The 102,752-nt window shown below is 64.8% G+C and carries 96 protein-coding genes; 53 read left to right on the top strand and 43 right to left on the bottom strand.

Annotated features, from left to right (window positions below; translation table 11 throughout):
• Positions 1 to 297: 297 nt before the first annotated feature.
• From CT676_RS20640 to soxX, 10 genes are all read right to left on the bottom strand, one after another.
• On the bottom strand, positions 298 to 1,506 hold the full coding sequence (locus CT676_RS20640; RefSeq protein ID WP_085403994.1) for an MFS transporter: 1,209 nt from the start codon (positions 1,504 to 1,506) through the stop codon (positions 298 to 300).
• A gap of 149 nt (positions 1,507 to 1,655) precedes the next feature.
• Positions 1,656 to 1,823: a hypothetical protein gene (locus CT676_RS20635; protein ID WP_166071036.1), complete on the bottom strand. Its 168-nt coding sequence runs from the start codon at positions 1,821 to 1,823 to the stop codon at positions 1,656 to 1,658.
• Positions 1,824 to 1,904: 81 nt separating this feature from the next.
• Positions 1,905 to 2,942, bottom strand: a complete 1,038-nt coding sequence (locus tag CT676_RS20630; protein ID WP_135215223.1) for an MBL fold metallo-hydrolase — start codon at positions 2,940 to 2,942, stop codon at positions 1,905 to 1,907.
• A 248-nt stretch (positions 2,943 to 3,190) separates the two neighbouring features.
• On the bottom strand, positions 3,191 to 3,646 hold the full coding sequence (locus CT676_RS20625) for a hypothetical protein (protein ID WP_085403992.1): 456 nt from the start codon (positions 3,644 to 3,646) through the stop codon (positions 3,191 to 3,193).
• The gene (soxB, locus tag CT676_RS20620; RefSeq protein WP_135215222.1) at positions 3,643 to 5,394 is read right to left on the bottom strand and encodes a thiosulfohydrolase SoxB; all 1,752 of its coding nucleotides are present in this window, start codon (positions 5,392 to 5,394) and stop codon (positions 3,643 to 3,645) included. The genes CT676_RS20625 and soxB overlap by 4 nt, the downstream gene beginning before the upstream one ends.
• Before the next feature lie 56 nt (positions 5,395 to 5,450).
• Entirely contained in the window at positions 5,451 to 5,756 is a 306-nt protein-coding gene (locus CT676_RS20615; RefSeq protein WP_085403990.1) for a hypothetical protein, read from the bottom strand.
• The gene (soxA, locus tag CT676_RS20610) at positions 5,753 to 6,613 is read right to left on the bottom strand and encodes a sulfur oxidation c-type cytochrome SoxA (protein WP_071909084.1); all 861 of its coding nucleotides are present in this window, start codon (positions 6,611 to 6,613) and stop codon (positions 5,753 to 5,755) included. Before soxA ends, CT676_RS20615 begins: the two co-directional genes overlap by 4 nt.
• Positions 6,613 to 6,924: a thiosulfate oxidation carrier complex protein SoxZ gene (gene soxZ, locus CT676_RS20605; RefSeq protein WP_085403989.1), complete on the bottom strand. Its 312-nt coding sequence runs from the start codon at positions 6,922 to 6,924 to the stop codon at positions 6,613 to 6,615. The genes soxA and soxZ overlap by 1 nt, the downstream gene beginning before the upstream one ends.
• A gap of 10 nt (positions 6,925 to 6,934) precedes the next feature.
• Positions 6,935 to 7,420 (bottom strand): thiosulfate oxidation carrier protein SoxY, encoded by a 486-nt coding sequence (gene soxY, locus CT676_RS20600; protein ID WP_063985941.1) that lies wholly within the window; start codon positions 7,418 to 7,420, stop codon positions 6,935 to 6,937.
• Positions 7,421 to 7,457: 37 nt separating this feature from the next.
• The gene (gene soxX / locus CT676_RS20595; protein WP_085404086.1) at positions 7,458 to 7,814 is read right to left on the bottom strand and encodes a sulfur oxidation c-type cytochrome SoxX; all 357 of its coding nucleotides are present in this window, start codon (positions 7,812 to 7,814) and stop codon (positions 7,458 to 7,460) included.
• A 246-nt stretch (positions 7,815 to 8,060) separates the two neighbouring features.
• Between soxX and CT676_RS20590 the strand changes: the two genes are divergently transcribed.
• Complete coding sequence (locus CT676_RS20590; RefSeq protein ID WP_135215221.1) at positions 8,061 to 8,735, top strand: DUF938 domain-containing protein; 675 nt, start codon at positions 8,061 to 8,063, stop codon at positions 8,733 to 8,735.
• A gap of 121 nt (positions 8,736 to 8,856) precedes the next feature.
• On the opposite strand, the gene CT676_RS20585 is transcribed toward CT676_RS20590, so the two are convergent.
• Positions 8,857 to 10,923 carry a prolyl oligopeptidase family serine peptidase gene (locus CT676_RS20585; protein ID WP_085403987.1) on the bottom strand — a complete coding sequence of 689 codons (2,067 nt, stop codon included), beginning with the start codon at positions 10,921 to 10,923 and terminating at the stop codon, positions 8,857 to 8,859.
• A gap of 186 nt (positions 10,924 to 11,109) precedes the next feature.
• On the opposite strand from CT676_RS20585, the gene CT676_RS20580 reads away from it, so the two are divergent.
• A complete protein-coding gene (locus CT676_RS20580; protein WP_038942180.1) occupies positions 11,110 to 12,357 on the top strand; it encodes an MFS transporter in 1,248 nt (415 codons plus the stop codon).
• Between the two features lie 177 nt (positions 12,358 to 12,534).
• Positions 12,535 to 13,767 carry an MFS transporter gene (locus CT676_RS20575; protein ID WP_085403986.1) on the top strand — a complete coding sequence of 411 codons (1,233 nt, stop codon included), beginning with the start codon at positions 12,535 to 12,537 and terminating at the stop codon, positions 13,765 to 13,767.
• Positions 13,768 to 13,874: 107 nt separating this feature from the next.
• On the opposite strand, the gene CT676_RS20570 is transcribed toward CT676_RS20575, so the two are convergent.
• Positions 13,875 to 14,369 carry a VOC family protein gene (locus tag CT676_RS20570; RefSeq protein WP_085403985.1) on the bottom strand — a complete coding sequence of 165 codons (495 nt, stop codon included), beginning with the start codon at positions 14,367 to 14,369 and terminating at the stop codon, positions 13,875 to 13,877.
• 90 nt (positions 14,370 to 14,459) lie between these two features.
• Positions 14,460 to 15,005 (bottom strand): carboxymuconolactone decarboxylase family protein, encoded by a 546-nt coding sequence (locus CT676_RS20565; protein ID WP_014491220.1) that lies wholly within the window; start codon positions 15,003 to 15,005, stop codon positions 14,460 to 14,462.
• A gap of 136 nt (positions 15,006 to 15,141) precedes the next feature.
• On the opposite strand from CT676_RS20565, the gene CT676_RS20560 reads away from it, so the two are divergent.
• Both CT676_RS20560 and CT676_RS20555 read left to right on the top strand, forming a co-directional pair.
• The gene (locus CT676_RS20560) at positions 15,142 to 16,341 is read left to right on the top strand and encodes an acyl-CoA dehydrogenase family protein (protein ID WP_085403984.1); all 1,200 of its coding nucleotides are present in this window, start codon (positions 15,142 to 15,144) and stop codon (positions 16,339 to 16,341) included.
• A gap of 135 nt (positions 16,342 to 16,476) precedes the next feature.
• On the top strand, positions 16,477 to 17,616 hold the full coding sequence (locus tag CT676_RS20555; RefSeq protein WP_085403983.1) for an acyl-CoA dehydrogenase family protein: 1,140 nt from the start codon (positions 16,477 to 16,479) through the stop codon (positions 17,614 to 17,616).
• 278 nt (positions 17,617 to 17,894) lie between these two features.
• Here the strand turns inward: CT676_RS20555 and CT676_RS20550 are convergent, their stop codons facing one another.
• The 10 genes from CT676_RS20550 to CT676_RS20505 form a co-directional block, all read right to left on the bottom strand.
• Positions 17,895 to 18,932: an amino acid ABC transporter substrate-binding protein gene (locus CT676_RS20550; protein WP_063985936.1), complete on the bottom strand. Its 1,038-nt coding sequence runs from the start codon at positions 18,930 to 18,932 to the stop codon at positions 17,895 to 17,897.
• Positions 18,933 to 18,987: 55 nt separating this feature from the next.
• The gene (locus CT676_RS20545; protein WP_085403982.1) at positions 18,988 to 19,581 is read right to left on the bottom strand and encodes a L,D-transpeptidase; all 594 of its coding nucleotides are present in this window, start codon (positions 19,579 to 19,581) and stop codon (positions 18,988 to 18,990) included.
• A gap of 350 nt (positions 19,582 to 19,931) precedes the next feature.
• On the bottom strand, positions 19,932 to 20,906 hold the full coding sequence (locus tag CT676_RS20540; protein WP_135215220.1) for a hypothetical protein: 975 nt from the start codon (positions 20,904 to 20,906) through the stop codon (positions 19,932 to 19,934).
• Between the two features lie 84 nt (positions 20,907 to 20,990).
• Complete coding sequence (locus CT676_RS20535; protein ID WP_085403980.1) at positions 20,991 to 21,554, bottom strand: thioredoxin family protein; 564 nt, start codon at positions 21,552 to 21,554, stop codon at positions 20,991 to 20,993.
• Between the two features lie 31 nt (positions 21,555 to 21,585).
• The gene (locus CT676_RS20530) at positions 21,586 to 22,284 is read right to left on the bottom strand and encodes a cytochrome c biogenesis CcdA family protein (protein ID WP_085403979.1); all 699 of its coding nucleotides are present in this window, start codon (positions 22,282 to 22,284) and stop codon (positions 21,586 to 21,588) included.
• 434 nt (positions 22,285 to 22,718) lie between these two features.
• Complete coding sequence (locus tag CT676_RS20525) at positions 22,719 to 23,330, bottom strand: sigma-70 family RNA polymerase sigma factor (RefSeq protein WP_028151983.1); 612 nt, start codon at positions 23,328 to 23,330, stop codon at positions 22,719 to 22,721.
• 322 nt (positions 23,331 to 23,652) lie between these two features.
• Positions 23,653 to 24,384, bottom strand: a complete 732-nt coding sequence (locus tag CT676_RS20520; protein ID WP_028151984.1) for a response regulator — start codon at positions 24,382 to 24,384, stop codon at positions 23,653 to 23,655.
• Positions 24,385 to 24,408: 24 nt separating this feature from the next.
• Entirely contained in the window at positions 24,409 to 26,154 is a 1,746-nt protein-coding gene (locus CT676_RS20515; RefSeq protein ID WP_063979952.1) for a DUF3369 domain-containing protein, read from the bottom strand.
• Complete coding sequence (locus CT676_RS20510; protein WP_223154137.1) at positions 26,124 to 28,124, bottom strand: ATP-binding protein; 2,001 nt, start codon at positions 28,122 to 28,124, stop codon at positions 26,124 to 26,126. Before CT676_RS20510 ends, CT676_RS20515 begins: the two co-directional genes overlap by 31 nt.
• Positions 28,125 to 28,207: 83 nt before the next feature.
• Positions 28,208 to 29,203 (bottom strand): TRAP transporter substrate-binding protein, encoded by a 996-nt coding sequence (locus CT676_RS20505; RefSeq protein WP_085404085.1) that lies wholly within the window; start codon positions 29,201 to 29,203, stop codon positions 28,208 to 28,210.
• A 143-nt stretch (positions 29,204 to 29,346) separates the two neighbouring features.
• Here CT676_RS20505 and ugpB point away from each other — a divergent pair, with 143 nt between their 5' ends.
• From ugpB to CT676_RS20455, 10 genes are all read left to right on the top strand, one after another.
• Positions 29,347 to 30,729, top strand: coding sequence for a sn-glycerol-3-phosphate ABC transporter substrate-binding protein UgpB (gene ugpB, locus CT676_RS20500; protein WP_085403978.1), 1,383 nt, complete (start codon positions 29,347 to 29,349; stop codon positions 30,727 to 30,729).
• A 6-nt stretch (positions 30,730 to 30,735) separates the two neighbouring features.
• On the top strand, positions 30,736 to 31,689 hold the full coding sequence (locus tag CT676_RS20495) for an aminoglycoside 3'-phosphotransferase/choline kinase family protein (protein WP_085403977.1): 954 nt from the start codon (positions 30,736 to 30,738) through the stop codon (positions 31,687 to 31,689).
• A 246-nt stretch (positions 31,690 to 31,935) separates the two neighbouring features.
• On the top strand, positions 31,936 to 33,558 hold the full coding sequence (locus CT676_RS20490) for an ABC transporter substrate-binding protein (RefSeq protein ID WP_085403976.1): 1,623 nt from the start codon (positions 31,936 to 31,938) through the stop codon (positions 33,556 to 33,558).
• Between the two features lie 242 nt (positions 33,559 to 33,800).
• Complete coding sequence (locus tag CT676_RS20485; RefSeq protein WP_135215219.1) at positions 33,801 to 34,814, top strand: ABC transporter permease; 1,014 nt, start codon at positions 33,801 to 33,803, stop codon at positions 34,812 to 34,814.
• 3 nt (positions 34,815 to 34,817) lie between these two features.
• Positions 34,818 to 35,717, top strand: a complete 900-nt coding sequence (locus CT676_RS20480; protein ID WP_085399228.1) for an ABC transporter permease — start codon at positions 34,818 to 34,820, stop codon at positions 35,715 to 35,717.
• Positions 35,718 to 36,000: 283 nt separating this feature from the next.
• Positions 36,001 to 37,740 (top strand): ABC transporter ATP-binding protein, encoded by a 1,740-nt coding sequence (locus CT676_RS20475; RefSeq protein WP_085399229.1) that lies wholly within the window; start codon positions 36,001 to 36,003, stop codon positions 37,738 to 37,740.
• 18 nt (positions 37,741 to 37,758) lie between these two features.
• Positions 37,759 to 37,938 carry a DUF4089 domain-containing protein gene (locus CT676_RS20470; protein WP_028148078.1) on the top strand — a complete coding sequence of 60 codons (180 nt, stop codon included), beginning with the start codon at positions 37,759 to 37,761 and terminating at the stop codon, positions 37,936 to 37,938.
• A gap of 7 nt (positions 37,939 to 37,945) precedes the next feature.
• The gene (locus CT676_RS20465) at positions 37,946 to 39,340 is read left to right on the top strand and encodes an AtzE family amidohydrolase (RefSeq protein ID WP_085399230.1); all 1,395 of its coding nucleotides are present in this window, start codon (positions 37,946 to 37,948) and stop codon (positions 39,338 to 39,340) included.
• A gap of 12 nt (positions 39,341 to 39,352) precedes the next feature.
• On the top strand, positions 39,353 to 39,745 hold the full coding sequence (gene hpxZ / locus CT676_RS20460) for an oxalurate catabolism protein HpxZ (RefSeq protein ID WP_071909099.1): 393 nt from the start codon (positions 39,353 to 39,355) through the stop codon (positions 39,743 to 39,745).
• 4 nt (positions 39,746 to 39,749) lie between these two features.
• The gene (locus CT676_RS20455; protein ID WP_071909100.1) at positions 39,750 to 40,472 is read left to right on the top strand and encodes a GntR family transcriptional regulator; all 723 of its coding nucleotides are present in this window, start codon (positions 39,750 to 39,752) and stop codon (positions 40,470 to 40,472) included.
• Between the two features lie 111 nt (positions 40,473 to 40,583).
• Here the strand turns inward: CT676_RS20455 and atzF are convergent, their stop codons facing one another.
• Positions 40,584 to 42,389, bottom strand: a complete 1,806-nt coding sequence (gene atzF / locus CT676_RS20450) for an allophanate hydrolase (protein WP_085399231.1) — start codon at positions 42,387 to 42,389, stop codon at positions 40,584 to 40,586.
• A gap of 192 nt (positions 42,390 to 42,581) precedes the next feature.
• Entirely contained in the window at positions 42,582 to 43,088 is a 507-nt protein-coding gene (locus CT676_RS20445; protein WP_085399232.1) for a MarR family winged helix-turn-helix transcriptional regulator, read from the bottom strand.
• A 149-nt stretch (positions 43,089 to 43,237) separates the two neighbouring features.
• Here CT676_RS20445 and CT676_RS20440 point away from each other — a divergent pair, with 149 nt between their 5' ends.
• On the top strand, positions 43,238 to 45,088 hold the full coding sequence (locus tag CT676_RS20440; protein WP_167768102.1) for a feruloyl-CoA synthase: 1,851 nt from the start codon (positions 43,238 to 43,240) through the stop codon (positions 45,086 to 45,088).
• Between the two features lie 347 nt (positions 45,089 to 45,435).
• Here CT676_RS20440 and CT676_RS20435 read toward each other — a convergent pair whose 3' ends face one another.
• The gene (locus tag CT676_RS20435; RefSeq protein ID WP_085399233.1) at positions 45,436 to 45,942 is read right to left on the bottom strand and encodes a MarR family transcriptional regulator; all 507 of its coding nucleotides are present in this window, start codon (positions 45,940 to 45,942) and stop codon (positions 45,436 to 45,438) included.
• Between the two features lie 83 nt (positions 45,943 to 46,025).
• Here CT676_RS20435 and CT676_RS20430 point away from each other — a divergent pair, with 83 nt between their 5' ends.
• The 3 genes from CT676_RS20430 to CT676_RS20420 are packed head-to-tail and all read left to right on the top strand — an operon-like array spanning position 46,026 to position 48,833.
• A complete protein-coding gene (locus CT676_RS20430) occupies positions 46,026 to 47,234 on the top strand; it encodes a cytochrome P450 (RefSeq protein ID WP_085399234.1) in 1,209 nt (402 codons plus the stop codon).
• 12 nt (positions 47,235 to 47,246) lie between these two features.
• The gene (locus tag CT676_RS20425) at positions 47,247 to 47,570 is read left to right on the top strand and encodes a 2Fe-2S iron-sulfur cluster-binding protein (protein WP_085399235.1); all 324 of its coding nucleotides are present in this window, start codon (positions 47,247 to 47,249) and stop codon (positions 47,568 to 47,570) included.
• A gap of 51 nt (positions 47,571 to 47,621) precedes the next feature.
• Positions 47,622 to 48,833, top strand: a complete 1,212-nt coding sequence (locus CT676_RS20420) for an ABC transporter substrate-binding protein (protein WP_085399257.1) — start codon at positions 47,622 to 47,624, stop codon at positions 48,831 to 48,833.
• Between the two features lie 205 nt (positions 48,834 to 49,038).
• Here the strand turns inward: CT676_RS20420 and CT676_RS20410 are convergent, their stop codons facing one another.
• Complete coding sequence (locus tag CT676_RS20410) at positions 49,039 to 50,301, bottom strand: NAD(P)/FAD-dependent oxidoreductase (protein ID WP_135215218.1); 1,263 nt, start codon at positions 50,299 to 50,301, stop codon at positions 49,039 to 49,041.
• 300 nt (positions 50,302 to 50,601) lie between these two features.
• Between CT676_RS20410 and CT676_RS20405 the strand changes: the two genes are divergently transcribed.
• A complete protein-coding gene (locus tag CT676_RS20405) occupies positions 50,602 to 51,774 on the top strand; it encodes an ABC transporter substrate-binding protein (RefSeq protein ID WP_028148067.1) in 1,173 nt (390 codons plus the stop codon).
• A gap of 294 nt (positions 51,775 to 52,068) precedes the next feature.
• Here CT676_RS20405 and CT676_RS20400 read toward each other — a convergent pair whose 3' ends face one another.
• The 9 genes from CT676_RS20400 to CT676_RS20360 form a co-directional block, all read right to left on the bottom strand.
• Complete coding sequence (locus CT676_RS20400) at positions 52,069 to 53,940, bottom strand: sugar phosphate isomerase/epimerase and 4-hydroxyphenylpyruvate domain-containing protein (protein ID WP_085399237.1); 1,872 nt, start codon at positions 53,938 to 53,940, stop codon at positions 52,069 to 52,071.
• Positions 53,937 to 54,674: an ABC transporter ATP-binding protein gene (locus CT676_RS20395; RefSeq protein ID WP_085399238.1), complete on the bottom strand. Its 738-nt coding sequence runs from the start codon at positions 54,672 to 54,674 to the stop codon at positions 53,937 to 53,939. The genes CT676_RS20400 and CT676_RS20395 overlap by 4 nt, the downstream gene beginning before the upstream one ends.
• A gap of 9 nt (positions 54,675 to 54,683) precedes the next feature.
• On the bottom strand, positions 54,684 to 55,427 hold the full coding sequence (locus tag CT676_RS20390; protein ID WP_085399239.1) for an ABC transporter ATP-binding protein: 744 nt from the start codon (positions 55,425 to 55,427) through the stop codon (positions 54,684 to 54,686).
• On the bottom strand, positions 55,424 to 56,422 hold the full coding sequence (locus CT676_RS20385; protein ID WP_135215217.1) for a branched-chain amino acid ABC transporter permease: 999 nt from the start codon (positions 56,420 to 56,422) through the stop codon (positions 55,424 to 55,426). The genes CT676_RS20390 and CT676_RS20385 overlap by 4 nt, the downstream gene beginning before the upstream one ends.
• On the bottom strand, positions 56,419 to 57,294 hold the full coding sequence (locus CT676_RS20380) for a branched-chain amino acid ABC transporter permease (RefSeq protein ID WP_063979909.1): 876 nt from the start codon (positions 57,292 to 57,294) through the stop codon (positions 56,419 to 56,421). Before CT676_RS20380 ends, CT676_RS20385 begins: the two co-directional genes overlap by 4 nt.
• 236 nt (positions 57,295 to 57,530) lie before the next feature.
• Entirely contained in the window at positions 57,531 to 58,661 is a 1,131-nt protein-coding gene (locus CT676_RS20375) for an ABC transporter substrate-binding protein (protein ID WP_085399240.1), read from the bottom strand.
• A 58-nt stretch (positions 58,662 to 58,719) separates the two neighbouring features.
• Positions 58,720 to 59,598 carry a shikimate dehydrogenase gene (locus CT676_RS20370; protein ID WP_085399241.1) on the bottom strand — a complete coding sequence of 293 codons (879 nt, stop codon included), beginning with the start codon at positions 59,596 to 59,598 and terminating at the stop codon, positions 58,720 to 58,722.
• 143 nt (positions 59,599 to 59,741) lie between these two features.
• Entirely contained in the window at positions 59,742 to 60,680 is a 939-nt protein-coding gene (locus CT676_RS20365; protein ID WP_135215216.1) for a LysR family transcriptional regulator, read from the bottom strand.
• Positions 60,681 to 60,929: 249 nt separating this feature from the next.
• Entirely contained in the window at positions 60,930 to 61,106 is a 177-nt protein-coding gene (locus CT676_RS20360; protein ID WP_014491261.1) for a hypothetical protein, read from the bottom strand.
• A gap of 165 nt (positions 61,107 to 61,271) precedes the next feature.
• Here CT676_RS20360 and CT676_RS20355 point away from each other — a divergent pair, with 165 nt between their 5' ends.
• From CT676_RS20355 to CT676_RS20315, 9 genes are all read left to right on the top strand, one after another.
• Positions 61,272 to 62,009: a LuxR family transcriptional regulator gene (locus CT676_RS20355; protein WP_063979905.1), complete on the top strand. Its 738-nt coding sequence runs from the start codon at positions 61,272 to 61,274 to the stop codon at positions 62,007 to 62,009.
• 83 nt (positions 62,010 to 62,092) lie between these two features.
• Positions 62,093 to 62,752: an acyl-homoserine-lactone synthase gene (locus CT676_RS20350; protein ID WP_071909116.1), complete on the top strand. Its 660-nt coding sequence runs from the start codon at positions 62,093 to 62,095 to the stop codon at positions 62,750 to 62,752.
• 1 nt (position 62,753) lies between these two features.
• Entirely contained in the window at positions 62,754 to 62,972 is a 219-nt protein-coding gene (locus CT676_RS20345; RefSeq protein WP_008540920.1) for a hypothetical protein, read from the top strand.
• Between the two features lie 296 nt (positions 62,973 to 63,268).
• Positions 63,269 to 64,186, top strand: coding sequence for a branched-chain amino acid ABC transporter permease (locus tag CT676_RS20340; RefSeq protein ID WP_008143427.1), 918 nt, complete (start codon positions 63,269 to 63,271; stop codon positions 64,184 to 64,186).
• Positions 64,183 to 65,127, top strand: coding sequence for a branched-chain amino acid ABC transporter permease (locus tag CT676_RS20335; RefSeq protein WP_085399243.1), 945 nt, complete (start codon positions 64,183 to 64,185; stop codon positions 65,125 to 65,127). The genes CT676_RS20340 and CT676_RS20335 overlap by 4 nt, the downstream gene beginning before the upstream one ends.
• Positions 65,120 to 65,887, top strand: a complete 768-nt coding sequence (locus CT676_RS20330; RefSeq protein WP_063979902.1) for an ABC transporter ATP-binding protein — start codon at positions 65,120 to 65,122, stop codon at positions 65,885 to 65,887. Before CT676_RS20335 ends, CT676_RS20330 begins: the two co-directional genes overlap by 8 nt.
• Positions 65,880 to 66,608, top strand: coding sequence for an ABC transporter ATP-binding protein (locus CT676_RS20325; protein ID WP_085399244.1), 729 nt, complete (start codon positions 65,880 to 65,882; stop codon positions 66,606 to 66,608). Before CT676_RS20330 ends, CT676_RS20325 begins: the two co-directional genes overlap by 8 nt.
• 39 nt (positions 66,609 to 66,647) lie before the next feature.
• Entirely contained in the window at positions 66,648 to 67,643 is a 996-nt protein-coding gene (locus CT676_RS20320) for an AraC family transcriptional regulator (protein WP_244623213.1), read from the top strand.
• Positions 67,644 to 67,753: 110 nt separating this feature from the next.
• Complete coding sequence (locus CT676_RS20315; protein WP_135215215.1) at positions 67,754 to 70,045, top strand: TonB-dependent siderophore receptor; 2,292 nt, start codon at positions 67,754 to 67,756, stop codon at positions 70,043 to 70,045.
• 312 nt (positions 70,046 to 70,357) lie between these two features.
• On the opposite strand, the gene CT676_RS20310 is transcribed toward CT676_RS20315, so the two are convergent.
• Together CT676_RS20310 and CT676_RS20305 are read right to left on the bottom strand one after the other, a co-directional pair.
• Positions 70,358 to 71,794, bottom strand: a complete 1,437-nt coding sequence (locus CT676_RS20310) for a glutamine synthetase family protein (protein ID WP_085399247.1) — start codon at positions 71,792 to 71,794, stop codon at positions 70,358 to 70,360.
• A gap of 163 nt (positions 71,795 to 71,957) precedes the next feature.
• The gene (locus CT676_RS20305; protein WP_085399248.1) at positions 71,958 to 73,316 is read right to left on the bottom strand and encodes an aromatic ring-hydroxylating dioxygenase subunit alpha; all 1,359 of its coding nucleotides are present in this window, start codon (positions 73,314 to 73,316) and stop codon (positions 71,958 to 71,960) included.
• Positions 73,317 to 73,427: 111 nt separating this feature from the next.
• Between CT676_RS20305 and CT676_RS20300 the strand changes: the two genes are divergently transcribed.
• The 4 genes from CT676_RS20300 to CT676_RS20285 all read left to right on the top strand — a co-directional run bounded on the left by CT676_RS20300 (position 73,428) and on the right by CT676_RS20285 (position 76,641).
• Positions 73,428 to 74,213, top strand: a complete 786-nt coding sequence (locus CT676_RS20300; RefSeq protein ID WP_085399249.1) for an IclR family transcriptional regulator C-terminal domain-containing protein — start codon at positions 73,428 to 73,430, stop codon at positions 74,211 to 74,213.
• Between the two features lie 68 nt (positions 74,214 to 74,281).
• Positions 74,282 to 74,614 (top strand): PRC-barrel domain-containing protein, encoded by a 333-nt coding sequence (locus tag CT676_RS20295; protein ID WP_085399250.1) that lies wholly within the window; start codon positions 74,282 to 74,284, stop codon positions 74,612 to 74,614.
• Between the two features lie 82 nt (positions 74,615 to 74,696).
• Positions 74,697 to 76,430: a YbaL family putative K(+) efflux transporter gene (ybaL, locus tag CT676_RS20290; protein ID WP_135215214.1), complete on the top strand. Its 1,734-nt coding sequence runs from the start codon at positions 74,697 to 74,699 to the stop codon at positions 76,428 to 76,430.
• Positions 76,381 to 76,641 carry a hypothetical protein gene (locus CT676_RS20285; protein ID WP_085399252.1) on the top strand — a complete coding sequence of 87 codons (261 nt, stop codon included), beginning with the start codon at positions 76,381 to 76,383 and terminating at the stop codon, positions 76,639 to 76,641. The genes ybaL and CT676_RS20285 overlap by 50 nt, the downstream gene beginning before the upstream one ends.
• A gap of 64 nt (positions 76,642 to 76,705) precedes the next feature.
• Here CT676_RS20285 and CT676_RS20280 read toward each other — a convergent pair whose 3' ends face one another.
• Entirely contained in the window at positions 76,706 to 77,101 is a 396-nt protein-coding gene (locus CT676_RS20280) for a group II truncated hemoglobin (RefSeq protein ID WP_135215213.1), read from the bottom strand.
• A gap of 267 nt (positions 77,102 to 77,368) precedes the next feature.
• A complete protein-coding gene (locus tag CT676_RS20275; RefSeq protein WP_275552115.1) occupies positions 77,369 to 78,385 on the bottom strand; it encodes a helix-turn-helix transcriptional regulator in 1,017 nt (338 codons plus the stop codon).
• Between the two features lie 28 nt (positions 78,386 to 78,413).
• On the opposite strand from CT676_RS20275, the gene CT676_RS20270 reads away from it, so the two are divergent.
• From CT676_RS20270 to boxB, 5 genes are all read left to right on the top strand, one after another.
• Positions 78,414 to 79,955, top strand: a complete 1,542-nt coding sequence (locus tag CT676_RS20270) for a benzoate-CoA ligase family protein (RefSeq protein WP_085399255.1) — start codon at positions 78,414 to 78,416, stop codon at positions 79,953 to 79,955.
• Positions 79,956 to 80,179: 224 nt separating this feature from the next.
• Complete coding sequence (locus CT676_RS20265; protein WP_085399607.1) at positions 80,180 to 80,998, top strand: alpha/beta hydrolase; 819 nt, start codon at positions 80,180 to 80,182, stop codon at positions 80,996 to 80,998.
• Positions 80,999 to 81,016: 18 nt separating this feature from the next.
• Positions 81,017 to 81,544: a DUF309 domain-containing protein gene (locus CT676_RS20260; protein ID WP_085399608.1), complete on the top strand. Its 528-nt coding sequence runs from the start codon at positions 81,017 to 81,019 to the stop codon at positions 81,542 to 81,544.
• Positions 81,545 to 81,660: 116 nt separating this feature from the next.
• A complete protein-coding gene (gene boxC, locus CT676_RS20255) occupies positions 81,661 to 83,349 on the top strand; it encodes a 2,3-epoxybenzoyl-CoA dihydrolase (RefSeq protein ID WP_085399609.1) in 1,689 nt (562 codons plus the stop codon).
• 129 nt (positions 83,350 to 83,478) lie between these two features.
• Positions 83,479 to 84,915 (top strand): benzoyl-CoA 2,3-epoxidase subunit BoxB, encoded by a 1,437-nt coding sequence (gene boxB, locus CT676_RS20250; RefSeq protein WP_085399636.1) that lies wholly within the window; start codon positions 83,479 to 83,481, stop codon positions 84,913 to 84,915.
• Positions 84,916 to 85,109: 194 nt separating this feature from the next.
• On the opposite strand, the gene CT676_RS20245 is transcribed toward boxB, so the two are convergent.
• On the bottom strand, positions 85,110 to 85,910 hold the full coding sequence (locus CT676_RS20245; protein WP_085399610.1) for an SDR family oxidoreductase: 801 nt from the start codon (positions 85,908 to 85,910) through the stop codon (positions 85,110 to 85,112).
• Positions 85,911 to 86,138: 228 nt separating this feature from the next.
• Complete coding sequence (locus CT676_RS20240) at positions 86,139 to 87,197, bottom strand: polysaccharide deacetylase family protein (RefSeq protein ID WP_085399611.1); 1,059 nt, start codon at positions 87,195 to 87,197, stop codon at positions 86,139 to 86,141.
• 164 nt (positions 87,198 to 87,361) lie between these two features.
• Here CT676_RS20240 and CT676_RS20235 point away from each other — a divergent pair, with 164 nt between their 5' ends.
• From CT676_RS20235 to phoB, 13 genes are all read left to right on the top strand, one after another.
• A complete protein-coding gene (locus tag CT676_RS20235; protein WP_085399612.1) occupies positions 87,362 to 88,756 on the top strand; it encodes an OmpA family protein in 1,395 nt (464 codons plus the stop codon).
• Positions 88,757 to 88,758: 2 nt separating this feature from the next.
• Positions 88,759 to 89,055, top strand: a complete 297-nt coding sequence (locus CT676_RS20230; protein ID WP_063979886.1) for a hypothetical protein — start codon at positions 88,759 to 88,761, stop codon at positions 89,053 to 89,055.
• A 125-nt stretch (positions 89,056 to 89,180) separates the two neighbouring features.
• Entirely contained in the window at positions 89,181 to 89,771 is a 591-nt protein-coding gene (locus CT676_RS20225; RefSeq protein ID WP_085399613.1) for a TetR/AcrR family transcriptional regulator, read from the top strand.
• On the top strand, positions 89,768 to 90,700 hold the full coding sequence (locus tag CT676_RS20220) for a haloalkane dehalogenase (protein WP_135215212.1): 933 nt from the start codon (positions 89,768 to 89,770) through the stop codon (positions 90,698 to 90,700). The genes CT676_RS20225 and CT676_RS20220 overlap by 4 nt, the downstream gene beginning before the upstream one ends.
• 11 nt (positions 90,701 to 90,711) lie before the next feature.
• Positions 90,712 to 90,939: an Rdx family protein gene (locus tag CT676_RS20215; protein WP_085399615.1), complete on the top strand. Its 228-nt coding sequence runs from the start codon at positions 90,712 to 90,714 to the stop codon at positions 90,937 to 90,939.
• 453 nt (positions 90,940 to 91,392) lie between these two features.
• Entirely contained in the window at positions 91,393 to 92,448 is a 1,056-nt protein-coding gene (locus tag CT676_RS20210; RefSeq protein WP_063979882.1) for a lysylphosphatidylglycerol synthase domain-containing protein, read from the top strand.
• Between the two features lie 33 nt (positions 92,449 to 92,481).
• A complete protein-coding gene (locus tag CT676_RS20205) occupies positions 92,482 to 93,780 on the top strand; it encodes an ATP-binding protein (protein WP_085399616.1) in 1,299 nt (432 codons plus the stop codon).
• 144 nt (positions 93,781 to 93,924) lie between these two features.
• On the top strand, positions 93,925 to 94,938 hold the full coding sequence (gene pstS, locus CT676_RS20200; protein ID WP_063985930.1) for a phosphate ABC transporter substrate-binding protein PstS: 1,014 nt from the start codon (positions 93,925 to 93,927) through the stop codon (positions 94,936 to 94,938).
• 144 nt (positions 94,939 to 95,082) lie between these two features.
• A complete protein-coding gene (gene pstC / locus CT676_RS20195) occupies positions 95,083 to 96,072 on the top strand; it encodes a phosphate ABC transporter permease subunit PstC (RefSeq protein ID WP_085399617.1) in 990 nt (329 codons plus the stop codon).
• 1 nt (position 96,073) lies between these two features.
• Positions 96,074 to 96,919, top strand: coding sequence for a phosphate ABC transporter permease PstA (gene pstA / locus CT676_RS20190; protein WP_063979879.1), 846 nt, complete (start codon positions 96,074 to 96,076; stop codon positions 96,917 to 96,919).
• Positions 96,916 to 97,737, top strand: coding sequence for a phosphate ABC transporter ATP-binding protein PstB (gene pstB / locus CT676_RS20185; protein WP_063979878.1), 822 nt, complete (start codon positions 96,916 to 96,918; stop codon positions 97,735 to 97,737). The genes pstA and pstB overlap by 4 nt, the downstream gene beginning before the upstream one ends.
• 11 nt (positions 97,738 to 97,748) lie before the next feature.
• Entirely contained in the window at positions 97,749 to 98,465 is a 717-nt protein-coding gene (gene phoU, locus CT676_RS20180) for a phosphate signaling complex protein PhoU (RefSeq protein WP_028155152.1), read from the top strand.
• Positions 98,466 to 98,480: 15 nt separating this feature from the next.
• Entirely contained in the window at positions 98,481 to 99,188 is a 708-nt protein-coding gene (gene phoB / locus CT676_RS20175; protein WP_014491300.1) for a phosphate regulon transcriptional regulator PhoB, read from the top strand.
• A 234-nt stretch (positions 99,189 to 99,422) separates the two neighbouring features.
• On the opposite strand, the gene CT676_RS20170 is transcribed toward phoB, so the two are convergent.
• Positions 99,423 to 99,935 (bottom strand): GcrA family cell cycle regulator, encoded by a 513-nt coding sequence (locus CT676_RS20170; protein ID WP_014491301.1) that lies wholly within the window; start codon positions 99,933 to 99,935, stop codon positions 99,423 to 99,425.
• 456 nt (positions 99,936 to 100,391) lie between these two features.
• On the opposite strand from CT676_RS20170, the gene CT676_RS20165 reads away from it, so the two are divergent.
• Together CT676_RS20165 and argF are read left to right on the top strand one after the other, a co-directional pair.
• On the top strand, positions 100,392 to 101,600 hold the full coding sequence (locus CT676_RS20165) for an aspartate aminotransferase family protein (protein ID WP_085399637.1): 1,209 nt from the start codon (positions 100,392 to 100,394) through the stop codon (positions 101,598 to 101,600).
• Positions 101,600 to 102,523 carry an ornithine carbamoyltransferase gene (gene argF / locus CT676_RS20160; RefSeq protein WP_014491303.1) on the top strand — a complete coding sequence of 308 codons (924 nt, stop codon included), beginning with the start codon at positions 101,600 to 101,602 and terminating at the stop codon, positions 102,521 to 102,523. The genes CT676_RS20165 and argF overlap by 1 nt, the downstream gene beginning before the upstream one ends.
• Positions 102,524 to 102,752 lie beyond the last annotated feature (229 nt).

Raw genomic sequence — 102,752 nt, 5'->3', positions numbered from 1 at the left:
AACGAAGGGGTATGATCACGGTGCCTGTCCCTGTGATGCGAGGTCTGTTGCCGCAGCCTCGTGCAACTGTTCAGGTTGATAGATGGAACGGGCGGGAGACCGGGCCGGATCACGGCGTCAAGCGCCAAGGACCCAACGGCTTCCCGCCCACCCCATCCTGACAGACTTCCAAGACACAGGGACCCATAACCACAGGGAGTAGTGTCGCGAAGACTCGGAGTGACCAGCTTCGCGCGACGATTGCTCCCTGTGGTTATGGGTCCCTGCTTTTAGCAGGGACGACGACTGAATTCTTGGCTATGCCTTGGCTTGCGGCTTCCGCTCCGTGAACGGCGACAGCACCACGGTTGCGACCATGAAGATCACGGACGCCCCGAACACCCAGTGTGGCGCGCTCTGGTCCATGATCCAGCCGAACAGCAGCGGGCTGACGATGCCGCCGAGATTGAAGCCGGTGGAGACGATGCCGAAGGCGCGACCCGCGGCGCCAGGAGGCGCGGCGTTGCGCACTAGCATGTCCCGCGACGGCGCGATCACGCCGGAGAGGAAGCCCGCAGTCGCCATCGTGACGGTCAAAGCCCAGCCCGGCAGTGTCACCAGCGCGATCAGCAGCACGATCAGCGCATTTGCGGCAAAGCAGGCGGCTGCGACATAGCCATGGCGCTCGGTGTAATCAGCGAGGAAGCCGCCGGCGAGCACGCCCACAGCGCTGGAGCCGAGAAACGCCGTCAGCGCGACGTTGGCGGCGGAGTAGGACGCACCGTAGCCGCTCATCAGCGCCACCACGCCGAAATTGTTGATGCCGGCGACCGACAGGCTGAGCAGCATGAACAGCGCGGTGAGCGTGATCAGCGCCGGCGTGATCACGGCCTGCTTCGGCGCATTTTCGTTGCCCGGCTTGGTCTTGTGCGCGCCGGCATCGGGAATGTTCATGACGACCAGCAGCAGGGCCACCAGCACGGCGATCGCGCCCGACGCGATCAGCGCACCCGTGCCGCCGGAGACGGTGACGAGCGCCGCGACGATCGCCGGCGCCACGGCGCCGCCGAGATAGCCGGCAAAGGTGTGGACCGAGAAGGCGCGGCCCATCCGCGCCTCATCCATGTGCTCGGCCAGGATGGCGTAGTCGGCGGGGTGGTAGACGCTGTTGGCGAGACCCAGCAGCACCGCGCAGGCAATCAGCGAGGCATAGCTGAGGTGCAGGCCGAGCAGGATCAGCGCGAAGCCGCCGAGCGCGAGCCCGCCCAGCAGGATTCTGCGCGCGCCAAAATGGTCGACGAGATAGCCTGTCGGCGCCTGCGTCAGGCCGGATACGACCGCAGAGACGGTGAGCGCGAAGCCGAGCTCGATATAGCCGACGCCGAGCTGGCTCTTCAGGAACGGAAACAGCATCGGCAGGACCAGCAGATGGAAATGGCTGACCCAATGCGCGATCGAAATCCCGGTCAGCGTGCGCAGCGCGCTGTCCGCCTTGCCTTGTTGCGGTGCGGCGAGAACGTCGACCATTGCAGTTCCGTTTCACGTCCTAAAGGGGGACGCGCAAACTATCGGGCAGAGCCGTTATTTGTCCATGAACGCGGGCGCATGGCAGGTAGCGCGGGTGGGGCGCCGCGATCTGGGGGAGGGAACGCACCGTTCGTGGGGCAGGCTTCAACTCACAACGGCTCGTCATCCGAACCGTAGCGGTCGCGTTTCGGCGTCGCGATGTCGCCGTCGTCGTAATCGTCGTCGTCGAGCGGAGGCGAGGGCTTCTTCGCCTTGTCGTCCGCTTGCTTGTTATCAGCGACTTTGGGCGGCTTGCGCGGCTTGGCGGTCTTGGCCATGGGTGATCCCGGATGGTGATGCGTCATCCGCTTCTACCCCGAAAATATGTGCGGTTCCTGACTTACCGCAAGAAGGGGGCGTCAGTGCACCACAGGCCCGCCAGCCTTCTTCCAGGCATCGATGCCGCCGGCGATGTGGGCAGTGTTGCTGAGGCCGGCTTCCTTGGCGGCGGCGACAGCCATCGCCGAGCGTTCGCCGAAGGCGCAGAAGAACACGACGCGGCGGCCGGTGGCGGCCGCGACCTCGCGCAGCATGCCGCCGGGCTTCAGACTGTCTTCAACGGACGGATAGGGCGTATGCAGCGCGCCTTCGAGCATGCCGTGCTTCATCCGCTCATTGGTCTCGCGCAGATCGACCAGCAGGATATCGGGACGGCCGAGCGAGCGGATCGCCTCGACGGCGCTGACTGCGCGGCCCTCTTTTTCCAGCTCCTCCTGATGCAGGCCGACATGCATGTTGGCGGGCACCGCGACGTCCATCATCTTCGGATTGGGCAGCTTCAGGTTTGCCATCAGCTCGATATATTCGTCGACCGAACGCACCTGGAGCCGCGGATTGTAGCGCTTCTCCTCGCCGATGGTGGAGACCGTGTCGCCCTTGTAGTCATGCGCCGGGAACACCATCGTCTCGTCCGGCAGCTTGAGCAGGCGGTTGAAGATCGACTCGTATTGCGCGCGCGACGAGCCGTTCTGGAAATCGGTGCGGCCGGTGCCGCGGATCAGAAGCGTGTCGCCGGTGAAGACGCGGTCGACCATCAGATAGGAGTAGGAATCGTCGGTGTGGCCGGGCGTGTACATCACGTCGAGCGACAGGCCCTCGATCGTCACCTTGTCGCCGTCGGCGACCCGCATCGCCACCACGTCGGCCTTGGTCTGGTCGCCCATGACGGTCATGCAATGGGTGCGGTCGCGCAGCTCGCCGAGGCCGGTGACGTGATCGGCATGCAGATGGGTGTCGACGGCTTTCACCAGCTTGAGGTCGAGCTCGCGCAGCAGCTGGCAGTAGCGATCGACCTTCTCAAGCACGGGATCGAGGATCAGCGCCTCGCCGCCGGGGCGGCTGGCGAGGACATAGCTGTAGGTGCCCGAAACGCTGTCGAAGAGCTGGCGAAAGATCATGGCAAGACCCGGCGTGGATTGGTTTCCAGTTCTTACTACGCCACGGGTCAAAAAGAGAAGCAAGTCACTGTGTAGGGAGCAAAACAGGGAATATTATTTTACGTAGCTGTTCCGCGGCGTCATGGCCGGGCTTGTCCCGGCCATCCACGGCTAGCCACGCGGCACGAAGAACGTGGATGCCCGGGACAAGCCCGGGCATGACGACCACTCGTGAATGCCTGCGATTGCCCTCCATATGACGGGAGCGCTTACGGCCGCACCACCGTGTACCCATTCTCCGCCAGGAACAGGATCTGCCCGACGCCCACCTGCACCGGCGTCGCCGCCGGAATGAACTCCGGCCGGTTTCCGGTCTCCCGCTCGATCGTGTCGACCGTGTTGAGGCAGATATCGAAGCGCACGCCCTGTACGATCAGGCTTTCGACCTGCTTGCGGCGTTCGCTGCCGGTGAACAGGAGATCAATGCCGGGGCCGAACGCCACCACCTCGATCGCGACCTTGTCGGGATCGTAGGCCTTCAGGAGATTGTTGGCGACGCTCAGCACCAGCGCATGCTTCTTCGCATCGCCGTCGGAGAGCTGAAGCACGATTTTGTGCTCGGCGAACGGCTTGTCCTGGAGCGGCACCTGCTGTGCCGAGGCCCATGGCGTGGCGAAGGCGAACGTCGCCAGCAGCATCGCGCGACAGATTTGCCACCGCATCATCCCTGTCCTGCAATGCCTGGATTGCCCTCGACGCCCTTCAGCGTCACGCCGGAGCCGAGCCGCTCCTGAAACATCCGGCCCGAGCGCAGATATTTGGCGACGACATCCCACACCGGTGCGCCCTGCTGGCCGTTGACCGAGGCCCAGCCCGCGACCTTGTAGCGGTGGCTCGCGCTGAGCGCCTTGCCGCCATTGAGCTTCAGCTCGGAGATGCGGCTGCCGACCGCATCGGTCGGCGTGCAGGTGTAGCTGAGCCCGCCGGCGCGCACCATGTCGCCGCCCTGCTGGTAATAGGGGTCGGGGTTGAAGAGGTTGTCGCAGATGTCTTCCAGCACCTCCTTGATCTGGGCGCCGGTCATCTCCTGCACATAGGTCTCGGGATAGGTGATCGCGGTTTCCGCGAGCACATCCTCCATGGTCAGCGGCTGGCCGGACAGTGCGGTGACGCCCCAGCGGAAGCCCGGCGACAGCGCGATCTCGGCATCGAGCTCGCTGCGTAGCGCGGTGCAGATCAGCTCGTCGACGGGGCCGGCGAAATTGTCGCGGCGATACAGCAGGCGGTCGGGCGTTGCGATCTTCTCCGACCAGTCGGTCACATGCGGCGCGCGCACCCGGCCGATCAGCTCGGCCATGCCAGGGTCGGGCTTCAGCAGCTCGGAATAGACCGGCAGCAGATGGTACCTGACATCGCCGACCTTGCCCTTGTCGAGCGCGAGATCGAGGACGCCCAGAAATTTTCCGTTGGAGCCGGCATTGGTGACGAGCGTCGTGCCGCTGGCGTTCTTCACTGCGATTGGCTGCGGGATTGCATCATGGGTATGGCCGCCGAGGATGACGTCGATGCCGGTGACGCGGCTCGCGAGCTTGAGATCGACGTCCATGCCGTTGTGCGACAGCAGGACGACTGCATCGACCTTCTCGGTGCCGCGCAAGGCATCGACATGCTTCTGCAACTCCTCCTCGCGGATGCCAAAAGTCCAGTCCGGCGTGAACCGCTTGGGATGCGCGATCGGCACATAGGGGAAGGCCTGGCCGATGATCGCAACGCGATGGCCGCCGAGCTCCTTGATCATCGAAGGCTTGAACACGCGCCCGCTCGCCTTGTCGAAAGCGGGGGCGTCGTTGAACGCGGCCTCCTCGGTCAGGAAGACGTTCTGCGCCAGAAACTCGCCCTTGAAGCGCTCGAGATTGTCGCGCAGCGCCTGCTCGCCATAGGTGAATTCCCAGTGCCCGGTCATCGCCTCGATGCCGAGCAGATTGGCGACCTCGACCATGTCGCGGCCCTGCATGATGTTGGCAAGCCCGGTGCCCTGCCAGAGGTCGCCGCCGTCGACGAGCACGGAGTGCTTTTCGCCGGCATCGCCGCGCAAGCGATCGATCAGTGTCTTCAGATGCGCGAAGCCGCCGAGCTTGCCGAAGCGGCCCGCGGACTTCTCGAACTCGAAACAGCTGAAGGCATAGGCATCGGCGCTGTCGGAGCGGATGCCGAACCGCTCGAGGAAAGCGCGGCCAACCATATGCGGCGGCCGTCCCGCCATCTCGCCGATGCCGATATTTACGCTGGGCTCGCGGACATAGACCGGGTTGAGCTGCGCATGCGTGTCGGTGGTGTGCAGGATGCGCGCATTGCCGAACCGCTCGAGGTCGTAAATGCTCGCGGTCTCGGCGCCGCGCGCGAGCCGCGGCAGGCTGAGCGATGTGGCGACAGCAGCGGTGCTCTTCAGGAAATCGCGGCGGCGGATGGCCATCCAGAAATTCTCCGCGCCTCTCAACGGCAATTCGACGGTTCCACGAGATTTTTAGTCTAGCGGATTTCCATCGCCTTCCACGCCTCTTTTTCTGACGTCGCCTGGAAGATCGAGGCCTTCGCCAGCGCCTCGGCCTCCTTCGAAGCGGCAACCGCGCGGTCGAAATCGCCGCCGTCGGCCGCCTTCTTGGCTGCCGCCAGCGCAGATACGGTCACGGTCCACTGGTTGCGCATGCCGGCTGCCTCCTTGGAGGCGGCCTCCGCAGCGGCATAGGCCGCCTTGTAGTCCGCCTCGTTTGCCGCGCGCGCTGCTGGCGCGAGGCTCAATGCGAGCACCATGGCGAGAGGAAGTGACAGCTTCATGGCCGCGCTCCCGGCCCTGAAATCGGTAGGCCGTTGGCGACGTAGGACAGGAAATATTCGACGTCGCGATATTCATCGGCCTGCGGCTCCAGCGGAACCGCGCGGGTCTGGCTGTTGCAGGTGACGAAGCGGCGGCTGGTGGTGCCCATGCCGCTCCATTCGGAGCGGTAGATCGGCATCGCGTTCAGAATGCCGAGTGCCGGCGCCAGGATCTCGGCGCGAATGCGCTCGCCCGGGCTCTGCACATGGCAGCTCGCGCAGGAGAAATTCATCTGGCCGCGGCGCGTGTAGAAGTAGCGCTTGCCGTTCTCGTACGCGGCGAGCGCACGGGGATCATCGGGAATCTTGATGTCCATCGGCTTGCCGCGCGAGGTGAACGCCATGTAGGCGGTGAGCGAAGCCATCTCGTCCTTGACGTAGGAGTAGGGCGCCTCGCCATTGGCCTCACGGCAGCGGTTGAGCGCGAGCTCCAGCGTGACGACCTTGCCTTCCCCAGTGTCGAAGTAAGGATAGTTCTGGCGGATGCCGATGCCGCCGTTCGGGAAGCAGTCGGCATAGGTCTTGCCGTTCTTGAACGGGGTCGCGAACATCTCCTTGCCGGCGTCGAGCGCGAACTCGTAGGGCGGGAATTCCTCCTTCTCCTGCCACTGCCGCTTCATGTCCTCGTTCATCGAATAGGGACCGTTGACGAAATCCTCGTGCTTCACGGTCGGAAACTTCTGGAAGAAGAAGTTCTGGAACGCTTTCGCATCGGCAACGGGATCGACCTTGTCGGCCGCGATGACGCGCGGAGAGGTAAGGGCGAACGCGACCAGCGTGGCGCTCAACGAACCAAGGAGAAAGAAGCGGGCATTCATCACGAAATCTTCGCGGTGGTCGTGTCCGAACCGCCCTTGTTGTCGGTCCAGGAGACCTTGAGGTCGTCGCCCTTCTTGGCGCCTTTGAAGCTGAACTTGACGTAGGGGTCCTTCGAGACCGCGGTGCCCCACTCGGCGACGAAGACGTCCTTGCCGTTACATTCGAACTTCAGTCGCTGGATGAAGTGCGCCGGAATCACCTCGCCCTTGGCGTCCTTGACCAGGCCGGTGTCCATGGGGTGCTGGATCAGCACCTGCACCTCGGTGATGTCGCCGTTGGCCGTGGCGCGGACGCGAATGCTGGATGCCATCTAACTTCTCCTAACCGCCGCAGCCGCCGACCGTGACTTTGACTTCCTTGGTCGCGCTGTAGAGCTTGCCGTCGGCTTCCACGATCGCGGTCACGTTGGTGGTCTTCGCCATCTTCAGGCGGTTGGCGACAGCAGGGATCGTGCCATCGGGAATCTTGTAGCTCGCCGCGAGCGCGCTCGGATTCTCGGCCACGAAGAACGAGATCGAGGTGACCTTGTCGAGCGTCGTCGTCACCGAGATCGGCACCACGCCGCCGTTCTCGGCGATCTCGGGCGCATCGAGCTTGACCTTGTCGGACGGCTCGGCGGTCTTGCCGTAGAGCGCCTTGATCGCGTCCGCCTCGCTCTTCTGCTTGAACGCTTCTTCCGGATATTTGTCGTTGGCCGCTGCACGCGCGGGCGCGAACGGCAGGTTGCCGAGGCCGAGCAGCGCGACGCCGGCTGCGCCCTGAAGGATCAGGCGCCGCGTCGGATGAGGGCCGGTGGTGATGGTCATCTCAAATCTCCTGGACATTCTCTTGGCGTGCCGGCGGTCACAGGGTCTGGAGGAAATCAACGATCGCGTTGATCTCCTGCTCGGTCAAAATCCGGTTCCGGCCGAACGGCGGCATCATGGTCTGCGGATTGCGCTTGGTCTCGTCGAAGATGATCGCGACCAGCTCGTTGCGATCAGGGTATTTTGACTTGATGTCCTTGAGCTCCGGTCCGATCGTGCCCGGCAGGTCGCCGCCCTTGATGACGTGGCAGGTCAGGCAATTGCCCTTGCCGCGGTCGAAGGCGAGCTTCTGGCCGTCAGCCACGGCGGATTGCGCCCGCGCGGGGCCTGCGGCAAGGCCGGCGGCGATCGCCAGCAGGACGTAAAGGACGGGCGTCCGTGGAAAGGCGGTCAAGGCGTCATTCCGAGGCGTTATGTCGATGATCTCGTTCGCGGAAATATAGTGTTCCAAAGCACAAAGGGCATCGGCTGACAATCAAGACTATGCGCGCGGCAAAATGGAGTTAATATCTTCCGCATTGCAACTAAAGAGCTTATTTGTCCGGCGGATTCGGGCCAGGAGCGCTGGCCGGCTGTTTTCGGGGCGTTTGGGCGCCCATCGTGTTTTTTTCCCGTTCTCGTTTTTTCAAGGGGACCTCAATTGGCTGAATATGTCGTCGAATTTGGCAGGGACGGCGGACGGGTGGAGTCGGATGGGCGGCTCGATGCACCGGCATTTCATCGCAATCACGAGCCGCTCTGGGCGGCGCTGGAAAAGCATCTCGCAGGCCTGACCGGCAACGTGGTCGAGCTCGGCAGCGGAACCGGCCAGCACGTCGTCCATTTCGCGCAGCACACGCCCGGCCTGATCTGGTGGCCGAGCGACCTCAACCAGCGCCACCTCAAGAGCATCGAGGCTTGGCGCGTTCATTCGGGCCTGCAAAACATCCGCTCGCCCCTGCGGATCGATCTCACCGACCCTGACTGGTGCCCGGAGATGCGAAGCGGGCAGGGCCCGACGAGTCTTGCCGCATTGTTCTGTGCCAACGTCATCCACATCGTACCGTGGAGCGTGGCCGAGGGCCTGTTCGCCGGCGCCGGCCGTTACTTGCGGGCCGACGGCAAGCTGTTCCTCTACGGCCCGTTCAAGCGCGACGGCAAGCACACCGCGCTCAGCAATGCCGTGTTCGACACCTCCTTGCGCGAAGGCAATCCCGAATGGGGCGTGCGTGATATCAGCGACGTCGAGACGCTCGCCCGCGGAGCCAGCCTTCGCCTCGTCGACACGATCGAGATGCCGGCGAACAATCTGACGCTGGTGTTTTCGCGGAGCTAATTCGGGTCGTCGTCATGCCCGGGCCTGTCCCGGGTATCCACGTTCTTCGAGTGGCAAGGCAAGGCGTGGATGGCCGGGTCAAGCCCGGCCATGACGATGTGGAGGCGTCAGCGTCCAAGCGCTAGCCTTCATCCTTCCACCCGATCCTGTCCTTCAAGAACCGGAAGCCGATCACCTCGAAGCCGGCGCGCTCCTTGTTGTCCTTGCCGTAGCCGTGGCCGCCGGCTTCCGGTTCGTAGAACCAGGCCTCGTAGCCCATCGCCTGCAGCTTTGCGGCCATCTTGCGCGCGTGGCCGGGATGAACGCGGTCGTCGCGCCGTGTCGTGGCGATCAGGATCGACGGATAGGACTGGCCGGCCTTCACGTTGTGATAGGCCGAGTAGGTCTTCAGCCACTCCCACTCTTCAGGTTTGTCAGGGTCGCCATATTCCGCGATCCAGCTTGCGCCCGCGAGCAGTTTTGTGTAGCGGCGCATGTCGATCAGCGGGATGGTGCAGAACAGCGCGCCGAAGCGCTCGGGGTAGCGCACCAGCATGTTGGTGATGAGGATGCCGCCGTTCGACCCGCCTTGCGCCGCGATCCGCTTTGGCTTGGTCACGCCGCGTCGCACGAGATCGGCCGCAACGGCCGCGAAATCGTCGTGCGAGAGTTTCTTGCCGGCGAGCCGGCCGGCATCGTGCCAGCGGGTGCCGAACTCGCCGCCGCCGCGCAAATTCGCCTGCACGATGGTGCCGCCGCGCTCGAGCCACAGCTTGCCGAGCGAGGGGTTGTAGTACGGCTTCACCGCATGGGCGAAGCCGCCATAGGCGCTCATATAGACCGGCGCATCGCCGGTCTCGCCGGCGGGACCCGTCTGCACATAGGGAATGCGCTCGCCGTCGACCGAGATCGCCTCGTGCTGTGTGACCACGAGGCCGTCGGCGGTGAACGTCTTCGGCGCCTGCTTCAGCACGGTCGGGCTTGCGACGCCGCGCTCCAGCAACAGCAGTGACGGCGGCGTGAGCGGATCCTGCACATTGGCGAGCAGGTCGCCATTGCTCTCCGACGGATGGCGATCGAGCGGCCAGATGTCGACGACGCCAATCTCGGGGAGGCCGGGAAGCGTCTCGCGGCTCCAGCCCGCGGCTGACGGCGTGCAGATCTCGAAGCGCGGCCTGAGCTCGTCGAGGATCGACAGCACCAGCTTGCCGCCCGCCCAGAACAAGCCTTGCAGAGCGCGCCGCGGCGCGGGCTCGAACAGGACCGCGAAATCGCGGTGGCCTGCGAGGAACGCGGAGAGCGAGATGCCGAGCACGGTGTCGGTGGGATAGGTCCGCCCCTCGACCTGCCAGTCCTTGCGCAGCTTCATCGCGAACCAGTCGCCATGCGCCTGCATCCAGATGCCGGTCGGCAGATCGAGCTTCGTCGTCGTGCCGGCCGCATCGCGCAGCCAGATGGCGTGATTGAAGAAGTCGATCTGGTCGACGATCCAGACCCGTGGCGCCGGTCCCGTGTCGTCGGCCATGCCTGACATCGCCATGTGATCAGCCGTGGTCTCGAGGATCGTTTGCGCCTGATCGACAGGCTGGCCGCGCCGCCACACGCGAACGGTCCGCGAATATCCGGAAGTCGTCGCCATGCCCTCGCCATGGGCGCTCGACAGCAGCAGCGTATCGGCATCGATCCAGTCCACGCCGCCCTTGGCCTCCGGCAGCGTAAATCCGTCCGCAACGAAGCTCTTCGTGTCGAGGTCGAATTCCCGCAAGGTGACGGCGTCGCTGCCGCCGCGCGACAGGCTCAGAATCGCCCGCGAGTGTCCCGGCATCGTGGCGATCCCGCTCAGCAGCCAGTCCTCGCCTTCGCTCGCCGCGAGCTGGTCGATGTCCAGCATGATCTCCCACGCCGGATGCGGTTTGCGAAATTCCGCCAGCGTGGTTTGCCGCCACAGGCCGCGCGGGTTGGCGGCATCCTTCCAGAGATTGTGAAGATCATCTCCGCGCCGGCTGACATAGGGGATGTTGTCGGGACGATCGTAGATCGCCGCGAGGACATCGCGGTCGCGCTCGAAGGCCGCGCCCCCGAACGCGGCGAGCGTCAGTTGATTCTGCCGCGCGACGAAATCGAGCGCCTGCTTGCCTTCGATCTCCTCCAGCCAGAGCCAGGGATCGTCGTCGGGAGCGCTGAGCGTGGGCCGGTCGTCGACGGACATGAACGATACTCCTGCAGGTCGCGGCGGATAGGATTTGATCGAGCGCAAGCCGTCAATAGCGCGGGCCGGTATCATCCGCCCGATTGCGTCAGAGGCATGGCCTGCGCCCGTTTGCGCCGGTTGCCCGCCCTCCCACGCCCCTCCATAGTGCCGGGAATCAACAAGTCCTCTCGGGCGGAAATGCCGATGTTAGACGTGACTACAGCCCACGAAATCGCTGCCGACGCCCGCGTGCGTGCCAATGTGGTGCGCCTTGCGGCGGCGCAGGCGCTGACCGGCGCCAACTCGGCCGTGATCTTCGCCACCGGCTCGATCGTCGGCGCGACGCTCGCGCCCGACATGTCGTTCGCGACGGTGCCGATCTCGATGTATGTGCTGGGGCTCGCCGCCGGCACGCTGCCGACCGGTGCGATCTCGCGCCGCTTCGGCCGCCGCGCGGCCTTTATCGTCGGCACGGGTCTGGGCACGCTCACCGGCCTGTGCGGCTCGTTCGCGATTTTGCATGCGTCGTTCGCGCTGTTTTGCGTCGCGACCTTCCTCGGCGGCCTCTACGGCGCGGTGGCGCAATCCTATCGCTTCGCCGCCGCCGACGGCGCGAGCGCGGCCTACCGGCCGAAAGCTGTGTCCTGGGTGATGGCGGGCGGCGTGTTCGCCGGCGTGCTCGGTCCGCAGCTCGTGCAATGGACCATGGACGTCTGGTCGCCCTATCTGTTCGCCTTCAGCTTCCTGGTGCAGGCTGCGGTCGCGCTGGTCGCGATGGGCATCGTCGCCGGCGTCGACATGCCGAAGCCGGCACCGGCAGATCTGCACGGCGGCCGGCCGCTGCTCGACATCGTGACCCAGCCGCGCTTCATCGCGGCCGCGCTGTGCGGCGTCATCTCCTATCCCATGATGAATTTGGTGATGACCTCGGCGCCGCTCGCCATGAAGATGTGCGGCCTCAGTGTCAGCGATTCCAATTTCGGCATTCAATGGCACATCGTTGCCATGTACGGGCCGAGTTTCTTCACCGGCGCGCTCATTGCGCGTTTCGGCGCGCCCAAGATCGTCGCCGCCGGCCTGCTGCTGGAGGCCGTGGCCGCCGGCATCGGTCTCTCCGGCCTCACCGCGATGCATTTCTGGGCCACGCTGATCGTGCTCGGTGTCGGCTGGAATTTCTCCTTCATCGGCGCCTCCGCGCTGGTGCTGGAGACGCACCGTCCGCAGGAGCGCAACAAGGTGCAGGCCTTCAACGATTTCCTGGTGTTCGGCATGATGGCGATCGGCTCGTTCTCCTCCGGCCAGCTGCTGGCGAATTACGGCTGGTCGGCGGTGAACATGGTGGTGTTCCCGCCGGTGGTGCTCGGCCTTGCCGTGCTCTCGCTGGCGTCCTGGGCCCGCCGCCGCAAGGCGCGGCTGGACGCGGCGATGGGCGAATTCCCGGATGCGATCTGAGTTGGCAGGAGACTGTCAGCAGCGTTGATATTTCGATCCAGGTCGAAGTGATTTTCGGGTGAAGGGCTATTTAGATGTCGTCATGGCCGGGCTTGTCCCGGCCATCCACGTCTTTGCTACGTCGAAGGAAGAACGTGGATGCCCGGGACAGGCCCGGGCATGACGGAGTAAGCGCCAATGCTCGATAACCCTCAACAGCCCAGGATCGACGAATCCGCGCTCCGCTACGAAGGCTGGCGCATCGTCGCGGTCTGCTTCCTGCTCGCGACCTTCGGCTGGGGGCTCGGTTTCTACGGCCAGAGCGTCTATGTCGCCGAGCTCCAGCGCGCGCGGGGCTGGCCGGCCTCGCTGATCTCCTCGGGCACGACGTTCTTCTATCTGTTCGGCGCGCTGCTCGTCGTCTTCGTTGGCGAGGCCGTCAGAAAATATGGCCCGCGGCTCTGCCTGATCGCCGGCACGCTGGCGATGGCGGCGGCCGCGGTCGCGATCGGCGCGGTGCGCGAGCCCTGGCAGCTCTATCTCGCCGACGCCGTGCTCGCCCTCGGCTGGGCCGGCACCAGTCTCGCCATGATCACCAACACGATCAGCCTGTGGTTCGACCAGAAGCGCGGCATGGCGATCAGCCTGGCGCTGAACGGCGCCAGTTTCGGCGGCATCGTCGGCGTGCCGCTGCTGGTGACCCTGATCGGCCACATCGGCTTCGCCAGCGCGATGTACGCCGCCGCCGGCGCCATGCTGGTATTGCTGCTGCCGGTGATCCTCCTTCTCGTCGGCCGGCCGCCCGATCTTCACGGCTGGTACGCGACGGCGAAGGCCAGGCCGCAATCGTCGACGGAGATCCGCGCATGGGCGTTGCGCGACGTCGGCTTTCTCACGGTGACGATTGCGTTCGCGCTGGTGCTGTTCGCGCAGGTCGGCTTCATCGTGCACCTGATCTCGTTCCTCGATCCCGTGATCGGCCGCGAGCGCGCGGCGGTGGCGGTCGCGGTGCTGACCGCGATGGCAGTGATCGGCCGCGTGCTGTTCTCGATGGTGATCGACCGCCTCAACCAGCGGCTTGCCTCGGCGCTGTCGTTCCTCAGCCAGGCGGCGGCGCTTTGCGTCGTCATCAATTTGCACAACGACTATGCGCTGATCGCGGCTTGCGCGGTGTTCGGCTTCTCGGTCGGCAATCTCATCACGCTGCCGTCGCTGATCGTGCAGCAGGAATTCGACTCCGCCTCGTTCGGCGTGCTGATCAGCCTGAATACGGCGATCAACCAGGTGACCTATGCGTTCGGCCCGGGCGTCGTCGGCTTCCTGCGAGATCTCTCGGGCGGCTATACGCTGCCGTTCTATCTCTGTATCGCGCTGGAGGTGGCGGCCGCGGCGCTGATCATGGTGCGGGGGAAGCCAAAAGCGAAGCTCTAGTAGGGTGGGCAAAGGCGCGAAGCGCCGTGCCCACCATCGACCTCTCAACGTGCCTCGCGAGAGGTGGTGGGCACGCTACGCTTTGCCCACCCTACGAGACTACGGCATCACCCCTCCCGCTGCTTCAGCAACGCCTCGACATCCAGCCGCTTCGTGATCATCGCCAGCTTGCCATCCGGCCCGAGCGGCCATTGCTCTTTCGGCTTGTCCCAATACAGCTCCACGCCGTTCTCGTCGGGATCGCGCAGATACAGCGCCTCGCTGACGCCGTGATCGCTGGCGCCGTCGAGCGCAATGCCGGCCGACAGCACACGATGGAGCGCATCCGCCAGCGCCGGCCGCGTCGGATAGAGGATCGCGGTGTGGAAGAGGCCCGTCGTGCCCGGCGGCGGCGGCGAGCCGCCCTTGCTCTCCCAGGTGTTGAGCCCGATGTGGTGATGATAGCCGCCGGCCGAGATGAAGGCCGCGCCCGAGCCCATGCGCTGCATCAGCTCGAAGCCGAGCACGCCGCAATAGAAGCCGAGCGCACGATCGAGATCGGCGACCTTGAGATGAACGTGGCCGATCCTTGTGCCGGCATGGACGGCTGGGCTTTGCGACATGGTGCTGCTCCGTTGACCAACTCCAGATAAGGCCGGCTCCGGGACAGCGCTACCTGCCTATCCCGAAACCCATCGTTTCCGGATGCGAAACTATGAGAGCTCCGGCACCTCGCCCTCCGGCAGCTCGAACTCGAACGTGTTCAATGTCATGGATACCATTGTGTAATAGCCGCACAGCCCGATCACCTCGACCACGCCGCGCTCGCTGAGGACCTTCACCGCCGCATCGTAAAGCCCCTTCTCGACGCCATGGCCTTCATGCAGCGACTTCGCGACGTCGTAGATCATCTGGCCCTTGGGATCGTCGAAGACAGGCGTGCGGCGATCGCGGATCGCGTCGATGATCTCAGGATCCATGCCGCCCTGGAGCGCCAGGCGCTTATGCGCATACCATTCGTAATGCGCAGTCCAGTGCCGCGCCGTCACCAGGATCGCGATCTCCGAAAGCTTGGCAGGGAATATCGTGTCGTAGCGCAGGACTTCGCCGAGCCGCGTGGCGTGACGGGCCATGTCGGGGCTGTTGAGCCAGGCCATCATCGGCGCCGGCGGCTTGCCGCGCTTGCCGGCAATCGACTCGTCATAGGTCTGCCGCTGGCTCTCGTTCATCTCGCCAGGCGAAAGTAGTTTCAGGCGCATTGTTATTTCCTCTTTGTTTTCAAGCTCGCCGTGGCGGCGACTATAGCCGAATGCAGCGCCACGGAAGTGGTTGAATTCCACGGTGCGATGGCTCAGAGTCGCGCCCAACAAGTCTTTTTGATTGATGGAAACGACCATGAGTGAATCTGAACCCGCCGATCTTGAGAAATTCCGCGAGCAAACGCGCGCCTGGCTGGAAGCCAACTGCCCGCCGGAGATGCGCAAGCCGGTGACCTCGGACAGCGACGTGTTCTGGGGCGGACGCAATACGAAATTCGCGTCCGAGCCGCAGCGCCTCTGGTTCGAGCGCATGCGCGACAAGGGCTGGACCGTGCCGGACTGGCCTAGGGAATATGGCGGCGGTGGCCTGAGCGCTGCCGAGCACAAGGTGCTGCGCGCCGAGATGGCCAGGATGGGCGCGCGTCCGCCGCTGTCGAGCTTCGGCATCTGGATGCTGGGGCCGGCGCTGCTCAAATACGGCAACGAGGCGCAGAAGAAGGAGCACCTGCCTGACATCGCGGCGGGCCTGATCCGCTGGTGCCAGGGCTATTCTGAGCCGAACGCCGGCTCCGATCTCGCCTCGCTCCAGACCCGCGCCGAAAGTGACGGCGACGATTTCGTCATCACGGGGTCGAAGATCTGGACGTCTTACGCCAACTACGCCGACTGGATCTTCTGCCTCGTCCGCACCGATCCCGCGGCGAAGAAGCACGACGGCATCAGCTTCATCCTGTTCGACATGGCCTCGAAGGGCGTGACGACCAAGCCGATCCTTTTGATCTCGGGCTATTCGCCGTTCTGCGAAACCTTCTTCGACGGTGTCCGCGTTCCGAAGTCGCAATTGGTCGGCACCGTCAACCGCGGTTGGGACGTCGCAAAATATCTGCTGCAGCATGAGCGCGCGATGATATCAGGCATGGGCGAGCGCGGCGTCGGCCGGCCGCTCGGGCAGATCGCGGCGGATTCCGTCGGCACCGATGCACAAGGCAAGCTCGACGATTCCATGCTGCGCGGCCGGATCGCGAGCTTCGACGTCGACGAGGCAGCGCTCGCCGCTTGCGCCGAACGCGCCGTCGATCTCGCCAAGGCCGGCCAGGCGCATCCGGCGTTCTCGTCCGCGATGAAATATTACGGCACCGAGCTCAACAAGCGCCGTCACGAGATACTGATGTCGGCCGGTGGCGTCAACGCGCTGGAATGGGAGAGCGAGCGCTCCAGGCAGGGTGCCCGCCCGCGCGCCTGGCTGCGCACCAAGGCCAACTCGATCGAGGGCGGCACGACGGAGGTGATGCTCGGCATCGTCGCCAAGCGCATCCTCGATCTGCCGGGGGCGTGAGGCTTTCTGTCATTCCGGGGCGCGACGAAGTCGCGAACCCGGAATCCATTCTGCCGCCTGATGGATTCCGGGCCTGCGCCTGCGGCGCATCCCGGAATGACGACGACAAATAGATTTCGAATCGGAAACACGCACATGGCCCTCGTCCTCACAGAAGAACAATCGATGCTCCGCGATAGCGCGCGCGGGCTGATCAGCGACAAGGCGCCGGTGTCGCACCTGCGATCCCTGCGCGACGCCAAGGATCCCACCGGCTTCTCCAAGGAGCTGTGGCATTCCTTCGCCGAGATGGGCCTTGCCGGCCTCCTGGTGCCGGAAGAGTTCGGCGGCAGCGGCCTCGGCTTCATGGAAGCCGGTGTGGTGATGGAGGAGATCGGTCGCACCTTGATGCCGTCGCCGTTCCTCGCCACCAGCGTGGTCGCAGCCTCGGCGCTGAATCGCGGCGGCAATGCCGCGCAGAAGTCGGAATTTTTGCCGAAAATTTCCAACGGCTCGCTGCTCGCGACGCTCGCGATCGACGAAGGCGCCAAGCATCGCCCGCTTCAGACCAGCCTCCAGGCGGTGCGCGCCGGCAACGGCTTCAAGCTCTCCGGCGCCAAGGCGCTGGTCGTCGACGGCCACGTCGCGGACCTCTTCATCGTCGCGGCGCGCACCGCTGGCGCCGCCGGCGAGCGTGAAGGGCTGACGCTGTTCCTGGTCAATCCCAAGGCCAAGGGCGTTGCGATCGAGCGCACCATCATGGTCGATGCGCACAACGCGGCACGGATCGAGCTTGCCAATGTCGAGGTCAACGCCGATAGCGTGCTCGGCGAGGTCGATCAGGGTGCAGCGCTGCTCGACGGCGTGCTCGACATCGGCCGCGGCGCGGTCGCCGCCGAAATGGTGGGCTTGAGCGAAGAAGTCTTCAACCGCACCGTCGAGTACCTCAAGAACAGAAAGCAGTTCGGCAAGCTGATCGGCGAATTCCAGGCACTCCAACACCGTGCCGCCGAGCTCTATGTCGACATCGAGATCACCCGCGCCGCCACGATGAAGGCGCTCCAGGCGCTCGATGCCGACGTCGCCAAGGCCGCATCAAGCGTCGCCGTGGCCAAGGCCCGCGCCGGCACCACCGCCACCCGCGCGGTGCAGGAAGGCGTGCAGATGCATGGCGGCATGGGCATGACCGACCAGTTCGACATCGGCTTCTTCATGAAGCGCGCGCGCGTGTGCGAGGAGCTGTTCGGCGACGCGAACTACCACACCGAGCAGCTGGCAAGGGCGCGGGGGTATTGAGGCGAGTGGATGTGAGGCGCGAGGACGTGCCTCACACGCGGTGTCGTCGCCCGGCTTGACCGGGCGATCCAGTACGCCGCGGCCTGTCCGCATACGATTGACGTCTCGGAATACTGAATCGCCCGGTCAAGCCGGGCGATGACAGTTGAGAGTGTGGAGAAAGCTTGCCCCGAGCTCGTCATTGCGAGGAGCGAAGCGACGAAGCAATCCAGGCTGTCGCCGCGGAGGGATTCTGGATTGCTTCGCTTCGCTCGCAATGACGGCGGTGAGACCGCCGATTACCTCATCGGCGGCGCGTACTGCACGCCACCGGCATTCCACAGCTGGTTCATGCCGCGCGGGATCTTCAGCTTGGACTTCTCGCCGATGTTGCGCTCGTACATCTCGCCGTAATTGCCGACGTTACGGATGATGCGGACGACCCAGTCCTTGGTGAGGCCGAGCTGCTCGCCGTAATTGCCCTCGGTGCCGACCAGGCGCATCACTTCCGGCTTCTTCGACTTCAGCGCCTCGTCGATGTTCTCCGAGCTCACGCCGAGCTCTTCGGCGTTGATCATCGCGTAGAGCGTCCACTTCACGATCATCATCCAGTCGTCGTCGCGCTGGCGCACCACGGGCGCGAGCGGCTCCTTTGAGATCATGTCCGGCAGGATCATATGGTCGCCGGGCTTGGAGAGATTGAGCCGCAGCGCGTAGAGCTGCGAGACGTCGGCGCTCAGCGTGTCGCACTTGCCGGAGTCGTAGGCCTTCACCACGTCATCCAGCTTGTCGAACTTCACCTCTTCATACTTCATGTTGTTGGCACGGAAGTAGTCGGCGACGTTGAGCAGCGTTGTCGTGCCAGCCTGCACGCAGACCTTGCTGCCGGTCAGGTCCAGCGAAGTCTCCTTGTTGCGTGAACGCGGCAGCATGAAGCCGGCGCCGTCGTAGTAGGCCACCGCCGGGAAATAGAGGTCATAGTCGAGCTCGCGCGCCATGCTCCAGGTCGAGTTGCGCGAGAGGATGTCCACCTTGCGGCTCTGCAATTCCTTGAAGCGCTCGCTGGCGTCGAGTGGAACGAACTTGGCCTTGCCGGGATCGTTGAAGATGGCGGCTGCCACCGCGCGACAGAAATCGACGTCGAATCCGGTCCAGTTGCCCTTGTCATCGGGGATCGAGAAGCCCGGCAGGCCCTTGTTGACGCCGCACAGCACCTCGCCGCGGCGAACGGTGCGCTTCAGGGTGCGGGTATCGTAGAACTCATAGATCACCGCCAGGGCGCCGACCAGTACGGCAACGGCGAGCCCGATCAGCAGGCCGCCTCGAAAAGTGCGCATCATGTTGCTCTCTCGAAATAATCGGGAAAAGGACTATTCGCTAAGGCGAGGAAGATCAGAGTTCGGGCTTCTGTCGGATGACCACCTTGGTGCCAACCGGGACGCGATCGTAGAGATCGGCGACGTCATGGTTGACGAGACGGAAGCAGCCCGAGGATACCTTGGTGCCGATCGTATCAGGACGGTTGGTGCCGTGGATGCGGTAGACGGTGGTGCCGAGATACATGGCGCGGGCACCGAGCGGATTGCCGGGGCCGCCGGCCATGAAGCGCGGCAGATAGGGCTGGCGCTGGATCATCTCCGGCGGCGGCGTCCAGTCCGGCCACTCCTTCTTGTTGGTGATGTTCACCAGGCCCTGCCATTGGAAGCCGTCGCGGCCGACGCCGATGCCGTAACGGATCGCGCGCCCGCCCGGCTGCACCAGATAGAGGTGGCGCTCGGCGGTCGAGATGATGATGGTGCCCGGCGTCTCGGTGGTGCGGAAGTACACGACCTGCTTCTGCCATTCCGGCTCGAGCTGGTAGGCGTCGTCGGCGACCAGGCCCGGCTCGTCGCCGCGGTCAAGCTGCTGGGCGGAGGCGTATGAGGTGGTCAGGACCAGGCCCAGCACCGCGATGAACGCCCCGGTCAGGCGACGATAATCCGTCATTTCAAGCTCTCCCCGCTGCCACAGCGTAAATCATTCGGACCATCTGAACTCAGGGGCAGCTTCGTGGCAAGTTCATGGCGCGCCCGGCTGGTATGTCACGAGAATGCTTTGGTTTTTTGACGAGGCCGGGCAATGCCACAAACAGGGGGTGGCGCGAAAAGCAGTGCCGGCGCCATCCTCCGGGCGGCGGGCTGTCAAATCTGCATCCGTCAGGCCCTGGCTTGTCCCGCCTGCGCGGCCGAAGCCGCTTCGGCGAGGCGAAGGCCCGAGCATCCACGTTCTTCGTGCCCTGGGTAAAGACGTGGATGGCCGGGACAAGCCCGGCCATGACGACGTGGGCGTAGCGCGCTCTAAATCTTGCTATTCTCCGCCGCAATCCCAAGACGTCGGACGATTTCGGCACCCACCGCGCGAGCCTCGATCCGCGACCCGATTCGTGGGCTGCGAAAGCGTCGCCCCGAGCGCAATCGGATGGTGACGATGCAGTGCTCGTCCTCGGATCGGCCGCGGCGGTCGACGGTGATCGTCTTCACGTCGTGCCCCTCGATATGATCGGCGCGCGGCGTGCCGTCGCCCCACAGGCGTTCGACGCGGATATCGCTATCGCGGATGATCCAGAACGCGCCGGTCACGAGGTTGGCGTATCGGTAAACCGCGAATGCGGCGATCGCGCCGAGCGGCAGCAGCAGGATGTCGACATGGCTGGGCGGCCATCCACGCCAGAGCTTGTAGGCGTAGGGAACGGCGGACAAGGCGACGGCGATCAGCGCGACGATCCTTATGTCCCGGGCGGAAAACGCCTCGAGCGGCTCGCCGAGACGCATCTCGGGATTGCTGGCATCGAGCGGATTGACGGGTGACTCGACGTCGGGGACATCGAACTGCGCGGCGATCCGCGCCACGGTATCGCGTACATGCGTGACGTCGGAGATCGGCGGGGACGTCAGGCGCTCCCCCGAGGCCAGCGTGAAGGCCAGCTGGAAACGGGCCTTCGCCCGCTTGCTGCCGGGAACCTGTAATCCCCTGATGTCGTCCTTCGCGACGATCCTGGTCCGGAGTTTTCCGAACGGCCGCTGTTGCCCGATCAGGATCTCGTTCGGCGTGATGATCCACACCACCGCAGGCGCCAGCATGATGCCGACCACGAACGCAGTTCCCACGAGGAGCGCGGCCACCGAGACGATCACCTCCAAAGTGTCGTGCGTGAACAGGCCCGGCGTGAAGCACAGCGCCACGGCGGCCGCAAAGCCGGACATGACCAGCCGCTGCGCGATCGAGGCGCCTTCGCGAAGGCGAATGTCGGGGCTGGTGGTCGCGTCGTCCATTGCGGGCGCTGATTCCGTCGCTCGGGAAACTCCACGGACGGGTCCGTGGAGTCAAGCAACAACGGCGGCAGCGGCGAGCCGGCCTCAGCTGCTGGCGTTCAGCAGCTTTGCCACGGTGCGGTCGATCTCGTCGTAGCGGCCCTCGCCCTCGTGCTGGAACACGATCTTGCCGCTCTGGTCGATAATGTATTGCGCCGGCCAATACTGGTTCTGGTAGGCGTTCCAGGTCTTGGAATCGTTGTCCTGCGCCACCGGATAGGTGATGCCGTGGCGCTTCAGCGCGGCCTGCACATTGGCGGCGGAGCGCTCGAACGGGAATTCCGGCGTGTGCACGCCGACCACGACGAGGCCCTTGTCCTTGTACTTGGCATAGAGGTCTGTGACGTGCGGCAGCGTGTTGACGCAGTTGACGCAGCCATAGGTCCAGAAGTCGACCAGCACGACCTTGCCGCGGAGGTCGGCGATGCTCAGCGGCTTCGAGTTGAACCAGGTGTTGATGCCGGTGAAGTCAGGTGCGGTCTGCTGGCTTGCGGCAGCGGTGACGACAGGGGTGGCGCGCACGGCCTCGTCGCAGATGCCGGGGATGACGGCGCCTGTCACGGCCATGCCGATCAGTGCGGCGGAGACGGCGAGCAGTTTGAAAGTCATGGAAGCGTCCTCCGGTGAAGATGAGGGATGATCACAGGCCGATCTGGCCGGTGGGATAGAATCCGGTGAGCCACGCCACGATCAGCGTGTCGTACTGGAAATAGGCGGCGACCGCGAAGGCGATCACGACGACACCAAAGCCCTGCTGCAGCCGCGGGGAGATCCGCGCGAGGCTGCGCACGCGCGTGGTCGCAGCCTGTCCGCCATAGGCGATCGCGAGCATCGGGATCGCCGCGCCGATGGCATAGGCAATCAACAGCACGCCGGCCCAGCTGGCGTTCTTCGACGTCGCGACCAGCGTCAGGATCGAGCCGAGCACGGGACCGGCGCAGGGCGTCCAGACCAGGCCGAGCGTGGTTCCGAGCACGAGGCCGCCAAGCGCGCCCTCGCGCTGCACGGCGCCGGAATTGCCGAGATCGAGCCAGCCGTTGAGCCGGATCGAGAGCCATTCGAACGGCGCCGGCCACAGCATCAACAGGCCGAAGCCGAGCAGCAGGATCGACGCGGCCTCGCGCAGCACGTTCGGATCGAAGTCGAACAGGCGCGTGATCGCACCCAACAGCAGCGCGGTCGCCGAGAACGAGACGACGAAGCCGAGCGCGATCATCGCGGGCCGCAAGTGCCCCGCCCGCCCGATCGAGGCGCCGAGCAGGATCGGCAGCATCGGCAGCGTGCAGGGCGCGGCGATGGTGAGGATGCCGGCAAGGACGGCGAAGACAAGTTCGAGCATCGGGCACTCGTGAAGGAGGTCACGAGGGCAGTTCGGGATGGCTGCGCGCGTTGTTACGTGGCGTCACACGTTCGTGAGGGGGCGGCTGCTTGGTGTGGGGCGTGCCGGGCGGCATTGCGAGGCAGCCCTGTTGGCCACGGCGCCGGCGCGCTCCCTCCCCCGCAAGGGGGGAGGGAATGATGGAGCGGTGCCCGCCTCACTTGGGTGGCGAGAATGGGCCTCAGCCCGCCAAACACAAAACGACCCGGAGGGGGGCATCCCGTCCGGGTCGCTGGAAGTCTTGGGAGGTTTAACGAAACCGTATGTGAGCTTTGTAGGAGGGAAGTTTTTCCGCCTGATGTTGTGCTTTGTTTCAATTATTTCGTCGGCGGTAACACTTCCGTGTCCGGGGACCGGGCCGAAACTTCGGTCCTATCCCATTGAAATCCTTGGTCTTAGGCGGCGAAACGGTCGACGCCGGCGCCCTTAAGCAAATCGGCCAGTTGCTTGCGCGCATAGAACATCCGGGTCTTCACCGTGCTCTGCGGGATGCCGATGATCTGACCGACCTCCTCCACCGACTTCTCATGGTAGTAGACGAGGTTGATGATCTCGCGATGCGCGGGCGACAGTTTTTGCACGCAGGCGCGCAGAATGGCGCTGGTGTCGTTGCGGTCGAGCGAGGTCTCGGGCGTCTCGGCATCGTCAGGAATCTGGCGCACGTCGTCCTGGTCGATGTCCTCGAAGCGGCGCTGGCGCATCGCGGTCAGCGCCTTGAAGCGTGCGATCGAGAGCAGCCAGGTCGAGACCTGCGAGCGGCCCTGGAACTGGCCTGCCGTGCGCCACACGTCGAGGAACACCTGGCTGACCAGGTCTTCCGCCGTGGTCGCGTCACGCACGATGCGCAGGATGAAGCGATACACCCGCACATTGTGCCGGCAATAGAGGATGTGCATGGACGTCCGGTTGCCGTCCGCAATGCTCTCCAGGAGCATGTCGTCCGAGGTCGCCTGAGCGGCAATGATGCTCTGGCTGGCTTGGGCGTTGATGGCGATGACGTTCGGCATTGACTTAGCTCCCCGTAGCGCCGCAACCGAGCGGCGTTTCCTTGGACCAAAGTGTTAATCAGCGAACGTTTCGGGACGTCTGCACGAAAAGCGAAAAATGGTTTCGTGCGCCGCCAAATTGTTTCGTCGGACAGACCGCGACGAAACATTCGGGGCGAAAAGCCGTGGAATTTCAATGTACGGAAAATACGGGGGTGAGGATTGGGGAGCGCCCGGGGCCGCCGGGAACGAAATTCCGGGCTTCGCGTTCGGTCGCGCCACCCATGCCGTCATTCCAGGGCGCGAAGCGAGCCCGGGACGACAGCGGTAGGCGTCGCGCGACTTACGCCTTCTCGCCCGCGGGCGAGAACAGATAGCCGCCGCCGCGGATGGTGCGGATCACGGCTGGCTTGGTCGGGTCGGGCTCGATCTTGCGGCGGATGCGCATGATGCGCAGATCCACGGCGCGGTCGAAGGCTTCGGCGTCGCGCGCATTGGCCAGTTCGAGCAGGCGCTCGCGCGACAGCACGCGCTTCGGATTGGCCGCGAACACCTTGAGCAGCCCGAACTCGGAGGCGGTGAGCGGGTGCTCGTTGCCTTCGTCGTCGCGCAAGGCCTGCGCTTCGAGGTCGAGCCATTTGGTGCCGAAGCGCACCAATTGATCCTTGTCCGATTTGGCGGGCGCGGTCTCGGCCGCCTTCACCGGCGTGCTTCGCCGCAACACCGAGCGGATGCGCGCCATCAGCTCGCGCAGCTCGCAGGGCTTTGCCACGTAATCGTCGGCGCCGAGCTCGAGACCGACGACACGGTCGATCGGGCTTGCGGTCGCCGTCAGCATGATCACGGGCACGTTGATGCGGCTCTTGAGGTCGCGGATGATCGAGAGGCCGTCTTCCTCGGGCATGTTGAGGTCGAGCACGACGAGGTCCGGCATGCTGCCGTCGATCGCGGTGCGCAAGCTCTTGCCGCCGTCGCACAGCGTCACGGTGAAGCCGTGCATCTTGAGGTAATCGCCGACCATCTCCCGGGCCGGGGCCTCGTCGTCGACGATCATGATGTGCTGGCTTTGGGTCATATCACTCAGATCTCGGTACTCGAATCACGGCAACTCGGTCGCGGGCAGGGTGATGGTGAAGGTCGATCCCTTGCCGGGACCGTCGCTCTCGGCCGTCACCTCGCCGCCATGCATGTCGATAATACGCTTGACGATGGAAAGCCCAAGCCCCGTCGAGCTCTCGCCCGCGGTCGGTTTGGCCGACAGCCGCTGGAACCGGCCGAACAGGCGGCCGAGATCCTCCGGCGACAGGCCGGCGCCCTCGTCGCTGACGCGGACGACGGTATCGCTGGCCTCATGGGTGACGGCGACGATGATCTTGCCGCCGATCGGTGAGTATTTGATGGCGTTGCTGATCAGATTGTCGATCGCCTCGCGGATGCGGTCGGTGTCGCACATGGTGACGATGTTGGGTGGCGCCGTGACGCTGATCGCCTGCTGCTTGTTGACGGCGAGCGGGTGGTTGGCATCGGCGACCTCTTTCACCAGCGCCGCGACGTCGACCGGCTCGCGGCGGATGGTAATGTCGAAGGCATCGGCCATCGCGTCCGAGATCAGATGATCAACCATCGTGGTCAGGCGCTTCGTCGCATCGCGGATGTGATCGACCTGGGCGACCACGCCATCGGACGAGGCGCCGGTCGAGATCAGCTCCTTCAGCATCTCGGTGCGGCCGAGGATGACGCCCAGCGGGTTCTTGAGGTCGTGGGCGACGGTGCCCAAAATCTCGTTCTTGAAGCCGTTGGCGCGCTGCAGCCGCAGCCATTGCGCCGAGAGGCGGCGGTTGGCCTGCATCAGCGCGCGGGTGCGCTGGGCGACGCGGTCCTCGAGCTGCGTGTTGGCGTCCTGGAGCTGCTGGTAGAGGATGACGTTGTCGAAGGCGATCGAGAGCCGGCTGGAGAAGATCTCGACCAGCGAGCGGTCGGTCTCGGACAGCTCGCGCTCGGCCTGCAGCAGCACCACCACCTCGCGGCCGGAGCCGGTCCGCAGATAGATCACGCTGCGGTGGTCGGCGAATTCGTTCTTGCGGCCCTGGAACGCGGCTTCCACCATCGTCCGCAGATCGGGGTCGAGCGCCTTCGACGAGGTCGTGCCGATGAAGCGGCTGTAGCAGCCGCTGCCGGCGAGCACGGAGAGCTCGGGGTCCACGCCGCCATTGTCGCGCAGCACCAGTATGCCGGCGCAATCGACATTGAGCAGCGAGGCGAGCTGGGTCAGCACGCCCTCGGCGAGCCGCTGCATCGACTTGAAGTCGTACAGCGTCGAGGCCGCGTCGATGATGATCTCGAGCCCGCGCCGCGTCTGCACCATGCGCTCGAGCTGCTGATAGGAGCGCAGCGCCGCGGTCAGCGAGGTGAACAGCTTGTCGGCGGTGAGCTCGGTCTTGGCCTTGTAGTCGTTGATGTCGTACTGGACGATCACGCGCCGCTCCGGCGCCTGGCCGGGCTGTCCCGTGCGCAGGATGATACGCACGGTCTCGTTCTTGAGCTCGTTGCGGATGAACTCGACCAGCTCGAGGCCGGCGACATCCGTCTCCATGATGACGTCGAGCAGCACGGCGGCGATGTCGCCATGCGCGGCCATCAGCTTGCGACCTTCCGCCGCGGAATGGGCGGAGAGGATCTCCAGCCCCTGGCCGTTGAGGCTGTAGTCGGACAGCGCGAAGCGGGTGCCGTCGTGCACGGCCGGATCGTCGTCGATGACGGCGATCTTCCACTTCCGTGCGTTCTGGTCCTCCGGTGCGGTACCGGTATCGTCGATCAGGTGGAGGACATCGTCCTGTTCGGCCATTGAGAAGTCCCGTCAGTCTCTGTGCTTTGCGCGCCGCCCTTGGCGACCCGGGGCATGATAATGCGAAAAGTAGTGCCTTGTCCCAGCTTGGATTCCAGCATCATGCGCCCGCCGAGCTGCTGGGTGACAAGGTTATAGACGATATGCAAGCCGAGTCCCGTACCACCTTCATTGCGCCGGGTGGTAAAGAATGGGTCAAAGGCCTGGCGCTGCACGTCAGGGGTCATGCCGGCCCCGTCATCGGCGAAGATGATCTCGATGTCGTCGGTCCCGCGCGGCCGCGCCGAGATCGTGATCGTGCCGGCGCGGCCGTCGGCAAAGGCGTGGTTGGCCGCGTTGAGGAAGAGGTTGGTCAGGATCTGGCCATAGGAGCCGGGATAGCCGTCGAGCAGGAGCCCCTCGGGCACGTCGGCCTGGAGCGTGATCGGCGAGCGCTTCAGGACCGGACGCAGGCTGGCGATGATTTGGTCGGTAGCTTCGCTGAGTGAGAACTGCCGCCGCTCGGCATGCGAGCGGTCGACCGCGACCTGCTTGAACGACTGGATCAGCTCGCCGGCGCGGGTGAGGTTGGCGACGAGCTGCTGCGAGGCGTCGCGCGAGGACTGCACGAACTCCTCCAGCTGCGAGCGGCGCAGGCCGCCGTCGCCCTTGAGCTGGGCCTCGAAGATCTCGGTGCGCCGGGCGAAGCTGGAGGCGACGGTCAGGCTGATGCCGATCGGGTTGTTGACCTCGTGCGCGACGCCGGCGACGAGTCCGCCGAGCGCCGCCAGCCGTTCGGCGTCGATCAAATTCTGCTGCGCGGTGTTGAGCTCGAGCAGCGCGCTCTCGGCCTTCTCCTTCGACGCGCGCAGCTCGTCCTCGGTCTCGCGCTTCGCGATCGCGTTCTCGCGGAACACCTCGACCGCGCGCGCCATGGCGCCGACCTCGTCGCGTGCCTTGGTGCCCTGCACCTCGCGGTCGAGGTCGCCGAGCGTGATCGCGCGCATCGCGGTCATGATCTGCTGCAGCGGCAGGCGGATCGACAGCGCGATCAGCACGCCCGCGGTGAGGATGATGCCGAGGAAAATCACCGCGATCGACAGCACCCGCCGCGAGATATCGGCGAGGGTACGATCAAACGTCTCCTGCGCCTTCTGCTCGCGCTGGCGCATCTTGGTGGAGAGGTCGTCGATGGCGCCGATCGCCTCGGCCTGGCTGGCGTCGATGGTGTTGCGCAGCAATTCGGTGCGGCTCGTCAGCTGCTCGGAGAGTTTTGCGAAACCCTCGCGCAGCGCCATGGTGCGGGTCCCGAGCCGTTGCAGCGCCATGCGCTGCAGGTCGTTGTCGGCGAGATCGATCATGACCGGAATGGTCTTCTCGATCGTCTCGGTGTTGCGGCGCGCGTCGTCAGCGGCACCGGGCGAGAGCGACAGATAGTAGGAGTTGGCGGCCACCAGCATCGCGGTGAAGGCTTCGCGGGACTTGCCGAGCGAGGGCCAGATCAAGGCGTCGCGATGGCCGGTGGCACCTTCGATGATGGAATAGAGCCCGGCCATGTCCCTGGCCGGGCCCTGCACCTGCTCCTCATAGGTCTTGGCGATGGTCGCCTGCACGCTGCGCAGCTCGCCGAAGCCGTTGAGGAAGCGGTCGGTGGTGCGCTCCAGCTCCTCGACTGAGCCCGACAGCATCGGGTCCTTGGCGGCACGGTCGGTGAGCGTGCCCAGCACCGCCTCGCGCAGCAGCAGGATCTCGGCAAATAGGTCCGGGCTCGGCTGGTTGATGTAGCGGTGGATCAGATTGTGCAGGCGCCCGGTCTCGCTCTCGAGCAGCGCCAGGATGCGGTCGGACTCGCGCACCTGGCGGACGTCGCCCCAGGCCGAGCCCAGCACCTGCGTGCCGTTCCAGATCAGCCCCACCAGCACCACGACCACGGCCGAGTTCAGCGCCGCGATCGACAGGATGCGCCAGCGGATCGGCACCGCGCGGAGCATCCCGACCAGGCGTGCGCGCAGCCGCCCGAGCGGGCCGGGCGGCCTGTCTGCGTGCTCGCTGTGTCCAAGTGCAGCCAAGCGGCTCACTCCACCTTGCGAATGCGTTCGATCAGCGCGGCCGCGGCGGGATCGCGCCCCGCCTTGGCATAGATCGCAGCCATCGCCTCCTCGAACGGCTTGCGGTCGATGTCCCTGGCGACGGTGATGCCGGCGGCTTCAGCCTTGTGCTGCGACTGCTCCTCGAGGTCGCGCCACTTCTCGCGCATGAACCGGCTGGAGTGAGCCGCGGCTTCGCGGAATATCTGCTGGTCGTCCGCCGACAGGCTTTTCCAGGCCTTCAGCGAGATCACCAGCACTTCCGGGCTCATCGTGTGCTCGGTGAGCGCGAGGTGGCCGGCATGTTTGTAATGGTCTGTCGTCACGAAAGATGGCCAGTTGTTTTCGGCGCCGTCGATCAGATGGTTGGCAAGCCCGGTGAGCACCTGCCCGTAGGGCATCTCGACCGGCTCGGCGCCGAGCGAGCGAATCATCTCGCTCATCAACTCCGACTGCTGCACCCGGATCCGCAATCCCCTGAGGTCGGCGACAGTCCGTATCGGACGGACGCCGTTGTAGATCGACCGCGCGCCGGAATCGTAGAAGGCGAGCCCGACGAAGCCGTAGGGCTCGAAACTGCCGAGGATCTCGCTGCCGATCGGCCCGTCCAGCACCTTCTGCATGTGCTCGATGGACCGGAACAGGAACGGCATGGCGAGCACGTTCATCGCCGGGACGAAGTTGCCGATCAGCGCCACATTGGTCCGGTTGAGGTCGATCGCGCCGACCCTGGTCTGCTCGATGGTCTCCTTCTCTTCGCCGAGCTGACGGGAATGGAACACCTTGATCTCGTGCCGGCCGCCGGTGCGCTCGGCAATCAGCGCGCCCATGTAGCGCAGCGCCTGGACGGTCGGGTAATCCTCGGCCTGGGTGTCGGCGGCGCGGAATTCGCGCGCAGCTGCGCTCGTCGCGCAGACCGCGAGCAGAAGCGCGACGAAGATCAACCCGGTCCGCGAGAGTTCGGCACGGTTCAGCACTGGCACACTCAACCCCTCAGTGGTGGAGTCTATGGCGAAGCAAAAAGGTTCAATGCAATCTAGCAGATGGTTGAGGGAAGGCCATCCCGCCGCACCCGGCGGAGCGATTGTGCGGCGCGGCCGCCGTTCATTCCCGGTTGAAACAGGAAATGCCGCGCCTTAAGCAGGTACGGTCGCCTTTGCCGCGCGACACGGGAAGAGCCATCGTGATTTCAGCATCGAGTCTTTTGCGGATCCTCGCCGCTTTCATCGTCCTCGCAATGCCTCTTCAGGCGCGCGCCGCAACCGACATCGCGCTGTGGCACGCCATGTCCGGCGAGCTTGGCCGGCAGCTCGAGAAGCTCGCCGCCGACTTCAACGCCTCGCAGTCCGATTACCGCATCGTGCCTGCTTACAAGGGCAACTACACCGAGACGGTGACGGCGGCGATCTTCGCCTTCCGCTCGCGCAGCCAACCGGCGATCGTCCAGGTCAACGAGGTCGCGACCGCCACCATGACCGCGGCCAAGGGCGCGATCTATCCCGTGTTCACCATGATGCGGGACATGAACGAGCCGTTCTCGCTGGGCGATTACCTTCCCGCAGTCTCCGGCTATTACACCGATGCGGCCGGCAATCTGTTGTCCTTCCCGTTCAATTCCTCGACGCCGATCCTCTATTACAACAAGACCATGTTCCGCGACGCGGGCCTCGATCCGGAGGCGCCGCCGAAGACATGGCCCGAGCTTGGGCTTGCCGCAAAGCGCCTGCGCGAGCGCGGTGCTGTGTGCGGCTTCACCACCTCCTGGCCGTCCTGGATCCACATCGAGAATTTCTCCGCCTTCCACAATCTGCCGCTCGCGACGCGGACCAATGGCTTCGCGGGGCTGGATGCCGAACTGACCATCAACAACCCGGTCGTCGTGCAACACATCGCCCAGCTTGCCGAGTGGCAGAAGGACAAGGTGTTCGATTACGGCGGCCGCGGCCAGTCGGCCGAGCCGCGCTTCCAGAAGGGCGAATGCGGCATCTTCATCGGCTCCTCGGCGACGCGGGCCGACATCAAGGCGAATTCGAAGTTCGATATCGGCTACGGCATGATGCCGTACTGGCCCGATGTGAAGAACGCGCCGCAGAACTCGATCATCGGCGGCGCCACGCTGTGGGTGCTGCGCGACCGCCCGCGCCAGGAATACAAGGGCGTGGCGCGGTTCTTCGCCTATCTGTCGCAGCCCGGCGTGCAGGCGGCCTGGCACCAGAACACCGGCTATCTGCCGATTACCCGCGCCGCCTTCGAGCTGACGCGCGCGCAGGGTTTTTACGAGCGCAATCCGGGCTCCGCGATCTCGTTCGAGGAGATCACGCTGCATCAGCCGACGGAGAACTCGAAGGGCATCCGGCTCGGCTCCTTCGTGCTGATCCGCGGCGCAATCGAGGACGAGCTGGAGCAGGCCTTCGCCGGCCAGAAGGGTGCGCAGGCAGCGCTCGATGCCGCGGTCGAGCGCGGCAACAAGCTGCTGCGCCAGTTCGAGCGCGCCAGCCCGGACCGGTAGCGGCAGATGACGAACGTCGCGCCGCTGCCGGCTTTCGCCGATGCGGACAGCTTTAGCGCCTTTCGCTCCGATCCTCCGCGATGGCTGCCGATCGCGCTCGACATCGCACGCAGCCACGGTCTCGATACCAGCGCGCCGCACGTGTTTGTAACAGGCACCAATCTCGTCGTCGGCCTCAGTGAGAAGCTGATCCTGAAAATCTTCCCGCCGCAGCTCGGCGCGCAATTCGTCTCGGAACGCGGGTCGCTGGCGCAGCTTGCCGGCCGCCTTTCCTTACCCATTCCCGAGATCGTCGCGGAGGGTGAGCGCGACGGCTGGCCTTACCTCGTCATCACGCGCCTTGCCGGCACGCTCGGCTCGGAGGTGTGGCCGCAGCTGGCGGAAGATCAGAAAGAGCGCCTGCTGCGCCAGATCGGCGAGACCATCGCCGCCGTGCAGCACGCGCCGCTTGGTCCGCTCGCAAACATTGAACCGCGCTGGGACGACTTCATGCGCGCCCAGATGCAGGGCTGTAAGGCGCGGCACACGCGCCTCGGCCTTGCACCGAAATTCCTCGAAGGCCTCGACGATCTCCTGCGCGACGCGGCCGAGCTGATTCCGATGGAAGCGCCGCCGGTGATCCTGGTCGGCGAATATATCCCCCAGAACTTCCTGCTCGCCTGCCACGACGATCAATGGTCGCTCGCGGGCCTGTTCGACTTCGGCGACGTGCTGACGGGATGGCGCGACTACGATCTGCTCGGCCCCGGCGCCTTCATGGCGGCGGGCCGGCCGGGGAGGGTGCGCAGTCTGCTCGAGGGCTTTGGCTATGCAAAGCCGGACTATGCGCTCAAGCGCCGGCTGATGGCGCTGATGCTGCTGCACCGCGCCAGTGACCTCAACAGCCACGTCTGTATCGAGGGCTGGCAGGACAGGGCGAACGATCTCGTCGAGTTGCAGGATCTGATCTGGGCGGGCTGAACGGGTCCGGGGCATCTGCGACGGCCTGCTCAATCCGGCAGCGCTCAATCTTTCAGCTTATTTTTAGAGCAGAATCGCATCTTTGTATGCAATTGACCGGCTTGTCCAAAACGCGATCAATCGCCAAGATATCAAAAATATTATTCAGAATCAGTATCTTATTTGGAAATTAAGACCTCGTTAAGCGCTGGCACGAACCTTGCGAATCCCTGTTCCAACCAGAAACTTTTGCGTTGGAGCATTTTCATGAAGCGCCGCGATTTCCTCAAGTCCGTGTCCGGATTGGCCGCAGGCGCGGCACTTCCGGCGATGCCACAGGTCATCTCCACCGCCTATGCCGATGCGCGCTCGGAGACGCTGCTGATCGTCTCGGAAGGCGGCCCGAACAATCTCGACATCCACGGCGTCGGCACCAACGTGCCCGGCTATGAAGTGTCCTGGAATTGCTACGACCGCCTGATCAGCCACGAGATGAAGACCGGCCCCGGCGGCGTACCCTATTACGACCGCGACAAGTTCAAGCCCGAGCTCGCCGAAGAGATGAAGATCGACGACATGTCGGTCACCTTCAAGCTGCGCAAGAACGCCAAATTCCACGACGGCACGCCCGTCACCGCCAAGGACGTGAAGTGGTCGCTCGACCGCGCCGTCAGCGTCGGCGGCTTCCCGACCTTCCAGATGAGTGCGGGCTCTCTCACCAAGCCGGAGCAGTTCGTCGTGATCGACGACACCACCGTGCGCGTCGATTTCCTGAAGAAGGACAAGCTCACGATCCCCGATCTCGCGGTCATCGTGCCCTGCATCGTCAATTCCGAGCTGGTGAAGAAGAACGCCAGCGAGAAGGACCCCTGGGGTCTCGAGTTTACAAAACAGCAGACTGCGGGCTCCGGCGCCTACAAGGTGACGAAGTGGACCGCCGGCACCGAAGTGATCATGGAGCGCAACGAGGATTGGGTCTGCGGTCCCTTGCCGAAGATCAAGCGCGTGATCTGGCGCATGGTGCCGCAGGCCGGCAACCGCCGCGCGCTGCTGGAGCGGGGCGACGCCGACATCTCCTACGAGCTGCCCAACAAGGATTTTCAGGAGATGAAGGCGAACGGCAAGCTCAACGTCGTGTCGCTGCCGTTCTCCAACGGCATCCAGTATATCGGCATGAACGTCACCAAGCCGCCCTTCGACAATCCGAAGGTCCGTCAGGCGGTGGCCTACGCGCTGCCCTATCAGAAGATCATCGACGCGGTGATGTTCGGCCTCGCCAACCCGATGTTCGGCGCGCCGAAGGACAAGCCGACCGAAGTCGCCTGGCCGCAGCCGCACAAATACAACACCGACATCGAGAGGGCGAAAGCGCTGATGGCGGAGGCGGGCCTCGCCAACGGCTTCGAGACCACGATCTCGTTCGACCTGAATTTTGCCGGCGTCAACGAGCCGCTCTGCGTGCTGGTGCAGGAGTCACTCGCGCAGATCGGCATCAAGACCACCATCAACAAGGTGCCCGGCGCCAACTGGCGCACCGAGCTGAACAAGAAGGAGATGCCGCTCTTCACCAACGTGTTCTCGGGCTGGCTCGATTACCCCGAATACTTCTTCTACTGGTGCTATCACGGCAACAATTCCGTCTTCAACACCATGAGCTACAAGTCGGCGGAGATGGACAAGCTGATCGACGGCGCGCGCACGGCAGCGGCGACCGGCGACACTGCGACCTACGATGCCGACGTGAAGGGCTTCGTCGATCTCGCTTTCACCGACATCCCGCGCATCCCGCTGTACCAGCCCTTCGTCAACGTCGCGATGCAGAAGAACATCAGCGGCTACCAATACTGGTTCCACCGAAGGCTGGATTACCGCGCGCTGGTGAAGGGGTGAGCCGTCATGCTGATCGTCGGCGACGCATCGGCATGTGGTGGTCTTCCGGACTCGAGTGAGGCGGCCACCGCCCTCTCACTCCCTCCCCCCTTGCGGGGGAGGGGCGGGGAGAGGGGTAGCCACGAACTCAGTCCTCTCCCGGAGCCACCCCTCTCCCTAACCCTCCCCCGCAAGGGGGGAGGGAACGCAGCGGTGCAAGCGGCGCGATCTCATTTCCAAGCTGAGCGCACGAGGAGGTCACCATGCTGACCATGATCGGCAAGCGCCTGATGTTCGCGATTCCCTCGCTGATCGGGGTCGTCATCGTCACCTTCCTGCTCACGCGCGCGTTGCCCGGTGATCCCGCCGCATACTTCGCCGGTCCCGCCGCGACCAAGGAAGCCGTCGAGCAGATCCGCAAGAAGCTTGGCCTCGACAAGCCGCTGATCGAGCAGTTCTTCCGCTACACCAACGACCTCGCCCATGGCGATTTCGGCAACTCGCTCACCACGGGACAGCCGGTCGCGGCCGAGATCCGCAATCGCCTGCCGGCTTCCGCCGAGCTGACGCTGCTCGGCCTCATCGTTTCGGTCGTGATCGCTATTCCGCTCGGCGTGCTCGCGGCGACGCGGCCGGGATCATGGGTCGACCATCTCTGCCGTGTCACGACGACGGCCGGCGTGTCGCTGCCCGTGTTCTTCACCGGCCTCGTGCTGGTCTATGTCTTCTATTTCCGGCTCGGCTGGTCGCCCGCGCCGCTCGGCCGCCTCGATGTGTTCACCAGCGCGCCGCCGACCGTGACCGGCTTCTATCTGATAGACACCCTGATCGCACGCGACTTCGAGGCGTTCCGCTCCGCGCTGAGCCAGCTCATCCTGCCGGCGACGACGCTCGCGATCTTCTCGCTGGCGCCGATCGCGCGCATGACGCGCGCCTCGATGCTGGCGGTGTTGTCGTCGGAGTTCGTGCGTACGGCCCGCGCCAGCGGTCTGTCGCCGTCGACCGTCATCATCACCTACGCGTTTCGCAATGCGATGCTGCCCGTCATCACCACGCTTAGCATGGTGTTCTCGTTCCTGCTCGGGGCCAACGTGCTGGTGGAAAAAGTGTTCGCCTGGCCCGGCATCGGCTCCTACGCGGTGGAAGCGCTGATCTCGTCGGACTTCGCGCCGGTGCAGGGCTTCGTGCTGACCATGGCGGTCATGTACGTGCTTTTGAATCTCGTGATCGACATTCTCTACGGCGTGATCGATCCGCGTGTCAGGTTGGAGGGCTAAATCATGAGCTCCGTTGCGCCTGCTGTTGAACCCGTCGGCCCTGCGCGGACCTCGGGGCTCGTCGCGATCCTCGAACAGACCCGCTACGTTCTCGGTGAGAACAAGGTCACGGGTTTCGCCTTCGCGCTGCTCATCGTGATCCTCATCGCGGCGATCTTCGGCCCCTACGTGGTGCCGTATGATCCACTCGCTTCCGATACCGCCGCGGCGCTGAAACCGCCGTCGATGGCGCACTGGTTCGGCACCGACCAGCTCGGCCGCGACATTTTTAGCCGCGTCATCGTGGCGACGCGGCTCGATACGTTAATCGCCGTCGCCTCCGTCGTGCTGGTGTTCCTGATGGGCGGGCTTGCGGGCATCGCGGCCGGCTATTTCGGCGGCTGGACCGACCGCATCGTCGGCCGCATTGCCGACACCATCATGGCTTTCCCGCTGTTCGTGCTGGCGATGGGCATCGTCGCCGCCCTCGGCAATACCGTGCAGAACATCATTCTGGCCACCGCCATCGTGAACTTCCCGCTCTACGCCCGCGTCGCGCGCGCCGAAGCCAATGTCCGCCGCAATGCCGGCTTCGTGCAGGCCGCGCGTCTCTCCGGCAACGGCGAATTCCGCATCCTGCTGGTGCACATCTTGCCGAACATCATGCCGATCATGATCGTGCAGATGTCGCTGACCATGGGCTACGCCATCCTCAACGCCGCGGGCCTGTCCTTCATCGGCCTCGGCGTCCGCCCGCCCACCGCCGAATGGGGCATCATGGTCGCGGAAGGCGCGGGCTTCATGGTCTCCGGCGAATGGTGGATCGCGCTATTCCCCGGCCTTGCTCTGATGATCGCCGTGTTCTGCTTCAACCTCCTCGGCGACGGCCTCCGCGACATCGTCGACCCCCAGCGGAGGACGTGATGATTGTCAAGTGCGGGATGAGAAGCGCAACGCTTGGAAGTGAGGAGAGCACCGCTCTCTCATTCCCTCCCCCCTTGCGGGGGAGGGGCAGGGAGAGGGGTAGCCACGAACTCCGACCTCTCCCGGGGCCACCCCTCTCCCCAACCCTCCCCCGCAAGGGGGGAGGGGACGAGAGGCCGGTGCCCGCCTCACACGCAAATTTCCCGCCGAAATTCCCCAATGATTCCAACCCCGTTCTACTGTGCATGGGGTTGTTTTCGACATTTTTGATCGGGAGGCCCTCATGACCGCCCAGCCCCTGCTCGACGTCCAGGACCTCACGGTCGAATTCACCACCCGCCGCGGCATCGTCAAAGCGGTGCAGCACGTCAACATTTCCGTCGCCAAGGGCGAGACGCTCGCCATCGTCGGCGAGTCCGGCTCCGGCAAGTCGGTGACGTCCTATGCGGTGATGCGCATCCTCGACCGGGCGGGGCGGATCGCCGAGGGCTCGGTCATGTTCTCGGGCATCGACGTGAAGGCCGCGACCGAAGGCCAGATGCGCGATCTGCGCGGCCGCGAAGTCTCGATGATCTTCCAGAACCCGCGCGCGGCGCTGAACCCGATCCGTAAAGTGGGCGACCAGATCGAGGACGTGCTGCGCACCCATGTGCAGCAAGCCATGGTTTCGGACCACGGAGAAAAGGCGATCGAGGCGCTGGAGCAGGTCAAGATCGCCCGCCCGCGCGAGCGCTACCACGCCTATCCGTTCGAGCTGTCAGGCGGCATGTGCCAGCGCGTCGTCATCGCGCTCGCGCTCGCCTGCAATCCGCAGCTCCTGATCGCGGACGAGCCGACCACCGGCCTCGACGTTACCACCCAGAAGGCGGTGATGGACCTGATCGTCGAGCTGACCAAGCGCAAGGCGATGTCGACCATCCTGATCACGCATGATCTGGGTTTGGCCGCAGCCTATTGCGACCGCGTCGTGGTGATGGAAAAGGGCCGCGTGGTCGAGACCGCGAAAGCCGCCGACATCTTCGCCAACCCGCAGCACCCCTACACCAAGAAGCTAATGCGCGCGACGCCGCGGCTCGGCGTGTCCTTGCGGGATTTGTTGGCCGAGGAGGAGGGCGCGTCCTCATCCGCAGCCGTCATGGCCGGGCCTGACCCGGCCATCCATCAGCCTTCGCAAGGTGAGACCTCCAAGCCCCTCCTGCTCATCGAAAAGCTCGTCAAGGAATATCCCCGCCAGGGTGCCACGGCCACGCTCGGAAAACTGTTCGGCCGCAAGCCGCCCGTGGAGCCTGACGTGTTCCGCGCCGTCGACGGCATCAGCCTCTCCATCGGCCATGGTGAGAGCGTCGGCCTCGTCGGCGAATCCGGTTGCGGCAAATCGACGACGTCGATGATGGTGATGCGGCTCTTGGACCAGACCTCGGGCCTGATCCAGTTCGACGGCGAGGACATCGGCGCCATCGCGCCTGCCTCCTTCGCCCGGCTGCCGCAGCGCAGCCGCATCCAGATGGTGTTCCAGGACCCGACCGACAGCCTCAACCCGCGTTTCACCGCCGCCCGCGCCATCGCCGACCCCATCATGCAACTCGGCGACATCAGGGGACGCGATGCGCTGCGAACGCGCTGCGAGGAGCTCGCGACCATGGTCGGGCTGCCGCACAATCTGCTGGATCGGTTTCCGCACCAGCTCTCCGGCGGTCAGAAGGCCCGCGTCGGCATCGCGCGCGCCATCGCCCTGCATCCAAAACTGGTCATACTGGACGAGCCGACCGCGGCGCTGGACGTCTCGGTGCAGGCGGTGGTGCTGAACCTGCTTCAGGACCTCAAGGCACGGCTAGGTATGAGCTATCTGTTCGTCTCGCATGATTTGAATGTAGTGCGCTTGTTGTGCGATCGTGTCATTGTGATGCGGACGGGGCGGATCGTCGAGGAAGGCTCTTCCGAGAAAGTCCTGAGCGATCCGCAGGACGACTACACCAAGGAGCTGCTGACGGCGATCCCGCATCCGCCGTTGCCAGTGCACTGAGATCAGCTTGAGAGAGTGATGGCCGAGCCGCTGGACGATTATATCGACGCCGTATCGAAAGCGCTGGCGCTGCCGGTCGAGGAGGCCTGGAGGCCGGCGGTGCGCGCCAATCTCGAAGTCTCGCTCCGGCTTGGCCGACTGGTCGACGAATTCGCGCTGCCGGACGAGACCGAGCCCGCGCCGATCTTCACGGTCTGACCCCGCCATGACCACCAAGCCAGAGATGACGGCTGCGGACATCGCCAAGGCTGTGGCCGGCGGCAAGATGTCGGCACTCGATGCCACCGAAGCAGCGCTTGCGCGCATCAAGCAGCACGATGGCGTCCTCAATTCCTTCACCGACGTCACCGCCGATCGCGCCCGTGCGAAGGCGCGTGCGATCGACGCCGACATCGCGTCGGGCAAGGAGGTTGGCCCGCTCGCCGGTGTTCCCTTCGCGGTGAAGAACCTGTTTGACGTCGCAGGCCTGCCGACACGCGCCGGCTCGAAGATCAACCGCGACCTCGCGCCTGCCAAGCGCGACGCCACGCTGATCGAGCGGATGGAAGCCGCCGGTGCCGTGCTCGTCGGCGCGCTCAACATGGGCGAATACGCCTACGACTTCACCGGCGAGAACGTCCATGACGGTCCCTCGCGCAATCCGCATGACACGACCCGGATGACCGGCGGCTCGTCCGGTGGTTCGGGGAGCGCCGTCGGCGGCGCGCTGGTGCCGATCGCGCTCGGCTCGGACACCAATGGTTCGATCCGCGTGCCGTCCTCCTTCTGCGGCATCTTTGGTTTGAAGCCGACCTATGGCCGGCTGTCGCGGGCGCGCTCGTTCCCGTTCGTCGCGAGCCTCGATCATCTCGGTCCGTTCGCGCGCTCGGCGACCGATCTCGCGCTCGCCTATGACGCGATGCAGGGACCGGATGCGGATGATGCCGCCTGTACCACGCGCGGTCTGGAGCCGACGCTGCCGCTGCTCGCCAATCCGGTGTCGGACCTGCGCATCGCGATTGCCGGCGGGCACTTTCAGAACAACGTGTTTCCCGAGGCCGTCGAAGCCGTCAGCCGCGTCGCCAAGGCGCTCGGCGCGACGAAGATCGTTGACGTCCCCGAAGCCTCGCGCGCCCGCGCGGCGGCCTATGTCATCACCACCACCGAAGGCGCCTCGCTGCATCTCGATCGCCTGCGCAAGCGCCCGAACGATTTCGATCCCGCCGTGCGCGACCGGCTGATCGCCGGCGCGATGGTGCCGGCGCCGCTGGTCGACCGCGCGCAGAAATTCCGCCGCTGGTATCGCGCGCAGCTCGCCGAGATCTTCAAATCTGTCGACGTGCTGATTGCACCGGCCACGCCCTGCACCGCGCCGAAGCTTGGCCAGGTGAATTTCACGCTTGACGGCGTCGAGTTGCCGGTGCGCGCCAATATCGGCATCCACACCCAGCCGATCTCGTTCATCGGATTGCCGGTGGTCGCCGTGCCGGTGCCGCTCGAGCCGCTGCCGATCGGCGTGCAGATCATCGCCGCGCCCTGGCGCGAGGACATCGCGCTGCGCGTGGCGCACGCATTGGAGAAGATGGGCGTGGTCTCCGCGCCGTCGCCAAGGGGACTTTGAGAGGGATTTAAAATGGAGATCGATCTCCCCGAGGTGATCGCGGAAGTGAAGGCCGCGTTCGATCGCTATGAGCAGGCGCTCGTCACCAATGATGTCGCCGTGCTCGGCGAGCTCTTCCGCAACGATCCCCGCACGCTGCGCTATGGCATCGGCGAGAACCTTTACGGCTATGAGGCGATCTCCGGCTTCCGCGCCGGCCGCTCGCCGGTCGGCCTGAACCGCCGCACCGCGAAAACCGTGATCACCAGCTATGGCCGCGACACGGCCGTGGCCTCCACTCTGTTCTATCGCGACACGGCTCCCGGCAAGGTCGGCCGGCAAATGCAGACCTGGATTCGCTTCGCGGAGGGCTGGCGCGTCGTCGCCGCCCATGTCAGCATCATCGACGAGTCGAAAGAGACCTGATCGTATGACGCTTGACGATCTTCCGCCCGGAACATTGCCGGCCGAGCCGGTGGTGCCGCGCGTCGACCGGGCCCAGCCCAGCCTGCACAAGATCACGCGCGCCGAGGAACTGCGGCTTCAACTCGCCGACGAGATCGTACGCGGAACCCTGGCCCCCGGCGCGCCGCTGGATGAAACCGACATCGCGCGGCGCTTCAGCGTCTCGCGCACGCCGGTCCGCGAGGCGCTGCGGCAGCTGGTGGCGAGCGGCCTCGTCGAATCGCGCGCCCATCGCGGTGCGGTGGTGGCGCAGCCCTCGGTCGAGCGTCTCAAGAGCATGTTCGAGGCCATGGCGGAGCTCGAGGCGCTGTGCGCGGGCCTTGCCGCCGAACGCATGTCGGCCGCCGAGCGCCATGGTCTTGAAGCCATCCACGAAGAGCTGCGCGTTCTCAGCTACGCCGGCAATCCCGATCGCTTCCACGAGGTCAACGAGCGCTTCCACAACGCGATCTATGCGGGATCGCAGAACGGCTACATCGCCGAGATCACGCTGGCGACGCGCGTCCGCGTGCAACCGTTCCGCCGCGCCCAGTTCCGCAACCTCGGCAGATTGGCAAAGTCGCAGGCCGAGCACGATCGCGTCGTCGTCGCCATCATGCGCGGCGACAAGCAGGGCGCTGCGGCTGCGATGCGCGCGCATATCGAGCTGGTGCGCGGCGAGTATGAGATTTACGCGGTGTCGGTGTAGGGCGGCAAACGCGGTACCGTAGGGTGGGCAAAGGCGCAAAGCGCCGTGCCCACCATCTATCCTAACTAATGCTGTTGGTGGGCACGCTACGCTTTGCCCACCCTACGGCAGCTACGCCTTCGCGGCCTCCGCCATGAACTTCCGCCAGCCACCATACGCCGTGATGTCTCGCGCCTCGCCCAGCACCTCCGGCTCGACGAGAAATCCCTTCACGCTGCGGCCATCCGCAAGCCTGATCGTGCCGATCGCCATCGGTGCGGGAATCGCATTGACGAACTTGCCGAAGGCGGATGACGACAGCGACCAGATTTCCAGCTCGATCGACGCGCCCGTGCCCGCCTCGAGGCGCAGCATGCCTGGCTTCGGCGGCGTGGTTTGAAGCGCGTAGAGCTTGTAGTCCGGCGCGGTCTTCGTTGCCTCGATCAGCTTTCCGTTCAGTGCCCGCAATTCGCCGTTCAGCGCCATGCCGGAGAGATGCGCGCCGACGACGGCGATCGGAATCTCGTCACTGCCGTTTGCTGCGAGCGGCGCCAGCGGTGCCTGCGCGACGCCCTTCGCGCCGACGGTCAGCTTCGTATCCGCATGGAATGCACGGCCGATGCTCGCAAGCAGCGCATCGCGCCCCGCAGGCGCGAGCAGCGTGATGCCGAACGGAATGCCGTCGGTGCGCATCGACGCCGGTACCGCGAGGCCACAGAGGTCGAGCAGGTTGACGAAATTGGTGTAGGTGCCGAGCCGGCTGTTGAGCTCGATCGGATTGGCCAGCACCTGGGCGGTCGTATACGCCGTCGGCGCCGTCGGCAGCACCAGCGCGTCGATATTGGCAAACGTCCGCTCGGCGATCTTGCGCAAGCCCTGCAAACGGTAGAGCGCAGAGAAGGTTTCCGCAGCGGTCAGCCGCGCGCCGGCGGCGGTGATCTCGCGCGTCACCGGATGAATCGAATCAGGCGCGGACGCCAGCAGATCCTTGATCACGAGATAACGCTCGGCGACCCACGGCCCCTCATAGAGCAGCCGCGCCGTCTCGTAGAACGGCTCGAGGTCGAACTCGACCAGCTTAGCGCCGAGCGCGGTCCAGCGCTTCAGCGCATCACCGTAAGCGGCTTCCGCCTTCCTGTCGCCGAAGAAGATCAGCTGCCCGTTGCGGGGCACGCCGAGGCGCAAATTCGCGGGGAACGGCGTGATCGCGCCGAGCGGCCGGTCGCGCGAGAACGGATCGGCCTGGTCCGGCCCCGCCATCACGGAGAGTGCCAGCGCAGCATCGTCAACCGTCAAAGCGAATACCGAGATGCAGTCGAGCGTGCGGCAGGCCGGTACGAGGCCAGCAGTCGAGATCATGCCGAGACTCGGCTTCAGCCCGACGATGTTGTTGAGCATCGCCGGCACCCGGCCGCTGCCGGCGGTGTCCGTGCCCAGCGACAGCGGCACGAGTCCGGCACCGACCGCGACTGCCGAGCCCGAGCTCGATCCGCCGGGAATGAGATCCTCGCGGATCGAATTTTTGGGGATGCCATAAGGCGAGCGCACGCCGACGAGGCCGGTTGCGAACTGGTCGAGATTGGTCTTGCCGATGATGATCGCGCCGGCCGCGCGCAGGCGCTCCACCGCGGTCGAATCATGCGTCGGCGTATACGAGAAGGCCGGGCAGGCCGCGGTGGTCGGAAATCCCAGCGCGTCGATATTGTCCTTCACCGCAACCGGCACGCCGTAGAGCGGCAGGCTGGTGGCATCCCTTGCGGCAAGCTTCTCGGCCTCCGCGATCGCGTCCTTCTCGTCGCGCAGGCTGATGAAGATTGCGGGATCGTTGTGATCGCGGATGCGCTGATAGGTTCGCGCGACGGTCTGCGCAGGCGTGATCGTGCCCGCGCGATGCGCGGCCACAATCGCGGCGATCGTTTCAGGCTGCTCAGCCCCCATGGTGACAAAACTCCGGCAACAGGTCTTACCCGGATTGAAGCAAGCGATGTGCCATTGTGTACACAATCCGGGCAGGCGCTATGCTTCGGATATTATCGAAGGATCAGTGGCTTGTAAGATATTTCGAGGATTGTTGGGCCGTCGTGCCAGCGCCCCGATACGGGCAGTTGCGCAAATATTGGGCAGCGTCGATCAGGTGAAGCCGGCGAGGATCTGGAGCAGCCGCTCCCGGTTCTCCTTGCCGATCTTCTCCACGACATGCCGCTCGTGCTCGGCGGCGAGGCGCTTGAATTTGGCAAGCGCCGTCTCCCCCGGTGCGGTGAGGTGCAGCGCGTGGGAGCGGCGGTCCGCCTTCGACTTGACCCGTTTCACCAGCTTGCGCTGTTCGAGGCTGTCGAGCAGATGCACCAGCCGGGCGCGCTCGATGCCGAGACGCTTCGCCACCGCCATCTGCGACAAGCCCGGATTGGCGCCGATGACCGTCAGCACGGAATATTGCGTCGGCTTGATGTCGACCGCGCCGAGCGTCTTGATGAAGTCCTGAAAGATCCAGATCTGGAAGCGCCGCACCGCATAACCGGCGTGCCCGACCAGTGCGTCGAGGCCGATCTCGTCCGCGTCGTTCGGCCGCGCGGCGCCGTTGCCGGCCCGCTTGCGTGGGGAGGGGCGGGGCTCAGTTCGGGCTGCGCTGGCTGTCACGTAATCTCTCCTGCCGTGCAACCTTAGCGCCCCGAAGGCCTGTGCGGAAGATTGTTGTTGACGACAACAATTGTCGTGCCCAACAATATGGCCAAAAGCGGCCCGGAACGAGGCTGCAGCCGATCCCGGATACGGGCGAGGAGGAAACCATGACAACCGCCGCACGCGGTGACGCTTCGAGCCTGTTCGCAACGCCCAAGACCGTCGCCGAGCATCGCGCCGACGGCAGCATCGTGCTGCGCTCGCCAGAGCCCCTGCGCGACGGCGCGCGCTGCATCGGCGACTGGCTGGAGCATTTTGCGCGGCAGACGCCCGATACGATCTTCCTCGCCGAGCGCGACAGCGCCGACACGCCCTGGGCCACCATGACCTACGCGGGTGCCCTGCGGCGTGTGCGCGCGGCGGCGACCTGGATTCTGGCGCAGAGCCTCAGCGCCGGGCGTCCCGTCGTCATCCTCTCCGACAACAGCATCGATCACGCGTTGCTTGCGCTGGCCGCCCAGCATGTCGGCGTTCCCTCGGCCGCGATCTCGCCGGCCTATTCGCTGATGTCGAAAGATTTCGACAAGCTCAAGAGCATGATTTCGCTGCTTCAGCCGGGCGTGATCTATGTCTCGGCGACAAAGCCGTTTGCCGCGGCGCTGGCCGCGATCGAGCCGCTGCACAAGGCGCAGATCATCAGTGGCAATGCCGGCGATGCCGATGCGCTGGCCTTCCGTGACATCGCGGCGACGCCCGAAACGGGCGACGTCGCAAAAGCCCTCGCCGCGGTGACGCCGGATACGATCGCAAAATTCCTGTTCACCTCGGGCTCGACCGGCACGCCGAAAGCAGTCATCAACACCCAGCGCATGCTGACCTCGAGCCAGCAGGCCAAGGCGCAAACTTGGACGTTCCTGGACCAGGCCGACAGCGATCTCATCATTCTCGATTGGCTGCCCTGGAGCCATACCTTCGGCGCCAACCACAATTTCAATCTCGTGCTGCGCAACGGCGGGTCGTTCTATATCGACGGCGGCAAGCCCGCGCCCGGTCTCTTCGCAACGTCACTCGCCAATCTGAAAAGCGTGATGCCGACGGTCTATTTCAACGTGCCGCGCGGCTTCGACATGCTGATCGCAGCGCTGCGCGGCGACGAGGAACTGCGCCGCCGCTTCTTCGGCGAGGTGAAATTCGCCTTCTATGCCGGCGCCGCGCTGCCGCAGAACCTCTGGGACGCGCTCGAGCAGCTTTCGGTGGAGACTGTTGGTCGTCCGCTGCCGATGGTGTCGGCCTGGGGCTCGACCGAGACGTCACCGCTGGCGACCGACTGTCATTTCCTCGCGGAGCGTTCGGGCAATATCGGCGTGCCCATTCCCGGAACCGAGCTGAAGCTCGTCACGTCGGGCGACAAGCTGGAGGTGCGCGTGCGCGGCCCCAATGTCACGCCGGGTTACTGGAAGGCGCCGGAGCTGACGAAGCAGGCTTTCGATGACGAAGGCTTTTATCTGATCGGCGATGCCGTGAAGCTTGCCGATGCGAACAGGCCGGAGCGGGGTCTGTTCTTCGACGGCCGCGTCGCGGAGGACTTCAAGCTCAACTCCGGCACCTGGGTCAGCGTCGGTACGCTGCGCGTGGCCGGCATCGCTGCGCTGGCGCCGCTGGCGCAGGACATCGTCGTCACCGGCCATGGCGGCGACGAGGTGCGCTTCCTGGTGTTCCCGAATATGGCTTCTTGCCGTGCCCATGCCGGCTTGCCCGAGACGGCAGGCGTGAACGATGTGCTCGCGCATGGCAAGGTCAGGACTGCGATCGCGCAGGGCCTGGCGAAGCTGAAGGGGCAGGGCGCCAACTCCTCCGGCCACGCCACGCGCGCGCTGCTGCTCGCCGAGCCGCCGTCGGTCGATGGCGGCGAGATCACCGACAAGGGTTACATCAACCAGCGCGCCGGGCTGACGCGGCGGACCGATGCAGTGGCGCGGGTGAATGATGATGCGTCGGGTGAGTGGATCGGTCTGTAGCCACGGGCAGATCAAGTCAGAGTGAGGCCACGCTCTCTCCACATCGTCATTGCGAGCGCAGCGACGCAATCCAGAATCGTTCCCCGAAGGGGCTCTGGATTGCGTCGCTGCGCTCGCAATGACGGGGATAGAGCTGCCGCCAACTAAGCCAGCTATTCTGCCGCAATATCCTGCATGATTCTTTTGTTGCTTAAGCAACTAATTTGTGCGAACCGTTCCAGACAAGGATGACGGCGGGGGAACCGCTGCGCCTGATCCTGGAGGAAACGATGCTCGGCAGAGAGGGTGCCGCGGGCAAATGCCGGCGTATGCCTGAAGGCGGCGATGCCGCGCGCTTCACGCGCGCGTCAGGTGGTGCTGCTGCCGGTCACTGCGCCGAGATTTTCGTGCAGCCGGCGCAGCAGATCGATCAGCACCTCGCGCTCGTCCTTGCTCAGGCAGGACAACAGCCGCCGCTCGCGCTCGAACGCCGCGACGATCACCCTGTCATGGGTGGCGCGGCCCTTCGCCGTCAGCGAGATCGAATGGGTGCGGCCATCGTTCGGGTCGGTTCGAATCGAGACCAGTCCGCGCTTCTCCAGCCCCGCGAGCGTCCGGCTCACCGGCCCCTTGTCAAAACCGATGACGTGGCAGATCCGCGAGGCGGGAATGCCGGGCTCAATCGCCAGCAGCGACATGATCCGCCATTCCGTGACGTTGACGCCAAACTCGCGCTGGTAGAACGCGGTAGCGCTGTTCGAGAGCTTGTTGGCGATGAAGGTGATGAAAGCCGGGACATAACGGTCGAGATCGAGCGTCGGCCCGGTTTCGGCGGGTGCGGGCCTTTGGCGGGCTCTGGTCGAAGACGGCGGCATATCGGTCTTTTGTCTCGCGGCGTGTCCGAAGACCTAAGGGCAAGCGCGGCCCTTTCACAAGATCAAAATGAGGGAGGACTTCAATGAGCGCACCTGGCTCCGCCGTATCAGGCGTCCCGCATCTCGACGTCGATCCCTTCGACATGAATTTTTTCGCCGACCCCTATCCCACGCACGAGCTGCTGCGGGAGGCAGGTCCGGTCGTCTATCTCGACAAGTGGAACGTCTACGGCGTGGCACGCTATGCCGAGGTCCACGCCGTGCTGAACGATCCCGCGACGTTCTGCTCCAGCCGCGGCGTCGGCCTCTCCGATTTCAAGAAGGAGACGCCGTGGCGGCCGCCGAGCCTGATCCTCGAGGCCGATCCGCCCGCGCATACGCGGACCCGCGCCGTACTCTCGAAGGTGCTGTCGCCGACCGTGATGAAGCAGGTGCGCGACCGCTTTGCCGCGGCGGCCGAGGAGCGGGTGGACGCGCTGATCGAAAGGCGCAGCTTCGACGCGATCGCCGACCTCGCCGAGGCCTATCCGCTCTCGATCTTCCCGGATGCGCTCGGGCTGAAATCCGAGGGGCGCGAGCATCTGATTCCCTACGCGAGCGTCGTGTTCAACGCATTCGGGCCGCCCAATGAGCTGCGCCGGGAGGCGATTGCGCGTTCGACGCCCCATCAAGCCTATGTTGCCGAGCAGTGCCAGCGCGAGAACCTTGCGCCCGGCGGCTTCGGCGCCTGCATTCATGCCCAGGTCGACGAGGGCGCGATCACGGCCACCGAAGCGCCGCTGCTGGTGCGCTCGCTGCTGTCGGCTGGTCTCGACACCACTGTCAACGGGATCGGCGCGGCCGTCTATTGCCTCGCGCGCTTCCCCGAACAATGGCAGCGCCTGCGCGGCGATCTCACGCTCGCGCGGAGCGCCTTCGAGGAAGCGGTTCGTTTCGAAAGCCCGGTGCAGACCTTCTTCCGCACCACCACACGTGAGGTCGAGCTGTCAGGCGCGACGATCGGCGAAGGTGAGAAGGTGCTGATGTTCCTTGCCGCCGCCAATCGCGATCCGCGCCGCTGGGACAAGCCCGACAGCTACGACGTCACGCGCCGCTCGTCCGGCCATGTCGGTTTCGGCTCCGGCATCCACATGTGCGTCGGCCAGCTCGTCGCGCGCCTCGAGGGCGAAGTGATGTTGACGGCGCTGGCGCGGCGTATCGCGAAGATCGAGATCACGGGCGAGCCGAAACGCCGCTTCAACAACACGCTGCGCGGGCTCGACAGCCTGCCGGTCACCATCACCCCGGCCTGACGAGGAGCCTTGATGCCCGCCATCACTTTCATCCATGCCGACGGCAAGTCCGATCGTGTCGAAACCTCAGGCGACGAAAGCGCCATGCAGGCCGCGACCCGCCATGGTCTCGACGGCATCCTGGCCGAGTGCGGTGGCAATGCCATGTGTGCGACCTGCCACGTCTATATCGACGCAGCCTGGCTCGCGCGCCTGTCCGCGATGGCTGATGACGAATACGCGCTGCTCGACGGCACCGCCGCCGAGCGGCTGCCGAACAGCCGGCTGGCCTGCCAGATCATGATTACGCCCGCGCTCGACGGGCTGGTGCTGAGATTGCCGGAACGGCAGGTCTGATTCCAGAACGTGCCGGCGGCGACCGGCGCGACACACAAAGGGGAGGGAACGATGAAACACCTGAAATGGACGCTTGCGCTCGCGGCGAGCCTGGTAAGCGGCGCGGCAAGCGCCGAGATCTCCGACAATGTCGTGCGCGTCGGCGTGCTCAACGACATCTCGGGCATCTTCCAGGACACCAACGGCATGGGCTCGGTCGAAGCTGCGCGGATGGCGGCCGAGGACTTCAACGGCGGCGGCAAGAACATCAAGGTCGAGATCGTCTATGCCGACCACCAGAACAAGGCCGATGTCGGCAACGCGATCGCGCGCAAATGGCTCGATGTCGAGGGTGTCGATGCCATCGTCGACGTGCCGAATTCGGCCGTCGGCCTCTCCATCAACACGCTGCTGCGCGACAGCCGCATGACCTTCCTGGCGTCGTCCACGGCGAGCTCGGATCTCACCGGCAAGGCCTGCTCGCCCAACACGATCCAATGGGTCAACGATGCCTGGGCGACCGGCAACACCACCGCGGCTGCGATGATGGCGCGCGGCGGCAAGGACTGGTATTTCCTCACGGTCGACTATGCGCTCGGCAAGGGCATCGAGGCGGAGGCGCAGAAATACATCGAGGCGCACGGCGGCAAGGTGCTCGGTTCCTCGAAACATCCGCTCGGCACCTCCGATTTCGCCTCCTTCCTGTTGCAGGCGCAGGGCTCGAAAGCGCAGGTGATCGGCCTTGCGAATGCCGGCGGCGACACCATCAACGCGGTGAAGCAGGCTGCCGAGTTCGGCATCCAGCAAGGCGGGCAGAAGCTCGTCGCGTTCCTGCTCTTCATCAACGACGTCCATGGCATGGGTATCAAGGTCGCCCAGGGCCTCCAGCTCATGGAAGCGTTTTACTGGGACATGAACGATGATACCCGCGCGTTTGCCAAACGCTTCGCCGCGCGACCCGGCATGAACGGCAAGATGCCGAGCGGCAACCAGGCCGGCGTCTATGCCTCGACGCTCGCTTATCTGAACGCGGTCGCCGCGACCGGCAGCGACAATGCGAAGGACGCCGTGCCCGAGATGAAGAAGTTCAGGGGTAAGGACAAGCTGTTCGGCGACACCACGATCCGCCAGGACGGCCGCGTCGTGCATCCCATGTATCTGTTCGAGGTGAAGAAGCCGGAGGAGTCGAAATATCCGTACGACTATTACAAGCTGGTCTCGACGATCCCCGCGGACCAGGCGTTTAGGCCGATGACGGAGGGCGGATGTGAGTTGGTGAAGTAGGCAACAGCGTAGCCGCGAGCGCGGTCTTCCTTCACCTCTCCCCGCTTGCGGGGAGAGGTCGGATCGCCCCCGGCGATGCGTAGCATCGTCCGGCGCGATCCGGGTGAGGGGGTACAGGTCTATCGACGATCTCGCGTGTGGAGAGAAGCCCCTCACCCCAACCCTCTCCCCGTAAGAACGGGGAGAGGGAGAAGAGGCAGCGTCCCTACGCCACCTTGCTACTCCCCTGCGTGATCAACCGCGCCGCGCGCTGGTCGCGGGCGTAGATCCAGAGCCAGCTCAGGGCGACGCTGAGGCGGTGGCGCAGCCCGATCAGGAAGTAGATGTGGGCGATGCCCCAGATCCACCATGCGATGGTGCCGCGCAGTTTGACCTTGCCGAAATCGATCACGGCGAGCCGCTTGCCGATCTGTGCGAGGCTGCCGGAGTGCTTGTAGCGGAATGCACCTTTATTCTCGCCACGCAGGCGCGCCTTGATGGTCTCGGCGACATGCCGGCCCTGCTGCTTGGCGGCCGGCGCGATGCCGGGCACCGGCTTGCCGTCCCAGGCGTTGATCAAGACGGTGTCGCCGATCGCAAAGATTTCGGGATGACCAGGTATCGTCAGGTCGTCTTGGACCTCCACGCGCCCGGCGCGATCGCTTGGCGCGCCCAGCCATTCGGCGGCGGGCGAAGCGCGCACGCCGGCGGCCCAGATCCGCGTCTTTGCCTCAAGCAGCTTGCCGCCGAACACGACGCCCTCACGGTTGATCTCGGTGACGGCCTGGCCCAGCACGACCTCGACGCCGATCTTTTCCAGCGAGGCCTGCGCATAGGCCGAGAGATCATCGGGGAAGCCTGCGAGCACGCGCGGTCCGGCCTCGATCAGCACCACGCGTGCCTTGTGGGTGTCGATGTTGCGGAAGTCGGCGGGGAGCGTGTGGTGCGCCATTTCGGCGATGGTGCCGGCGAGCTCGACGCCGGTCGGGCCGGCGCCGACGATGACGAAGGTCAGCCGCGCCGCGCGTTTGGCCGGATCGGTCTCGCGCTCGGCGCGCTCGAATGCCACCAGGATGTGACGGCGCAGCGTGGTCGCGTCTTCCAGCGTCTTCAGGCCGGGGGCGAACTGCTCCCACTCGTCATGGCCGAAATAGGCATGGCGGGCGCCGGTGGCGAGCACCAGCGTGTCGTAGGGCACCTCGCTGCCGTCGTCGATCAGCACGCAGCGCCGGTCGGCGTCGACGCCACTCACCGTCGCAAACAGGGTCGTCACCTCGCGCCGGTCGCGCATCAGGTGCCGGACCGGCCAGGCGATTTCGCTGGTCGCGAGCGAGGCGGTCGCGACCTGATAGAGCAGCGGCTGAAACAGATGGTGGTTGCGGCGGTCGATCAGGGTGATCTCGACCGGGCTGCCGGCGAGCCGGTAGGTCGCCTCCAGCCCGCCGAAGCCGGCTCCGACGATGACGACGCGGTGGGGATTTGCGGCCATGATAACACCCTCGAATCTCGCTGCTGCTCTCCTTCATGTAAGTGCGCATTGGGCGCCGTAGTCCAATAGCCGTCATCAATCGCGGCATAGGCTGGGCGTATCGTCATCCCGCGAAAAAGCGCCGCAGCCTTGGACGAAGTGAGTAGAATTATATTTCTTGCCATCCTCGATTGGGGCGAAATATGGTGCAGGGGCGGGCGCTGAGCCATTGGCGGCGCGACAGATTTTACGTTCAATAGAGACAGACCCGGGGCGGCGATCACCCCGTTTCCGGGATCAATAATAAGGAGGGGAGTGGTTATGAGGACGGCATTCTGGCTGGCGGGCGCAGCGGCGCTGGTGCTGGCAAATCAGGCTTTCGCCGGCGACACCATCAAGATCGGCTTCGTTTCGACCTTCAGCGGCCCGACCGCCGTGATCGGCAACGACATGCGCAACTCCTTCGAGCTCGCGCTGGATCACATCGGCCGCAAGATGGACGGCAAGCCGGTCGAGGTGATCTACGAGGACGACGGGCAGAAGCCCGATGTCGGCAAGCAGAAGACCGAGAAGCTGGTGCAGTCCGACAAGGTCGATTTCATCGTCGGCTACATCTGGTCGAACGTGCTCCTGGCCTCGCTCAAGACCGCGGTGGATTCGCAGACCTTCCTGATCTCGGCCAATGCCGGTCCGTCGCAGCTCGCCGGCGAACTGTGCTCGCCTTACGTGTTCTCGACCTCCTGGCAGAACGACCAGACGCCCGCCGCCATGGGCCTCTACATGAACCAGAAGGGCGTCAAGAGCGTGTTCCTGATCGGGCCGAACTACGCGGCCGGCAAGGACATGCTCGCGGGCCTGAAGAGCACGTTCAAGGGAGAGGTCAAGGGCGAGGAATACACGGTCTGGCCGAGCCAGCTCGATTTCTCCGCCGAGCTCTCCAAGGCGCGCGCCTCGGGCGCCGAGTCGATCTTCGTATTCTATCCCGGTGCGGCCGGCGTGCAGTTCCTCAATCAATATGCGCAGGCCGGCCTGAAGAGCACGATGCCGCTCTACACCGCCTTCACGGTCGACGAGCTCTCGCTCCCGCTCCAGAAGGAGAACGCGCTCGGCGTGCCCGGCGCGCAGGAATGGGTCAACGACCTCCCGAACGAGCAGAACAAGCGCTTCGTCGCCGACTACCGCAAGAAGTACCCCAATCTGCGCCCGACCTATTATGGCGCGCAGGCCTATGACGCGGCCCAGCTCATCAACAGCGCGGTGGTCGCGGTGAAGGGCGACACCAGCAAGAAGGACGCGATGAAGGCCGAGATGGAGAAGGCCAACTTCAAGTCGCTGCGCGGCCCGTTCAAATACGGCAAGAACCACATCCCGGTGCAGAGCTTCTATCTCCAGGACGTGGTCAAGGACGGCGAAGGCCAGCTCTCGCTGAAGACGGTCGCGACGATCGTGGAGAACGACCAGGATCGCTTCCACGACAAGTGCGCGATGAAGTGAGCTGATGCCTCTTCCCCTCTCCCCGCCTGCGGGGAGAGGGTCAGGGTGAGGGGGAGTCTCCGCGGGGACGAAGGTCGTTGTATTCCTCGATAGTCCCCACATCGTCATTGCGAGCGCAGCGAAGCAATCCAGACTGTCTCCGCGGAGGGACTCTGGATTGCTTCGCTGCGCTCGCAATGACGTGTTGAGAGAGCGTTGCTCCTGGGGGACATATGACTCGCGGAGAGTCCCCCTCACCCGGAATTTGCCACCGCAAATTCCGGCCTCTCCCCGCAGGCGCGGAGAGGCGAAGACCTACACCCGCGGCATGCTCGCAGGCCTTACCTCGCGGGCCTGCGCCGCGAGCCTGATCCCGGCATTGGCTGCCCCAAATCCCTGATAATCCCGTCGCTCCACGATCTCGAAGAAGAAGCGCTCATCGAAGATGTGGGTGTAGACCTGGAAGAACTCGCCGTCGCCTTCGCGGTCGTAGAGGATGTGGTTGGCGCGCAGCTGCGCCATCAGGTCGGGCGCGAGGTCGTATTTGGCTTCGATGTCGTCGTAGTAGTTATCAGGGATATCCAGGAAATCCGCGCCACGCTTGCGCATCGCGGCGACCGTCGCAAAAATATCCCGGCAGGAGAACGCGACGTGCTGCACGCCCGAGCCGAAGAACTCCGAGATGAAGCGCGCCGGCAGGGTGCGGTTGGCGGATGAGCCGTTGAGCACGAAGCGCAGGCTCTGGTCGGCGTTGATGACCGCCTGGCTCTGCACGAGGCCACGCGGGTCGGCGATCTCCATCTGCGGCAGCCGCTTCAGGTCGAGAATGCCGGTGTAGAACAGCAGCCAGGACAGCATCTCGTCGTAGGGCATCGACTGCGCGATGTGATCGACGGCGAGCAGGGCGTCGGCGTTCGCGTCACTTGCGACCGGCTCGAAATCGGTATCCCAGTTCTTGCCGGCCTGATCGAGGAAATAGAGCAGGCTGCCGCCGACGCCATGGATCGCGGGAATCTCCAGCTCGCCCGGCCCGACCGGCTGGTAGAAGGTGCGCGTCTTCAGCGCTTCGGCGCGCTGCATGGCAAGACCGGCATTGTCGACGTCGAGCGCGATCGCGCAGACGCCGGGGCCGTGCGTGACGTAGTGCGAATGCGCAAAGCCGTCGGTCTCACAATTGATCACGAGCTCGACCTTGCCCTGCGACCAGCGCTCCACGGCCTTGCTGCGATGCTTGCCGGTCTTGCGGAAGCCCAGCTGCGCGAAGAGGCGGGCGAGGTCGACCGCCTTGGTCTCGTTGACGGCAAACTCGATGAAGCCGGTGCCATGGCTCTTCGCCTTCGGCGCCAGCGGCTCGCTGACAAGCTTCGGCCAATCCGGTGCAAGCTGATCCTCCAGCAGGATCAGCGAACGCAGGCCGTCGACCGCGGTCTGCGCGGACGAGCCGGCGCGGAACTGGTCGTTGAAGATTTCGAGCGACAGCGGCCCGGCATAGCCGGTCGCTGCGATGGCCTGCATGAATTCACCGACCGGCAGATCGCCCTGGCCGGGGAAGGAGCGGAAGTGCCGGCTCCACGAGAGGATGTCGAGCTCGAGCTTCGGCGCGTCGGCGAGCTGCACCAGAAAGATCTTGTCGCCGGGGATCGAGGCCATGGCGCGAACCGGAAAGCCGGGCGCGAGCGCGTGAAAACTGTCGAGAATGACGCCGATCGCGGGATGATCGGCGCGCCGCACGATCTCCCAGGCATCGCGGTAGTCGTTGACATGGCGGCCCCAGGCCAACGCCTCGTAACCGACTCGCAACCCACGCTTGGCCGCGCGTTCGCCCAGTTCGCGAAAATCGTCCGCGGCGCGATCGATGCCGCCGAGCGAGGCGGGCGAGACGTTGGAGCAGATCAGCAGCAGGTCGGTGCCGAGCTCCTGCATCAGGTCGAACTTGCGCTCGGCGCGAGCAAAGTTGCGCGTCCGCTGCGGCTCCGGCATGCCCTCGAAATCGCGGAACGGCTGGAATGCGCAAATCTCGAGATTGAGATCCTTGCACAGCTGCGCTACCTCGCGCGGACTTGCGCCGAACGACAGCAGATCGTTCTCGAAAATCTCGACCGAGTCGAACCCGGCTGATGCGATGGCGCGGAGCTTCTCGTCCAGGCTGCCAGAGAGCGAGACGGTCGCGATCGAACGCTTGTTCATGCTGCGTTGTCCTCCATGGCGCCGCCGAGAAAGAGCTGGCCGATGCGCGGATCGTTCAGAATGCGCTTCGCGCCGTCGACCATGCGGGTCTGGCCGAGCTCGAGCACGATTCCGATGTCGGAAATCTCCAGCGCCGAGCGCGCATTCTGCTCGATCATCAGGATGGTGACACCGCGGTCGCGCAAGCCTTTCAGGATGTCGAAGGTCTGCTGCACCATCAGCGGCGACAGGCCAATTGAGGGCTCGTCGATCAGCACGAGCTTGGGCTCGAGCAGCAGCGAGCGCGCGATCTCGAGCTGCTTCTGCTCGCCGCCGGAGAGCGTGGAGGCCTGCTGCGCCGACTTGCGGCGCAGCGCGGGAAACAGGTCGAGCGCGGCTTCGATCCGTGCGGACAGGTCGATGCCCTTGCCGGCGGAGACGCCGCCGAGCTCGATATTGTGGCGCACCGACAGTTCGGGAAAGATGTTGCGGCCCTGTGGCACGTAGCAGATGCCGGCATTGAGCAGCGCGCGCTGGCTCAAATTGGTGACGTCGCGGCCCGCAAAGCTGATCTTGCCTTCGCGCAGCTTCAACAGGCCGAAGATCGCCTTGAACACGGTCGACTTGCCGGCACCGTTGGGGCCGATGATGGTGGTGATGGTCGCCTGCGGCACGGCAAACGTCGTGCCGTTCAAAATCGTCATCTTGCCGTAGCCGCCGACGAGATTGTGAACCGAGAGGATCGGGTCGCTCATGATGGCTTCCTAATGTCCGAGATAGGCTTCGATCACGGCGGGATTTTTCCGCACTTCGTCCGGCCGCCCCATCGCCAGCACCTTGCCTTCCGCCATCACCATCACGCGCGAGCACAGCGACATCACGAATTCCATGTTGTGCTCGATCACGACGAAGGTGGCGTTCTTCTCGCGGTTGATCGCGACCAGGCGATCCTTCAGGTCCGACAGCATCGACGGGTTGACGCCGCCGGCGGGCTCGTCGAGCAGGACGAGGCGCGGCCCGCCCATGAAGGCCATCGCGGCATCGAGCAGTTTTTGCTGGCCATAGGAGAGCCCGCCGGCCGGCTCGTCGGCGAGATGGTCGAGCTTGAAGAAGCCGATCATCTGGTTGGCGGCCTCGGTCAGCCCGGCATCGGAGCGGCCGACCAGGCGCGAGGCCATGTTGCCCTGGTGCTCCTGCCCCGCGAGGATCAGGTTCTCGCGCACCGAGAGCTTTGGGAAGACCTGCAAGAGCTGGAAGGTGCGGCTGACCCCGAGCTTGTTGAGCTCGGCGGGACGCAGGCCCGTGACCACCTTGCCGTCGAGCTTGACCTCGCCGCCTGATGGTGTGAGCTGGCCGAGGATGCAGTTGAACAGGGTCGACTTGCCGCAGCCGTTCGGGCCGATCAGGCCGAGGATCTCGCCCTCGCGGACGTCGAATGAGACGCCGTCGACCGCGCTGATGCCGCCGAAATTCTTCTTGATGCCGGTGACTTCCAGGACCGCGCTCATTGCACCGTCTCCAGCCGGGACTTTGCAACGGCCCGCAGTGCGGAGGCCGCCTTGGTGCGGCGCTCGGCGAGGTAGCGATCGAGAATCCCCAGAATGCCGGTCGGCGACCAGATCAAGAGAAGCATCACTGCGACCGCGTAGAGCATCAGATAATACCCTTCCGTGAAGCGCAGCCATTCCGGCAACAGCACCGCGATCATCGCGCCGAGGAAGGGGCCGAAGTAGAAGCCGGCACCGCCGACGATCACCATCATCAAGAGGTCGAGCGAGAGCGACAGGTTGAACGGCACGGGATCGATATATTGCGTCAGCGGCGCATAGAGCGCGCCGGCGACGCCGCCGAGCGCCGAGCCGATCGCGAACGCCATCAGCGTATAGCGCCTTGTGTCCACGCCGAGCGACTGCGCGCGCAGCGGATTTTCGCGCAATGCCATGAAGGCACGGCCCCAGGGCGAGCGGATCAGCCACCACACCGCGAGCGACACGATCGCAAGCGAGCCGAGGCAGACATAGTAGAAGGGTAGCGGCTTGTTGGTCGCGATGCCGAAGATGTGCGGCCGGGGAATGTTGGAGATGCCGTAGATGCCGCCGGTGAGCCAGCTTTCGTTGCGGAACACCAGGAAGGCGAGGGTGGAGAAGGCGAGGGTGACGAAGGCGAGGTAATGGTGCTGCACGCGCAGCGCCGGATAGCCGAGCACCCAGCCGACCGCGAAGCTCAAGGCAATCGCGACCACGATCGCCGCCGGCAGCGGCCAGCCATGGGTCGTCATGATCGCTGCCGCATAGGCGCCGATCCCGACGAAGGCGCCTTGCGCCAGCGAGACCTGGCCGGCATAGCCGAGTGTCAAATTGAGCCCCATCGCGGCGATGCTCATCACCGCCCACTGGCTCAGGATGAACAGGCCGTAGCGGTTGAAATTCATGGGGACGATGATCAGGCCGGCAATGACGATGAGGCCGGGCGCGATCTTCAACGGTTTGGCGAAGCCGCTCATACGGTGCGCTCCTCGGCGCGGCCGAGCAAGCCCTGCGGCCGGAACAGGATGACAGCGATCAGGAAGATCATCGGAACGGCGGCGCGGTACTGCGTCGAGACATAGGCGGCTGCGAGATTGTCGAGCACGCCGATCAGGAGGCCGCCGGCGATGGCGCCGCGCACCTGGTTGAAGCCGCCGACGATCGCGGCGATGAAGGCGGCCTGGCCGAGCACCTCGCCGGAGGAGAACTTTGCGAGGTAGATCGGCGTGATCAAAAGCGACGCCAGCGCGACCAGGAAGGCGTTGATCAGGAACGTCAGCAGGATCATGCGCTCGACCGGCACGCCGATGATGCGCGCCACCGTCGGGTTCTGCGCCGCCGCCTGCATCTGGTGACCGAGCGAAGTGCGGTTGAGAAGGCTCGTCAGGCCGAAGACGGCAAGAATGGCGAGGACGAGGACGCCGATGCTTTGCAGCGATACGGCATGTCCAAGAATGGAAATATCGCCGGTCGGCACGATCGAGGGGAAGGGCGAGGCCTCCGCGCTGAAGAACTGCTTCACGGCCTCCTTGATGCCGATCGCGAGCGCCATCGTCGCGATCGCCAGCGGCAGCACGCCATGGCGCATCATCGGATCGACCAGCAGCATCTTGAAGGCGAGGCCCAGCAGGAGCATCGAGAGCAGGATGCCGAGGATGATCGCGAGCCAGAACGGCGCGCCGGCATGCATCGCCGCCAGCATCAGGAACGCCGGCAGCATCACGAACTCGCCTTGCGCGAAATTGATGGTCTGCGAGGTCTGCCACAGTAGCGTGAAGCCGACCGCGACCAGCGCATAGATCGCACCGGTGGCTAGTCCCGCGACCAGAAGATCGAACAGATTGGACATTTTCCCCTCTCGTGTCCCTACCGCCGCTCTGTCGTCTCCCTCGCCCCGTTCTTACGGGGAGAGGGCGGGGGTGAGGGGCTGTCTCCGCAAGCTCATCTCTCACCGTCTGCGCAGAAGCACCCCTCACCCCAACCCTCTCCCCGCGAAGAGCGGGGCGAGGGAGAGGAGAGACCTCTCCCTGGGTCCGCCTTCGCTGAAGCTTCGGCGGGACGGGCGCGGGGAGAGGCGAAAAAGCCTCACTTCACCTTCGGCAGGACCTGCTTCACCACCTGCTTGCCTTCGACCACCTCGACCAGAAAGCTCTGCCGGTCGATGTCGCCGGTCTCGCTGAAGGTGACGTCCATCAGGATGCCCGGCTCGTCCGCGGCCTTGATGGTCAGGCCGTGCAGCGTGTCGGCGAACGCCTTGCTGTCGACCTTGCCCATCTTCTCGGTGGTGGCCTTCACCATGTAGACGGCGAGATAGCCCTTCAGGCCGTTATGGTCGGGCACGTAATTGTACTTCTTGGCGAACTTGTCGCGGAACGCCTTGATCAGGTCGACCGGTGCGTCCGTGGTGAGGCCGACATGGCCGCGCGCACCGTTGGCGGCATCGCCGGCGAGCTCGATCACCTTCTGGCCGATCAGCGTGGTCTCGCCCATCAGCGGCGCGGTGACGCCCTGGCGCTTCAGCTCTTTCAGGATGCGCGCGCTCTCTTCTTCATTCAGGTAGACGAACACCGCGTCGGGATTGGCGGCCTTGATCTTGCCGACGTCGGCGGCGAAGTCGGCTTGGCCTGCTTCGGTCGAGAGGTCGGCGACCACCTTGGAGCCAAGACGGTCGAGTTCCTTCACGACGACGTCGCGGCCGCCGCGGCCGAAGTCGTTGTTGACCCAGACCACCGCGACCGTCTTCGCCTTCATGTCGTCGTGGATGTATTTTGCGACCTTCGGCATCGACGACTGCTGGCCGAACGAGGTGCGGAACAGGAATTTGTTGCCACCTTGCGTCAGTTCGGCGGCTTCGCCGCCCATGATCTGCGCGATGCCGGCTTCGGCCGCGAGTGGCGCCGTCACCTTGACCGAGCCGGAATAGCCGGGCCCGAGCAGGACATAGGGCTCGGCGTCGAGCGCCTTCTGCACCTGGGCGCGGGCAACGCCGGGGTTGGACTGCGAATCGGCGTGGCTGACCTCCAACTTGCGTCCGAGCACGCCGCCCTTGGCGTTGATCTCCTCGATCGCGAGGTCGATGCCGTTCTTCCAGTTGGTGCCGACGGTGGCGCCGCCGCCCGAGAGTTCGGCGACGTCGGCGAGCTTGATCGCCTGCGCGTGGACGCTGGTTGCAGTCGCGAAGGCAAGCAAGGCGCCTGCCACTAGGGTCGATTTCATGGTCACTCCTCCCATTTTTCGTTGATGTTGTCCGCGGCCTTGTGTCCGGCCGCTTCGGTTACGCGGCGTGATAGGCCGCGCTTCGCGCCGCCATCACCTCGTCGAATGCCTCTCCCATGACCTCGGTCGATGGGGCAAGGCCGGTGAACAATTCGAAGGCGTCAGCGGCCTGGTAGATCGCGAGCTCCCGCCCGGTCATGATCCGCGCGCCCTTGGCCTGTGCCGCTGCCAGCAGCGGCGTGATCAGCGGCGAATAGACGGCGTCCGCGACCCACATTTTCTCGTGCAGCAAGGCCGCCGGGACCGGCATGCCCCGGTTCGGCAGCATGCCGACCGGCGTGCCGTTGACGAGGCCGGTTGCGCCATCGAGCGCGTCCTCGACGCTTTTAGCCACCGTGGCGCCGCCGTGCCTGGCAAGCAATGAAGCGAGCTTTTCGGCGCGCGCCGTCTCGCTGTCGAAGATGCGGAGGCCGGAGACCTTTAGGCTCGCCAGTGCAAAGGCGATCGCCTTGCCGACGCCGCCCGTTCCGATCACGGCGACTGCATTTGCGGACGGTGCCAGCAGCGGCGCGACCGCACGTGCAAACCCGGTCGTGTCGGTGTTGTGGCCGATCAGCCGGCCGTCCTTGACGACGACGGTGTTGACCGCGCCCATGGCGGCCGCGCCCGGCGCCAGCTCGTCGAGCAGCGGGACCACCGCTTCCTTGTAAGGGTAAGTCACGTTGACGCCGGCAAAGCCGAGCCGCCGCACGCCCTCGAGCATCATGCGGAGCCCGGCCGCATCGGCGCCGGCGACCTCGATGAGCTGGTAGTGACCGCGCAGGCCGAGCGCCTCGGCGGCCCGCTCGTGCATGGCAGGGGAGGCAGAATGCGCGATCGGCGCCCCGATCAGGCCGGTGAGAAGCTTCTTGCTGGCGGCGTATCCGCGCTTGGACATGGTTGGCTATCGTCTCGTTGGGAGCGTTGGGTCCTGGCCATTAGCGGGGAAATCCGCACAATTCCAAGGGGCTTCCAGTTGCGACGATAGCCTTTCCCGTGCCTAACACAATTACCCATTTATTGGGCAAACCTAACATAATGTTATTTCTTCCGCGCGCGTGCCGGGGCGGTGTTGCCCTCGCTGCGGGACGGCTCCACCGCGCGCATCTCGGCGCGCAGGGACTCGATGAAATACTCGACATGGAGCGACAGCGGCGCGCCGCGCTTCACCGCGATATAGGTCTCGAACCGCGTCGGCTCGGTGATCTTCAACAGCTCGATTCCCGGATAGCCGCCATGGGCCACCGTGAACTGGTCGATGATGGCGATGCCGAGCCCTGCCTTCACCAGCGCACACACCGTGGTGCCGAAGCGCGCGCGGATCGTGATGTTGTAGTCGAGCCGGTGGCGCGCAAAGATCCCGGCCATGATCCGGCCGTAGGGATCGTTGGGATCGATGCCGATCAGCGGATAGCGGGTGATCTCGGCCGCCGAGACCTGCTTGCGGCCGGCAAGCTCGTGACCCGGCGGCACGATGCAATAGAGCTCACCCGAGGCGAGCGGCATGAAGTCGAGCCCGGAATGCTCGAGCCGATAGCTCATCGCCACACATTCGCCGCGGCCGAGCAGGAGGTAGTCGATGGCCTCCTCGAGCTTGAGGATGTTGATGTCGATGCCGAGATCGGGGTAGCGGCGCCGGACGCGCTCGATCGCGCGCGGCACCATCACCTGGGAGATGCTCGGCACCGAGCCGATGCGCAATTCCGACAAACCGCCGCGGCCGATCTTGGAGATGAGCTCGGAGAGGTCGTCGACCTTCTTGTAGACGCCGTTGATCTGCTCAAAGATGTTCTCGGCTTCCGGCGTCGGGAAATAGCGCCCGTTCTGGCGCTGGAAGAAGCGGATGCCGAGCGTGCGCTCGGTGTATTTGACCAGCCGGCTGATCCCCGGCGCCGACACGTTGAGCAGCTTCGCCGCGCCGCCGATGGTACCCGTCACCATCACGGCACGGATCACTTCAACCTGGCGCAGCGTCATCATGTCGTGGGCATCCCAAAGAGGATCGTGGTGGCGATCATCTCACGAGAGCCGTGATGTCATCCAGCGGCAAGTGTGCGACGGAGCGGGCGGCGCTTCACCCTCCCCCTCCAGGGGAGGGTAAGAGCGCAGCTCGCTCACCGGCAACAATTGCTGATTAACTTCGCAGTCAGAATGTTTCGGCCAAAATCGGCACGTTCGAATGGAAGGGCGCCGCTCGCGCAGAACGTACGCCTCACCTGTAACCGCGTTCTAGCTCGCCGGGCTCTCGGGCGACGCGCTGCCGGGCCGCTCCGCGCGTTCGCGCTGCAGCACTTCGCGCGCGTACTCGATGATCTTCTGCTTGTTTGCCGTTTCGCGGACGGCGAAAAACACGCGGTTGAGTTCCAGGCCGAGCACGCTGTTGAGGGCGATGTCCTCGTCTTCCATCGTGATTTTCCCGCTTCAGACGCCATAGGTGTAACTTGACGTCACTTCCTCCACAAGTAGATTAAATCTCGGGTGCAGACGAGGGCCGGTAAACTACGGAAGCAGCGAATTGAGGCAGCTCCCAAATACGTGCTATACCTACGACGAGGCTCAGGAAACGTACCGATGTCCGCCGTAGACGCCGTAGATTATGGCCGGGAAGCGCTCGACTTCATCGAAGGCCTGGGGACCTATCGCAAGGTACCGGACGCCATGAATGCGCTTGAGGCGGCGTTCGGTCGCTTCGGCTTCGAGACCATCATCGTGACGGGGTTGCCGAATCCCGATCAGCGGTTCGCGCAGATGGTGCTCGCCAAGCGCTGGCCGGCAGGATGGTTCAATCTCTACACCCAGAATAATTACGACCGCGTCGACCCCGTGGTGCGGCTGTGCCGGCAATCGGTCAATCCGTTCGAGTGGTCGGAAGCGCCCTATGATGCCGAGCTCGAGCCGAGCGCGGCCGAGGTGATGAACCGCGCCGGCGATTTTCGCATGTCGCGCGGCTTCATCGTGCCGATCCACGGGCTCACCGGCTACGAGGCGGCGGTGTCGCTCGGCGGCGTCCATCTCGACCTCAATCCCCGCAGCAAGCCGGCACTGCACCTGATGGCAATGTATGGCTTCGACCATATTCGCCGCCTGCTGGATCCGGCGCCGCATCTGTCGACGCGTCTCACCCCGCGCGAGCGCGAGGTGATCGCCTGGGCCTCGCAGGGCAAGTCGGCCTGGGAGATCGGCGAGATCCTGCACATCACGCAGCGCACCGCAGAAGAGCATCTTGCAACCGCCGCGCGCAAGCTCGGTGCCGTCAACCGTACGCATGCGGTTGCACTGGCGATTCGCAACAAGCTCATCAATCCCTAAGCGACGTACTGGGAAATTTCCCAATATCGAACCTGCCTCTTTTCGCAGAGGCTGCCCCTCATTCCGGCTGAATGGGGGTTTTCATGATTCACGCAATTTCTTCGGTCAATCGCCACCTTTACGAAGACGTACTCGAGCAGCACTTCCGACTACGCCACGACATCTTCGTCGAGGAGCGGCACTGGGAGACGCTGCGCCGGCCTGATTGCCGCGAGGTCGATTCCTACGACGACGAGGACACCGTCTATCTGCTCGCGCTGGAAGGCCGGCGCGTCGTCGGCGGTCACCGGCTCTACCCTACCACCAAACCCTCGATGATGAGCGAGGTCTTCCCGCATCTGGCATCGGTTCGCGGCTGCCCTGCGAATCCGCTGGTCTGGGAATGGTCGCGCTACTTTGTCGTGCGCGATCGCCGCGACGGCACTCTCAACCTGCAACTGATGGCAGCGGTGCAGGAGTTCTGCCTCGATCAGGGAATCGCGCAGGTCAGCGCGATCATGGAGACCTGGTGGCTGCCGCGCTTCCATGAGGCCGGCTTCGTCGTGACGCCGCTTGGTCTGCCCGAGCTGGTGGAGAACGCCTGGACCATGGCGGCGACCATCGACATTCGCCGCGAGACCCTCGATGCCCTGCATGATCGCATCGGCATGGATTCGATCGTACAACAGGACGGCCCGCGTCTGGACGCCGTCGCCCGTGCCAACCTCTGCGGCCTTGCTGCCGCGCAACGAAAGAGCGCCTGAAATGTCGAACATGATGCGGGACAGCCAGATCATGGCGCAGACCAAGGACGAGAATCTCGGCTACATGTCCGACATGGCGCTCGAGCTGGCGCAGATGGCGGAAGACACCGGATTGGCAACGCTCGCCTATCTGTTCCGGATGGCGGCGCTGGAAGCCTCGACGGCCAACAGTGTACTGGCCGAGCCGGATGATCTCCCTCGGCAGATGACGTCGCACTAGACGCCTTCTCCTGCTTCCGTCGACCTTCGCGCCCTCTCCCAGGCATGCCTGGGGGAGGGCGATCGTTTGGGTGCGGCAGGTTGACCCATCCTGCGCGGCAGCCTTCTTGCAGGGCCAATTTCGATCGCATGCACCGGCATGCAACAAAGTGCATGTCTGGTGTTGAATCGCTCTTGCCTCGGAACGATACTGCCATTACCCATTTTTCCGCCTTGAAGAGGCAGGGGGAGCTCTTTCACTGATGGCGACCGAGTTCGAACATCGGCGCGACACCGCGTGCGCCTGAAAGAGTTTTGATGCTGCTCGTCGTCGAACAGTTCTTGAACGGATTGCAGTTCGGCCTGCTCCTGTTCCTGCTCGCCGCCGGCCTGACGCTGGTGTTCGGGATCATGGATCTCGTCAACCTCGCGCACGGCTCGCTCTACATGATGGGCGCCTATTTCGCCGCGACCTTTGCGGCCTGGACCGGCAGCTTCCTGCTCGGTGCGCTGCTGGCGTTAGGTGCGACTTTGGTGCTCGGCATCGTGCTGGAGATGTCGGCACTGCGGCATCTCTACGGGCGCGACCATCTCGACCACGTGCTCGCGACCTTCGGTCTGATCCTGTTCTTCAATGAAGCCGTGCGGCTGATCTGGGGTCCGGCCGGGCTTGCGCTGCCGCTGCCGGCCTGGCTCACGGTGCCGGTGCCGATCCTGCCCGGCATCCACTATCCCGCTTATCGTCTCGCCATCATCGTGGTGGCGCTGCTGGTCGCGCTGCTGCTCTATCTCGGCGTGATGCGCACCCGCATCGGCATGCTGATCCGCGCCGGCGCCTCCAACCGCGAGATGATCGGCGCGCTCGGCATCAACATCAAGCTGCTCTACACGCTGGTGTTCGGCCTGGGCGCCGCGCTCGCCGGCCTCGCCGGCCTGATGCAGGCGCCGATCCTCACCGTGCAGATCGGCATGGGCGAGAACATCCTGATCCTCGCCTTCGTCATCATCGTGATCGGCGGCATCGGCTCGATCCGTGGCGCGTTCCTCGCCGCGATCTTCGTCGGCATGATCGACACGCTCGGCCGCGCCTTCCTGCCCAACCTGTTGCGGCAGGTGCTGAGCGGCGCCGCCGCCTCCACCGCCGCGCCCGCGCTGTCGTCCATGCTGATCTATCTGCTGATGGCGATCGTGCTGGTGGTGCGCCCGGAGGGGCTGTTTCCGGCCAACCGTCGATGAAGGCTTTCACTGTGAGCAAGGCCGTCACGGCCCTGATGCTGGCGGGCCTCGTGCTGCTGCCGCTCTATTCGCAGCTGTCCGGCAACATCTTCATCCTGACGCTGTTCACCCGCATCGTCATCCTGGCCCTTGCGGCCGCGAGCCTCAACCTCATCATGGGTTTTGGCGGCATGATGAGCTTCGGCCACGCCGCCTATCTCGGCATCGGCGGCTACGCGGTCGGCATGCTCGCGCAGGAAGGCGTCGGCTCCGGCTTCATCCAGTTCCCGGTCGCGCTCGCGGCTTCCGCGATCTATGCGCTGGTGATCGGCGCGCTTTCCCTTCGTACGCGTGGCGTCTACTTCATCATGATCACGCTGGCGTTTGCGCAGATGGCCTATTACGTCGCCTCCGGCCTCGCGCGTTACGGCGGCGATGACGGTCTCACCGTCTACAAGCGCAGCGACTTCTCCGGCCTGATCAACCTGTCGAACCGCACGCAGTTCTATTATCTCTGCCTCGCCTGCCTGTTCGCCGTGATCGTCCTGATCTGGCGCATCGTCAATTCGCGCTTCGGTCTCGTCTTGCAGGGCCTGCGCTCCAACGAGCAGCGGATGCAGGCGATCGGCTTTCCGGCAAAACGCTACAAGCTCGTCTGCTTCGTCATCTCCGGTATGATGTGCGGCCTTGCCGGCGCACTGCTCGCCAACAACACCGATTTCATCAGCCCGGCCGTGATGTACTGGACCCGCTCCGGCGACCTCATGGTGATGGTGATCCTGGGGGGCATGGGCACGCTGTTCGGCCCGGTGATGGGCGCGGTGGTGTTTTTGCTGCTGGAAGAATTCCTGTCGCAGATCACCGAATACTGGGCGCTGATCATGGGCCCGCTCTTGCTGCTGATCGTGCTGTTCGGCCGCGGCGGTATCATGGGCCTGCTCGGGAGGCTCAATCGTGGCTGAACCGCTGCTCCGCGTCGAAAAACTGGTGCGCCGTTTCGGCGGCATCGTTGCGACGGACAACGTCTCGCTCGACGTAGCTAGCGGCGAGCTGCACGCCATCATCGGCCCGAACGGTGCCGGCAAGACCACGCTGATCAGCCAGCTCACCGGGCACCTCGAACCGCATTCCGGCAGCGTCTCGCTCGGCGGCCGCGACATCACCTATCTGCCGGCCTATCGCCGCTGCGCGCTGGGGCTGGCACGCTCGTTCCAGATCACCTCGCTGCTGCTCGACTTCACCGCCGCCGACAATGTCGCGCTGGCGGCGCAGGCGCATGCAGGCCACTCGTTCCGCTTCTTCGCCAATGCGCGCAAGGAGAAGGGCCTGCGCGATGCCGCCCATGCCGCGCTCGACCGCGTCGGGCTCGGCCATCGCGCCGATGTCCTGGTGTCCAGGCTCAGCCATGGCGAGCGCCGCCAGATCGAGCTCGCGGTCGCGCTCGCGAGCAAGCCGAAGCTGCTGCTGCTGGACGAGCCGATGGCGGGTCTTGGCGTCACCGAATCCCAGCGCATGGTGCAACTGCTTCAGGAGCTGCGGAAGGAAGTCTCGATCGTGCTGGTCGAGCACGATATGCCGGCGGTATTCGCGCTCGCCGACCGCATCTCGGTGCTGGTCTATGGCCGCGTCATCGCCTCCGGTGATCCAGCCGCGATCCGCGCCAATGAGGACGTCAAGCGCGCCTATCTCGGCGACCAGCATGTGGTGACGCACCATGTCTGAAAAGGCGATGGCTGACACGCTGCTCGACGTCGACGGCATCGAGACCTGCTACGGCCTCTCCCAGGTGCTGTTCGGCCTGTCGCTGTCGATCAAGCCGGGCGAGATGGTCTCGCTGATGGGCCGCAACGGCATGGGCAAGACCACGACGATCCGCTCCATCATGGGCCTGACACCGGCACGATCAGGCACGATTCGCTTTGCGGGCGCCGAGGTGCGGCAGCTTCCGTCCTATCGAATTGCAAAACTCGGCGTCGGCCTCGTCCCGGAGGGACGCCAAATCTTTCCGAACCTCACCGTGCGCGAAAATCTCGTCGCGGCCGCCGCCGATCGCTTCGCTAGCCCCAATCCCTGGACGCTGGCCGCGATCTACGTGATGTTCCCCCGCCTTGCCGAGCGCGCCGCCAACATGGGCAACCAGCTCTCCGGCGGCGAGCAGCAGATGCTCGCGATCGGCCGCGCGCTGATGACCAACCCAAAGCTGCTGATCCTGGATGAAGCGACCGAAGGCCTTGCGCCGCTGATCCGCGAAGAAATCTGGAATTGCCTGTCGCTGCTGAAGAGCCGGGGACAGTCGATCCTGGTCGTCGACAAGAACGTCGACCACCTCGCCCGCATCTGCGACCGCCACTACATCATCGAGCGCGGCAAGACGGTGTGGAGCGGCACGTCCGTCGAGCTGATGGCGGAGCCGGATCTCCAGCACAAATATCTGGGCATCTGACGCGCTCCTGGATCTGGTTGCCGTATCGTCCGTGCAGGATTGCCGCGCGCGCAGAACCTCGTCGAGGACGTCAGTTTCGAAGCTCTCCAAACTGCGCGCAGAGGTCTTGAGTGCGCCGCCGCCAGCCGCCAATGTCGCGGCGTAGCGGATTCGATGCAGGACTTTTACAATCAAATTGCCGGACGGCCTGAAGACGACATCATCGGCTCCGCACAGCGAGGCGCTTCGACAGCGCCTCAATGGCTGGATTTCCCGGGCTGTGTGTTCATCAGAGGTGAGTTTCGCGCCGATCCCGATCGGCCAGCGATCGTAGGGCCGGGCTTGTTCATCTCCGTTGCGCTCGATGAAGGCGCAGGCCGCGGCATTCTGACGCGCACAACGGGTGCAGGGCAGATGACGGCGATTGCCGTGCGCGAATCCGTCGCCGTAGGAGGCTCGGTTCGCTGCGGCGAACGTCCTGCGATCGGCCTGGCGCTTCCCCAAGCCTCCATCGACGGGCTTGGACTCGGCGACGAGGTTCGGGCGCTGTTCAAGACCGACGCGTTGGGCACGGCCATCGTCTCTGTCACGGCGTCTCCGCGTGTGCAGGCCCTCGCGGTAGAAATGTTCTCGCCACCGGTGGCCGGAAACGCGACGCAATTGCTGCTGTCGGCGCATGCCGCCGAGATCGTGGTCCACGCCTTGTTCGGCGAGCGCGGGATCGCGCTCGATCCTGCAGCCGACCTCCAGCGGGTGCGGTTGCAATCGGTCAAGGCGCGCATGGATGCCGATCTCGCTTATCCCTGGAGCATCGACGAGCTGGCGCGGAATGCGGGGCTGAGCCGCCGGTCCTTCAACCAGAAATTCCAGATGGCGTATGGCGAGAGCGCGATCGACTATTTGCGGGCCCGCCGACTCGATGCCGCACGTGACCTTCTGATTCATCAACGGTTGTCGGTCACCGAGGCGGCCTTTCGGGTCGGCTATGCCCATCCGGCCAATTTCGCGACGGCATTCCGCAGGCACTTCGGCTATTCGCCGAGCCGCTGTCAGTGAACTTGAACGCCTCCACGTGCGATCAAAGGTGATTTGCGCGCGCGCAAAGGCGGTGTGCGCCTCGATCTGGTTACTCCCGGGTTGTTCGAACACGGAACTCGGGGAAGACAATGACGCGCAACGACGGGTGGACGCTCGGCTGGGAACGGATGGCGAGAACTGGTCTGGGAGCGGCCGGCCTGGGAATAGTCCTGCACGCAACGCCGTCGGTCGCACAGACCTCCGGGACCAATTCGACGTCGACGGCGGCGACATTGCCTCCCGTCACGGTGGAGGCACCGATCCAGGCGCGTCCGCGCACCCAGCCCGCGCAGCGAGCTTCGCAGTCGTCGCGCGGCCGCATCGCGACGCAACGCAATGCCGGGCCCGCGCCAGCCGGAAATTCGGGCGCGCGCGAGGCCGGTGTCGGTCGCGCCAACGCGTCGAGCGAGAGCAGCTATGTTGCAGACAGCAGTTCGGCGGGTACCAAGACCAACACGCCGTTGCTCGAGACGCCGCAGTCGATCTCGGTCGTGACGCGCAAGGAGCTCAACGACCGCGCCGTCCAGACGCTGACGGAGGCGGTTGGCTACGAACCCGGCGTCCGTATCGATGCTTCCGGCTACGATCCGCGTTTCGACGCGATCGCGATCCGCGGCTTCGACATCACTTATAACGGCGTTTATCTCGACGGCCTGCGCCTCGTCGGAGCAGGTCTCAGCGTGTTCAAGACCGAGCCTTATGGGGTCGACAGCATCACCGTGGTCCGTGGGCCGAGCTCGGCACTCTACGGGCTCGGCTCGCCCGGCGGACTGATCGACCTGTCGAGCAAGCTGCCGACCAGCCAGCCGTTTCACGAGGCGCAAACGGTGTTTGGCGACCGCGATCGCGTCCAGGGCAATTTCGATCTTTCGGGTCCGGTCGATGCCAACGGTCAATTCCTCTATCGGCTGACCGGCGTGGTGCGCGACGCGGACGTGTTCGTGCCGGGCGGCAAGGATAACAGGACCTACATCGCGCCCGCCGTCACCTGGAAGCCGGATCAATCGACGACCCTGACGATTCTCGGGTCCTATCAGAAGTCGAAGACGCCCGGATCCATGTTCACCTACTCCACGGGCACCGGCACCGCCACGGACATCTTCACGGGCAGCCCGTCCTACAATTCGCTCAACCAGGAGCAGGGACGCGTGGGCTACCTGTTCGAGCATGCGTTCAACAACGCCGTGACCGTCCGCCAGAAATTCCGCTACGTCGATGTCGACGCGGTCACCCGCTATGTGGGCTTTCTCGGGGCGCCGGTGGGCAATGTCGTCTCGCGCTATACCGGCTACGTCCACGACACGCTGCAATCGGCCATCATGGATAACCAGGTCGAGGCCAAGCTATCGACCGGGCCCGTGCAGCACACGCTCCTGGTCGGCACCGACTACACCGCGTCGAAGTTCAACGACAAGCAGGGATTCGGCTTCGGCGTCTCCGACCTCAATCTGGCCGCGCCGGTCTACGCGCCGGAATCCATTCCCGATCCCGCGATCTCGTCCTTGACGCAGCAGCGACAGACCCAGTCCGGCGTGTACATCCAGGACCAGGCCAGGCTCGATCACTGGATTCTCACATTGAGCGGCCGCAGCGACTGGGTCAGCACCACGGGTGAGGATCTGTTCGCGCTGACCCGGCAGACGCAGTCCGATCAGGCCTATAGCGGGCGAGCCGGGCTGACCTATGTGTTCGATTCCGGCGTTGCGCCTTACGTCGCCTACTCAACCTCGTTCTTTCCCAATCTCGGCGTCGATCCGTCGGGCGCCTTCTTCAAGCCGACCACCGGCAAGCAGACCGAAGTCGGTGTGAAGTACCAGCCGCAGGGCACGAGGAGCTTCATTACCGCGGCGGTGTTCGATTTGACCCAGGACGGCGGCCTGGTCACGACGGGGACGGGCGTGACGGTCCAGCGCGGGGAGATTCAAAGCCGCGGCTTCGAATTGCAGGCGCTTGCTAGCCTGGGCGGTGGTTTCGACATCACCTCGTCGTACACCTATCTCGACATGGTGACCAAGCAGGCCGCTGACGACTCGCTGATCGGCAAGTTTCCCTCGGGCAATCCTCCGCACACGGCGACGCTGTGGGCGAACTATGCCCTGCCGCTGGCCGGACCGTTTGCAGGATTGAGCGTCGGTGGCGGCGCGCGTTACATGTCCTGGAGCTACGGCGATGATGCGAATACGTTCAAGAACAGCTCGGTAACCCTGATCGACGCAGCGCTGAAATATGATTTTGGCCAGGCGATGAAGGAGCTGAAGGGCCTCCAGTTCCAGGTCAATGCCAAGAACCTGTTCAATCTGCACTACACCACGTGCCAAGTCGGTTACTGCTACCGTGGCGCGCCGCTGACCGTCATCGCAACGCTCGGCTATCGCTGGTGAACCAGCTTGCGCATGAGAACCCCGGTTATCCGGTCAATATGTCTTACCCAAATCGCTGGCGCCGGCGACTAACGCGCCAGGTGGTGGGTGCCGATTTCAACCAAGGTGGTCCGGCAGGAGAGGCGGTAGATCAGGCTGAACAATTGAACCCACATGATCGAACTCCACTGTTGATCACATGCAGGATATTAGGCCCCCAGTCTTTCCGGCCGTTTTCGAGGGACAGGGAAAATGGCTTCGTCGGCGAGCGCCGTGATGTCGTCGGAACAGACCGGACGAAGTCGCCTCACGCGGGCGTGAGACGTATCTCCGTCAAAACACCTCGAAATATTCGCGGTGCTCCCAGTCGGTCACCTCCGACAGGAAGCGGTCGATCTCGGCATTCTTGATGTGGGTGTAGTAGTCGACGAACTCGGGCCCGAACTTCTCGCGGAAGAACGGATCGTCCTTCAGCGCGGCGACCGCATCGCGCAAGCTCTTCGGCAACGGCGGCGCCTTGGTCTCGTAGGGCGTGTCGGCGGACGGGCCGGGGTCGAGCTTGCGGTCGACGCCGTCGAGGCCCGAGAGAATCTGGGAGGCCATGTAGAGATAGGGATTGGCGGCGGGCTCGCCGATGCGATTTTCCAGGCGCGTTGCGGCATCATTGGCGCCGCCGAGCACCCGGATCATCACGCCGCGATTGTCGCGGCCCCAGATCGCGCGGTCCGGCGCCAGCGAATAGGAGCGGTAGCGCTTGTAGCCGTTGATGGTCGGGGTGGTGAACACGGTCGAGGCGCGGGCATGGTCGAGCAGGCCGGCAAGGTACGCCCGGCCGAACGCGCTGAGCGGCTCGCTGCCGTCTTTCGCCATGAACTGATTTTCGCCAGACGCGCGCGAGACGATCGACTGGTGCAAATGCCAGCCGCTCGCGAACACGTTCGGCAGTTTCGGCCGGCACATGAAGGTGGCGTGATAGCCGTGGCGACGCGCGATCTGCTTCACGGCGGAGCGGAACAGCACCATGTTGTCGGCGGGCTCCAGCCCCTTCTTCGGCGCGAAGGTGAATTCGCACTGGCTCGGCCCGAACTCGACCTCGACCGAGCGCAAGGGCAGTCCGAGCGCGACGATATCGCGGCGCAGGATCTCCAGCACCGGCTCCATCTGATCGAAGCGCTGCTCGGTGAGGTATTGGTAGCCGTGGCTGAGCAGGCTCACCGACGGCGGCGTCCCGGGCTGGCCGGCATCCTCGGGCCGCATATGCGCGTCGTCGAGCTTAAAGATGTGGAATTCAACCTCGAGGCCGGCGACGAAATCGTGGCCGCGGCCGCTGAGATCATCGAGCACCTTGCGGTAGAGGCCGCGGGTCGCGAATGGCACGGGACGGCCGTCGCCAAAATAGAGATCGCAGAGCACCCAGCCCGTCGCAGGCGCCCATGGCAGCACGCGGAACGTGGTTGGGTCGGCGACCATCAACACGTCGGCCGCGCCCTCCATCTCCTTCATGCCGAACCCGCCGCCTGACGTGAACACCGGAAACACCGTGCGGTGCGAGGTATCCTTGGCGAGCATGGTCGTGGTGATGGAGCAGCCGCTCTCCAGCGAGGCGATCGCCTCGGCGGCGATGATGGTCTTGCCGCGCAAAATGCCGTGCTGGTCCGGGAAGGCGAGGCGGATGACCTCGAGGTTCTTTTCCTCGACGATGCGGCGCAGGCGCGCTGCGGCGTCCCTCTGCTCATCCGACCACAGCGCATGACGCGCGACGAAAGTCACTCGGTTGCTCCTTCTGTCCGTGCTGTCATCGCCCGCGAAGGCGGGCGATCCAGTATTCCAGAGACGGCGACGTGTCCACGAGAGGCCGCGGCGTACTGGATGCCCCGCCTTCGCGGGGCATGACAGTGGAGTATGTGGCGCCTGCCGCTGATTGACGGCATTATCACTCCGCCGCCGTCAGCCGGTGCACGTTGTCGGCGATCTCCTTCGGCACCGGCGCGGCCCAAGGTGCGCCGCGGCGGCGCTTGACGTCGACCTCCATCCAGTAGAGCTCCCAACCCTGGGTCGGCCCGATGCCGTCCATGGTGGCCGGTCCCTGGATGCTGCGCGCCCTGCTCTCGTCCAGGAACAGCATCGGCTTCTCGCCGCCGCCGACCTTCTCGATCTCAGCCCGCAGCAGGCGGCGGTACTGCACGATCGCCTTGTCGCTCGAGCCGAGATGCTCGTTGGTGCGGTCCTGGATGGCGCCCATCGATTCCACCGCCCACTGGTCGTGCACGTTGATGTCGGTGCCCATGCCGGTATAGGTCGCGGTCGCCTGCTCGTGCGGATCGAAGCCGTAATCGTTGCCGCGGTTCTTGCGCGACTTGTAGTCGGGCAGCTCATAGAGCTCGAGCCGCTGATCGCGCATCTTCTGCTTGTCGACCGGGTTGGTGTAGCTGGTGAAGATCGCGTACCAGTAGCAGTTCTCGTCGTCGACCGGCACGTGCCACTGCGTGATCGTCATTTCCGTGCTCATGGGGATGACGAAGCCGTGCGGGAAGAGCTGGTTGGTGACGCGCACATGGGTGCGCTCCTCGTCGATCTCGCGCAGCGCGATCAGCCGCAGGCCATATTCGGTGTGTTCGACATTGATGATCGGCCGGTCGTATTCGCGCAGGATCTTTGTCATCGGCAGGTCGCTGCCGGCGGAGGCGCCGCGGAACTGCTTGCCGTAAGCCGTCGACGTATCCTCGTCCTCGAAGAAGCGGTGCAGATAGGAGGCGTGCGCGGGATCGATGCCGACCTCGAGGGCCTGAAGCCAGTTGCAGGCCATGTGGCCCTTGAACGCAAAAGTGTGCGTGCCGGGCGCGACAAAGCAGTCGAGCTCCGGAAATGCCGGCGGCTCACCCTCGCCGAGATAAGCCCAGAGGATGCCGCTCTTCTCGACCACGGGATAGGAACGCTGACGAATGTTCTGGCAAAGTTTTGAGTCCTTCGGCTCGGCCGGCGTCTCGATGCACTGGCCAGTGGCGTCGAACAGCCAGCCATGGAAGGCGCAGCGCAGGCCGCCATGTTCGAGACGTCCGAAGGCGAGGTCGGCGCCGCGGTGGGCGCAGTGACGATCGATCAGGCCGTAGCGTCCGCTCTCGTCGCGGAACAGCACCAGGTTCTCGCCGAGCAGTTTGACGGGACGGATCGGGCGCGCGCCCTCCAGCTCGTCGACCAGCGCCGCCGGCTGCCAGTAGCTCCGCATCAGCTTGCCGCAGGGGTCCTTCGGACCGGTACGGGTGATCAGGTCGTTCTGCTCCTGGCTCATCATGGCGGGCGTCCTTTGTCGGAGAGGCGTTTGTTCGCCTATTGAACGAATGGGCGAATTATGCCATGCCTTGGTCCGGCGGCAAGCAATATTTTGCAGGATGTTCCCGAACCTATGCCCAAGCTGAAGCGCAGCGAAAACGACGAGCGGGCGACGGATTTCGTCGAGAGCCTCGATCGCGGCCTGCGCCTGCTGCAATGTTTCGGCGCGACCACCGGCCCGATGACGCTGAGCGATCTCGCCCGGGCCGCAGAGCTGCCGCGCGCCACCGCGCGGCGTATGCTGTTCACGCTCCAGCGCGGCGGCTTCGTCGCCGGCGACGGAAAGCTGTTCTCGCTGACGCCGCACGTGCTGACGCTCGCGGCGTCCTACCTGCGCTCCAGCCAGCTCGTCGCCGTGCTTCAGCCGGTGCTCGATCGCGTCGCCACGGCAGCGCAGGAAATCTCCTCGCTCGCGGTGCTCGATGGCGACGACGTCGTGTTTGTCGCGCGCAGCAGCCCGGCGCGGATGTTTTCGGGTGGGCTCGAGATCGGCTACCGGCTGCCGGCGTTCTGCACCTCGGTCGGTCGCGCCATGCTCGGGCAGTTCGATGACGCAGCGCTTGCCGCACGCCTGAAGACAATGAAGCGCGAGATGTTGACGCCGCAGACGGTGACGGATCCCAAGGCGCTGCTGGCCAGTATCACAGCCGATCGCGACCAAGGCTATTCGCTGGTCGATCGCGAGGCAGAGCCGCATTTCCGCTCGATCTCGGTTCCGGTGCGCCGCTACGACGGCGTGATCGTCGCCGCCATCAACATGGGCGCCCATGTCGACCGCGTGCCGGCAGGGGAGCTGGTCGACCGGTTGCTTCCGCTGCTCCGCGAGGGCGCGGAGTCCGTGCGGTCGCAGCTGTTATAGCAACGATCGTTGGCGCCGCGCGTCCGCGGGCCTATAATCTCGTCACGCAAGACAACAGGGAGGACGCCATGAAACACACCATGGTTCCCAGTGATCGCGTGGAGCACGTCGGCGTCTACGGGCGCGACGGCGCGAAGCTCGGCTCGATCGAGCGGCTGATGCTCGACAAGGTGACCGGCACGGTCGCCTACGCCGTGATCAGGACTGGCGGGCTGCTCGGCACGCACCACCATTATCCGGTGCAGTGGGGCGCGCTGAAATACGATCCCGCGCGGCAGGCTTTTCGTGTCGAGGTGACGCAGGACGAACTCGCCAGCGGACCGTGCGAGTTCGACGGCGACGAATTTGACTGGGGCGATCGTTCGCAGCCCTACGCGCACCCAAATTATTGGTCGATCTGACGGCGCGATTGCAGGCGTCGCGCGCTGAGCCGCCTCACTTGGTCGCGGTGCGCCGGCGCGCGCTCTGTGTCAAAAGGCAAAAATGCCGCATGACACACCTCTCATCGCCACCATCGTCGTCGGACTTGGACTCGCCTTCGTACTTGGAACTATAGCGCAGCGGTTCCGCATTCCGCCGCTTGTCGGCTACCTGCTTGCCGGCGTTGCCGTCGGCCCGTTCACGCCAGGCTTCGTCGCCGACCAGGCACTTGCGACCGAGCTCGCCGAACTCGGCATTATCTTGCTGATGTTCGGCGTCGGCCTGCATTTTTCGCTCCAGGATCTGCTGAGCGTCCGGCGCATCGCCGTTCCGGGCGCCGTCGTGCAGATTGCGGTCGCCACACTGATGGGGCTCGGCCTTGCATGGCTGATGGGCTGGGGCGTTGGTGCGGGACTCGTGTTCGGACTGGCGTTGTCGGTCGCGAGCACGGTGGTCCTGCTTCGCGCGCTGCAGGAGCGGCGCCTGATGGAGACCGATCGCGGCCGCATCGCGGTAGGCTGGCTCATCGTCGAGGACCTCGCGATGGTGCTCGTGCTGGTGCTGTTCCCGGCGATCGCAAGCCTTCAGAGCGGCGGCGACAAGCCAGCCTTCGAGCCGCTGGCCGCGCAGGCTGGCTTCGGGCTTGCCGGCATCGTGATGCTGACCCTGGCCAAGATCATCGTGTTCATCGGGCTGATGCTGGTGGTGGGGCGCCGGGTGATCCCCTGGATCCTGCACTATATCGCGCATACCGGCTCGCGCGAATTGTTCCGTCTTGGCGTGCTTGCGATTGCGCTGTGCATCGCATTCGGGGCAACGAAGCTGTTCGACGTGTCGCTGGCGCTGGGCGCGTTCTTCGCCGGCATGATGCTGCGGGAATCGCCGCTCAGTGCACGCGCCGCGCAGGAATCGCTGCCGCTGCGCGATGCCTTCGCCGTGCTGTTCTTCGTCTCGGTCGGCATGATGTTCGATCCGATGAGCGTGGTCCGCGAGCCCTGGCCGCTGCTGGCGACGCTGGCGATTATCATGCTCGGCAAATCACTCGCGGCGTTCCTGATCGTGGTCCTGTTCCGGCATCCGGTCGCGACCGCGCTGACGATCTCGGCGAGCCTGTCGCAGATCGGCGAGTTCTCTTTCATCCTGGCCGAGCTCGGCGTCGCCTCGCAGATCCTGCCCAGCGACGGTCGCGACCTGATCATGGCCGGCGCGATCCTCTCCATCATGCTCAACCCGCTGATGTTCGCGGCCGCCACCTGGCTCGCGCCGCGTCTCGACCCGCGCCGGGATTCACCGCAGGCCGCGGCCGCCGTGCCCGAACCGATCCGCACCACGGACCTGACCGACCATACGATCGTGATCGGCTATGGCCGCGTCGGCGCGCTCGTCGGCGATGCCCTGAAACAGCGGCAATTGCCGTTCCTTGTCGCCGAGGTCGGCGAGAGTGCGCTGGCGAAGCTGAAGCAGGGCGGCATCGAGACCGTCATGGGCAATGCCGCGCAGCCCGAAATTCTCGGCGCCACCAATCCGTCACGGGCGCGGCATCTCGTCATCGCGATCCCCGAGGCGTTCGAGGCAGGGCAGATCGTGCAGCAGGCGCGTGCGGCCAATCCGGATATCCGCATCATCGCGCGGGCGCATGCGGATGCCGAGGTCGATCATTTGAAGGGGCTGGGGGCGGATGTCGTCATCATGGGCGAGCGGGAGATCGCGCGCGGCATGATCGAGGAGCTGGAGAGGAGAGTTCCAGATGCTGCCCAGCAAGATCCCCGTCCGCTCGAGGCCGGTTCGGTCGTTTGACCTGATCACGCCGCAGGGCCAGACCTACCGCTTTCCGCAGCCGACATTGTTGCAGCGGTTGTTGCGGTGGGGGCTCGCGCATGCGGAGACGGTGGCGATCTCCGCGGCAATCCTGGCGTTGATTTATGTGGCGGGTTTTGTGGCCGAGGCGCTGGATCACTCGGTGTTTGACGCGTGCAATGACAGGGTGGGATTGCGCAGGGTCGGTTAGCCTGCAACTGCGCGAAGCGCAGTCCGCTGGCGTAACCCACCGCGTCCCCAACTCGCGCTCTGTGTCACTGTCGGTTGCGCATCCAGTCGGCCAGGCCCGATATCGCCTTGTCGAGGTCTTGCCGCGCGGCAGCGTCCGTGACCGTCTCGTCCAGCGCGCCGCGCATGCAGAGCAGCCACGCATCGCGCTCGGCCTCGCCGATGGCAAAGCCGATATGCCGCTGCCGCAGCCGTGGATGGCCCTTCTCGACGGAATAGAGTTTTGGGCCGCCGGTCCATTCGGTGAGGTAGCGCTTCAGCACGTCCCTGATCAGTCCGAGGTCATCCGCGTGCATCGCGCGGATCATTTTCGCCTCCGGCAGCTTGTCCATGCGGTCGTAGAAGCGGTCGACCAGAAGGTCGATCGTGCCGCTGCCGCCGATCCGCTCGAACATGGAGGTGGTGACGTCGCTGGAGGTCATCGTGAGTCCTGTCTGGTGCAAGGCTCTTCATATCGTCTCCCTTTGCGAAACGAAAAGGGGACGCATGGCGTAGCTGCGCGCTCAGCTCTGCTCCCTCCCCCCTTGCGGGGGAGGGCAGGGGAGAGGGGTCGCCCAGGAAATGGTGTTGGTTGTCGCGAAGAAGAAGCGCGTTGCGCGAGTGATGGAGTCCCCGTGTGGACCCCTTTCCCGAACCCTCCCCCGCAAGGGGGGAGGGAACGCAGCGGAGGTCGGCGCGCGCGGATCGCCCTACAGCGCCACGCTGCGCAGGCCGAAACTCCGGGCTTCGTTCTGCAGCACCGGCCGCACCGCATCGATCAGCCTTGCAGCCGCCGCATCGACCGACAGCCCTGCCGTATCCACCACCGCCGTCGCGCGCGAATACAGCGGTTCGCGGCTCAGCAGGATGTTGCGCAGCTCGGCCATCGCGGAGCGGTCGTCCGCCATCGGGCGCAGGTCGCCCTGGCGGCGCACGCGGGCCATGTGCTCCTCGGGCTCGGCCTTCAGCCAGATCGTGTAGAACGACGACAGGATCTGGTCGAAGGTCAACGGCTCCGACACGATGCCGCCGCCGGTCGCCAGCACCATCAGCTCGTTGCGCGCGAGCAGCTGTTGCAGCGCTGCCTGCTCCATGCGGCGAAAGCCTTCCTGGCCGTAGAGCGCGATGATCTCGGCGACCGAGAGCCCGTTCTGCTGCTCGACCTCCTTGTTGAGCTCAACAAAACTCCAGCCGACCTTCTTCGCCAGCATCCGCCCAAGCGTCGATTTGCCGGCGCCGCGCAGGCCGATCAGCGCAATGCCGCAGAACGGCGCGCGCCGCGGCGCCGACGCACTGCCGCCGGCGAGAACGTCCTTGGCCTGAGCGATCTGCGCCGGCGTCGCCTTGCGCAGGAGATCGCGAAACATCTGCCACTCCGGCGTCGGATCGGCCGAGGGAAGCAGGTCCTCGAGATGCGCGCCCATCGCGTCGGAGACGCGGCGCAGCAGCACGATGGAGACGTTGCCCTTGCCGCTCTCGAGCTGCGCGATGTAGCGCTCCGAAATCCCTGATACCTTGGCCAGCACCTTGCGCGACATGCCGCGCAGCGCGCGCATGGTGCGCACGCGCTGGCCGAGCTGTTCGAGAAATCGGGATTCGGCGTCGGGACTGTCGGTCATGGACTGCAGATCATGGGCCTTCTTGAGAGGGTGTCCTGCGGCGCGTTTTAATGAAACATAATGCCTGCCAGCATTGACAGCAAGCCGCCGCGGTGTCTTTCTATGAATTATAATTCTAAATTCGGGGGAGAAGTCCGTGAGCGAGGGATCCTATAACGCGGTGACCTGGCTGCTCGACCGCAACGTCGAGGACGGCAGGGGAGGCAAGCTCGTCTTCGACGACACCGTCTCGCGGCTCACCTATGGCGAGCTCCAGCGCGAGACCCGGCGTGCCGCCAACATGTTGCGCCGGCTCGGGGTCCGCCGCGAGGAGCGCGTGGCGATGATCATGCTGGATACGGTCGATTTCCCGATCGTGTTTCTGGGCGCGATCCGTGCCGGCATTGTGCCGGTGCCGCTCAACACGCTGCTGACCGCGGACCAATACGCCTACATCCTCGCCGATTGCCGCGCGCGGGTGCTGTTCGTCTCCGAAGCGCTCTATCCTGTTATCAAGGACGTCGTTGGCCGCATGCCGGATCTCGAGCACGTCGTGGTCTCCGGCGCCAAGATGAACGGCCACAAGCAGCTCGCGGAAGAGCTCGCCGGCGAGAGCGACCAGTTCACGACCGCCGCGACGCATCCCGACGAGCCCGCATTCTGGCTGTATTCGTCGGGCTCAACCGGCATGCCCAAGGGCGTGCGCCACATCCATTCGAATTTGCAGGCGACCGCGGACACCTATGCGAGCCAGGTGCTCGGCATCCGCGAGAACGACGTCTGCCTGTCTGCGGCAAAACTGTTCTTCGCCTATGGCCTCGGCAATGCGCTGACTTTTCCGATGTCGGTCGGCGCCACCGTGGTGCTGAACAGCGAGCGCCCGACGCCGGCGCGCATGTTCGACCTGATGAACAGGTACAATCCCTCGATCTTCTACGGCGTGCCGACGCTGTTCGCGGCGATGCTCAACGACGAGACGATGAAGGCCGAGCGCGGCGGCAAGTCGCTGCGCATCTGCACCTCGGCCGGCGAGGCGCTGCCGGAATCCGTCGGCAACAGCTGGAAATCGCGCTTCGGCGTCGATATCCTCGACGGCGTCGGCTCGACCGAGCTGCTGCACATCTTCCTGTCGAACGCGCCCGGCGACATCAAATACGGCTCCTCCGGCAAGCCGGTGCCGGGCTATGCGGTGCGGCTCGTCAACGAGGCCGGCCAGGATGTCGCCGACGGCGAGGTCGGCGAGCTGCTGGTCGATGCGCCCTCCGCCGGCGAGGGCTACTGGAACCAGCGCCACAAGAGCCGCCGCACCTTTGAAGGTCCGTGGACCCGCACCGGCGACAAATATGTCCGCGATGGCGAAGGCCGCTACACCTTCTGCGGCCGCGCCGACGACATGTTCAAGGTGTCCGGCATCTGGGTCTCGCCGTTCGAGGTCGAGAGCGCGCTGATCACGCATCCCGCCGTGCTGGAAGCCGCCGTCGTGCCGGAAGCCGATCCGGAAGGCCTGCTGAAGCCGAAGGCCTTCGTCGTGCTGCGTCCGGGTGCGGCGACGGCGGACTTGCAGGAGATGCTGAAGGAGCACGTCAAGCAGAAGATCGGCCCGTGGAAATATCCGCGCTGGATCGACGTGGTGGAGTCGCTGCCGAAGACGGCGACCGGGAAGATCCAGCGGTTCAAGTTGCGGGAAGGGGCGAATTGAGCGTGCAAGCGGCGGGCTCGCTTGCTGACCCTCCCCTGGAGGGGGAGGGTCGCTTCGCATGGAGCGAAGCGCAATGCGAAGCGGGGTGGGGTGATCTCTCCACTCGGGCACCGCATCCGCCGAGAGACTGTCACCCCACCCCGTCTCACATCTCGCTGCGCTCGATGTGAGCCGACCCTCCCCCTCCAGGGGAGGGTACAGACGGAGCGAACAGGAATACGACCATGACCAACCTCACCCCCACCGGCTTCCTGACCATCGGTAGCGCCAGCCTCGAATACAAATGGCTCGCGCCACAAGCCGCTGACGCCCCCACCATCGTCATGCTGCACGAAGGCCTCGGCTCCGTCGACCTGTGGGGCGACTTGCCCGAGAAGCTGCAGCAAGCCACCGGCGCCGGCATCTTCGTCTATTCGCGCGCGGGCTACGGCCAGTCGAGCCCGGTCACGCTGCCGCGGCCGCTCGATTACATGCAGCGCGAGGCGCTGGATGTGCTGCCGAATATCCTCGACGCGATTTCCTTCAAGCGCGGCCTCCTGCTCGGCCATTCCGACGGTGCCTCGATCGCGACGATCTATGCCGGCGCGCATCAGGATCACCGCTTGAACGGCCTCGTGCTGATGGCGCCGCATTTCATCGTCGAGGATATCTCGGTGAAATCCATCGCAGCGATCAAGACGACCTTCGAGAGTACCGACCTCAAGGCGAAGCTGGCGCGCTGGCACAGGGATGTCGACAACGCCTTCTACGGCTGGAACGGCGCCTGGCTCGATCCGAAGTTCCGCGACTGGGACATTTCGGAATATCTCGCCTACATCCGCGTTCCCATCCTGGTCGTGCAGGGCAAGGACGACCAATATGGGACATTGCGACAGGTCGAAATTGCGCAGGAAGAGTGTTACTGTCCGGTAGATTTGAAAATTATTTCAGACGCGGGACATTCCCCGCATCGTGAAGCGCCGAGGGCGACGCTTGACGCGATTGAGCAATTTGCAAGAGCGGCCCTGCGCGACGATCAGGGACTTCAGGGACGCGCCGCATGATCCTGCGGAGGCACATCCATGAATGTGCCTTCGGATGCGAGCGGCCCGTTGCCGTGGCCGCGATGGGCCTATGTGCCGGGCGAGACCGACGGGGTCGACGCGGATTACGAGACGCTTGATTTGGCCAAGGCGCTGGTGCCCCCGGCGTTCCGCGGCTACGTGCCGGCGCGCCATCCGGCGCTGCGCTACGGGCTGGCGCTCAACGATCGCGGCTATTTCTGGGAATCGCAGGAGGTGCTGGAAGCGGTGTGGGCCGCAGCCCCGCAAGGCGGCCGCGAGCGCATCCTGCTGCGTGCCTGCATTCACATCGCCAATGCCAATTTGCGACTGCGCATGCAGCGGCTGCATTCGGCCGCGCGCCTGTTCGGCGACGCGCAGGCGGAGTTGCGGGCGCTGAACTCGCGCAAGGCGGCCGCGGGCGGCGACGGCTTTGTCGAGAGCTTCCCCATTCCGGCGCTGACGGCTCTGCTCCAGGCCAAGCTGGGCCGTTCCGAACTCTCGAAGGCGGACTGGATCACCCTGGGCGCCATTGTGCGGTCTCAATAGGTCTCATGAAACAAAGTGCATGCGATGGCCGTTAAGGGCTAGACGCTTTCAAAAAGATGCACTATTGTGCATCTAACGCTACAGCCAAAACGCATAACCAAGCTCAAGGGTGGCCCATGGCCGGGGAAGATCGGCGCCTCGCAGGCGGCGCGACATTCATCGATTTCCAGACCGAACCGTCCCGCTACAAGCACTGGAAGCTCGCGGTCGATGGCGACGTCGCCACCCTGACCATGGACGTCGACGAGAATGGCGGCCTGTTCGAAGGCTATCTGCTCAAGCTCAATTCCTACGATCTCGGCGTCGACATCGAGCTGGCGGACGTCGTCCAGCGCCTGCGTTTCGAACACCCCGAGGTGAAGGTCGTGGTGATGCGCTCGGCCAAGAACCGCGTGTTCTGCGCCGGCGCCAACATCCGAATGCTTGCGGGCTCGACCCATGCCCACAAGGTGAACTTCTGCAAATTCACCAACGAGACCCGCAACGGTATGGAAGACTCTTCGGAGAATTCCGGCCAGCGCTTCATCACGGTGGTGAACGGCTCGGCCGCCGGCGGCGGTTATGAGCTGGCGCTCGCGACCGACCACATCATCCTCGCCGATGACGGCTCGTCGGCCGTCGCGTTGCCGGAAGTGCCGCTGCTCGCGGTGCTGCCGGGCACCGGCGGCCTCACCCGCGTCGTCGACAAGCGCAAGGTGCGCCGCGACCACGCCGATTTCTTCTGCACCATCGAGGAAGGCGTGAAGGGCAAGCGCGCCGTGCAGTGGCGCCTCGTCGACGAGATCGCGCCGAACTCCAAACTTGAAGCCAAGGTCGCCGAGCGCGCCAAGGAATTCGCAGGCCAGTCGAAGCGCAAGGGCACCGGCAAAGGTATTGCGCTGACACCGCTCAGGCGCGTCATCGACGAGACCAGCATCCGCTACGGTTTTGTCAGCGTCGACATCGATCGCACGGCGCGCATCGCCACCATCTCGATCAAGGCGCCGGAGGCCGCTCCGCCGGCCGACATCGACGGCATGATGGCGCAGGGGCCTTCGTTCTGGCCGCTCCAGGTCGCGCGCGAGCTCGACGACGCCATCCTGCATCTGCGCATCAACGAGCTCGAGATTGCGATGCTCGTCTTCAAGAGCCATGGCGACCGCGCCCATGTGCTGGCATCCGATGCCTTCCTCGAAGCCAACAAGGCGCACTGGCTGGTCAACGAAATCAGGCACTATTGGAAGCGCGTGCTGAAGCGCATCGACGTCACCTCGCGCACGCTGGTGACGCTGGTCGAGCCCGGCTCCTGCTTTGCCGGCACGCTCGCCGAGCTCGTCTTCGCCGCCGACCGCTCCTACATGCTGATCGGCACGCGCCAGGGCGACAACCGTCCGCCGCCGTCGATCGAATTGTCGGCCATGAACTTCGGTCCGTATCCGATGAGCCACGGCCTGACCCGGCTGGAATCGCGCTTCCAGGCCGATCCGTCCGACGTCGAGCGTGCGGAAGCTACCATGGGCACCGCGCTCGACGCCGAGCAGGCGGAAGAGCTCGGCCTCGTCACCTTCGCGCTCGACGACATCGACTGGGACGACGAGGTGCGCGTGTTCCTCGAGGAGCGCGCCAGCTTCTCGCCGGACAGCCTCACCGGCATGGAAGCCAGCCTGCGCTTCGTCGGCCCCGAGACGATGGAATCGAAGATCTTTTCGCGTCTGACCGCGTGGCAGAACTGGATCTTCCAGCGCCCGAACGCGGTCGGCGAGGAAGGCGCGCTGCGCCGCTACGGCAGCGGCCAGAAGCCGAAATTCGATATGACGAGAGTTTAGCGAGTAGGGAGTGGTGAATGGCGAATAGGGATTTCCATTCGCTACTCACCATTCGCCATTCGCAAGCTCACGGTTCGATGCCAATCGTTGAATGAATCAGTCCCCCACGGGAGGTCCACCATGAACATCATGAACGTCGACTACTCGACCAAGATTCCCAACAACGTCAATCTCGCCGAAGACCGCCAGGTGCTGAAGGCGCTGGAAGGCTGGCATCCCGGCTATATGGACTGGTGGAGCGACATGGGGCCGGAAGGCTTTCAGGAGTCGCTGGTGTATCTGCGCACCGCCTATTCCGTCGATCCGCGCGGCTGGGCCAAGTTCGATTATGTCCGCATGCCCGACTATCGCTGGGGCATCCTGCTTGCGCCGCAGGAGGAAAATCGCGTCGTTCCGTTCGGCGAGCATTTCGGCGAGCCTGCGTGGCAGGAAGTCCCGGGCGAGTATCGCGCCATGCTGCGCCGCCTGATCGTGATCCAGGGCGACACCGAGCCGGCTTCCGTCGAGCAGCAGCGCCACCTCGGCAAGACCGCGCCCTCGCTCTACGACATGCGCAATTTGTTCCAGGTCAATGTCGAGGAAGGCCGTCATCTCTGGGCGATGGTCTATCTGCTCCAGAAGTACTTTGGCCGCGACGGCCGCGAGGAAGCTGATGACTTGCTGCGCCGTCGCTCGGGCGATGCCGATGCGCCGCGCATGCTCGGTGCCTTCAACGAGGCGACGCCGGACTGGCTGTCCTTCTTCATGTTCACCTACTTCACCGACCGCGACGGCAAGATGCAGCTGCACTCGCTCGCGCAGTCGGGCTTCGATCCCTTGTCGCGCACCTGCCGTTTCATGCTGACGGAAGAAGCGCACCACATGTTCGTCGGCGAGACCGGCATCACCCGCGTCGTGCAGCGCACTTGTGACGCGATGCGCGAAGCCGGCATCACCGATCCCACCGACATCGCAAAGGTTCGCGCGCTCGGCGTGATCGACCTGCCGACGATCCAGAAGAAGCTGAACCTGCACTATACGCTGTCGCTCGACCTGTTCGGCTCGGAGGTCTCGACCAACGCGGCCAACGCCTTCAACACCGGCATCAAGGGCCGTTATCACGAGACCCAGATCGACGACGATCACCAGCTCAAGAACGCCACCTATCCGGTGCTCAAGTTCATCGACGGCGAGATCAAGCTGGTAGACGAGCCGGCGCTGACCGCGCTCAACATGCGCCTGCGCGACGATTACAGCCAGGACTGCGTCAAGGGCATGCTGCGCTGGAACAAGGTGATCTCGACCGCCGGCTATAACTTCCAGCTCAAACTGCCCAACGTCGCTTTCCATCGCCATATCGGCGAGTTCAAGGGCATCCATGCGACGCCGGATGGTCTTTTGATCGACGATGCCATTTGGGCGAAGCGCAAGGACGAGTGGCTGCCCTCGACCGCCGACGGCGACTTCATCACCTCGCTGATGCAGCCCGTCACCGAGACCGGCAAGTTCGCCTCCTGGATCTCGCCGCCGAAGGTCGGCATCGACAACAAGCCCGGCGATTTCGAGTACGTGAAGATCGAGTCGTAAGAGTCAGGGTTCGACCCTCGCACAACGCAAATGGTGTCATCACCCGCCTTGTGCGCGATTGCGCACTGGAGCGGGTGATCCAGTATTCCAGAGGCGGCAGAGATAGATCGAGACGCTGCAGCGTACTGGATGCCCCGGTCAAGCCGGGGCATGACTGCGGAGTGTGACGCGCGCTCTGTGCTGAAACGCCCCGCCTACCCGGCGATCTCCAGCCCCGCATTCGCGTACACCACGCCGCCATCCACCGCGATGGTGTTGCCGACCACGTAATCACCCGCGCGCGAGGCGAGATAGATCGCCACGCCGGCCATGTCCTCATCGGTTCCGATACGCCGCGCCGGAATGCGCTTGGCGACCTCGTCCGCATGGTCGCGCGCGGCGCGGTTCATGTCGGACTTGAACGCGCCCGGTGCGATCGCGGTGACGTTGATGTTGTCCTTGATCAGCTTCGTCGCCATGCGCCGCGTCAGATGGATCACGGCGGCCTTGCTGGCGGCGTAGGAATAGGTCTCGCTCGGATTGACGAAGATGCCGTCCACCGAGGCGATGTTGATCACCTTGGCCGGCCGCTCGTGCGAGGCCGCCGCGCGCAGCGGCTTTGCCAGTGCCTTGGTCAGGAAGAACAGCGACTTGACGTTGAGGTCCATCACCTTGTCCCAGCCGCTCTCCGGGAATTCGTCGAACTCCGCGCCCCAGGCTGCGCCCGCATTGTTGACGAGGATGTCGAGCTTCGGCTCCAGCTTGATGATCTCGGAGGCCAGCCTGTCGCAGCCTTCGATGGTCGAGATGTCGATCGGCAGCGCGATGCATTCGCCCTCATATTGGGCGGAGAGCTCTTTCGCCGTCGCCTCGCACGGCCCGGCCTTGCGCGCGGTGATGTAGACCTTCGCCGCGCCTTGCGCGAGGAAGCCCGCCGCGATCATCTTGCCGATGCCGCGCGACCCGCCGGTCACGAGCGCGACACGGCCTTTGAGCGAGAACAGATCGTTGAACATGGAGCCTCCCTTGGTTGGCGACGTTTTGAGCGCGGCGGAGAGGGGAGTCAAGGAAGGCGCGAGAGTGGCGCGGCTGCGGTCCAACTCACTCGGTGTCGTCCCGGCGAACGCCGGGACCCATAACCACAGGGAGTAGTTTGGCGAAGACTCGTCGTTCGGTACTTCTACCAAATGTAATCGATGGATTCCGCGGTATGGGTCCCGGCGTTCGCCGGGACGACAGCGTGGCTACGCCGCCGCAATCCGGCGAAAGCCGTTCCACATCGCGGTCGCGGCGCCTGAGGTCAGCACCGGCAAAATTCGCGCGTCCTGGTAATTGCCGTTGAGCGAGACGCGCGGCAGCGCGGTCATGTGGCCGGCATTTTCTGCGAACAGCATGCCGGGCCGGGTCGTCACCGCGGTCTTGAAGCCGGCCGATGCAGCGAGAGCGAATTCGCGCTCGCCCGCGGCTTCGCGGTCGCCATAGGGGTAGGCGAAGTGCAGCACGGTACGGCCGAGCGCCTGCTCGATCCGCGCGCGGCTTACCGCCATCTCCTGTGCGGCGATCCCCTCGCTCTGCCTGGCGAGATTGCAATGGCTGATGGTGTGCGCGCCGATCGTGACCAGCGGATCGGCGGCAAATGCCTTCACCTCGTCCCAGGACAGGCACAGGCTGCGGCACAGTGCGGCCATGTCGACGTCGTATCTGGCGCAGAGCGCCTCGATCTCGCGCTTGAGATCATGTTCCCCCGGCAGCGCGCGCAGCCAATCGTGCAGGCGGTCGAACGCCATTTGTTTTGCGGCGGGGGTCGTTGCATCCAGCCGCAGCGCGGAATTGCCGATCTGGATGTCGATGTGTTCGGCCTTCGCGATCACGGTTTCCAGCGCGGTCCACCACAGACGTCCGGTGCCCTCGGCAAACTCGCTCGCGACATAGACGGCCAAGGGCGCGTCAAATTCGCGCAGAACCGGCAGCGCGAATTCGAGATTGTCGCGGTAGCCGTCGTCGAGGGTGAAGGCGGCGAAGGGGCGGGTGAACCGGCCCTGCACCAGCCGCTCATGCAGCTCGTCCATGCTGACGATGTCGATCCCGCGCGAGCGCAAATGGCTCAGCGTGGCGCGCAGGAAATCGGGGGTGACTTCGAGGTGCCGGTTCGGCTGGAACGCGGCCTCGCGGGCCGGCCGCACATGGTGCAGCATGAAAATGGCGCCGACGCCCGACAAGAGCGGGCGCAACAGGTGGTGCGCCCCGCTGAAATAGAGTGCCCCCAGCCCGGCGCGGATGACGTTGTTTCGGAGTTGTTTCATGACCGGCTGGCGAACTCTGGCATTCCACTTTCAACTTACGGAAGAACCCTTGAAGAAAAAGTTATTCCAATTGTCGACGCATGGCCTTCGGAAGGGCATCATTTCCGGTTTGACAGCCCGCCAAGGGTTTGTTTTGTCTCCGGTTCCAGAGTTCGGGTCGTTGAATGCAGAAGCTTTTCAGGTGGGCCAGCAAATGGTGGCCAGGGCTGATCCCCCTGGCCGTCATGTGGGGATTTGCGGCCTGGAATAATACCTTGCCGGTCGAGGCGGACCTATCCGCCCGCAGCTCGGCCGCGCTCAAGGAGACCGTTCTGGACAAGACCCGGATCGCGGTCGACGGCCGGGACGTCGGCCTGGCCGCGGACGCCTTTTCCGAGGAGGGGCGCCGCGATGCCGTGATGGCGGTCGAGCTCGTCCCGGGCGTGCGCCTGGTCGACGACCGGACCCGCCTTGTTCCCGAAGCAACGCCCTTCGTCTGGAATGCCGAGCGTGACGTGGTGCGGGTGACGCTGTCCGGCTCCGCGCCCCTGCCGTCGATGAAGGCGCGCCTGACCGAGGCCGCGCGCAAGGAGGTCAACGGGACCGAGGTCGCCGATCAGATGGGTCTCGCGCGCGGCGCGCCGCCGCGGTTCGAGGCGGCCGCGATGCTGCTGCTCGACCAGATCGGCAAGCTCAAGGACGGCAGGATCACGATCACCGACACCAAGGTCAATCTGTCGGGCATGGCGCGCGACCTCGGCGGCCGTGAGGCGATCGCGGCCGCGCTCAAGAACCTGCCGGAGGGCTTTTCGGTCGCCGCCAACGATGTCAAGGCGCCGCCCTACATCTTCCAGGCCTACAAGGACCCGGTCGCCGCGACCGTGACGCTGACGGGCTACGTGCCTGACAACAACGTGCACGCGGCCATTGCAACGAGTGCCTCGCGAAAGTTCTTCACCGAAAAGGTCGTCGACAATCTCAAGGCCAGCGTCGGCGCACCCGGCTCCTTCAATACTGCCGTGGTCACAGCGCTCGGCGGGCTGTCGCGGCTGTCGACCGGTACGCTCGTGGTGTCCGATCGCGAGGTGAAGCTGTCGGGCGACGCGCTCTATGAAGGGGCCGCCAACGACATCCGCGCAGGCCTCGGCAAGGACTTCCCGAAGAACTGGCAGTACAAGCCGGAGATTACGGTGAAGCCTGCCGCGGGCCCGGTCGACGGCACGGTCTGCCAGCAATTGTTCACGGAGCTCCTGAACAAGGGCAAGATCCGCTTCGCAACGAAACGCGCCGACATCGACCCGGATTCCGCCGGCATTCTCGACCACCTGATCGAGACGGCGCTGCGCTGCCCCACCACCAATATCGAGGTGGCCGGGCACACCGATGCCGACGGTGAGGACTCCTTCAATCAGGCTCTCTCGGAGAAGCGCGCGCAGGCCGTGATCGACTATCTGGTCAAGGCCGGGCTGCCGGCCACCCGCTTCACTCCGGTCGGCTATGGCGCCACGCAACCCCTCGCCGGCAATGACACCGATGAAGGCAAGGCGCAGAACCGCCGCATCGAATTTCTGGTGAGGTGATGATGCCCTATCTCGTCTCGTTCCATCTGGGCTGGCTGATCGGCTCGCTGCTGCTGGGCTTTTGCATGGGCTGGATCTCGGTGGTCCAGCGCGGCAACGGCACCTCGAAGGTGACCGCGCGCTGGCTCGCCGTGCTTGCCGCCGCCTTGGTCGCAGCCTCGTTCGCGCATGTGGTGCCCGGCCGCTTCGGCTATTGGCTCGATCTCGGGCTGGTCATGTTCGCCTGCTACCTCGTCGGCTGCACCATCGGCGCCTGGCTGCGCGACAGGGTGGTCTCGCGGAGCCAGCCGGCGGCTTAGGTCTTCAGGTTCGCTCGGAGGGCGGGCCTCTATCCAACATTGCGATAACGGCTTGATCGGCAAGCAAATTGCCAAACGATCGCAATGCGCTTGACATTAATACGTACGTACGTATTATTTTCCTTATGCCAAAGCCCTCACTCAAAGACGCCATCCTCGATGCCGGCCTGAAGGTCATGTTCAGGACCGGCTATCACGGCACCAGCGTGCGCGACGTCACCGCTGCGGCAGGCGCGCCGCAGGGGTCCTTCACCAACCATTTTCGCTCCAAAGAGGTGTTCGCCTCCGAGGTGCTCGACCGCTACTTCGACACCACGAGGGGGCTGGTCGCGGAGGCGCTCGACGACACCTCGCTGACGCCGCGCGCGCGGCTGCGGCGCTATCTCGACATCATCACCGGCCGGCTGGAGGTCGACGGCTATGGCCGTGGCTGCCTGATCGGTGACCTCAGCCTGGAGGCATCAGCCAGCAGCGAAATGCTGCGCGCGCGTCTCGCCGAAATCTTCGCGCAATGGCGCGCGCCGTTCGCCGCCTGCATCAGGGACGCCCAGACGTGCCGCGAGATCGCATCCGATTTCGAGCCCGAAGAGCTTGCCGATTTCCTGCTCGCGTCCTGGCAGGGCGCGATCCTGCGCATGAAGGTCGACCGCAATCCCAACGCCCTCGAACGTTTCAAGACCATCGCCTTTCAAACCGTCTTCAGGGAGCTGACATGAGCAAGCCAACTGAAATCGAGATTCTCAAAGCGTCCGTGCTGGGAAGCACGATGGCCTATCGCGAGGCGGGAGATCGCGATGCGCCCGCTGCCCTGTTCCTGCACGGCAACCCGACGTCGTCGCATATCTGGCGCAACATCCTGCCGCTTGTATCGCCGGTCGCACATTGCATCGCGCCCGATCTCGTCGGCTTCGGCCAGTCCGGCAAGCCCGACATCGGCTATCGCTTCGTCGACCACGTCCGCTATCTCGATGCATTCATCGAACCGCGCGGCATCAAATCGGCCTATCTCGTCGCGCAGGACTGGGGCACCGCGCTCGCGTTCCATCTCGCCGCGCGCCGGCCGGATTTCGTGCGCGGCCTTGCCTTCATGGAGTTCATCCGCCCGATGCCGACCTGGCAGGACTTTCACCACACCGAGGTCGCGGAGGAGCAGGACCACGCCGAGGCGGCGAGGGCGGCGTTCCGCAAATTCAGGACGCCGGGCGAGGGCGAAGCGATGATCCTCGAGGCGAACGCGTTCGTCGAACGCGTGCTGCCCGGTGGCATCGTTCGCAAGCTCGGCGAGGACGAGATGGCGCCTTACCGTGCGCCATTCCCCACGGCGGAGAGCCGCCGGCCCGTTCTCGCCTTCCCCCGCGAACTGCCGATCGCAGGCGAGCCCGCCGACGTCTACGAGACGCTCCAATCCGCGCATGCGGCGCTGGCTGCATCGTCCTATCCGAAGCTGTTGTTCTCGGGCACGCCCGGCGCGCTCGTCGCGCCCGAATTCGCCGAACGGTTCGCAGCCTCGCTGAATCACTGCGCATTGGTGCGCCTCGGACCTGGGCTGCACTTTCTCCAGGAGGATCACCCCGAGGCGATCGGCCGCTCCGTCGCCGGCTGGATCGCCGGCATCGAAGCCGTGCGCCAGCAGCGTGCTGCCTGAAGGCGGGCGAGATGGCTGATGTGACCATCATCTATTGCCGTCCCTGCGGCTACGAGAAGCGCGCCAAGGACGCCGCTGCTGCGCTGCGGCAGCATCTGGCGCTGGAGGCGGCTCTTGTGCCCGCCAAGGGTGGGATCTTCCAGGTCAGGGTCGGCGACAGCATTGTCGCCAGCCGCAGCAAGGGCCACTTTCCCGGTACCGACGAAATCGTGGCCGCCGTCACTTCCGCGTGGCACTGATCCGGGGCGGATTCCGATCGCTTCCTGAGGCCGCCACCGTCGCCGCGGCCTTTCGGCCCACCTGAAATCCCTGAACAACAGCGCCGGCCACCCCCTCTTTCGCCAGGCGGGGGCGGCCCATAGATTGACGTCGGCTTAAGTCGTGACGGAACATTGTGCGGTCGAAATCATCAAAACTTCATGGCGCCTGCGCAGGATTGCCATGGAGATTCGCGTCAGTCTTGCCGCCGAAAGCGCCAATCAGTGCATCAGGAGCCCGCAACCCTGCCTAAAATATTGAAGGCACGAGTTTTTGTTCGAATTGCTGAATTCCACTCCGCCCCAAAACGCGCTAGTGGAAGGGCATGGGGCATGCGCGATGCCGGAGCCGGCGGCAAGGGTTCGTTGAATGCCTGTGCGTCGTCCGCCTGTCCGCCGGCCACCCCGGCCGCTGAAGCGTTGTTCGAGGTCTAGATGCTGGAAGCCATACGCAGGGCGATGACGTTTCTGCGCCAGAAGCAAGTCCTGCATAAGCTTGGAGTTGTGATCAGCGTCGCGGTCATCGGCATCGCTTGCTATGTGCTCTACCACATGCTGCGGGGAATCGACGTCAACGAGGTCCTCGAAGCGATCAAGAGCACCGAGCCGAGCCAGATCGCGATGGCGGCGCTGTTCGTGGCCGCGGGCTATTTCACCCTGACCTTCTACGATCTGTTCGCCGTGCGCGCGATCGGCCACGCCCATGTGCCCTACCGCATCAATGCGCTCGCCGCCTTCACCAGCTATTCGATCGGCCACAATGTCGGCGCCAGCGTCTTCACCGGCGGCGCGGTGCGCTACCGCATCTATTCTGCCTATGGCCTGAACGCGATCGACGTCGCAAAGATCTGCTTCCTCGCCGGCCTGACCTTCTGGCTCGGCAATGCCGCGGTGCTCGGCCTCGGCATCTCCTACCATCCGGAAGCCGCTGCCGCGATCGACCAGCTTCCGCCCTGGCTGAACCGGATGCTGGCGATGATGATCATCGCGGGGCTGGTCGCCTATGTGGTCTGGGTCTGGACCCAGCCGCGGGTGGTCGGCCGCGGGCCCTGGACCGTGGTGCTGCCGGGCGGCCCGCTGACGCTGCTCCAGATCGCCATTGGCATCATCGATCTCGGCTTCTGTGCGCTGGCGATGTACGTGCTGGTCCCGGACGAGCCCAATCTCGGCTTCGTCGTGGTGGCGGTGATCTTCGTCTCGGCGACGCTGCTCGGTTTTGCCAGCCACTCGCCGGGAGGGCTCGGCGTGTTCGATGCCGCCATGCTGGTCGGCCTCTGGCAGATGGACCGCGAGGAACTGCTGGGTGGCATGCTCCTGTTCCGCGTCCTCTATTATCTCTCCCCCTTCGTCATATCTGTAATCTTGCTGACGTTTCGCGAGGTTATAATCGGCGCTCGATCGAAGCGCTTGCAGCAGGCGGCGCTCAAGCTCGACCCCGGCCCGGCGCGTGAAGCCGCCTATGTGAGAGAGCGCAGCGACACCGGCGCCTGACCGGCGCATCCCCTTTAGGAGAAGCCCGCCCCGATGGCGATCGACGCACCATCTTCTCCCTCCGCGCAGCCCTGGTCCGACCGGCTGCGGCACTCGACCGTCATCCTGATCGCCGCGGCGCTGGCGCTGTCGGTGGTGGTCTCGCTCGGCGAATTGTCGGTGATGCGGGCGGCGACGGTGTTCCTCTGCATCGCGGCCGCGGCGCTGATCCCTTGGAGGCTGCACGACAATGCCGCCTCGCGCGACGACACCCGCCGCGTCAACCCGGTCGAGAGCGCGGCGGTGGCCGCGGTCGTCGCCGGCATGCCGGATCCGGCGGTGCTGCTCGACCGCGCCGGGCGTGTCATCCATCTCAATGCCGCCGCCGCCCAGCTGGCGCCGGCGCTGCGCAAGAACGAGCTCGCCCAGTTCGCGCTGCGCTCGCCGGAGATCATCACCGCGCTGCGTGAATCCATCGCCACCACCGAGCCGCGGCGCACGACCTATCTCGACCATGTCCCGGTCGACCGCTGGATGGAGCTGACCATCACGCCGGTGCCGGTGCCGACCTCCTTCGGCGGCGCCGACAAATGCATGCTGATGACCTTCCACGACCAGACGCCGCTGCGCCGGGTCGAGGAGATGCGCGCAGACTTCGTCGCCAATGCCAGCCACGAGCTGCGCACGCCGCTCGCCGCGCTGTCGGGCTTCATCGACACGCTCCAGGGCCAGGCCAAGGACGATCCCAAGGCACGCGAGCGGTTCCTCGGCATCATGCACAACCAGGCGACCCGGATGGCGCGCCTGATCGACGATCTGCTCTCGCTGTCGCGGGTCGAGCTGTCGGCCCATGTGCGGCCCGACACCCTGGTCGACCTGCTGCCGATCATCTTCCAGGTCGCCGACGGGCTCGAGCCGCTGGCGCGGGAGCGCCAGGTCGAGGTCGAAACCCATCTGCCTGAGACCCCGGTGATGATTGCGGGCGACCGCGAGGAATTGCTCCGCCTGTTCGAGAACCTGATCGAGAACGCGCTCAAATACGGGGCGTCGGGCGGACGTGTCATCGTGTCGCTGGCCGCGGCGGCAGCCACTGATGGAACTCAGGAAATCCGGGTCATGGTCCGCGATTTCGGCCCCGGCATCGCGCCCGAGCATCTGCCGCGGCTGACCGAGCGGTTCTACCGGGTCGACGTCGGTGACAGCCGCTCGCAGGGCGGGACGGGGCTCGGATTATCGCTGGTGAAACATATTCTTAACCGCCATCGCGGCCGGCTTTTGATCGAGAGCGTGCCCAAGCAGGGCGCCGTTTTCACGGCCTGTTTTCCCCAGGCGAAGACCGCGGCCTCGACCTGATATTCAAGCGATTTCAATCGCTTGGCCGTGTCATCCAGCTGTCACGAAACCTTCGTAAAAGCACAGCCGACCGCTCCTAAAGGGGCGGCACGGGGAGCGCGATCGGGCGCGGATGGCGCTTCGCTCCCCTGTATGGAGACCACCATGAATTTCATCAAAACTATCGTCGCTGCCGGCTTGGTCGCCGCATCGGCGACGGCGGCGTTTGCTGCCGACATCACGGGTGCCGGTGCGACGTTCCCGTTCCCGATCTATTCCAAGTGGGCTGACGCCTACAAGAAGGAGACCGGCAACGGTCTGAACTACCAGTCGATCGGCTCCGGCGGCGGCATCAAGCAGATCCAGGCCAAGACCGTGACCTTCGGCGCCAGCGACGCGCCGCTCAAGGCCGAGCAGCTCGAGAAGGACGGCCTCGTCCAGTGGCCGATGGTGATGGGCGCCATCGTTCCGGTCGTCAACATCGAGGGCGTGAAGCCCGGCGAGCTGGTGTTCGACGGCGAGACCCTGGCCAGCATCTATCTCGGCAAGATCACCAAGTGGGACGACGCCGCGATCAAGAAGCTCAATCCGAACGTGAAGCTGCCGTCGGACGCGATCACCGTGGTCCGCCGCTCGGATGGTTCGGGCACCACCTTCAACTTCACCAACTATCTCGCTAAGGCCAGCGCGGACTGGAAGAGCAAGGTCGGTGAGGGCACCGCGGTCGAGTGGCCGGTCGGCGTCGGCGCCAAGGGCAACGAAGGCGTGTCGGGCAACATCAGCCAGACCAAGAACTCGATCGGCTACGTCGAGTACGCCTATGCCAAGCAGAACAAGCTGACCTACACCGGCCTCGTCAACAAGGCCGGCAAGCCGGTGCAGCCGACGGTCGAAGCCTTCCAGGCGGCCGCTTCCAACGCCGACTGGGCCAAGGCTCCCGGCTACTACGTCATCCTGACCGACCAGCCCGGCGACAAGTCCTGGCCGATCACGGCGGCGACCTTCATCCTCATGCACAAGGATGCCACCGACAAGGCAGCCTCGCAGGAAGCCATCAAGTTCTTCCGCTGGGCCTTCAAGAGCGGCGGCAAGGCGGCTGAAGAGCTCGACTACATCCCGATGCCGGACCCGGTCGTCCAACTGATCGAGAAGACCTGGGCTGCCGAGATCAAGAGCTAAGCGCTCTGTGTCCCGGACTGGGCGCCGGGATCTCACAAGACCTCCGCTCCGGATCGGCCTCGCGCCGCATCCGGAGCGCAAGACCAACAACAAGACCGACAACAAGCGTATATCAAACGGGCACAGGGGATCGGCGTGGCAGAGATGGCCGTTCAGAGCGATGTAATCGACGACGCCGGACCGTATGACCGCGCCAAGGCCTTGGGCGCCTTCAAGCTCGGCGACCTCACCTTCTACTGGATCACGCGGCTGTCCGCGATCTCGGTGCTCCTCATCCTCGGTGGCATCATCATCTCGCTGATCGTCGGCGCGTTCCCGGCGATGAAGGAATACGGCTTCGCCTTCCTGTGGACGCAGCGCTGGGCGCCGTCGGCAGATCCGCCCGTGCTCGGCGCGCTCGGCCCGATCTACGGCACGCTCATCACCTCCTTCATCGCGATGGCGATCGCCATTCCGGTCGGTCTCGGCATTGCGATCTTTCTGACCGAGCTCTGCCCGCAATGGGCGCGCCGCCCGATCGGCATGGCGATCGAGCTGCTCGCCGGCATTCCCTCGATCATCTACGGCATGTGGGGCTTCTTCGTGCTCGGCCCGTTCCTGGCCAACACGTTCCAGCCCTTCATGATCAAGATCTTCGACGGCATCCCGGTGCTGGGCGCGATCTTCGCAGGCCCGCCGTCCTATCTCAGCCTGTTCAACGCGGCGCTGATCCTCGCCATCATGGTGCTGCCCTTCATCACCTCGATCTCGGTCGACGTGTTCAAGACGGTGCCGCCGGTGCTCAAGGAAGCCGCCTACGGCGTCGGCTGCACCACCTGGGAAGTCGTGCGCAGCGTGGTGATCCCCTATACCCGCGTCGGCGTCATCGGCGGTGTCATGCTGGCGCTCGGCCGCGCGCTCGGCGAGACCATGGCGGTGACCTTCATCATCGGCAACTCGTTCCGCATCTCGTCGTCGATCTTCGCCCCGGGCACCACGATCTCGGCGGCGATCGCATCGGAGTTCGCCGAAAGCGACGGCCTGCACCAGTCCGGCCTGATCCTGCTCGGCCTGCTGCTGTTCGTGCTGACATTCTTCGTGCTCGCGGCTGCACGGTTGATGCTGATGCGTCTTGAAAAGAAGGCGGGGAAGTAACATGAACCCGATCTACGCACGCCGCCGCCGCATGGACATCGTCATCCGTGTGCTCTGCCTGGCTGCCGCTGCCTTCGGCGTCACATGGCTCGCGCTGATCCTGATGACGCTGCTCTACAACGGCATTGCCGGCCTGAACCTGGAGCTCTTCGTTGCGGACACGCCGCCTCCGGGCTCGACCGAGGGCGGCCTGCGCAACGCCATCGTGGGTTCGATCATCATGACCGTGCTCGGCGTCGGCATCGGCGCGCCGCTCGGTCTGTTCGCCGGCACCTATCTCGCCGAGTACGGCCGCAACGACCGCCTGACCTCGGTGATCCGCTTCATCAACGACATCCTGCTCTCGGCGCCCTCGATCATCATCGGCCTGTTCATCTATGGTGCGGTGGTGGTGCCGATGCGCGGCTTCTCGGCGATTGCCGGCTGCCTCGCGCTTGCGGTGATCGTCATCCCGGTGGTGCTGCGCACGACCGAGGACATGCTGCTGCTGGTGCCGAACGCACTGCGTGAGGCGGCCTCGGCGCTCGGCCTGCCGCGCTCGCTGGTGATCAAGCGCATCGCCTATCGCGCGGCGCGCTCGGGCCTCATTACCGGCGTGATGCTGGCCACCGCCCGCGTCGCCGGCGAGACCGCGCCGCTGCTCTTCACCGCGCTGTCGAACCAGTTCTTCAGCCTGGGTCTGAACAAGACGATGGCGAACCTGCCGGTCACCATCAACAATTTCGTGCAGAGCCCCTACGCCTACTGGAAGCAGCTCGCCTGGAGCGGCGCGCTGCTCATCACCCTGACCGTTCTTGCCCTGAATATTGGCGCGCGCATTCTGAGCGCCGAGAGGACCGCAAAATGAGTGATCTTTCCGTATCGATGAGCGCGGCCGGTGGTTTGCCCCAGGCGCCGGTGCTGCCCGAAGCTCCGGCCAAGGTGACGGTGCGCAACCTCAATTTCTATTACGGCGAGCACCACGCGCTGAAGAACATCAATCTGGCGCTCGGCACCAACCGCGTCACGGCGTTCATCGGCCCGTCTGGCTGCGGCAAGTCGACCCTGCTGCGCATCTTCAATCGGATGTACGACCTCTATCCGGGCCAGCGCGTCACCGGTCAGCTCATGCTCGACCAGACCAACGTCCTCGACCCCAAGCTGGACCTCAATTTGCTGCGCGCCCGCGTCGGCATGGTGTTCCAGAAGCCGACGCCGTTCCCGATGACGATCTACGAAAACATCGCCTTCGGCATCCGTCTCTATGAGAAGATCTCGAAGTCCGAGATGGACGACCGCGTCGAGAAGGCGCTGCGCGGCGGCGCGCTGTGGAACGAGGTCAAGGACAAGCTCAACGCCTCCGGCCTGTCGCTCTCCGGCGGCCAGCAGCAGCGCCTCTGCATCGCCCGCACGGTCGCGGTGCGGCCCGAGGTGATCTTGTTCGACGAGCCCTGCTCGGCGCTCGACCCGATCTCGACCGCCAAGGTCGAGGAGCTGATCCAGGAGCTGTCCGAGAACTACACGATCGCGATCGTCACCCACAACATGCAGCAGGCGGCGCGCGTCTCCGACAAGACCGCCTTCATGTATCTCGGCGAGCTGATCGAGTTCGACGACACCAGCAAGATCTTCACGTCGCCGACCGACCGGCGCACGCAGGATTACATCACCGGCCGGTTCGGCTGAGGAGACGGAACATGGGTTCTGAACATACCGCAAAGGCCTTCGACACCGACCTCCAGGAACTCACGCGCCTGGTCGCCGAGATGGGCGGCATCGCCGAGCGCATGATCGTCGATTCCGTCGACGCGCTGATCCGCCGCGACGTCGCGCTCGGCCAGCGCGTCGTGACCATCGACGCCGAGCTCGACGCGCTCCAGAAGAAGATCGAGGAGCGCGCCGTTCTCACCATCGCGCGCCGCCAGCCGATGGCGGTGGATCTGCGCGAGATCGTCGGCGCCATGCGCGTCGCGACCGATCTCGAGCGGATCGGCGACCTCGCCAAGAACATGGGCAAGCGCGTCGCGGCGCTGGAGACGGATTTCCATCCGCTCAAGCTGTTCCGCGGTCTGGAGCACATGACCGACCTCGTGCAGCAACAGGTCAAGTCGGTGCTGGACGCCTATGCCGCGCACGATCTGCCGGCGGCAATGGCGGTGTGGAAGGGCGACGAGGAAGTCGACGCCATCTGCACCTCGCTGTTCCGCGAGCTCCTCACCTACATGATGGAGGATCCGCGCAACATCTCGTTCTGCATCCATCTGATGTTCTGCGCCAAGAACATCGAGCGCATCGGTGACCACGCCACCAACATCGCCGAGACCGTGTTCTACATGATCGAGGGCCAGGCGATCACCGACAAGCGGCCGAAGGGCGACATGACGACCTTCGCCACGACGGTCCCGAACACTTAAGGAGCGACGAACACCATGGGCGCACGCATTATGGTGGTTGAGGACGAGGAAGCTCTCACCGAGCTTCTCCGCTACAACCTCGAAGGCGACGGCTATGACGTCGAGACGGTGATGCGCGGCGACGATGCCGACACCCGCCTCAAGGAGCACATCCCCGATTTGATCGTGCTCGACTGGATGCTGCCGGGCCTCTCCGGCATCGAGCTGTGCCGGCGGCTGCGCACCCGGCCCGAGACCAAGCAGCTCCCGATCATCATGCTCACCGCGCGCGGCGAGGAGAGCGAGCGGGTGCGGGGCCTTGCGACCGGCGCCGACGACTACATCGTCAAGCCGTTCTCGGTCCCGGAGCTGCTGGCACGCGTGAAGGGCCTGCTCAGGCGCGCCAGCCCCGAGCGGCTCGCCACCGTGCTCGCCTATGGCGACATCGAGCTCGACCGCGACAAGCGTCGCGTGGCGCGCTCGGGCCGGCCGATCGATCTCGGCCCGACCGAATATCGCCTGCTGGAGTTCTTCCTGGAGCATCCCGGCCGCGTGTTCTCGCGCGAGCAGCTGCTCGACAGCGTCTGGGGCCGTGACATCTACATCGACGAGCGCACCGTCGACGTCCATATCGGGCGCCTGCGCAAGCTGCTCAATCTCGGCCGCGAGCAGGACCCGATCCGCACCGTCCGCGGCGCGGGCTACGCACTGGACGATCGCTTTGCGAAGGCGGAGCAAGCGTAAGGGGTTGCTGTGGCAGACGTGATTTAGCGGGCTGCCACCGCATCCTCGATGTCGTCCCTGCGAACGCAGGGACCCATAACCACAGGGAGTGGTTTGGCGAAGACTCGGAGTGATCATCCCGCGCAATAACTACGCGCCGGGATTATGGGTCCCTGCGTTCGCAGGGACGACACCGAGTGAGTTGAGCCGTCATCGCGTGACGGCGCCGTCTTCGTAGTCAGCTAATCCGATACCTCAGCGCGGACCCGGCTTCGCCGGCGCGCGCCGGCGATCGGCCGCGGGCTGATACGCCACGCGCGAGTGCTGGGCGCAGTAGGGCAGGCCGGAGAGCGCCTTGCCGCCGCAGAAGAAGAAATCCGGGCTCGAGGGATCGCCGACCGGCCAGTGGCAGGTGGCCTCGTTCAGCTCCAGCAGCGACAGCCGCTGGCTCATCGGCACGACGTTGTCGTAGGTGACCGGTTCGGCCTCGACCTCGACTTCGAAGGCTTGCGCCAGCGCGGTGTTGCCGCGCGCGATCGGGCGGGTCACCCGCATCATGTGCTGGGCGGGGCGTGCCTTGCGCGGCCGCGGCGCTGCCGATGAAGGGCTCTTGGCGCGGCCCGACAGGCCGAGCCGGTGCACTTTGCCGATTACGGCATTGCGGGTCACATTGCCGAGTTCAGCGGCGATCTGGCTGGCCGAAAGCCCGGCCTCCCAGAGCTTTTTCAGCTGCTCGACGCGATCATCCGACCAGGTCAAAACGGTCATTGCACCCTTTCCTTCGCCGGCGCCTGCCATCCTGGCGGCCGCACGGCGAATGCCTAAGCTTCGAAAAACCCGTGCCGCCAGAATCCCTTAAGGCTCGCCGGGCGCACCAGATGCGCCCGAACGCTTACGCCGGTACATGAGGACTTAGAGGATCAGAACTGCTGCACGAGATGTCGTATCTGACAAGCCAAACGCTACAATATGGCGTGACTCACGCGCAAGAGTCCGCCGACTCGCTTCCACATGTTCCGTGGCGGAAATACGCAAAATCGCCACCGCAAGACTACGGATTCTGCGTTTCGCGAGGCTTTCCGGGCGGCATTGACACCGGTTTCACCAGGCATAAGATAGTCTCGCGTGCCGCCCTTAAAAGGCGGCACGTTTCGTTTTCCGGGCCGGTCAATGGTGCGTTGCGCAATGCACGCTCACGCCGTCCGCAACATTCAAGTGATCGTCATGACTAACAGCGCAGCGCCGCATTTGCTCCCCGTTTTCGCCAGGTCCGACCTCGGTTTCGAGCGCGGTGAAGGCTGCTGGCTGATTGCGACCAATGGCGATCGCTATCTCGATTTCACCTCGGGCGTGGCGGTGAATGCGCTCGGCCATGCTCACCCTGCGTTGGTCAAAGCGTTGCAAGAGCAGGCCACCAAACTCTGGCACATGTCGAACCTGTTCCAGAGCCCGGACGGCGAGAAGCTCGCCGCGCGTCTGTGCAACGAAAGCTTCGCGGACTTCGTGTTCTTCTGCAATTCCGGCGCCGAAGCGCTGGAAGGTGTGATCAAGCTCGTCCGCCATCATCACTTCTCCAAGGGTCATCCGGAACGTTACCGCATCATCACCTTCGAAGGCGCCTTCCACGGCCGCACGCTGGCAACGCTCGCCGCGACCGGTTCGGCAAAATATCTCGAAGGGTTTGGCCCGCCGATGGACGGCTTCGACCAGGTCCCGCATGGCGATATCGACGCCGTCAAGAAGGCGATCGGTCCGCAGACCGCCGGCATCCTGATCGAGCCGATCCAGGGCGAGGGTGGCGTGCGTTCGGCAACGCCCGCCTTCCTGAGGGCGTTGCGCCAGCTCTGCGATGAGAAGGGCCTGCTGCTCGCGTTCGACGAGGTGCAGACCGGCATGGGCCGCACCGGCGATCTGTTCGCGCATCGCCGCACCGGCGTCACGCCTGACGTGATGTCGCTGGCCAAAGCGCTCGGTGGCGGCTTCCCGATCGGCGCGGTGCTGGCGACCGCGGACGCGGCTGCCGGCATGGGGCCCGGCTCGCACGGCTCGACCTTCGGCGGCAATCCGCTCGCGATCTCGGCTGCCAACGCCGTCCTCGACGTCATGCTCAAGCCCGGCTTCTTCGATCACGTGCAGAAGATGTCGCTGCTGCTCAAGCAGAAGCTCGCCTCCGTGATCGATCGTTATCCTGACATCGTCAGCGAAGTGCGCGGCGAAGGCCTTCTGATCGGCATCAAGGCCGTGGTGCCATCAGGCGATCTCGGCGCGGCATTGCGCAACGAAAAATTGCTCACGGTCGGCGCCGGCGACAATGTCGTGCGCTTCCTGCCGCCCTTGATCGTCACCGAAGCCGAAATCGAGGACAGCGTCGGGCGGCTCGAGCGCGCCTGCGCCGCGATCTCGTCCAGTCAGACCAAGCGGGCGGCGAGCTGATGAGCAAGTCCCCGAAGCACTTTCTGGATATCAACGAGCTCCCGTTGTCGGAGCTCAAGAGCATGCTCGCGGCCTCCTCCGCCATGAAGGCGAAGCAGAAAGCGCACCAGCCGGTGAAGCCGCTGGAAGGCAAGACGCTGGCGATGATCTTCGAGCGTCCCTCCACGCGCACCCGCGTCTCGTTCGACGTCGCCATGCGCCAGCTCGGCGGCGAGCCCATCATGCTGACCGGCGCCGAGATGCAGCTCGGCCGCGGCGAGACCATCGCCGACACGGCGCGCGTGCTGTCGCGCTATGTCGACGCCATCATGATCCGCATCCTCAATCACGAGGCCCTGCTGGAGCTGGCGGAATATGCGACGGTGCCCGTCATCAACGGCCTGACACGGCGCTCGCACCCTTGCCAGGTGATGGCCGACCTCATGACCTACGAAGAGCATCGCGGCCCGATCGAGGGCAGGACGGTGGCCTGGACCGGCGACGACAACAACGTGCTGGCGTCCTGGGCGCATGCCGCCGAGCGCTTCAAGTTCAAGCTCAATGTCGCGACGCCGCCGGAGCTTGCGCCGAAAAAGGTAATGCGGGACTTCATCAAGGCCACCGGCGCGCCGATCGTGCTCGGCACCGATCCCGAGGCCGCCGTGAAGGGGGCCGACTGCGTCGTCACCGACACCTGGGTGTCGATGGGCGACAAGGAAGGTGAGCACCGTCACAACGTGCTCAAGCCCTATCAGGTCAATTCGAAGCTGATGTCGCTGGCCAAGCCCGATGCGCTGTTCATGCATTGCCTGCCCGCCCATCGCGGCGAGGAGGTCACCGACGAAGTGATCGACGGCCCGCAATCGGTCGTGTTCGACGAGGCCGAAAACCGCCTGCATGCGCAGAAGGGCATTCTGGCCTGGTGCTTTGACGCGGTGAAGTAATCTCACTTGTAGCCCGGATGGAGCGCAGCGAAATCCGGGTTTGTGTCCGCAGTTGGAGTGGTCCCGGATTGGGCTACGCTCCATCCGGGCTACGCGGGCTATCGCGTAATCCTGTGGCTATGGGTCCCGTATCAGCGCTTTGCGCGCGCCGGGACGACATCGAATTTGCAGGATCCTGAGCGATCATAAGTGCATCCGGAACACACCACCCTTGAGCCCTCTTCCATTT

Source organism: Bradyrhizobium sp. MOS001 (genome assembly GCF_004634465.1).
Lineage (GTDB): Bacteria > Pseudomonadota > Alphaproteobacteria > Rhizobiales > Xanthobacteraceae > Bradyrhizobium > Bradyrhizobium barranii.
Note: the sequence above shows the minus strand (reverse complement) of the source record. Positions and strands in the feature narration are given on the sequence as shown.

What these genes read in the sequence shown, in the direction of transcription:
- CT676_RS20265 (WP_085399607.1), top strand. Translation starts at nt 80,180, where the DNA reads ATGACCAACCTCACCCCCACCGGCTTCCTGACCATCGGTAGCGCCAGC.
- CT676_RS20295 (WP_085399250.1), top strand. Translation starts at nt 74,282, where the DNA reads ATGAAACACACCATGGTTCCCAGTGATCGCGTGGAGCACGTCGGCGTC.
- CT676_RS20395 (WP_085399238.1), bottom strand. Translation starts at nt 54,674, where the DNA reads ATGAGCGACCCGATCCTCTCGGTTCACAATCTCGTCGGCGGCTACGGC.
- ybaL (WP_135215214.1), top strand. Translation starts at nt 74,697, where the DNA reads ATGCCGCATGACACACCTCTCATCGCCACCATCGTCGTCGGACTTGGA.
- pstA (WP_063979879.1), top strand. Translation starts at nt 96,074, where the DNA reads ATGAACCCGATCTACGCACGCCGCCGCCGCATGGACATCGTCATCCGT.
- CT676_RS20300 (WP_085399249.1), top strand. Translation starts at nt 73,428, where the DNA reads ATGCCCAAGCTGAAGCGCAGCGAAAACGACGAGCGGGCGACGGATTTC.
- CT676_RS20380 (WP_063979909.1), bottom strand. Translation starts at nt 57,294, where the DNA reads ATGTCCAATCTGTTCGATCTTCTGGTCGCGGGACTAGCCACCGGTGCG.
- hpxZ (WP_071909099.1), top strand. Translation starts at nt 39,353, where the DNA reads ATGGAGATCGATCTCCCCGAGGTGATCGCGGAAGTGAAGGCCGCGTTC.
- phoU (WP_028155152.1), top strand. Translation starts at nt 97,749, where the DNA reads ATGGGTTCTGAACATACCGCAAAGGCCTTCGACACCGACCTCCAGGAA.
- CT676_RS20430 (WP_085399234.1), top strand. Translation starts at nt 46,026, where the DNA reads ATGAGCGCACCTGGCTCCGCCGTATCAGGCGTCCCGCATCTCGACGTC.
- CT676_RS20225 (WP_085399613.1), top strand. Translation starts at nt 89,181, where the DNA reads ATGCCAAAGCCCTCACTCAAAGACGCCATCCTCGATGCCGGCCTGAAG.
- CT676_RS20555 (WP_085403983.1), top strand. Translation starts at nt 16,477, where the DNA reads ATGGCCCTCGTCCTCACAGAAGAACAATCGATGCTCCGCGATAGCGCG.
- soxZ (WP_085403989.1), bottom strand. Translation starts at nt 6,924, where the DNA reads ATGGCATCCAGCATTCGCGTCCGCGCCACGGCCAACGGCGACATCACC.
- CT676_RS20490 (WP_085403976.1), top strand. Translation starts at nt 31,936, where the DNA reads ATGAAGCGCCGCGATTTCCTCAAGTCCGTGTCCGGATTGGCCGCAGGC.
- CT676_RS20405 (WP_028148067.1), top strand. Translation starts at nt 50,602, where the DNA reads ATGAGGACGGCATTCTGGCTGGCGGGCGCAGCGGCGCTGGTGCTGGCA.
- CT676_RS20325 (WP_085399244.1), top strand. Translation starts at nt 65,880, where the DNA reads ATGTCTGAAAAGGCGATGGCTGACACGCTGCTCGACGTCGACGGCATC.
- CT676_RS20420 (WP_085399257.1), top strand. Translation starts at nt 47,622, where the DNA reads ATGAAACACCTGAAATGGACGCTTGCGCTCGCGGCGAGCCTGGTAAGC.
- CT676_RS20495 (WP_085403977.1), top strand. Translation starts at nt 30,736, where the DNA reads ATGACGAACGTCGCGCCGCTGCCGGCTTTCGCCGATGCGGACAGCTTT.
- CT676_RS20570 (WP_085403985.1), bottom strand. Translation starts at nt 14,369, where the DNA reads ATGTCGCAAAGCCCAGCCGTCCATGCCGGCACAAGGATCGGCCACGTT.
- CT676_RS20285 (WP_085399252.1), top strand. Translation starts at nt 76,381, where the DNA reads ATGCTGCCCAGCAAGATCCCCGTCCGCTCGAGGCCGGTTCGGTCGTTT.
- CT676_RS20345 (WP_008540920.1), top strand. Translation starts at nt 62,754, where the DNA reads ATGTCGAACATGATGCGGGACAGCCAGATCATGGCGCAGACCAAGGAC.
- CT676_RS20525 (WP_028151983.1), bottom strand. Translation starts at nt 23,330, where the DNA reads ATGCCGAACGTCATCGCCATCAACGCCCAAGCCAGCCAGAGCATCATT.
- boxB (WP_085399636.1), top strand. Translation starts at nt 83,479, where the DNA reads ATGAACGTCGACTACTCGACCAAGATTCCCAACAACGTCAATCTCGCC.
- CT676_RS20625 (WP_085403992.1), bottom strand. Translation starts at nt 3,646, where the DNA reads ATGATGCGGTGGCAAATCTGTCGCGCGATGCTGCTGGCGACGTTCGCC.
- CT676_RS20340 (WP_008143427.1), top strand. Translation starts at nt 63,269, where the DNA reads ATGCTGCTCGTCGTCGAACAGTTCTTGAACGGATTGCAGTTCGGCCTG.
- CT676_RS20530 (WP_085403979.1), bottom strand. Translation starts at nt 22,284, where the DNA reads ATGCTCGAACTTGTCTTCGCCGTCCTTGCCGGCATCCTCACCATCGCC.
- CT676_RS20455 (WP_071909100.1), top strand. Translation starts at nt 39,750, where the DNA reads ATGACGCTTGACGATCTTCCGCCCGGAACATTGCCGGCCGAGCCGGTG.
- CT676_RS20355 (WP_063979905.1), top strand. Translation starts at nt 61,272, where the DNA reads ATGTCCGCCGTAGACGCCGTAGATTATGGCCGGGAAGCGCTCGACTTC.
- boxC (WP_085399609.1), top strand. Translation starts at nt 81,661, where the DNA reads ATGGCCGGGGAAGATCGGCGCCTCGCAGGCGGCGCGACATTCATCGAT.
- CT676_RS20630 (WP_135215223.1), bottom strand. Translation starts at nt 2,942, where the DNA reads ATGATCTTTCGCCAGCTCTTCGACAGCGTTTCGGGCACCTACAGCTAT.
- CT676_RS20575 (WP_085403986.1), top strand. Translation starts at nt 12,535, where the DNA reads ATGCTCGATAACCCTCAACAGCCCAGGATCGACGAATCCGCGCTCCGC.
- CT676_RS20215 (WP_085399615.1), top strand. Translation starts at nt 90,712, where the DNA reads ATGGCTGATGTGACCATCATCTATTGCCGTCCCTGCGGCTACGAGAAG.
- CT676_RS20515 (WP_063979952.1), bottom strand. Translation starts at nt 26,154, where the DNA reads ATGGCCGAACAGGACGATGTCCTCCACCTGATCGACGATACCGGTACC.
- CT676_RS20640 (WP_085403994.1), bottom strand. Translation starts at nt 1,506, where the DNA reads ATGGTCGACGTTCTCGCCGCACCGCAACAAGGCAAGGCGGACAGCGCG.
- CT676_RS20545 (WP_085403982.1), bottom strand. Translation starts at nt 19,581, where the DNA reads ATGACGGATTATCGTCGCCTGACCGGGGCGTTCATCGCGGTGCTGGGC.
- CT676_RS20210 (WP_063979882.1), top strand. Translation starts at nt 91,393, where the DNA reads ATGCTGGAAGCCATACGCAGGGCGATGACGTTTCTGCGCCAGAAGCAA.
- CT676_RS20520 (WP_028151984.1), bottom strand. Translation starts at nt 24,384, where the DNA reads ATGACCCAAAGCCAGCACATCATGATCGTCGACGACGAGGCCCCGGCC.
- CT676_RS20485 (WP_135215219.1), top strand. Translation starts at nt 33,801, where the DNA reads ATGCTGACCATGATCGGCAAGCGCCTGATGTTCGCGATTCCCTCGCTG.
- CT676_RS20350 (WP_071909116.1), top strand. Translation starts at nt 62,093, where the DNA reads ATGATTCACGCAATTTCTTCGGTCAATCGCCACCTTTACGAAGACGTA.
- CT676_RS20480 (WP_085399228.1), top strand. Translation starts at nt 34,818, where the DNA reads ATGAGCTCCGTTGCGCCTGCTGTTGAACCCGTCGGCCCTGCGCGGACC.
- CT676_RS20510 (WP_223154137.1), bottom strand. Translation starts at nt 28,124, where the DNA reads ATGCTCCGCGCGGTGCCGATCCGCTGGCGCATCCTGTCGATCGCGGCG.
- pstS (WP_063985930.1), top strand. Translation starts at nt 93,925, where the DNA reads ATGAATTTCATCAAAACTATCGTCGCTGCCGGCTTGGTCGCCGCATCG.
- CT676_RS20260 (WP_085399608.1), top strand. Translation starts at nt 81,017, where the DNA reads ATGAATGTGCCTTCGGATGCGAGCGGCCCGTTGCCGTGGCCGCGATGG.
- pstB (WP_063979878.1), top strand. Translation starts at nt 96,916, where the DNA reads ATGAGTGATCTTTCCGTATCGATGAGCGCGGCCGGTGGTTTGCCCCAG.
- CT676_RS20205 (WP_085399616.1), top strand. Translation starts at nt 92,482, where the DNA reads ATGGCGATCGACGCACCATCTTCTCCCTCCGCGCAGCCCTGGTCCGAC.
- atzF (WP_085399231.1), bottom strand. Translation starts at nt 42,389, where the DNA reads ATGGGGGCTGAGCAGCCTGAAACGATCGCCGCGATTGTGGCCGCGCAT.
- CT676_RS20165 (WP_085399637.1), top strand. Translation starts at nt 100,392, where the DNA reads ATGACTAACAGCGCAGCGCCGCATTTGCTCCCCGTTTTCGCCAGGTCC.
- CT676_RS20245 (WP_085399610.1), bottom strand. Translation starts at nt 85,910, where the DNA reads ATGTTCAACGATCTGTTCTCGCTCAAAGGCCGTGTCGCGCTCGTGACC.
- CT676_RS20220 (WP_135215212.1), top strand. Translation starts at nt 89,768, where the DNA reads ATGAGCAAGCCAACTGAAATCGAGATTCTCAAAGCGTCCGTGCTGGGA.
- soxY (WP_063985941.1), bottom strand. Translation starts at nt 7,420, where the DNA reads ATGACCATCACCACCGGCCCTCATCCGACGCGGCGCCTGATCCTTCAG.
- CT676_RS20230 (WP_063979886.1), top strand. Translation starts at nt 88,759, where the DNA reads ATGCCCTATCTCGTCTCGTTCCATCTGGGCTGGCTGATCGGCTCGCTG.
- CT676_RS20335 (WP_085399243.1), top strand. Translation starts at nt 64,183, where the DNA reads ATGAAGGCTTTCACTGTGAGCAAGGCCGTCACGGCCCTGATGCTGGCG.
- CT676_RS20440 (WP_167768102.1), top strand. Translation starts at nt 43,238, where the DNA reads ATGACAACCGCCGCACGCGGTGACGCTTCGAGCCTGTTCGCAACGCCC.
- CT676_RS20470 (WP_028148078.1), top strand. Translation starts at nt 37,759, where the DNA reads ATGGCCGAGCCGCTGGACGATTATATCGACGCCGTATCGAAAGCGCTG.
- CT676_RS20635 (WP_166071036.1), bottom strand. Translation starts at nt 1,823, where the DNA reads ATGGCCAAGACCGCCAAGCCGCGCAAGCCGCCCAAAGTCGCTGATAAC.
- CT676_RS20370 (WP_085399241.1), bottom strand. Translation starts at nt 59,598, where the DNA reads ATGTCCAAGCGCGGATACGCCGCCAGCAAGAAGCTTCTCACCGGCCTG.
- CT676_RS20475 (WP_085399229.1), top strand. Translation starts at nt 36,001, where the DNA reads ATGACCGCCCAGCCCCTGCTCGACGTCCAGGACCTCACGGTCGAATTC.
- CT676_RS20560 (WP_085403984.1), top strand. Translation starts at nt 15,142, where the DNA reads ATGAGTGAATCTGAACCCGCCGATCTTGAGAAATTCCGCGAGCAAACG.
- CT676_RS20540 (WP_135215220.1), bottom strand. Translation starts at nt 20,906, where the DNA reads ATGGACGACGCGACCACCAGCCCCGACATTCGCCTTCGCGAAGGCGCC.
- CT676_RS20170 (WP_014491301.1), bottom strand. Translation starts at nt 99,935, where the DNA reads ATGACCGTTTTGACCTGGTCGGATGATCGCGTCGAGCAGCTGAAAAAG.
- CT676_RS20240 (WP_085399611.1), bottom strand. Translation starts at nt 87,197, where the DNA reads ATGAAACAACTCCGAAACAACGTCATCCGCGCCGGGCTGGGGGCACTC.
- pstC (WP_085399617.1), top strand. Translation starts at nt 95,083, where the DNA reads ATGGCCGTTCAGAGCGATGTAATCGACGACGCCGGACCGTATGACCGC.
- CT676_RS20565 (WP_014491220.1), bottom strand. Translation starts at nt 15,005, where the DNA reads ATGCGCCTGAAACTACTTTCGCCTGGCGAGATGAACGAGAGCCAGCGG.
- argF (WP_014491303.1), top strand. Translation starts at nt 101,600, where the DNA reads ATGAGCAAGTCCCCGAAGCACTTTCTGGATATCAACGAGCTCCCGTTG.
- CT676_RS20385 (WP_135215217.1), bottom strand. Translation starts at nt 56,422, where the DNA reads ATGAGCGGCTTCGCCAAACCGTTGAAGATCGCGCCCGGCCTCATCGTC.
- CT676_RS20580 (WP_038942180.1), top strand. Translation starts at nt 11,110, where the DNA reads ATGTTAGACGTGACTACAGCCCACGAAATCGCTGCCGACGCCCGCGTG.
- CT676_RS20615 (WP_085403990.1), bottom strand. Translation starts at nt 5,756, where the DNA reads ATGAAGCTGTCACTTCCTCTCGCCATGGTGCTCGCATTGAGCCTCGCG.
- CT676_RS20375 (WP_085399240.1), bottom strand. Translation starts at nt 58,661, where the DNA reads ATGAAATCGACCCTAGTGGCAGGCGCCTTGCTTGCCTTCGCGACTGCA.
- CT676_RS20305 (WP_085399248.1), bottom strand. Translation starts at nt 73,316, where the DNA reads ATGATGAGCCAGGAGCAGAACGACCTGATCACCCGTACCGGTCCGAAG.
- ugpB (WP_085403978.1), top strand. Translation starts at nt 29,347, where the DNA reads ATGCCGCGCCTTAAGCAGGTACGGTCGCCTTTGCCGCGCGACACGGGA.
- CT676_RS20410 (WP_135215218.1), bottom strand. Translation starts at nt 50,301, where the DNA reads ATGGCCGCAAATCCCCACCGCGTCGTCATCGTCGGAGCCGGCTTCGGC.
- CT676_RS20585 (WP_085403987.1), bottom strand. Translation starts at nt 10,923, where the DNA reads ATGTCCGTCGACGACCGGCCCACGCTCAGCGCTCCCGACGACGATCCC.
- CT676_RS20365 (WP_135215216.1), bottom strand. Translation starts at nt 60,680, where the DNA reads ATGATGACGCTGCGCCAGGTTGAAGTGATCCGTGCCGTGATGGTGACG.
- CT676_RS20535 (WP_085403980.1), bottom strand. Translation starts at nt 21,554, where the DNA reads ATGACTTTCAAACTGCTCGCCGTCTCCGCCGCACTGATCGGCATGGCC.
- CT676_RS20465 (WP_085399230.1), top strand. Translation starts at nt 37,946, where the DNA reads ATGACCACCAAGCCAGAGATGACGGCTGCGGACATCGCCAAGGCTGTG.
- soxA (WP_071909084.1), bottom strand. Translation starts at nt 6,613, where the DNA reads ATGAATGCCCGCTTCTTTCTCCTTGGTTCGTTGAGCGCCACGCTGGTC.
- CT676_RS20435 (WP_085399233.1), bottom strand. Translation starts at nt 45,942, where the DNA reads ATGCCGCCGTCTTCGACCAGAGCCCGCCAAAGGCCCGCACCCGCCGAA.
- soxB (WP_135215222.1), bottom strand. Translation starts at nt 5,394, where the DNA reads ATGGCCATCCGCCGCCGCGATTTCCTGAAGAGCACCGCTGCTGTCGCC.
- phoB (WP_014491300.1), top strand. Translation starts at nt 98,481, where the DNA reads ATGGGCGCACGCATTATGGTGGTTGAGGACGAGGAAGCTCTCACCGAG.
- CT676_RS20315 (WP_135215215.1), top strand. Translation starts at nt 67,754, where the DNA reads ATGACGCGCAACGACGGGTGGACGCTCGGCTGGGAACGGATGGCGAGA.
- CT676_RS20390 (WP_085399239.1), bottom strand. Translation starts at nt 55,427, where the DNA reads ATGAGCGCGGTCCTGGAAGTCACCGGCATCAAGAAGAATTTCGGCGGC.
- CT676_RS20235 (WP_085399612.1), top strand. Translation starts at nt 87,362, where the DNA reads ATGCAGAAGCTTTTCAGGTGGGCCAGCAAATGGTGGCCAGGGCTGATC.
- CT676_RS20550 (WP_063985936.1), bottom strand. Translation starts at nt 18,932, where the DNA reads ATGCGCACTTTTCGAGGCGGCCTGCTGATCGGGCTCGCCGTTGCCGTA.
- CT676_RS20425 (WP_085399235.1), top strand. Translation starts at nt 47,247, where the DNA reads ATGCCCGCCATCACTTTCATCCATGCCGACGGCAAGTCCGATCGTGTC.
- CT676_RS20360 (WP_014491261.1), bottom strand. Translation starts at nt 61,106, where the DNA reads ATGGAAGACGAGGACATCGCCCTCAACAGCGTGCTCGGCCTGGAACTC.
- CT676_RS20280 (WP_135215213.1), bottom strand. Translation starts at nt 77,101, where the DNA reads ATGACCTCCAGCGACGTCACCACCTCCATGTTCGAGCGGATCGGCGGC.
- CT676_RS20400 (WP_085399237.1), bottom strand. Translation starts at nt 53,940, where the DNA reads ATGAACAAGCGTTCGATCGCGACCGTCTCGCTCTCTGGCAGCCTGGAC.